Origin of the sequence: Enterobacter cloacae complex sp. 2022EL-00788 (assembly GCF_026627565.1) — a bacterium.
Taxonomy (GTDB): Bacteria; Pseudomonadota; Gammaproteobacteria; order Enterobacterales; family Enterobacteriaceae; genus Enterobacter; species Enterobacter pasteurii.
In genome coordinates, this window is the sequence record NZ_JAPNMC010000011.1 from 56,515 (window position 1) to 155,315 (window position 98,801).

Here is a 98,801-nt window from a genome sequence, read left to right on the forward strand (position 1 = left end):
GAGCTCCTGCACCTGTTGCCAGGTCGCAAAGCGTTCACGCTCGATCTTCTCATCACCGTATTGCACCGGTTGTCCGGCGGGGGTGTTGATCCAGCTCCCAACCGGCGCCCACAGAGCAGGCCACTGATAGGCGACGAGCAGCGGATAGACGCGCGTGTAGAAGCTGCTGAATCCGTCGTCAAAGGACAGCAGCACCGCTTTTTCCGGGAGCGGTTTTCCCCCACGGTGTGCCTCACGGATCTGCGCCACGCTGACCGGGCTATAGCCGTTAGCGCGCAGCCAGGCAAACTGCTCTTTCAGCGCAGAGGTCCGCACGGACATAAAGCGCTGATCCGCTTCGCCATCTTCGACCTCATGATACGCAATCGTCACGAAGCCATTCGCCGGCCATGGCGTCTCGGCGCGTAACTTTTCGCGCAGGGCCGGGCTGGTATAGGCCGGCCCGCGCCCGTCGACGCACGCTGCCACGAGCATAATGCCGAGCAGTACGAGTAATGTTTGAAATCCTTTCCGTAACATACGTTGCCTCAGAATCGAAGGGTCACGTTAAAATCAACTGACAGATTGTGTTCCTGCTTTCCGTCAGAGGGGCGTTTATCCCAGCGTATCGCCACACCGGCTTCACCACCGTCGCGCCAGGACACGCGTTGCCCGTAGCCAAGATGGGTGATAAGGCCGCTGCCATAGCCGTGCTGCCACGCATTACCTGCACCGGCGCTGAAGGTCTGCGTCCAGCTGTTTTCATACCGACGCCACAGCCGATGATCCAGCGTCACGCCTGCCATCACGTCGAGACGTTTTTCCGGGCTGAAGTAAGGCGTGTCAGACTGGCTGTTGGTGCCGTAATACACGCCGGGCTGGATACTCAGGTTCATATCAGGCGAAGCCCAGACCTGTTCCTGACCATTGAGGAAATATTCATTCCTGCGGTTACCGTCAGAGAAAGCGGTTTTCAGGTAGCGGGCGCTGTACTGACGGCTTTCATGCTGATACCAGCGTACCTCCGCCCCACCGCTGTGCGCGGTAATATCGTTTTTCATGGCGCGCATCGGCGCGTTACGCGATAAGCGTTCACCTTCCAGGCCCAGCTGCCAGCTATCGTTGACATCAACCCGGGCTGCAAGGCGTGCTCCGACTTTCCTGTCGCCGTTGAAATGTCTCTTCGAGACTTCAGCCTCTGCCCACAGGTCTCGCGAACGCCATTCCAGCCCCATGAGCCCGTCGCGAACCACGCCTTTCCCCTCCTGGAAACGGCCGTCAAAGAAGCCGTAGCCGACGAATCCACGCCAGTTATAGTTAAGCGGCGGGCTATAAAGGGTGGTATTGACGTTAACATCATGGCGCCCTGAATCAGGCGAATCAGAGTCCAGGCCGACCGTCCCCCCCATCCTTAATTCTGCGCGCTTATGGGTGGCAAACGCCTTGCTGAGCTGCTTTACCGCCGCGTTGTCGGGCGCGCGTTGCGCTACATCCTTTGTCAGCTCCTCCGCCTGTCGCCATTCCTGAAGATCCAGCGCGGCATAGGCCTGTTCGGTTTCCAGGGCAACGCTGGAAGGCTCAAGCAGTTCGGCCTGCTTTAAGCGCGCTTCTGTGGCCCTCGGCAGACCACGCGCAAGCAGCACGCGCGCATGATCTATAAGGAGCCCCTGATTACCCGGCGCCGCCTGCGATAGGCTACGCGTCAGCGCTTCCGCCCGGGCAAGATCCTGTTCATACATCGCAAGCGAGGAGCGGTACTGCTGCCCCTCAAGCCACTTATCATTCGGCACGGGCACTGACGATCCGCGCGGATACCAGGTGGCGGGCGTGGTATCAACGACGCGTTTCGTCAGCAGCTTTGCCGGGCGATAGTTTTCACTTTCCAGATGGCTGTAAAAAAGGTCGGCACGCTCTTCCTCCGAAATATCATCAACCTTCTGAGGATTCTGATAAAACAGCCTGGAGAGCATCGCCTGAGCCCGGTCGGGCTGGCCCGTTTTGAGGAACGCTGACGCGACCCAGTACTGGGCATACTCCGGCAGCACCAGACCTTCCTGTTTCATCTGTTGGTATTGCCCGATAACCTCCTGATGGCGGCTGCGGGCCAGCAGCGCCCCCAGCCTGTCGAAGCGAATACGGCGATACACCGCCTCATGCTCCGGCTTCTCTTTCCACTCGGCGATCATCCCGTCGTAAAGGGACAACGCCCGATCGGCGATGACGTAACGCTCTTTTTCACCGCGGGTCGGCATAAACGCGAGCCTGACTAACTCCGCCGCTGCGTCCGCACGTTCGCGGGCATCAGGCTCTTTCCCCTGCGCCTGAACGTGCTTTAACCCGGCTGACGGCAGCTGGTTATCCGCCAGCGCCTGGCGATAGGCATCAGCCAGCGTTTCAGGATGCTGTGACAGGCGCATCGCCTTCGTAATAGCGAGTAACTCATCAGGATAATTTCCGGCAAGCCTGTGCACATAGGCTTCAGTCAGGTAGTTTTTGCTGTCCGGCGTTCTCTTCTGCAGCCGACGGATCTCACGGAGCGCACCGGCATACTCGCCGCTGTCGGCCAGCGTTAACACCCTTCCCCGGCAAAACTCCGCCGTGTACGGGCTGTCATCGCAAATGCGGTCCCAGGCATTGAGCGCTTTTTTCCACTCCTGTTTATTACGCCACGCTACCGCCAGCGCGGCCCAGGCTCTCGCCGGCAGCGCGTAATGCTGGTGCCTGGAATAAACGTCGATAACCTCGCTGTCTTTACCGGCCCACAGGGCAATCTGCATCCAGTCGGCAATCTGGGATTCATCAAGCCGTTGATGGCCGGAAAACCAGGTTAATGCAGGCTGAGTATTTCCCTTTCTCGCTTCAATAATCAGCGCGTCGTACTGGTTATCATCCGCTGGCAGCATGGCCGACACCGGCGCGCAAGGCAGGTAAAACGTGCCGACAACTAACGTTTTAGCTATTAACTGTGCAATCCTCATGCATATAATCCCTATATCCGTATAAGGTAAAATTAGCGCTGCGCTTTATTTTGTATTAGATACCGCGAAAAATATTCTTCTCCTGACGCGTACTGCAGGAAATGGCGGAACTCGGCTAACTTACTTTCATATTTCTCTCTTTCCTTCTCTGATATTCTGGTTAAAACACAATCCTGTAATGTGTCCATTCCCAGCCATTCGCTAAATGCGACGGACCAGGCGATTGAGTCGATATCATCTTCATCGTACTCGTACATTTCTTCTTTCTTCATTAACAACTCCCTTTGAAAAATATCCACATCAAACGAGGTGCAGAATATTTCCTGACTTCAGTCGGTCACCGCAGACGCGTATACAGGGATGAAATTCCTGACGCGTGCCGACCCGCGGTAAATTTTAGGGAGTTGAGACAGCTGAACGGATCATTTTGCGCAAAAGCGCCCCGGGCGCGTCGAGAAGGCGACGGCGCCGTTCCCCTCTCTGGTTGGATGAGGCGAACCCGACGCGCGGTGGTATACTGCTGAGATGCATACGAAACAGCGTGAATAAGCGCCGGCTCAAGGCCTTCCGGCGCCCCGGTCACGGCAGATGAGCGAGAAATATCGTGACACAAGGGGCTGTGAGTGGGCTATAATTTCGAGCTAATTTCGAATGATTTTGAAATACTGCCTGTAACGCTATGAATTACAAGGCAAAATAAGCAATGAATATAAGGATTAAAGCTATGGGTTTTCTTTCCGGTAAGCGCATTCTGGTAACTGGCGTTGCCAGCAAACTGTCCATCGCATACGGCATCGCACAGGCTATGCATCGCGAAGGCGCTGAGCTGGCGTTCACCTACCAGAACGACAAGCTGAAAGGCCGTGTTGAAGAATTTGCCGCGCAGCTGGGTTCCAGCATTGTTCTGGAATGTGACGTTGCACAAGACGAAAGCATTGACGGCATGTTTGCTGAACTGGCAAAAGCATGGCCGAAATTCGACGGCTTCGTTCACTCCATCGGCTTCGCACCTGGCGACCAGCTGGACGGCGACTACGTTAACGCGGTTACCCGTGATGGCTTCAAAATCGCACACGACATCAGCTCCTACAGCTTCGTGGCGATGGCAAAATCCTGCCGCGCGATGCTGAACCCGGGCGCAGCACTGCTGACCCTGTCCTACCTGGGCGCTGAACGTGCTATCCCTAACTACAACGTCATGGGTCTGGCGAAAGCGTCTCTGGAAGCCAACGTACGCTATATGGCGAACGCCATGGGTCCTGAAGGCGTGCGTGTTAACGCCATCTCTGCGGGTCCAATCCGTACCCTGGCGGCCTCCGGTATCAAAGATTTCCGTAAAATGCTGGCACACTGCGAAGCGGTTACCCCGATTCGTCGTACCGTTACCATCGAAGACGTGGGTAACTCTGCTGCCTTCCTCTGCTCTGACCTTTCCGCGGGTATCTCCGGCGAAGTGGTTCACGTTGACGGCGGTTTCAACATCGCTGCCATGAACGAGCTGGAAATCAAATAAGCCTGCCACTCTCTTCCCGCCAGGGAAGAGAGTTCTCCCCCGCCCCTCGTTATTCCGTTCTGCTATTTGTTATCACCTAACAATATTTTTCCCCTCATCCGCCTTACGCCAGGATATTGATCGCCATTTTGAGATCAAGGAACGCCCATGGAACAACGCCGTTTTTCCGGCAAAGGCCACTGGTATCATGAAACCCAGTCGAATCATTCGCAGACGGACGTTCTGCCTCTGGTGCCCGAAGCCGCTAACGTCGACGATCGTTTTTTGCTCGATTTAGCCCTGCCTGACGACATTGCCGCAAGCTGTTGTGGGTGGCTTACGCCAGCCCGAACCTTGTGCCACCTCTTATTCCCGCTTGATACTCCCGTGAACCGTCTGCACACGCTTAGCGCCTACGACAGGCTGAGCACGGCGTTGACGGTTGCCCAGGCGTGCGGCGTCCAGCGGCTCTGTAACCACTATGCCGCCCTGCTCGCGCCGCTTCCAGGCCCCGACTCCTCTCGGGAAAGCAATCGACGCCTGGCAGAGATCACCCAGTATGCCCGCCAGCTGGCGAGCTCCCCGGACGTCATTGACGACAAAGCGCAAACCCAGCTTGATGAGGTGGGGCTGACAACGTATGACATTGTGCTTATCAACCAGATCATCGGCTTTACCGGATTCCAGGCGCGGGCGGTCGCGGTGTTTCAGGCGCAGCTTGGCCATCCGGTACGCTGGCTGCCGGGACACCACATCCAGCCCCATACGCTTCCGCTGAGCTTTACCCGATGGACCGCCACCCAGCCCGTAGTCGAACTAAAATATGCCAGTGCGGTTCAGCTTGAGGCGCTCTCGCGCTGGCAGGCCGAACCGGCGCTTGCAGCGCTCACGCCGGTTCTGTGCCACGAGCCGATGCTGCTAAATCTGACGGGTGAGATACTGGTTAACCATCCACAAAGCGAAGCCCAGCCGTCTGCATCGCTCTCGGCCGCCCATGCGCTGCTGCTTACGTCTCCCGATCGTTTTAGCGCCGCCCAGCTAACGCCTCTCACGGAGGCCGGAATCCCGCCGGGCAAGGCAATTAATCTGTTAACCCGCGGCGCATTTAATGGCTGGCTGGACCGTCTGCGCGTGGCGCTTGGCAAAGAGGAATAACCACACGCTTTACCTAAAGAGCGCTTGCTGTAGCAGTGAGAATCGCGTAAAACTGTCAGCCGCTCAATGGCTACGAAAATAGAACATTATGTTTCAGGACAACCCGCTGCTAGCGCAGCTTAAACAGCAACTGCATTCCCAGACGCCGCGTGCAGAAGGGGTCGTAAAAGCCACGGAAAAGGGCTTTGGCTTTCTTGAAGTTGACGGACAGAAGAGCTACTTCATTCCGCCTCCTCAGATGAAGAAAGTGATGCATGGCGACCGCATTTCGGCCGTTATTCATACCGAAAAGGAGCGTGAGTCTGCCGAGCCGGAAGCACTGATCGAACCTTTCCTGACGCGTTTTGTCGGGAAAGTGCATAAAAAAGACGATCGTCTTTCTATCGTACCGGATCATCCTCTTCTGAAAGATGCCATCCCTTGCCGCGCCGCGCGTGGCGTTGAGCATGACTTTGTCGAGGGTGACTGGGCGGTTGCCGAAATGCGCCGTCATCCTTTAAAAGGCGATCGCGGTTTCTACGCCGAGCTGACCCAGTTCATCACCTTTGGCGACGACCATTTCGTACCATGGTGGGTGACGCTGGCGCGCCATAACCTCGAAAAAGAAGCGCCGGATGGCGTAGCGACCGAAATGCAGGACGAAGGTCTTGAGCGTCGCGATCTGACGGCCCTGGACTTTGTCACCATCGACAGCGCCAGCACCGAGGATATGGACGACGCGCTGTACGCCGAAGAGGCAGCGGATAGCAAACTGCACCTCACCGTCGCGATTGCCGACCCTACCGCGTGGATCGTTGAAGGCAGCAAGCTGGACGAGATGGCCAAAGTGCGTTCGTTCACTAACTACCTGCCGGGCTTCAACATCCCAATGCTGCCGCGCGAACTCTCTGACGATCTCTGCTCGCTGCGCCCGCATGAAGTGCGTCCGGTGCTGGCCTGCCGCATGACAATCGCGGCGGATGGAACAATTGAAGATGATATCGAATTCTTCGCCGCCACCATCGAATCCAAAGCCAAACTGGCTTATGACAGCGTGTCCGACTGGCTGGAAAATACCGGCAGCTGGAAGCCTGAATCCGAAAATATTGCTGCGCAAATTCGTCTGCTGCATCGCATCTGCCAGAGCCGCAGTGAGTGGCGCCAGACCCACGCGCTGGTATTTAAGGATCGCCCTGACTACCGCTTTGTGCTGGGTGAAAAAGGCGAAGTGCTGAACATCGTCGCCGAGCCACGCCGTATTGCCAACCGTATCGTTGAAGAAGCGATGATCTCCGCCAACATTTGCGCCGCACGCGTGCTGCGCGACAGGTTAGGCTTTGGCATTTACAACGTGCACACCGGGTTTGACCCGGCGAACACCGAAGCGCTGGCCGCCCTGCTCAAAACCCACGACGTACACGTCGACCCGGAAGAGGTGCTGACCCTGCCAGGCTTCTGCAAGCTGCGCCGCGAGCTGGACGCACAGCCGTCAGGCTTCCTCGACAGCCGCATTCGCCGCTTCCAGTCCTTTGCGGAAATCAGCACGGAGCCAGGCCCGCACTTCGGTCTCGGCCTTGAGGCGTACGCGACCTGGACTTCACCTATCCGTAAGTACGGCGACATGGTTAACCACCGTCTGCTTAAAGCAATCATTAAAGGTGAAGCTATTGCCCGTCCACAGGACGACACCACGCTTCAGATGGCAGAGCGCCGCCGTCTGAACCGCATGGCGGAGCGCGACGTCGGCGACTGGCTGTACGCGCGTTTCCTGAATGATAAAGCAGGAACAGACGCTCGCTTCCCGGCTGAAATCATCGACGTTAGCCGCGGCGGTATGCGCGTGCGTCTGGTGGATAACGGCGCCGTTGCCTTTATTCCTGCCCCGTTCCTGCATGCCGTTCGGGACGAGCTGGTTTGTAGTCAGGAAAACGGTACCGTGCAAATTAAAGGCGAAACGGTTTATAAGGTCACAGACGTGATTGATGTAAACATCGCTGAAGTCCGCATGGAAACCCGCAGCATTATCGCGCGCCCGGTTGCCTGATAATCGCTTAACATATCGGCCATTTTATTGGTAAATGGCCGATATTTTTCTCCCGCTTTATTTCCCGCAAAACCATCGTTTTATTTCACAATTTTCCGTATCCCGTCGCCACATTTCGCCAGAGTTATCTACAGTAAAAAGAGCCGTCATAGTCGACTGCAAATGAATAATTTGTGCGCTACTCAGCTGCCGCGGGAGAAAACGGGATGGACGATCTGGAGCAGAACCTGCTGTTTCGTTACATGGGTACCCATAGCCCCTGGTGGCGATTAACAGCAGACAGCAATGCTCTGCATCTTGCCGCAAGTGAAAACACCGACATTATCCAGGTTGTTGCGCTGGATGATGAACAGGCCGATCTGATTCGCCAGCTAACCGTGATCACCTCCAGCATTGCCATGACCCTGCCGCTGTACGGTGTTGAAGTCCCCGTTCATCTGGTGGGCCGTAAAATTAACAAAAGCGAGTGGGCGGGAACGGCATCAGCATGGAACGACACGCCTTCCGTGGCGCGCGATCTGGCGCAGGGACTCTCCTTCGCCGAACAGGTGGTGTCCGAGGCTAACTCCGTCATTGTCATCCTCGACCAGAACGGGAATATCCAGCGCTTCAATCGCTTAAGCGAAGAGTATACGGGCCTGAAGGAGCAGGAAGTTATCGGACAAAACGTGTTTAAACTGTTTATGAGCCGCAGCGAGGCCGCCGCATCGAAACGCAATATTGCCGGTTTTTTTCGTAACGGCAGTTCGTACGAAGTCGAACGCTGGATCAAAACCCGCAAGGGCCAGCGCTTGTTTCTGTTCAGAAATAAGTTTGTTCACAGCGGCAGCGGGAAAAATGAAATCTTCCTTATCTGTTCGGGCACCGACATCACGGAAGAGCGCCGTGCCCAGGAGCGGCTGCGCGTTCTCGCCAATACGGATACCATTACCGGATTGCCAAACCGCAACGCCATTCATGAGCTGATCTCCGATGCCATCAGCGCCCGTGGTGACGGACAGGTGGGTGTGGTCTATCTCGATCTGGATAACTTCAAAAAGGTAAACGACGCTTACGGCCACATGTTTGGCGACCAGCTGCTTCAGGCCGTTGCCCTGGCGATCCTGAGCTGCCTGGATGAAGCGCAAACGCTGGCGCGCCTCGGCGGGGATGAGTTTATCGTGATGGCCACCGATACGTCACAGGGCGCGCTGGAAGCCATGGCGTCGCGGATCCTGACCCGCCTGCGCCAGCCTTTCCGCATTGGCTTGATTGAGGTGTATACGGGCTGCTCGCTTGGTATCGCGCTTGCGCCCCAGCACGGTAACGATCGCGAAAGCGTCATTCGCAATGCCGACACCGCCATGTATACCGCCAAAGAAAATGGCCGGGGTAAATTCTGCGTATTCTCGCCAGAGATGAACCAGCGCGTATTTGAATATCTCTGGCTGGATACCAACCTGCGTAAGGCGCTGGATAACGATCAGCTGCTGATCCACTACCAGCCCAAGCTGACATGGCGCGGCGAAGTCAGGAGCCTCGAGGCGCTGGTGCGCTGGCAGTCGCCAGAGCGTGGCCTGATCCCGCCGATGGAGTTCATCTCCTACGCTGAAGAGTCAGGACTGATTGTGCCCCTTGGCCGCTGGGTGATGCTGGACGTAGTGCGGCAGGTGGCAAAGTGGCGCGACAAGGGTATTAACCTGCGCGTCGCGGTCAACGTCTCTGCCCGTCAGCTGGCGGACCAGACCATATTCAGCGACTTAAAACAGGCTCTGAAGGATCTGAATTTTGAATATTGCCCGATTGACGTGGAGCTAACCGAAAGCTGCCTTATCGAAAATGAAGCGCTGGCGCTCTCGCTCATCCAGCAGTTTAGCCGCCTGGGGGCGCAAATCCATCTGGATGACTTCGGGACGGGATACTCTTCCCTGTCGCAGCTGGCGCGATTCCCTATCGATGCGATTAAGCTCGATCAGTCGTTCGTCCGGGATATTCACAAGCAATCCATTTCACAGTCTCTGGTGCGGGCGATTGTCGCCGTGGCGCAGGCGTTAAACTTACAGGTTATTGCCGAAGGCGTGGAGAGCGCAAAAGAAGACGCCTTTCTGACGAAGAACGGCGTCAACGAACGGCAGGGTTTTCTTTTTGCTAAGCCCATGCCCGCTGCCGCGTTCGAGCGATGGCTAAAGCGCTATCAGGCGCGGCACGTCCGCTAGCTGGCCTTGCGTAACCCCGTCGCCTGATGGCGGTTTGACAGCATAACCAGCCGTTCCATTTAGGGGTTGTTGCCGGCACGACGGGCTACCAGTGAAAATTAATCACTTTCATTTATGTGCTTTGGTAATTGCATTTTTTACCTTCTCTTTTGAAGCAATTTTCTGCATCATTGATAATATTCACATTTCGCTTCAGGGTAAGATTATGTCTAACATTGATGCAGCAGCCGTAGCACAGCGTATTGATACCGTGCTGGATATTCTCGTCGCGGGCGATTATCACTCTGCTATCCGTAATCTTGAGATCCTCAAGTCCGAACTCCTGGCTCAGAACGGCGCTGACGACGCACCAGAATCTGTGCAACCAAAAGCCCCGTGGGAAGTGTAACCACGCCGTTTCCGCCCTTGTCTTTTAAATGGATGCTATGAATTCCCGACAACAAATTATTTTGCAGATGGTCATCGATCAGGGACGCGTAAGCGTGGTCGATCTCGCTAAAGCCACCGGCGTTTCTGAAGTCACCATCCGTCAGGATCTTAATCTTCTGGAAAAACAGAGCTACCTGCGGCGCGCGCACGGTTATGCCGTGCCGCTGGACAGCGAAGATGTCGAAACCCGCATGATGAACAACTACGCGCTAAAGCGGGAGCTGGCGGAATTTGCCGCGTCCTTAGTGAACAACGGTGAAACCGTCTTCATTGAAAATGGCAGCAGCAATGCCCTTCTGGCGCGCACGCTTGCTGAGCAGAAAGACGTGACCATCATCACCGTGAGCAGCTATATCGCCCATCTGCTGAAGGAAACCCGCTGCGAGGTGATTCTGCTGGGCGGCATTTACCAGAAGAAAAGCGAAAGCATGGTGGGACCCTTAACGCGCCAGTATGTTCAGCAGGTTCACTTCAGTAAGGCATTTATCGGCATTGATGGCTGGCAGCCCGACACCGGTTTTACCGGCCGGGATATGATGCGTTCAGACGTGGTTAACGCCGTGCTCGCCAAAGAGTGCGAGGCGATTGTCCTTACCGACAGCTCTAAATTCGGTGCCGTGCATCCCTATACGATGGGCCCTGTCTCGCGCTTCAGCCGGGTGATTACGGATGAGCGCTTGCGCGATGAATATCGCCAGCAGTTACAGCACGACGGCCTGACGGTTGATATTGTCAAAAAAACGGCCTGATTATCCTGCTGCGTCCGGATTATGGACGCAGTTCAACCTTTGTCTGAGATTATTCCGACCCCTCCTTTAAGAGTTTTTACCTGTTGAAACGCCTTTAAACACGTAAAATTATTATTAGCGATATAACAGGAAGTGACTATCACCTGCGTGATGATGAAACGCCTGCGCGACCAGCTTTCACGGGAACGGAATTTAAGTATAAATATTGTCTATACTTAAATAGCACTTCTTTCCGTGAATCGATAATTCAGGAGAAAGTATTATGACCTTTACCAGCAAAAAATTAGCCGCCGCTGTTCTGGCAATCACTGTAGCAATGTCCCTGAGCGCTTGCTCTAACTGGTCTAAACGTGACCGTAACACCGCGATTGGCGCCGGTGCTGGTGCTCTTGGTGGTGCAGTATTAACGGATGGTAGTACGCTGGGTACATTAGGTGGTGCTGCCGTAGGTGGTATTATCGGTCACCAGGTGGGTAAATAATCACCATAACGGCTCTCACCGGTAAAATAATATATTTTGTATTTTCAGGTCTGACTTACGCACGTAAAAAAAGAGCCACGGCATTGTCCGTGGCTCATTTATTTTAACCGCCCGCCAGCTTGACCTTCATCCCTTTGGCTTCCAGAAGCGATTTAATTACGTCGCGCTTATCGCCCTGAATCTCGATAATGCCATCCTTGACCGCCCCACCGCATCCGCATTTCTTTTTAAGCTCTGCGGCAAGTTTTGCCAGTTCCACATCGTCCAGATCGACGCCGGTAATCAGGCATACGCCTTTACCCTTTCTGCCGCTGGTCTGGCGCTGTATACGGACAATACCGTCGCCCCTGGGGCGTTCAGCTTTTTCTTTTGGCTCCTCGATGCGTCCGGTATCAGTTGAATAGACCAGACGACTGTTGGTGTCACCCATTATGCCCCCTTTTTCAGCGATGCATTAATCGCTTTCAGCGTTTCAGCCGGGTTAGCAGATTGCGTTACCGGACGACCAATCACCATATAGTCTACACCCGCGCTCAGGGCCTGCTCCGGCGTCATGATACGACGCTGATCCCCTGACTCGCTGCCCGCAGGACGAATACCCGGCGTAACCAGCTTAAATTCGCGGCCTAAGGCGGATTTAAAACGCTCCGCTTCCTGTGCAGAACAGACCACTCCATCAAGACCGCAGCTTTGCGTCAGACGTGCAAGACGCTCCGCATGCTCTGCAGGTGACAACGTCACTCCCAGATCCCGCAGGTCGGTTTCATCCATGCTGGTCAGCACGGTGACGGCAATCAGAAGTGGCGCCTCTTTGCCAAACGGCAGCAGCGCTTCGCGCACGGCCGTCATCATGCGTGCCCCACCGGAAGCGTGCACGTTTACCATCCACACGCCCAGATCAGCCGCCGCGGCAACGGCGTGCGCGGTGGTATTGGGAATATCGTGGAATTTCAGATCGAGGAAAACGTCAAAACCGCGCTGGTGCAAATCGCGGACGAGTTGCGGCCCGAACAGCGTGAACATCTCTTTGCCGACTTTAAGACGGCAATCGCGAGGATCAATTCCGTCAACAAAGGCCAGCGCGGCATCACGGTTATTGTAATCCAGAGCAACGACAACAGGAGAATCGGTAACTACGCGGGAAGTGGAGGAAGTAACAGACGTCATGACCAGCCCTTTTCGTCTATGGGCGCGCAGCGGCGCGGAACAGATAAACGGCGTGCATTCTACCTGCCATCGGCGGAAATGAACAGAATCGAATGTCTTTCCTGCTGAACGGCAGACCGCACGGTGCTGGCTGGTTTACCCAAAAACATTAGTATGTTGTAACTAAAGTGTGGTGTTTTAAAAAATTACTGCCCGTCCAGACCACGAATTGGCTTAATGGTGGACCACGCGCGGCACGACGGACAGTGCCAGTAGAGCGAGTAAGCGGTGAAACCGCATTTCTGGCAGCGGTAGCGCGGTTTGCTCCGCACCTGCTCGCCCACCATGTCTCGCAGCACCATCAGGCTCTCTTTGGCGCGCCCTTCCTCTGCCTCATTGAGGTGGTAGTCCATCAGCTTGTGGAACACGCGCATTGTAGGATGGCGCTGCAGCTGGCGCGTAATGTAGACCTGAGCGGTTTCACTGCCTTCGTGCTGCTCAACGACATCGGAGAGCATCAGCTCGGCCGTTGCCCCCGTATTTTCCTCTACGCAGCGGCGCAGAAACGCGACCCACTCGTCCTGCTTGCCCAGCTGCTGATAGCAGGTTTGCAGCATCTCCAGCGTTTCGCTGACCAGCTCTTTATCCTGATCGATAACGCGAAGCAGGCTTTCCACGGCTTTGGCGTAATCCCCGTTTGCCATAAAGACCCGCCCCATCATGATTGAGATGCGAGCGCTGTTGCGATCGGCTGCCGCGCCTTTTTTAAGCAACGCCATGGCTTTGTCCATGTCATCGCTGCCCATTTGCTGGAGGGCCAGCTCACAGTAAAAGTGGGCAATCTCGACGCGCTGTTTGTCTTTGCCGAGCTTCACAAGACGTTCTGCCGTATCAATCGCTTTTTGCCAGTCGCTGGTGGCCTGGTAGATTTGCAGAAGCTGCTGAAGCGCACCGATACGGAAGTCCGTCTCATCCACCAGCTGGGTGAACATATCTTCGGCGCGATCGTAAAGCCCCGCGGCCATGTAGTCCCGCCCCAGCTGCTGCACGGCCAGCAATCGTTGCTCATAGGTCAACGAGGCGCTTTCCATCAGGGTCTGGTGTATGCGAATGGCGCGGTCAACCTCTCCGCGCGAGCGGAAAAGGTTTCCCAGGGTGAGGTGTGCCTCTACGGTGCCAGTATCCTCTTTAAGCATGTCGAGGAACAGATCTACCGCTTTGTCCTGCTGGTTGCTCAGCAGGAAGTTCACCCCCGCAACGTAGTCGCGGGAGAGTCGGTTTGCTTCATCCTGTTTTGTTTGTTGCGCGCTTCTGCGGCCCATATACCAGCCATAGGCTGCGGCGACAGGCAAAAGCAGAAACAACAACTCCAGCATATTCGATTATTCCTTGACTACCGGCACACCAGAGCTCGCCGGAATGTCAGACGCAGGCGCAAGTTGATGTTCAAGTCGTTTAATTTTACGTTCAGCGCGAACAAGAGAAACACGAACCTTAAGCCAGAAGAGGCCACATACGAGCCAACCTATGACAAATCCCGCCGCAAATAATACTGCCAGCAGGCTCGACACCCGGTACTCGCCCTGCGCCAGCAGATAGTTGAAGCTTACCTGTTGATCGTTTTGCGCGCCCAATGTGACTGAAATGACAAAAATCGCCAACACCAGTAAGAAAATGAGTAAATATTTCACATGACTTCCCGTTATGTGGTTCGAGCGTATAAAGCGTGTTCAACTCACTGCAATCAGCCTTATAAGCTACCATTTTAGTGGCGGGCGCGAAACGGAAAAAGTAACGCGCCCTTCATGGATTTAGGGTCTAAATGCGGAAAATCAAGCTTCAGGTTCCGCCTGACTCCCTTTCGGCTATTTCTTCCTTCTCTTCCGGCGGTGGCGTTAGTGGCCCACAAAAACGTTGAGCAAGCCACGTCGCCAGCGTCACCAGTACCCACGAGATCAGCGTTGCGACCACTAAATCACGCGGCCAGTGCATTCCCAGCAGCATCCGGCTACCCATTACGCCCGTGGCCCAGACCAGCAACAACGCAATGGTTAAGGTGCGTCGGCGCGGCCATAAAAGCCCTACGCCAAGCAATGCCCAGCTGGCGGCAAACATCGTGTGCCCGGAAGGAAACGCAAAACCGGTCTCTTTTTGCCAGTGTTTGCGTAAAAAGGTCGGAATATCCTGCTGTTCCGCAAGCTGTTCTTTCACCAGCGCCCCGCGATCTTTACGCTTTAAATTGTAGAACTCATCCACGGGAACATGGTGTGTTTTTTCCAGCCAGACGACGAAGGGGCGAGGTTCCTGCACGCGATCTTTTACCCACGACTTTACCCCCTGCCCGACAAGAATAGCGCCGGCGAGAATGGCAAACAGGACCAGCGCCGCGCGCAGGCGAAAGCGCAGGCACCACAGAAACCAGCCACAGAGCAGCACGTGCGTAATAATCCCCCACGGCTGGGTGACCGTCTCGGTTATCCAGTATAAGGTTTTCAGCCACGTCTCGTTTTGTCCGGGCTGCCATGTCCAGCCGGAAAACCACACAACCAGTGGTATAACAAGCAATACGGCGGCGCCGGCGGCCGTGCGTCTGGCGATTGAAAGCATGTCCTCTCCTTTTTCACTAAGCACCACAATCATAACTGAATTTCATCTTTCTGGTGGATATGTCGGATCGTGCGTTTAACGTTCATATAGGGTGGTGGTGATTAGGTGAAGTTGCCGGGCTTGTGGCAAAATAGTCGAATACAGAAAGTAAAACGGGGCAAGGACACGAAACGTGTCAGCCTGGTCTGGAGAATCACATGCAGCTTAAACGTGTGGCAGAAGCCAAACTGCCAACCCCATGGGGCGATTTCCTGATGGTGGGTTTTGAAGAACTGGCAACCGGGCAGGATCACGTCGCCCTGGTGTTCGGCGACATTTCAGGGCAGACGCCGGTGCTGTCCCGCGTTCATTCAGAGTGTCTTACCGGTGACGCGCTGTTCAGCCTGCGCTGCGACTGCGGCTTCCAGCTTGAAGCTGCCCTTTCTCATATCGCAGAGGAAGGCCGCGGCGTGCTGCTGTATCACCGCCAGGAAGGGCGTAACATTGGCCTGCTGAATAAAATCCGCGCCTATGCGTTGCAGGATCAGGGCTACGATACGGTTGAAGCCAATCATCAGTTAGGCTTTGCGGCTGACGAGCGCGATTTCACCCTGTGTGCAGATATGTTCAAGCTGCTGGGCGTGGACGAAGTGCGTCTGTTGACCAATAACCCGAAGAAGGTTGAGATCCTTACTGAAGCGGGCATCAATATCGTTGAGCGCGTGCCGCTGATTGTAGGTCGCAACCCGAAAAATGCACACTACCTCGATACCAAAGCCGCCAAGATGGGCCATCTGCTGAGCGAGTAATCGCAAAATGCCCGGCACGCGTGCCGGGCGTCTTTTATCAGTCCAGCATCTTACGAATCACATAATGCAAAATGCCGTCGTTCTGGTAATAGGTCAGCTCTGTTGCCGTATCAATACGACAACGACAGTCCAGCACTTCCGTTTGACCGTCCGCGCGCGTTAACTTCACCGGCACCGTTTTACCCGGTTGCAGCTGTTGCAGACCGCTGATATCGATCTGCTCTTCCCCGGTCAGACCCAGCGTTTTACGCGTCACGCCCTGCGGAAACTCCAGCGGCAGGATCCCCATCCCGATCAGGTTTGAACGGTGAATACGTTCAAACGATTCGGCAATGACCACGCGAACACCGAGCAGGCGCGGCCCCTTCGCAGCCCAGTCGCGGCTGGAGCCGGAGCCGTACTCTTTCCCGGCAATGACCGCCAGCGGCGTTCCCTCCTGCTGATATTTCACGGCAGCATCATAAATCGAGATGACCTCCGTATCCGGCAGATGGCGCGTCATGCCCCCTTCCACGCCCGGCACCATTTCGTTTCGAATGCGGATGTTGGCAAACGTGCCGCGCATCATGACTTCGTGATTTCCGCGACGCGAGCCGTAGGAGTTAAAATCGCGGCGTTCCACCCCACGGCTTTGCAGATAACGCCCCGCAGGGCTGTCCGCCTTGATGCTCCCGGCCGGTGAGATATGGTCGGTCGTGACGGAATCCCCCAGCATCGCCAGAATGCGCGCACCGTGAATGTCCTTCAGCGGCGCGGGCTCTGCCGGCATCTCGTCAAAGAACGGCGACAGGCGGATATAGGTGGAATCGTCCTGCCAGCCATAGGTGTCAGAGCCAACGACGTCGATCGATTTCCATTCCGGCGTACCTTCAAAGACTTCGGCATATTCCTTGCGGAACATCTCGGTGGAGACTTTCTCTACCGCGCGCGCAATTTCACGCGACGAAGGCCAGATGTCCTTCAGGTATACCGGTTCATTCTTGCGATCGTGCCCAATCGGATCGGTCGCCAGGTTAATATTCATGTTACCTGCCAGGGCATACGCCACCACCAGCGGCGGCGAGGCCAGCCAGTTGGTCTTCACCAGCGGATGAATACGGCCTTCGAAGTTACGGTTACCGGAAAGCACCGCGCCAACGGTCAGATCGCCCTGCCTGATCGCCACTTCAATGGGTTCAGGCAGCGGGCCGGAGTTACCGATGCAGGTCGTACAGCCGTAGCCCACGAGGTTAAAGCCCAGCTCGTCCAGGTAAGGCGTGAGTCGTGCCTGGGCCAGATAATCAGAAACCACTTTTGAACCCGGTGCCAGAGAGGCCTTGACCCACGGCTGCGGCTTGAGCCCCAGCTCTACCGCTTTTTTAGCCAGCAGCCCGGCTGCCATGAGCACGCTCGGGTTGGAGGTATTGGTACAGGACGTGATGGCGGCGATCACCACCGCGCCGTCAGGAAGCTGATACTGATGACCGTTCAGAACATAGTCGACCGGACGGCGATCTTTTTGCGCCGTATTCACCTCCAGCTCGTTGCTGGCGGCAAAGGCAGCCGGAACGTTGCTTAAGGCGACGCGGTCCTGAGGTCGTTTTGGCCCTGCGAGGCTTGCCTCAACGGTGCCCATATCCAGTTCAAGCGTGCTGGTAAATACCGGTTCGTCACCCGGGTTACGCCACATGCCCTGCGCTTTGGTATAGGCCTCGACGAGGGCAACCTGCTCCTCGCTGCGGCCGCTGAGTCGCATATACTCCAGCGTAACGCTATCAATCGGGAAGAAGCCACAGGTCGCGCCGTATTCGGGCGCCATGTTAGCGATGGTGGCACGGTCCGCCAGCGGTAATGAGTCCAGTCCATCGCCGTAAAACTCAACGAATTTGCCCACCACGCCGTGCTTGCGCAGCATTTGCGTGACCGTAAGCACCAGGTCCGTGGCGGTAATGCCTTCGGATAATTTACCGGTCAGCTTAAAGCCCACCACATCCGGAATGAGCATGGATACCGGCTGGCCAAGCATGGCCGCCTCCGCTTCAATCCCGCCGACGCCCCAGCCCAGAACGCCGAGGCCGTTGATCATGGTGGTGTGTGAATCGGTGCCGACCAGCGTATCCGGGTAGGCCACCCACGCTTTATCCTGCAGCTCACTCCAGACGGCTTTGCCGAGATATTCGAGGTTAACCTGGTGGCAAATGCCGGTTCCCGGCGGCACCACGCTGAAGCGGCTGAACGCCTGCTGACCCCATTTAAGGAATACGTAGCGTTCATGGTTACGCTCCATCTCCAGACGGACGTTTTCGCCAAACGCATCGTCGTCGCCGAAGCGATCCACGGTCACCGAGTGGTCGATGACAAGATCGACCGGAGAGAGCGGGTTAACCTTCGCGGTGTCGCCCCCGAGACGCTTAACGGCTTCACGCATGGCGGCCAGATCAACGACCGCCGGCACGCCGGTGAAATCCTGCATTAACACCCTGGCCGGGCGATAGGCTATCTCTCTGTCTGCGTGAGCATTCTTTAGCCACCCTGCCAGAGCATGGATATCCTCCTCGGTAACCGAGTCGCCATCCTGCCAGCGTAAAAGGTTTTCCAGTAAGACTTTCAACGACTTGGGTAACCGCGAAATGTCCCCAAGCGTTCTGGCTGCCAGCGGTAAGCTGTAGTAGTGCCAGGTTTTATTTTCCGCCTGTAATGTGTCCTTACTGGCTTCGCGTAGGGTTAACGACATAAGCTCCTCCATAAAAACAGGGATGTCCTGACAATCATCAGGGCTGTAATTAAAGATAACACAAAGATGTCGTAACGTTTTGATAACAACCCGAATTGATAAATTTCGGAATGCTCCAGGGCGCGGGATAAAACAAAAAACCCCGCCGTGGCGAGGTTTTACGATTTAGTGGAGAGCCAGCCAGATGAGCTGACACCAGAAGAGGATCGACGCCGAGAATACGCCGAGCCACGACCAGTATTTTAAGGTTGTCATGTTATTCATCATAGGGACACCAGACTTTATTTATTAAACATGGCGAGGTCTGCCCTCGGTCTATATTGCTGATGTGTATTTATTAAAGAGTAAAAAAGTGCAGAGTCTTTATTCAGACTATTTGCATCGTTACGCAAAATACTAAATTATTGTTTTTTGGGTTCGTCTTCCGCGAACACATCAATAAAGGCCTGCTGTTGCGGCGTCAGTTTCCACGAGGCCGGCACGCTGGTTGCTGGCGCCTTGCGCGCTTTGTGAGCATTGTCACGAAGCTGACACATCACTTTTATCGCTTCTGTACGCACCGTTATGGCCATATTCAACCCCAGTATTTCCAGACAAGAAGCGCAACCACCACCCAAAACAGGGCAGAGCCAAGAAAGACCGCCAGCCAGGCTTTACGCTTAAGCGCGGGATCCCTTTGCGGTTCTTCACTTCCTGACGGCATTGCTAACCTCATACAATCGATATCGCTTATCATTTAGAGACCAAACAATTGGCACAAGTAATCATCTGATGAGATAAATCCTAAAGAAACTTTAGCCGAAAAGCCAGTGAATTTACGCATCTGCGTCCAGGAATATTCAATCTTTTGACCAGAAATAAATAATTGAAAAGAATAATTTGCACACCTGTAAATTACTTTCTACTTTTGTCGCAAATTTGCGACAGTAAAACCTTAGTCATTAAATGGATTATGAGGATATATGACGGTGACGCAGATGATGATAATTCTAATTCAGGTTTGCGGGGTAAATTCGGCATCTTTCCGCAGGAGAAAGATACCGGATGTGATTATTTGGCGGGGAGCTTAATGTCTTTAAACATCTCTTCGATGTCTTCGTTGGAGCGCAGGGCCACTGCCGTATCCACCACGTCGCGCGTAAGATGCGGCGCGAAGCGTTGAATAAAGTCATACATATAGCTGCGCAGGAAGGTGCTGCGACGAAAACCTATCTTGGTGGTGCTGTGGCTGAAAATATCATGCGCGTCCAGGCGCACCAGGTCCGGATCGGAGACCGGATCCACCGCCATGCTCGCAATTACCCCAACGCCAAGCCCGAGTCGAACGTAGGTTTTAATCACGTCCGCATCCGTCGCGGTAAAGACAATACGCGGTGTTAAACCCGCGCGGTTGAAGGCGGTATCAAGCTCCGAACGGCCCGTAAAGCCAAACGTATAGGTGACCAGCGGATATTGCGCCAGCTCTTCTATAGTCACTTCCCCCTTCCCCGCCAGCGGATGGTCGGGCGTTACGACAATTGAGCGGTTCCAGTGATAGCACGGCAGCATCACCAGGTCGTCGTACAGGTGAAGGGCTTCCGTTGCGATGGCAAAATCCGCATTGCCTTTTGAGACGGCTTCGGCGATTTGCGTCGGCGAGCCCTGATGCATATGCAGCGAAACGCGGGGATAGCGTTCGATAAAGCCTTTAATTACGCCGGGAAGCGCGTATCGCGCCTGCGTATGCGTGGTGGCAATATACAGGGAGCCTTTATCGGGCCAGGTATGCTCCCCCGCGACGGATTTAATAGCGTCCACTTTGGAAAGCACTTCCCGTGCAATACGGATGATTTCCTGTCCCGCCGGCGTGACCTGCGTCAGATGTTTACCGCTGCGGGCAAAAATCTGAATACCTAACTCATCCTCCAGCATACGCACCTGCTTACTGATGCCGGGCTGGGAGGTATAAAGACCTTCTGCGGTGGAAGAGACATTGAGGTTGTGATTGACGACCTCAACGATATAGCGAAGCTGCTGTAATTTCATGCCTGACCATCCGATTTAGCGCATGCGTCCATCGCTTAAGACGATTTGATAATAAGAAACGGGTTAACTATAACCACTATATCATTTATAGCCAGGCTGTATAGTACGGAACAAAAAATAATAACGAGGTAATAAAAAAAGGCCGGAAGTCCGGCCCTTTCACAGGTAAGTTACGGTAAGGGAAGATTATTTCTTGCCTTCAACCCATTTGCCGTCAACAAAGAAGGCTGACCAGCCGGTCGCTTTACCCTCTTTCTCCGCCGCCACGTACTGCTGCTTCGTTTTACGGCTAAAACGCACCACGGTTTTATTGCCTTCCGGATCCTGCTGCGGCGCATCGGCCAGGTAGCGCAGTTTTTCCGGCAGGCGGTCGCGGAAGCGGTAAAGCTCTTCTACCAGCGGCGCGCGCGTTTCACGTGATTTCGGGAAAGTATTGGCCGCGAGGAATACCCCGGCAGCGCCGTCACGCAGCACGAAGTAGGCGTCCGACTTCTCACACGGCAGCTCCGGAAGCGGAACCGGATCTTCCTTCGGCGGTGCGACTTCACCGTTACGCAGGATCTTGCGCGTGTTTTTACAGTCGTCGTTGGTGCACGCCATGTACTTACCGAAGCGTCCCATTTTCAGGTGCATTTCGGAACCACATTTCTCACACTCGACGATTGGGCCATCGTAGCCTTTAATGCGGAACTCGCCCTCTTCAATCTCGTAACCGTCGCAGGTCGGGTTATTACCGCAGACGTGCAGCTTGCGTTTCGGATCGATCAGGTAGCTGTCCATCGCCGTGCCGCATTTCTTGCAGCGGCGCTTAGCGCGAAGCGCGTTAGTTTCCGCATCATCCCCTTCCAGCACGTTGAGAACTTCGTTCTCCGGAACGAGGTTGATAGTGGTTTTGCAACGCTCTTTCGGGGACAGCGCGTACCCGGAGCAGCCGAGGAACACGCCCGTGGTGGCGGTGCGAATGCCCATCTTACGGCCACAGGTCGGGCAGTCGATGCTGGTCAGAACCATCTGGTTAGGCAGCATTCCGCCCTCTTCAGGATCTTTCTCGGCTTTCTCAAGCTGGTTGGTAAAATCGCTGAAGAAGCTATCGAGAACCTTTTTCCACTCGGCCTTGTGGCTGGCAACCTCGTCAAGGCTGTCCTCCATCTGCGCGGTGAAATCGTAGTTCATCAGTTCACGGAAGTTAGCTTCCAGCCGGTCAGTAACGATCTCGCCCATTTTTTCGGCATAGAAACGACGGTTCTCAACGCGAACGTAACCGCGATCCTGAATGGTCGAGATGATTGACGCGTAGGTGGACGGACGGCCAATACCGCGTTTTTCCAGCTCTTTCACCAGCGACGCTTCGCTGAAGCGCGCAGGCGGCTTGGTGAAGTGCTGAGCCGGAACGAGATCGACCAGCGACAACTCGTCACCTTTATTGACGGACGGCAGCGTTCGGTCTTCATCCCCTTTACGCAGCGCGGGCATTACTTTTGTCCAGCCGTCGAAACGCAGAATACGGCCGCGAGCCTTCAGGCGGAAATCACCTGCACCGACGGTCAGGGTGGTGGAGTCGTATTTCGCAGGCGTCATCTGGCAGGCCACGAACTGGCGCCAGATCAGCTGATAAAGCTTCTGCGCATCCGCTTCCATATCTTTCAGGGATTCAGCCAGTACGGAAACGTCAGAAGGACGAATCGCCTCGTGCGCTTCCTGAGAATTCTCCTTGCTGGCGTACTGATTAGGGCTTTCCGGCAGGTATTTTTTACCGAAGTTGTCGCCAATGTAGCCGCGCACCATGTTGACAGCATCCTGGCTCAGGTTGGTTGAGTCAGTACGCATGTAGGTGATGTAACCCGCTTCATACAGACGCTGGGCCATCATCATGGTCTTCTTCACGCCATAGCCCAGACGCGTGCTGGCAGCCTGCTGAAGGGTAGACGTAATAAACGGCGCGCCAGGCTTGCTGCTGGTCGGTTTATCTTCACGATCCAGAACCTGATAACGCGCTTTTTCCAGCAGCGCCACGGCGGCCATTGTCTGGTCGCGGTTTTCAGGACGGAACGGCTTGTCGTTGTGGTGGCTCACCTGCAGGGGCAGCGCATCGCCGCCCGGCGTGGTGACATTCGCATCCACTTCCCAGAACTCTTCCGGAACGAACGCTTTGATTTCGCGTTCGCGCTCCACGACAAGGCGCACGGCAACGGACTGTACGCGCCCAGCTGAAAGACCGCGAGCGACCTTTTTCCACAGCAGCGGCGAGACCATGTAGCCCACAACGCGGTCCATAAAGCGACGCGCCTGCTGAGCGTTTACACGGTCGATATTCAGTTCACCCGGCTTTTCAAACGCCTGACGAATCGCATTCTTTGTAATTTCGTTAAACACTACACGGCTGTAGCGTTTGTCGTCTCCGCCGATCACTTCCCGCAGGTGCCATGCGATGGCTTCCCCTTCGCGGTCAAGGTCGGTTGCGAGATAGATGTGGTCGGCTTTTTCAGCCAGCTGCTTCAGCTCGTTAACGACTTTCTCTTTGCCTGGCAGCACTTCATATTGTGCATCCCAGTTGTGCCATGGGTTAACACCCATGCGGTTGACAAGCGCGCTACGTTCATCCTTTTTAGGCTTTTTAGCCCCTTTGGTGGAGGTAGAGTCTGCGCTCTTTTTGCTGGCTGAGCCACTGGTCGGCAAATCGCGGATGTGACCAACGCTGGACTTAACCACGTAGTCATTGCCCAGATATTTATTGATCGTTTTGGCTTTTGCCGGGGACTCAACGATGACGAGAGCTTTACCCATATTCACCTTTACCTAATTTAATTCTTCCAGGAATACGCCGCACGTTGATTTCCCTTCCGCTGACGACGAGCCATTGATATTGCGACGGCGTCAGGGGATATCAACCCCTATGTCTTACCGAACGTCAGAATGGCGACATCCAGGTCATTGAGTTATCGGGTATTTTTCTCACATCACTATTCATTCGTGACGAATTCCCGGTCGAATGTCAAGCAATTCTGTTGCCAGAATGACGAAAGCGCACACTGTACCTGATAAAATTCGTTACGCAACTTTATTAGCATGCAAAAGCAAATCCCGCCAGCAAGCCGCCGGTTCCTTATCCCCTCTGATAACAGGGAAAATTTGCCCCTGAAGCGCCCCAGGCGTAGACTATTGTCACTGTTTAAGGAGTGGAATATGCAGAATACAACCCAACCCATTGACCGAGCTTCTCTGCTTATCGAAGCAAACAAACTCATTCGAGACCATGAGGATACCCTGGCAGGGATCGAAGCGACTGGCGTAGAACAACGTAATGGCGTGCTGGTGTTCAGCGGTGAATACTTCCTTGATGAACAAGGGCTGCCCACCCCGAAAAGCACCGCCGTATTTAACATGTTTAAGTACCTGGCGCATGCGCTCTCAGAGAAGTATCACCTGGTCGATTAAGACAAAAACGCGAGGCAAATGCCTCGCGTTTTTCTTTACAGCAGCGGCTTTTGGCCCCGCTGGAACCAGCGCAGCAGCAGGCGATCCGCGCTTTCTGCCGCGCTATTGGTAAAGCGGTCCAAAAGGCGCTTACGCTGGGTAAAACGTACCCCTACCAGCTCGCGGCCCTCCATCAGGCTGAGCAGCAGATCGTCACTGGTGCCAACGTCATCCACCAGCCCCTTCTCCTGCGCCTGGGTGCCGTACCAGTGTTCACCCGTTGCCACCTGCTCAATATCAAGCGTAGGGCGCATACGGTGCACGAAGTCTTTGAACAGATGATGGGTTTCGTTCAGATCCTCACGGAATTTCTGCCGTCCCTCTTCTGTGTTTTCACCAAGCAGCGTCAGCGTGCGTTTGTACTGACCCGCGGTGTGCAGCTCAATATCAATCTCTTTGTTTTTCAGGAAACGATTGAAGTTAGGGATCTGCGCGACCACGCCAATCGAGCCGATAATGGAGAAAGGTGCTGCAACGATTTTGTCCGCGACGCAGGCCATCATATAGCCACCGCTCGCCGCGACTTTATCCACGGCTACAGTAAGCGGGATCTGCTTATCCCGCAGGCGCTGTAGCTGTGATGCCGCCAGCCCATACCCATGGACGACACCACCCGGGCTTTCAAGACGAACCACGACCTGATCCTGCGCAGTGGCTACGGCAAGCACCGCCGTCACCTCTTCGCGCAGTGAAGAGACTTCGTGCGCGTCCATGCTGCCTTTAAAATCGAGCACATAGACCCGCGGCTTTGCGTCTGCCTGCGGGGCACCACGCTTTGCTTTCGCCTTCGCGGCTCTGGCTTCCTGCTTCTGTTTTTTCTTGCGAGCTTTCAGCCACAGCTTCTGCTGATGATCGTCCAGCAGCGCCAGCGACATCTCTTCCTGCATCTCTTGATACTGCTCACTCAGGCGGGTAATGCGTAATTCACCGCGCTGACGCTTGCGCTGCGTCAGGTTGGCAATCAGAACGGCAATCACCGCAATAGCAATAACCACCGTCGCGATTTTGGCCAAAAACAACCCATATTGAGAAAGTAACTCCACGCGTTCCACCTTGATTTAACCACGAATCTTTCACGCCAGTGTACAACAGCCCGGCCTGGGCGTCTCGCTCGGGACATTACCTCTGCGAGGCGGCTTCAGGAATACCCCGATTCTGGTTTAAATCTTTGCAAATTGTTAATTTCCCAGCGTTCTGTCCGGTAGACTGATTGAATTCTGACGCTGTTTCGGGCATAAAGCCGAAAAGTCATAAATAAAGGTGCAGGTCCCGCCCGTTGCACCTGAGGAGTCACCGTGCATTATCAGCCACAAAAAAACCTTCTAGAGAACCGCATTATTCTGGTTACCGGTGCCAGCGACGGGATTGGTCGCGAAGCTGCCCTGACCTACTCCGAATACGGTGCCAGCCTTATTCTGCTCGGACGCAATGAAGAAAAGCTCAAGTCCGTCGCGCGGGAAATTGAAGACACCAGCGGGACGCCCACGCCCTGGTATACCCTGGATCTGCTGACCTGTACGCCAGCGTCATGCCAGGCGCTTGCCCGGCGCATTGGCGCCCACTACCCGCGCCTGGACGGCGTCCTGCATAACGCGGGATTACTCGGTGAAGTGCGCCCGATGGATGAGCAGGATCCCGAGGTGTGGCAGCAGGTGATGCAGGTAAACGTCAACGGAACGTTTTTCCTGACCCAGGCATTGCTTCCTTTATTACTAAACTCAGATTCCGGCTCGCTGGTCTTCACCTCCTCCAGCGTGGGTCGTCAGGGCCGCGCGAACTGGGGGGCATACGCTGTCTCTAAATTTGCTACTGAAGGGATGATGCAGGTGCTGGCGGAGGAGTATCAAAGCCGCCACCTGCGGGTGAACTGTATCAATCCAGGCGGTACGCGCACTAAAATGCGTGCCAGCGCGTTTCCGACCGAAGATCCGCAGAAGCTCAAAACCCCGGCCGATATCATGCCGCTCTATCTTTGGCTGATGGGCGACGACAGCCGCCGCAAAACCGGAATGACCTTTGATGCCCAGCCGGGCCGTAAGCCGGGGATTTCGCAATGAGTGAAGAACGTCACCAGCAGCGCCAGCAGCGCCTGAAAGAACAGGTCGACGCGCGCGTGGCGGCCGCACAGGATGAGCGCGGGATCGTCATCGTCTTTACCGGTAACGGCAAAGGAAAAACCACCGCCGCATTTGGCACCGCTGCCCGCGCGGTCGGACACGGCCAGAAGGTAGGCGTGATCCAGTTTATCAAGGGCGAATGGCCCAACGGTGAGCGTAATCTGCTCGAACCGCACGGCGTTGAGTTCCAGGTCATGGCGACCGGCTTCACCTGGGACACCCAGAACCGTGAAACGGATACCGCCGCCTGCCTCGCCGTCTGGGAGCACGCCAAAAGAATGCTTTCCGACCCGACGCTGAATATGGTGCTGCTGGATGAGATCACCTATATGGTGGCCTATGACTACCTGCCGCTACGGGACGTGCTGGAGGCGCTCAAGAATCGTCCGGCGAATCAGACGGCGATCGTTACGGGGCGCGGGTGCCATCGGGATATTCTGGAGCTTGCAGATACCGTCAGCGAGCTGCGTCCGGTTAAACATGCGTTCGATGCGGGTATCAAAGCGCAAATCGGGATTGATTACTAAAGAAAAAAGCCCGGTATGTTCACCGGGCTTTTCGATTAACCGTTGTTATTATTACGGCTGCCAGAGCGGCGATTGCTGCTCACCTGGCTGTGACGCTTCACCGCACGGCGGATCTGATTTGCCTTCATGCGACGACGATCTTTTTCAACCGCCACCTTAGACGTGGTTTCTGGCGTCAGTCCGACCAGATCGCGCAGGTAGTTAGTTTGCGTCAGATCCAGCTCGGTATAGCCGCCGCGAGGCAAGCCTTTAGGCAGCAGAATGTCGCCATAGCGAACGCGGATCAGGCGGCTTACCTGCACACCTACCGCTTCCCACAGGCGACGAACCTCGCGGTTACGCCCCTCGGTCAGGGTAACGTTGTACCACTGGTTAATGCCTTCACCACCGGTAAATTTGATGGTTTTGAACGCCGCAGGGCCATCTTCAAGCTGCACGCCGCGCGACAGGTCGCGCAGTTTGTTCTCGTCAACCTGGCCGAATACGCGTACTGCGTATTCACGCTCCACCTCACGGCTTGGATGCATCAGACGGTTTGCCAGTTCACCATCGGTAGTGAACAGCAGCAGGCCGCAGGTGTTCACGTCCAGACGCCCTACGGCAATCCAGCGAGCGCCACGCAGCTTAGGCAGACGGTCAAAGACCGTCGGGCGACCTTCCGGGTCGTTGCGGGTACACAGCTCGCCTTCCGGCTTGTAGTAAGCCAGCACGCGGCAGATCTGCTCAGCGGATTCTTTTACGGAGATAAGATGGCCGTCGATGCGGATCTTGAGCCCCGGTACGATTTCTACGCGGTCACCCAGCGTGGCAATTTTGCCGTCCACGCTCACGCGACCGGCTTCAATAATGGCTTCGATTTCACGGCGTGAACCGTGGCCGGCGCGCGCCAGCACTTTCTGTAACTTCTCGCTCATTGAGCTTCCTCAGGTGTCGCCTTCACAGGCGTCGAATCAGGTCAAAAACAGAGCAGCGCCCTGCTTTGATGGCCGCGTAGTATATCTGCTTACACCCTTACAAGAAAGGCTTAACGTCACCTGCGCCTTCACGAATCACTTCTGGCGCATCTTCGGTGAGATCCACCACGGTTGTCGGCTGCTGGCCGAGGTAACCGCCGTGAATAATCAGCTCTACCACCTTTTCCAGACGATCTTTGATCTCTTCCGGGTCGGATTCGGTAAACTCACTTCCCGGCAGCATCAGCGAGGTGGATAGCATCGGCTCGCCGAGGGTTTCCAGCAGCGCTTGGGCAATCGGGTTAGACGGCACGCGCATCCCGATGGTCTTGCGCTTTTCCTGCAGCAGACGCCGCGGCACCTCCTTCGTCCCCTTCAGGATAAAGGTGTAGTTACCTGGCGTGTTGTTTTTGATCAGACGAAACGCCACGTTGTCGACGTAGGCGTAGGTCGACAGCTCGGAGAGATCGCGACACATCAAAGTAAAGTTGTGCCCGTCCGGCAGCTGACGAATGCGGCAGATACGCTCCATCGCCCCTTTATCTTCAATTTTACAGCCCAGCGCGTAGCCAGAATCGGTTGGATAGACAATCACGCCGCCCTTGCGGACGATCTCCACGGCCTGATTAATCAGACGCGGCTGGGGGTTATCCGGATGGATATAGAAAAACTGACTCATACTTCCCTCTCTTCAATTTGCTGCGGCTGTTCCCAGAGCTGCCATACCGGCTCAACGCCGGCGGGCAACCAGAGCTTACGCCCCAGTTCGATCCACGCGCAGGGCTGATGAAAATCTGAACCCTGTGACCCAAGCAGGCCAAACTGGCGGGCGTAGGTCGCGAGCTGTGAGCGCTCATTGGGTGCCTGCTGACACTGGGCAACTTCCATCGCCTCACCACCGCATTCGGCAAAGTGCGCCAGCAGCCTTTTCAGCCATTTAGCAGAAAGATTATACCGCCCCGGATGGGCCAGCACCGCCTTACCGCCAGAATGATGAATCACATCAATAGCTTGTTTTATTGTACACCACTGTGGTGGAACGTATCCGGTTTTCCCGCGCGCCAGATATTTTTTAAAGACATCCGCCATGGTTGTTGCTTTCCCCGCCTCAACCAGGAAACGGGCAAAGTGGCCGCGCGTTACCGCTCCGCCGTTCGCCAGCTTTTGCGCACCCTTCAGCGCACCGGGAATATGCGCCTTCTCCAGCCGCTCGCCAATCAATTCCGCGCGATGATTGCGGCGCGCTTTTTGTTCCTGCAAAAGCGTCCGCATAGCCGGATGGTCTGGATCGATGTTAAGGCCAACGATGTGAATCTCGTGGTTTTCCCAGACGGTCGAAATCTCTACGCCGGACACCAGATTGAGCGCCAGCCCGCTGCGGGCAATCTCGGCGCGCGCCGCAGGAATGGCGTCTGTCGTGTCGTGATCGGTTATCGCCAGCGTGCCGACGCGCATTTCAACGGCGCGATGAACCAGATCTTCGGGTGTCAGCAGGCCGTCAGAGGCCTGAGTATGGCTGTGTAAATCATAAATAATGGCGTAGGTGGTATCGCTCAAAGCACTTCCCATAACAGGTTGGAGACATCCGAAGCCTCTATGATACCGACTAACGGAAAAATACTGAAATCAGTGGTTGACAATACGCTATCGAACTAGTTAACTAGTACGCAAGTTCACACGAGAAAGGTATCTGAAAATGACCGCACAATTCAATCTTCACGGTTGGTGGCGCACTTCCTGACTATCGGGCAGTGTCACGCGTCTGCGAAATGCAAACAGATACCCAGCCCGCTACCCAGCGGGCTTTTTTTTGAACAGAAAATGAGAACAACACCATGCAAACAGCCAAACCACACCTCGAATTGCTGACCTGCGAGGCGGCCTATCGCCACAACCCGACCGCGCTGTTTCACCAGGTCTGCGGTGCGCGCCCAGCGACGCTGCTGCTGGAGTCTGCCGATATCGACAGCAAGGACGATCTGAAAAGCCTGCTGCTGGTGGACAGCGCGTTGCGCATTACCGCGTTTGGTGACACTGTCACCGTTAAGGCCCTTTCCGAGAACGGCGCGTCGCTGCTGCCGCTGCTGGATGCGGCTCTGCCGTCGGGCATTGAAAATGAGCATCACCCGGAAATGCGTATTCTCCATTTCCCGCCGGTCAGCCAGCTGCTGGATGAAGATGCCCGCCTCTGCTCGCTGTCCGTTTTCGATGCCTTCCGCCTGCTGCAAAATCTGGTCACCGTGCCGGAAGATGAGCGCGAAGCAATGTTCTTCGGCGGGCTGTTTGCTTACGACCTGGTTGCCGGCTTTGAAGCGTTGCCGGAAACCGAGCAGGGCAACCGCTGCCCGGACTACTGCTTCTATCTGGCTGAAACCCTGCTGGTAATTGACCATCAGAAAAAATATACCCGCATCCAGGCCAGCCTGTTCACGCCGTCAGCGTCTGAGAAAAGCCGCCTTGAACAGCGCATCGCCCAACTGCAACAGCAGATGACGGAGGCCCCGCCCGCGCTGCCGGTACAGCGTATTGAACAGATGATCTGCGAGGTAAACCAGACTGACGACCAGTACGGCGCCGTGGTTCGCCAGATGCAGAAGGCGATTCGCGCCGGGGAGATTTTCCAGGTGGTGCCTTCCCGCCGCTTCTCTCTGCCCTGCCCGTCGCCGCTGGCCGCCTACGACGTGCTGAAAAAGAGCAACCCAAGCCCGTACATGTTCTTTATGCAGGACAACGATTTCACCCTGTTTGGCGCCTCACCGGAAAGCTCGCTGAAGTACGACGCCACCAGCCGCCAGATTGAGATCTACCCGATCGCGGGAACCCGTCCACGCGGCCGTCGTGCCGATGGCTCGCTGGATCGCGATCTCGACAGCCGCATTGAGCTGGAAATGCGTACCGACCATAAAGAGCTGTCCGAGCACCTGATGCTGGTCGACCTGGCGCGTAACGACCTGGCGCGTATCTGCACCCCGGGTACCCGCTACGTGGCGGACCTGACCAAAGTCGACCGCTACTCCTTCGTGATGCACCTGGTGTCCCGCGTGGTGGGCGAACTGCGTAGCGACCTCGACGTGCTGCACGCCTACCGCGCCTGCATGAACATGGGCACCCTGAGCGGTGCGCCGAAAGTTCGCGCGATGCAGCTTATCGCCGAAGCAGAGGGCCGCCGTCGCGGCAGCTACGGCGGCGCCGTAGGCTACTTCACCGCACATGGCGACCTGGATACCTGCATCGTGATCCGCTCCGCCTACGTTGAGGACGGCGTTGCCACCGTTCAGGCCGGTGCAGGGATTGTGCTTGATTCTGTCCCGCAGTCTGAGGCTGACGAAACCCGCAGTAAGGCTCGCGCGGTACTGCGCGCCATCGCTACCGCACACCATGCGCAGGAGATTTTCTGATGGCTGACATTCTGCTGCTCGATAATATCGACTCTTTTACCTATAACCTGGCAGATCAGCTGCGTGCGAATGGTCACAACGTCGTTATCTATCGCAACCACGTTCCGGCCCAGACGCTGATTGACCGGCTGGCGACCATGCAAAACCCGGTGCTGATGCTCTCTCCCGGGCCAGGCGCGCCGAGCGAAGCGGGCTGTATGCCAGAGCTGTTAACCCGCATGCGCGGCAAGCTGCCGATTATCGGTATCTGTCTCGGCCACCAGGCGATTGTGGAAGCCTACGGCGGCTACGTAGGACAGGCTGGCGAGATCCTGCACGGTAAAGCGTCCAGCATAGAACATGACGGCCAGGCGATGTTTGCCGGGCTGCCGAACCCGCTTCCTGTGGCGCGTTACCACTCGCTTGTCGGCAGCAACATTCCAGCCGGGCTGACCATCAACGCCTCGTTTGAAGGAATGGTAATGGCGGTACGTCACGATGCGGACCGCGTCTGCGGAATGCAGTTCCACCCGGAATCAATTTTGACCTCCGGCGGGGCGCGCCTGCTGGAGCAAACGCTCGACTGGGCGTTGCAGAAGCTGGAACAGACCAACACCCTGCAGCCGATTCTGGAAAAACTGTATCAGGCCCAGACCCTGAGCCAGCAGGAAAGCCACCAGCTTTTCTCTGCCGTGGTGCGCGGCGAGCTGAAGCCTGAACAGCTGGCCGCCGCGCTGGTGAGCATGAAGGTGCGCGGCGAAAGCCCGCAGGAGATTGCCGGTGCTGCAACGGCCCTGCTGGAAAATGCGGCCCCGTTCCCGCGCCCGGACTATCAGTTTGCCGACATCGTCGGTACCGGTGGCGACGGCAGCAACAGCATTAATATTTCGACCGCCAGCGCCTTTGTAGCCGCGGCCTGTGGTCTGAAGGTGGCGAAACACGGTAACCGCAGCGTGTCCAGCCGTTCCGGATCGTCCGATCTGCTGGCCGCGTTCGGCATCAACCTGGACATGAACGCCGAACGTTCACGCGAAGCGCTGGATGACCTGGGCGTCTGTTTCCTGTTTGCGCCGAAGTATCACACCGGTTTCCGCCACGCGATGCCGGTTCGCCAGCAGCTTAAGACCCGCACGCTGTTCAACGTGCTCGGCCCACTCATTAACCCGGCGCACCCGCCGCTGGCGCTGATTGGCGTTTACAGCCCGGAACTGGTGCTGCCCATTGCCGAGACCCTGCGCGTGCTGGGTTACAAACGTGCCGCCGTGGTTCACAGCGGGGGAATGGATGAAGTTTCGCTGCACGCGCCAACGCTGGTAGCCGAACTGAACAACGGCGAAGTGCTGAACTATCAGCTTGAGGCTTCTGATTTTGGCTTAACGCCATACCGTCAGGAGGCGCTGGCTGGCGGTACTCCTGAAGAAAACCGTGACATTCTCACGCGCTTATTACAAGGTAAAGGTGAGGCCGCCCACGAGGCCGCCGTGGCTGCCAACGTTGCCATGCTGATGCGTTTACATGGTGAGGAAGATCTGAAATCCAACGCCCAAAAAGTTCTGGACGTACTGCGCTCCGGTGCAGCTTACGATCGCGTTACCGCACTTGCGGCAAGAGGGTAAATAATGCAGACCGTTTTAGCGAAAATCGTCGCCGATAAGGCCATCTGGGTGGAAGCACGCAAGCAGCAGCAGCCGCTGGCCGGTTTCCAGAATGACGTCGTTCCGAGCAGCCGTCGTTTCTATGATGCCCTCCAGGGCGCACGCACCGCGTTCATTCTGGAGTGTAAAAAAGCGTCTCCGTCTAAGGGCGTGATCCGTGACGATTTCGACCCGGCGCGTATTGCCGGTATCTACAAACATCATGCGTCCGCCATCTCCGTGCTGACGGATGAGAAATATTTTCAGGGCAGCTTTGATTTTCTGCCCGTCGTCAGCGGCATCGCGCCGCAGCCAATTCTGTGCAAAGACTTTATTATCGACCCGTACCAGATCTGGCTGGCGCGCTTCTACCAGGCCGATGCCTGCCTGCTGATGCTGTCCGTGCTTGATGACGAACAGTATCGCCAGCTCGCCGCCGTCGCGCACAGCCTGAATATGGGCGTGCTGACCGAAGTAAGCAACGAGGAGGAGCTGGAGCGCGCCATCGCGCTGGAGGCCAAAGTGGTGGGCATTAACAACCGCGACCTGCGCGATCTGTCGATTGACCTTAACCGCACGCGTGAGCTTGCACCGCGCCTCGGCGCGGGCGTAACGGTGATCAGCGAGTCCGGCATTAACAGCTACGCTCAGGTCCGCGAGCTCAGCCATTTTGCTAACGGCTTCCTGATCGGCTCCGCAATGATGGAACACGACGATCTGAACGCGGCCGTGCGCCGCGTGCTGTTGGGCGAAAACAAAGTGTGCGGCTTAACCCGTGAACAGGATGCCCTGGCCGCGTATGAGGCGGGCGCCATCTACGGCGGTCTGATCTTTGTTGATTCCTCCCCGCGGGCTGTCAGTGACGAACAGGCGCGTAAGGTCATCGCGGCGGCCCCGCTCAGCTATGTGGGCGTGTTCCGCAATGCGGACATCAACGACGTCGCGGCGAAAGCGGAAGCGTTAAAACTGAGCGCGGTTCAGCTCCACGGCGATGAAGACCAGGCGTATATCGATGCGCTTCGAGCCGTTCTCGCGCCTCAGATTCAAATCTGGAAAGCACAACGCGTCGAAGCCACGCTGCCCGCACGTAACCTGAATCAGGTGGATAAATACGTGCTTGATAACGGCCAGGGCGGTACCGGACAGCGTTTCGACTGGTCACTGCTGCGTGGCGAAGCGCTGGACAACGTTCTGCTGGCAGGTGGATTAAGCCCCGATAACTGCGTAGAAGCGGCTAAAACCGGCTGCGCAGGCCTCGATTTCAATTCAGGCGTAGAGAGCCAGCCGGGTATAAAAGATGCCAGCAAGCTGGCCTCGGTATTTAAAACTCTGCGCGCATATTAAGGAAGAGAAGATGACGACATTACTTAACCCGTATTTCGGTGAATTCGGTGGGATGTACGTCCCGCAGATCCTGATGCCCGCCCTGCGCCAGCTGGAAGAAGCCTTCGTGAGCGCGCAGAAAGATCCGGCGTTTCAGGCTGAATTTACCGACCTGCTGAAAAACTACGCCGGTCGCCCGACGGCGCTGACCAAATGCCGTAACCTGACCGAAGGCACGCGGACGACGCTGTACCTCAAGCGCGAAGACCTGCTGCACGGCGGGGCGCACAAAACTAACCAGGTGCTGGGCCAGGCGCTGCTCGCGAAGCGCATGGGCAAAACCGAAATCATCGCCGAAACCGGTGCGGGCCAGCACGGCGTGGCCTCGGCGCTCGCCAGCGCCCTGCTCGGCCTGAAATGCCGCATCTATATGGGGGCGAAGGACGTTGAGCGTCAGTCTCCAAATGTGTTCCGCATGCGTCTGATGGGCGCGGAAGTGATCCCGGTGCACAGCGGTTCCGCCACGCTGAAAGATGCCTGCAACGAAGCGCTGCGCGACTGGTCCGGCAGCTACGAAACCGCGCACTACATGCTCGGCACGGCGGCGGGTCCGCATCCGTTCCCGACCATCGTTCGCGAGTTTCAGCGCATGATCGGCGAAGAGACCAAAGCGCAGATCCTCGAGAAAGAGGGTCGCCTGCCGGATGCGGTGATCGCCTGCGTTGGCGGTGGATCTAACGCCATCGGCATGTTTGCCGATTTTATCGACGAGACCAGCGTTGGGCTGATTGGCGTAGAGCCAGCCGGTCACGGGATCGAAACCGGCGAGCACGGCGCGCCGCTGAAGCACGGTCGCGTGGGGATCTACTTCGGCATGAAGGCCCCGATGATGCAGACCGACGAAGGGCAGATTGAAGAGTCTTACTCAATTTCTGCCGGGCTGGATTTCCCGTCCGTTGGGCCGCAGCACGCCTTCCTCAACAGCACCGGCCGCGCGGATTACGTCTCTATCACCGATGATGAAGCGCTGGAAGCCTTTAAAACGCTGTGCCGCAATGAAGGGATTATCCCGGCGCTGGAGTCCTCACACGCGCTTGCACACGCGCTGAAGATGATGAAAGCGGACCCGGAGAAAGAGCAGCTATTGGTGGTTAACCTTTCCGGTCGCGGGGATAAAGATATCTTTACCGTTCACGATATTCTGAAAGCACGAGGGGAAATTTGATGGAACGCTACGACAACGCATTTGCACAGCTAAAAGCCCGCCAGGAAGGCGCGTTCGTTCCCTTCGTTACGCTGGGCGACCCCGGTCCGGAGCAGTCGCTGAAAATCATCGACACCCTGATTGAAGCCGGTGCCGACGCTCTTGAACTGGGGATCCCGTTCTCGGATCCGCTGGCGGATGGCCCGACCATCCAGAACGCCACCCTGCGCGCCTTTGCCGCGGGCGTCACGCCGACCCAGTGCTTCGAGATGCTGGCGGCAGTTCGCCAGAAGCATCCGACCATTCCGATCGGCCTGCTGATGTACGCTAACCTGGTCTTCAGCCGCGGTATTGACGAGTTTTACGCCGAGTGCGCCCGCGTTGGCGTTGACTCCGTGCTGGTCGCTGACGTGCCGGTGGAGGAATCTGCGCCGTTCCGCCAGGCGGCGATGCGCCACAACGTCGCGCCAATCTTCATCTGCCCGCCGAACGCCGATGACGCACTGCTGCGCCAGATTGCCTCGTACGGACGAGGCTATACCTACCTGCTCTCCCGTGCGGGCGTTACCGGCGCGGAGAACAAAGCCGCGCTGCCGCTGCACCATCTGGTGGAAAAGCTGGCGGAATATCACGCTGCGCCGCCGCTTCAGGGCTTCGGGATCTCCTCCCCGGACCAGGTTACCGCAGCGATTGAGGCGAAGGCGGCTGGCGCGATTTCCGGTTCGGCTATCGTGAAAATCATCGAGAACAACGTAGATAAGCCCGCGCAGATGCTGGCTGAGCTGAAAGCGTTCGTCACCGCCATGAAAGCGGCAACGCGCAGCGCCTGACCGTCCTGACCGTCTGGCCTCGCTGCCGGGCGGTCTTCTTTCCGATACGGCCTTCAGCGTGTCGGGTCAAAATTGATCGCGTCGATATTTTCGGCGTGAATAGCTTTTCAAACTTTTACGTAAGCGTATGATCTGGGCTCTTTTTAGCGTTATCCTTCTGAGTTCAGAGGTTATTCATGTCATGGCATTACTTCAAACAGACTTACCTGGTTAAGTTCTGGTCACCTGTCCCGGCCGTCATCGCGGCAGGCATTCTCTCCACTTATTATTTCGGTATTACCGGCACCTTCTGGGCCGTCACGGGCGAATTCACCCGCTGGGGCGGACAGCTCCTTCAGCTGGCAGGCGTACACGCCGAAGAGTGGGGCTACTTTAAACTCATTCATCTGGAAGGCACACCGCTGACCCGTATCGACGGAATGATGATCGTCGGTATGTTCGGCGGCTGTTTTGCCGCCGCGCTGTGGGCGAACAACGTTAAGCTGCGGATGCCAAAAAGCCGCATTCGCATCATGCAGGCGGTGGTCGGCGGTATCATTGCCGGCTTTGGCGCGCGCCTGGCGATGGGCTGTAACCTTGCCGCGTTCTTCACCGGCATACCGCAGTTTTCGCTGCATGCCTGGTTCTTTGCCGTTGCCACCGCCATCGGCTCTTACTTTGGTGCAAAATTCACCCTGCTGCCGCTGTTCCGCATTCCGGTGAAAATGACCAAAGTCAGCGCGGCCTCGCCGTTAACGCAGAAGCCTGACCAGGCGCGGCGCCGCTTCCGTCTCGGTATGCTGGTCTTTTTCGCCATGATTGCCTGGGCGTTTTGCACTGCAATGAATCAGCCTAAGCTCGGCCTGGCGATGCTGTTCGGCGTTGGGTTTGGTCTGCTGATTGAACGCGCGCAGATCTGCTTTACGTCCGCGTTTCGCGATATGTGGATCACCGGGCGCACGATGATGGCGAAGGCGATCGTCGCCGGTATGGCGGTCAGCGCTATCGGCATCTTTAGCTACGTGCAGCTCGGCGTCGAGCCGAAAATCATGTGGGCGGGCCCGAATGCCGTCATTGGCGGCCTGCTGTTTGGTTTTGGCATCGTGCTGGCAGGCGGATGTGAGACCGGCTGGATGTACCGCGCCGTGGAAGGCCAGGTACACTACTGGTGGGTAGGTCTGGGTAACGTGATTGGCTCAACCATTCTGGCGTACTGCTGGGATGACGTTTCTCCGGTGCTGGCAACGAACTGGGATAAGGTCAACCTGCTGAACGCCTTTGGCCCGCTCGGCGGACTGCTGGTAACGTACGGCCTGCTGTTAATCGCCTTCTTGCTGGTTATCGCGCAGGAGAAGCGCTTCTTCCGCCGCGCCTCAGCTACAACGAAAACTCGGGAGAATGCAGCATGAAAGAGATCGTTCCGGACTATCGCCTCGATATGGTAGGTGAACCCTGCCCTTATCCCGCCGTCGCCACGCTTGAAGCCCTGCCACAGTTAAACAAAGGAGAAATTCTGGAGGTCGTGAGCGACTGCCCGCAGTCCATCAACTCTATTCCGCTTGATGCCAAAAACCACGGCTACACGGTGCTGGATATCCAGCAGGATGGGCCAACCATACGGTATTTAATTCAGAAGTAATATTCCGATCTAAAAAGGCCTCCAGGAGGCCTTTTTTTAGCTTACTGGCTTTGGCCACCGCCGCCTTTTAAGCTTTGGGAGGCATGAATGTGTGGTGAGTCGTGTTCCGCAAGCTGAACAAAGCGCACCGTGAGGTTGGTTGTGTGCTGCACTAAAGGTGGTAAAGTAAAACTGTTTACCTGCACAAACCGGACACTCAAATTTGATGTTGGGGATATCCCCTCCAGCCAGGTGTATGGAATAACCACCATACAGTAATTATCCCCCTTGCAGGGATATATCGTCTTACGGTCCGAACCTATGGGCGTGATGAAACGACAGGTTGTTGAAAGTTAACTCTTATTGATCCATGGCAACAGGAAAAATCTTTACTTAAGTAAAATCTTAAGCCTGGTTGAATAAGGTTTTGATGGATTGATGTTGGTAAGATTTTCTGGATTATTGCTCTTTTTTATCTCTTTTCACGCGTTATCTTTAAATTTTTCGTCAACGGTTTTGCGGCTAAATTGTCCAGAAAGAGGGCCAGTAGAAATCATCCTGCACGTTTATGACCACACGCAGGAAAAATGGTCAGGGAATTTTGAAACCGGCGCGGGTCATAAGCGATCCGGCGATACTGAAATTATTCCCTTTGCGAACGGCGATATTCTGTTCCACTCCATCTCACGCGATACGTTCAGCTATCTGTATGATGGCGAATCGAGGCTCAGGTATTGCGCAAAGCTGGATGAACGCCCTGTTTACCCTTCTTTTTAAGCCGGTATGACTGGCCGCCGTGCGGCCAGTTTTTTGAACGATCAGAAACGATATCCCGCAGAGAACATAAACACCCACGGATCCAGACGGGTGCTGATACTCTGCTGCTCCCCGCCTGCTTTGAAACGCACGTCGGTATCAATATCCATGTACCAGACGGAGGCGTTGATTAACCAGTCGCGGTTGATGAGGTAATCCAGCCCCACCTGCCCCGCCACGCCCCAGGAGTCCTTCAGGCTAAGATCGGTCAGCCCGGCCGCTTTCCCGGTATCGTTAAATTTCTCGTCGAGGAAGGTCGTATAGTTCACACCGGCACCAATATACGGACGCACCTTGCTGCTGGAGTCACCGAAGTACCACTGCGCCATCAGCGTTGGCGGTAAATGATGCACCGTGGCAATGTCTCCGGTCGGTCCTAAACCGACGCGGTGACGGAATGGCGTTGCGGCCAACAGCTCGACGCCAACGTTATCCGTTGCCATATAGGTGAACGTTAAGCCTAACTGAGTATTGTTGCTGACGTTAAAACCGCCCATTCCCAGTACGCTGTCTGAACCTTCCGTTGGACGAACCGTTGCCGAGCCGGCACGGATAAAGAATTCACCCGCTTCATGCGCGTACGCGCCACCAGAGAGACTGCTTAATACAAGGGCTGCCACCGCTACTTTTTTCATATCCGCTCCATCGTTGTGGTTTTAATAGCGATGGAGAATATACCTACAAATAAGTAATAAGTGATCTAACACAGATCACATTAAAACCAGTAACTTAACATTTATTGATCCAGATTAATTTTTACCAACATCATGTTAGCGCCTGTCTTGATATAGCCCGGCAAGACGGGATTACCGCTGCTTTACAAAGATATGCTTTTCCATACAAGCCTTGAGGCTGCCACCCGCGTGATATCCGGTGTACAATTGCCGGCTAATTAACACCTGCAATACTCAAGGAGAGTGCATGTCTATCACGGCGAAGTCTGTCTACCGTGACACGGGAAATTTTTTCCGCAATCAGTTCGTTACGTTTTTACTGATCGCGCTGTTGTGCGCCTTTATTACGGTGGTTCTGGGTCATGCGTTCTCACCCAGTGAAGAACAGATTGCTACGCTGAGCCAGGGGGATCATCTTGCAGGCAGCGCAGGCTTGTTTGACCTTGTGCAGAATATGACGCCAGAGCAACAGCAAATCCTGCTGCGCGCCTCCGCGGCATCGACGTTCTCCGGGTTAATTGGGAATGCGATTCTGGCAGGTGGCGTGCTGCTGATGATCCAGCTCGTATCGGCCGGACACCGCGTTAGCGCGTTGCGTGCCATCGGTGCCAGCGCACCCGTGCTGCCGAAGCTGTTTATCCTTATCTTCCTGACCACGCTCCTGGTGCAGATGGGGATCATGCTGGTTGTCGTACCGGGCGTCCTGCTGGCGATTGTGCTTTCATTCGCGCCGGTTATGGTTGTGCAGGACAAAATGGGGATCTTCACGGCGATGCGCAGCAGCATTAAGCTCGCGTGGGCGAACATGCGTCTGGTCGCTCCGGCCGTTATCAGCTGGCTGCTTGCCAAAACGCTGTTATTGCTGTTTGCGCCGAACTTTGCGGTATTAACGCCCAACGTCGGTGCGGTTGTCGCCAATACGCTGAGCAACCTGATTTCAGCCGTGCTGCTGGTCTATTTGTTCCGCCTGTATATGTTAATTCGTCAGTAACCGGGATCGCAGAATGAAGCAGTTTCTAGATTTTTTACCGCTGATCGTTTTTTTCGCGTTTTATAAGCTCTACGACATTTACGCCGGGACGCTGGCCCTGATTGTAGCAACGGCTGTAGTGCTGATTTACAGCTGGGTACGCTATCGCAAAGTTGAAAAGATGGCGCTCATCACCTTCCTGATGGTGGCGGTGTTTGGTGGCCTGACGCTGTTCTTCCATAACGATGAATTTATCAAATGGAAGGTGACGGTGATTTACGGGCTTTTTGCTGGCGCACTGCTCATCAGCCAGTGGGTAATGAAAAAACCCCTGATTCAGCGCATGCTGGGCAAAGAGCTGACGCTACCGCAGGAGGTGTGGTCTCGTCTGAACATCGCCTGGGCGCTGTTCTTTATTCTCTGTGGCCTGGCCAACATCTACATCGCTTTCTGGCTGCCGCAAAATATCTGGGTCAACTTTAAAGTCTTCGGGCTTACGGCCCTGACGCTGATCTTCACTCTGCTGAGCGGGGTTTATATCTACCGCCACATGCCGCAGGACGATAAGCAGTAATCAGATGGCCAGATCGCCTCGCGGTCTGGCCCCTCTCTTTTCCTTCCCTCTTCTCATCACGCTTTCTGCAAAAATGTCCGAATCATGAAGATTTTGTGGAGATTGCTCTCCCTTCATTGTAATGAGAATCACTATCATTAATATTCGTCATCGCATTTTTAACAAATGGAAATGAGTTGATGAATAAAACAATAAGATTTGCCCCCGCGTCACTGACGCTGGCCATGCTTTCCGCACTCAGCCAGAGCGCGCACGCAGCAGACGATCTCCTCGCCGATGGTGAAACCATGGTGGTTCAGGCCACCGCAGAGGAAGCACTCAAGCAGCAGCCGGGGGTTTCTGTCATCACCGCAAAAGACATTGAAAAGGATCCACCGGTTAACGATCTTTCGGAAATTATTCGCAAAATGCCCGGGGTTAATCTCACCGGAAACAGCGCTACGGGCAGCCGCGGCAACAATCGCCAGATCGACATTCGCGGCATGGGGCCAGAGAACACCCTGATCCTGATTGACGGTGTTCCGGTAACTTCCCGCAACTCGGTGCGCTACAGCTGGCGCGGCGAGCGCGACACCCGCGGTGACACTAACTGGGTTCCGCCAGAGATGGTCGAGCGCATTGAAGTGCTTCGCGGTCCTGCTGCTGCCCGCTACGGTTCGGGGGCCGCCGGTGGCGTCGTCAACATCATTACCAAACGCCCAACCAACGACTGGCACGGCTCGCTCTCCCTGTTCACCAACCAGCCTGAAAATGATAAAGAGGGGGCGACCAAACGCGCTAACTTTGACCTGAGCGGCCCGCTCGCGGGCGACGCGTTGACGATGCGTCTGTACGGGAATATCAACAAAACCGACGCGGATGCGCAGGACATCAATACCGCACAAAATGGCTCCTGGGCCGCCGGACGCGAAGGCGTACGTAATAAAGACATTAATGCCCTGCTCTCCTGGAAGCTCACGCCGCAGCAGATAATCGATTTCGATTACAGCTACAGCCGCCAGGGCAATATTTACGCTGGGGATACGCAGTACAGCAACGGCAACGTCAGCCCCAACGGGCTGGTATCGTCCCTTTATGGGCACGAAACTAACCGCATGTACCGTCAGTCATACGGTATTACCCATAACGGCATCTGGGACTGGGGCCAGTCAAAATTCGGTGTCTATTACGAGAAGACCAATAATACCCGCCTGGGCGAAGGCTCCACGGGTAAAGTGGAGGGGATGATCAATAGCGATAAATACGACACCAGCCGTCTCGAGTCATACCGCTCCACCGGTGAGCTGAATATTCCCTTCTTCTGGCTGGTCGATCAGACCCTGACCGTTGGCGCAGAGTGGAACCGTGATGAACTGAACGACCCGGCGTCAATGCAGGCGACTAACGTGTCGGGAGAGGTGATTAACGGCGTTTCCGGTACGGCCTCCGAGCGTAACAGCAAAAACAGCGCCGACCTGACCGGTATCTATCTTGAGGACAATATTGAAGCGCGTCCGGGCACCAGCCTGATCCCCGGCATCCGTTTTGATTACCACAATCAGTTCGGCAGTAACTGGAGCCCAAGCCTCAACCTCTCTCAGGATCTCGGCGACATTTTTAAGGTCAAAGCGGGCATCGCACGGGTATTTAAAGCGCCAAACCTCTATCAGTCCAGCGAGGGCTATCTGCTTTCCACCCGCGGTAATGGCTGCCCGAATAACGTTTCCGAAGGAAGCTGCTACCTGCTGGGCAATCCGGATTTGGATCCTGAAATCAGCGTGAACAAGGAAATCGGCCTCGCCTTCGCGCTGGAAGGCTACGAAGCCGGCATTACCTGGTTCCGAAACGATTATAAAAACAAGATCGTCTCGGGAACGGACGTGCTGGGGCAGACCAGCAGCGGTGTGAACATCCTTCAGTGGGAGAATGGTGGTAAGGCCGTCGTTGAGGGGCTGGAAGGTAACCTTACCGTGCCGGTGATCCGCGACACGCTCACCTGGCGCACCAACGCCACGTATATGATTCAGTCTGAAAGCAAAGATACCGGCAACCCGCTGTCGATTATTCCTGAATATACGGTCAACACCATGCTCGACTGGGAAGTAAACAGCAAACTCTCGGCGAACGTCACCTGGACCATGTACGGCCGCCAAAAACCCCGGGAAAATGCGGAAATCCGTAAAGAGGAAGGCGTAATGTCAGACCGGGAGATCGGCGCGTATTCCATCGTAGGGATCGGCGGAAATTATCAGCTGACAAAAAACCTGCGCCTTAATGCCGGAATCAGTAACCTCTTTGATAAGCAGATTTATCGTGAAAATGAGGGTGCGTCCACCTATAACGAACCGGGCCGCGCGTATTACGCTGGCGTAACCATGTCCTTCTGACCCTCAGGCGCCTGCTCTGCGGGCGCTATCCCTTATTCTCTCCAGCCAGAAATCATAGTAGCATCCCGCCTGAAGTCTTCAGTTATGAGTTAAAAAACAATGACAACAAATAGCGCCCCTCAGGGCGAACTGGTTTTACGCACACTGGCAATGCCTGCGGATACGAATGCCAATGGCGATATTTTTGGCGGCTGGTTGATGTCGCAAATGGATATGGGCGGTGCAATCCTTGCAAAAGAGATTGCTCACGGGCGGGTGGTAACAGTCCGGGTTGACGGAATGACCTTCCTGCGGCCCGTAGCGGTGGGCGACGTCGTTTGCTGCTACGCGCGCTGCGTTAAGCGCGGCAACACGTCCATCTCTGTCAACATTGAGGTATGGGTGAAGAAAGTCTCTTCTGAACCGATTGGCCAGCGCTACAAGGCGACTGAAGCGCTGTTTATCTATGTGGCGGTGGATAACGACGGAAAACCCCGTCCGCTACCCCAGAACTGATCCTCAGACGCAAAAAAAGCCTCACTCGAGGCTTTTTTTATTGCTGTTATTCCATTTGGGCCCCGCCGTTCAGGCGGAAGACAATGTTCACAATCAGCCCGTTGCCTGGCTTACCGGCTTCATAGCGCCACTTGCGCATGGCCGATTTAACTTCACGTTCAAACATATTGGATGGCTGCGCGGACAGGATCTGCACGTTATCCACGCGCCCGTCTGCCGTAACGTCAAATTTCACCCGTACTCGCCCTTCAATACGTAATGCCTGAGCGCGAGCCGGATACTGCGGCTGGTTACGGCTCAGCGCGCGCGGCCCCGCAGGCGCTGTTACCGCTGGTTTGGCCGCGGTCGCGGTGTTATTCATCAGCGGACGCGAAGGTGCGGTATTTTCAACCGGCTGCGTGGCGCGCGGCTCTACCGGACGCACTTCACGTTTAGGGCGTTCCTCCACCTTTTTGACCGGTTTCGGTTTCGGTTTTGGCTTTGGCTTCGGTTTTGGCTCTGGCTTATGGATGACCACCGGCGCTTCTTTCGGCGGCTCCGGAACGGGCTCAGGCTCTGGCTCCGGCTCAGCAACTAGCTGTGGCGGCGGAGGCGCAACCTGTGGCGGTTCAAGATCCGCAGGCGAGACCATGGTCACCGAAATTGGCTGCGCAGGGGCCGGCATTTCAATAACCTGATGAACCGAGGTATAGAGCAGACCCGCCACGACAGCACCGTGAATAACGACGGAAAGCAGCGTCGGCCATGGAAAGCGGCGAGGTAAATCAAGGGTCATCGAAGTCATAATCATCAACGTTAAAAAACCGAACTCCGATTTTAAATGCAAATAGCAATCATATTCAATAAGACACTTTGTCCTGGCGCAATTTAAGCGTACAAGAGGACAAAAAAGGGGCATCCAGATCAGGGTTTTAACATTGTTATTATCTTTGCATTGCAGACATTTGTGCTTTCACATAACGTAAATGACACTTTTACCGGTTAAGGAGCTTTGCCGTGCTTTACGTGATTTACGCTGAAGATGTATCTGATTCTCTGGAAAAACGTCTTTCCGTTCGCCCTGCCCATCTGGCGCGCTTACAGCTGTTGCAGGATGAAGGCCGGTTACTGACCGCGGGCCCGATGCCTGCCGTCGACAGCAACGATCCTGGTGCAGCGGGTTTTACCGGCTCAACGGTGATTGCCGAGTTTGAGTCTCTCGAAGCCGCGCAGGCATGGGCAGAAGCAGACCCGTACGTCGCGGCCGGCGTGTATGAGAACGTCACGGTTCGCCCGTATAAGAAAGTGTTCTGAAAGAAAGGCTCCAGCAGGAGCCTTTTTTCATTCCGGTAAAGATCCGTTAAGGCGGGTAAACTGCTGTTCGGTAATCAGGCTTCCCCACTGCTCGCCCTCCCACTCACTGGCAAGCTGAAAGCCAAAGGATTCGTAGAGACGTCTGGCGGCCGTAAGCTTATTAAACGTCCAGAGGTGTACCGCGGAGAAACCCATACTGTCGCAAAAATTCATCGCTTCCGTCAGCAGCCTTTTGCCCGCCCCATGTCCACGGCATCCATCGTCAAGAATAAACCATCGCAGATGGGCTTCTCCCTGCTCAAGATCTTCACCATCAATGGCTACGGAGCCAACAATCCTGCCCTGAATGAGCGCCAGCCAGATTCGGTTACGGGGATTAGTAAGACGTCCGCTGAACTCTGCCAGCCCCGAAGCGACTTTGGCTTCAAAAAAGCTGCCGAACTGGTGTTCGCGGGCGTAGAAAGTCCCGTGCATCTCCGCGATGCGCCCTATCATACCGGGCAGATAGCCCTCAACAATCTCCAGCTCATCTGAGAATTTATCCGCAGGATTTTTGCGGCACGACAGCAGCGCACCGGCATAAAGCGATAACCCCCGGGCAATGGCCTGCTGTTGATCGGGAGTCAGCGACCGTATTGCTGAAATCACCCGCTCGCTACCGTAAGCGTTGATTTGCTGGACGGTCGCATGCCCTTTTGCGGTAAGCCGGAGACATTTTGCCCTGGCGTCTTCCGGTGATGCGAACTCCTCCAGTTCGCCAGCGGCTATCAGACGAGCCAGCATTCGGCTGACGCTTGATTTTTCCAGCCCCAGCAGCTGGACTAACTGTCCGGCCGTCATCTCTTTACGCAACCCAATTTCGACCAGAGTATGGACGGCGGAAGGGGAATAATTCGTTGAGGCCAGCGTCGAGGCCATAAATCCAAGCTCTCGCACCATCAGACGTGAGGCGCTGCGGATGTCACTGACTATGGGGGTTTCGATGTGCATTGTTGTTCTCCGTTATTTAGTTGTACTATACAACAAAATAACGGCACGTTGTCAACAGGATCAAAAAAGGCTCCCTCAGAAGCTTTTTTTTAACGCTTTAACACAATGAACCAAAAGGGTTTGTTTCATATAGTATTTACATGTTGACCACAACAATACTTGAAGCCCAGCCTTTGCGGGCTTCTAACAACTATTGGTTGCGCGCAGCGATGGTCTCAACAATAACGCCGAGCGTGGTATCGTGCCATGACTGTTCCCGGCAGGAGTTTAGCGACCCGCGAAAATCAGCGCTGCCCCCCGGATGGTGACCGTATCAGGGCGCCCCGGCGCTCGATTTCATCGACCGTAAAAATCCCTTTATTCAATGACCTCGACGCCGTGTTGATAGTCGCTCCTCCGTAAAACTCCGTGGTGAAGTGGAGCGTCTATTTTCTTGCTTTCAGGAGTTAGGAACTATTCGACTCAGCTCTTCTGCAGATTACACAGCAAGCCTTCTGCGGGGCACGTTGTCAGTTTTGGGTTGAGCAGCCTTATCATTACAGTTACTATGCCTATCGTTTGTATGACTTTTATAATTCACAGATATATTTACTGATTTTTCATCAGTACACTCAGCAAATTACTATTCAATAAAACGGAATGTTGTTTTACAAGGGAGCACGATGAAAACCTTCGTTATCAACCTTAAAACTGAAATAAAAAAAAGAAACAATATTGATGCACAATGCAAAGCCAATGGTTTCGACTATGAAATCATTGAGGCTGTTAACGGCCGTGAACTGCAGGATGAAGCAACGCACCTTCTGGCTCATAACCCTTCACAGGCCAGACTAACAAAAGGCGTGATTGGCTGTACATTGAGCCATCTGTATATATATACCAGAATGGTAGCAGACAGCATCCCTTATGCCCTGGTGCTTGAGGATGACATTACAATCACTGAGTCTGCAAAAGAAGTTATTAGTACTGTAGAAAACGCACTTCAGCCGCGCAGCCGTGAAATTTACCTGCTCAATACGCCTGAGGCTATCACTCCGTTAATCAAGAAGAAACTGACTGAGAATGTCACGTTCCACAGAATGGCGCGGGCAAGCCAGTCACCTGCATACATTCTCAGCCTTGAAACGGCAAAAGCCTTGCTCGATTTTAACTACCCAATTAAATATGAAGTAGACCGCTGGGTTGCATTCCGAGATTACTGCAATATTAAAATATGGTGTCTCCCGGAAGGAGTCATCGATAGCTATGACCAGGATAAGAAAGAATCAACCCTTGAAGCTGAGCGCTGCAAAATTGAGCATGAGCGGCTGAGATTCCTGGCCACCCTAAGAAAAAAAGAGAAAGGATATCAAAGAAAGAGATTGGCTAATTTAATTCTAAAAAAAATCAGTCATCAGGTTATTTGAAATATGCCCCCAAAACGGGGCTTTTTTTAAGGCTTTTCAGGCCAGACGCATGGCGGAACAACTGAAGGGATACTGGCCAAACCAGCTGAGCTTCTCAGAGTCATGCGGAATGGTAATGCGAATGTTGATGACTCTTCAGGGCGCTTCACCAGGGGGTATCCCGAAGCTGATGCGTGATCTTGAAAGCATGGGGCTGCTGGTAAAATTGGGAAAGGGCCTTCCCGAGAGTGATAAAGGAAAGGCCCTGAAGATACCCCACAGCCCCGAAAAAGGGCCAGTCAGCTGCTTAACTGACTGGCATTACTCCCTCAGAAGCCTTTTTTCATTCAGTGCAGAGACGCCAGCCGCGCCGCGAACCCGACGAACAGCAGCCCTATCAGACCGTTGCCCAGCCTGGCGAGTTTCTTTTTCGTTTTCAGGTAACGCGTAACAAACGCCCCTGAGAAAATCAGGAAGCTCATGTACATGAAGCTGATCAGCTCAAGGGTTGTGGCGAGGATCAGGAACGACGTGCCGGTATTCGTCGCGTTCACATCAATGAACTGAACGAAGAACGACACGTAAAAAAGAATGGCCTTCGGGTTCGTCAGGCTCAGCACCAGCGAACGCTTGAGGATCGCGCTTGCCGGTTCGGCGCTATTATCGTGCGCGTTATTCTGACGGTTAATAACAGACCAGAGCATTTTGCCGCCGAGCCACAGAAGGTAAAACGCGCCCAGATAGCGGACGATATTAAATAACACCGGCGTGGTCTGGATTAACGCGGCGACCCCCGCCCAGGCCAGAAACATGAGTACAGCATCACCAATAAATACGCCGGTAGCGGCCAGATATCCTTTTTTAACGCCGTGGCCAATCCCTGTTTTAAGCACAAACAAGGTGTTCGGTCCTGGAACCAGCACGATAAAAAATGCGCCGACTACATAGGTCCAGAAATTCAGTACACCAAACTCCGCAAACACGTCTCACTCCTTTTGCACTACAACTGCGGGATTACCGCCAATAACGATATCCCCAAATCAGGGCGCTATTGTACGCCGTTATAGCCGTCAAGATAAGTCGCTGCCAGTTCGTTGCCAAATAAAGCAGCATCCTTTTCATCCATTGCCGACGTCCACTTATCCTTCGCATTGCCTGCAAAGGACTCCTGCGACTTCGCATTTTCCTTCAGCTGGTCGCGAATGCTTTGGGCGTATCGATGCGCCTCTTCCTGCGTCCGGCCTTCCGTGCGGTCGGCCCTGCCGCGCGCGTAAAGCTCGCGGAACTGCGCCACGTTAAGGCGATAGTTCTTCTGCACGTCAGAGGCGTAATTGCCGCCGGTGAAGCTGGACTGATGCGAGACAAAATAAAACGCGTGCCGATCAGGGGAAGGTTTACTGCTGGTACATCCGCTTAATATCGCAATCCCGAGGACCGCTGCTATCGCTTTTCCGTTCATCCTTTTTCCTTTTAATAAAGCCAGCTTACTCCCCAGGCATAAACATAATCTGTCAGCGAGGAGAATGACGATAACCCTAAATCTTCCCTGAGCGCATCCAGCGCCAAAAGCACAATAAAAACCCAGAGATATGGATTCATCTTTTTATTTCATGACGTTAGGGGGGCGTAGTATATCGCTGAAACCGGAGAGGAGAGACTGCGAAAAATGATAGTCCGGAGGTTTAACGGGCACCTTAACGGTGCCCCTCATGCTTTTCAGATGTCCTGGACCGCGAACAGCAGCGCGTTACGGTGTCTGTTCAGTCCACATTTTCTGATGGCGTGGATACGCATATTGCGGCGGGATTGTGCTTCCAGCCAACGAGCCTTACGACGACTCACCTGTCGCAACATGCGCCAGCGCCCTACTTCAGTTCTACTGCGCTTCATGTCTACAACTCTTTCTCTAACAGAAACGTCATTATAAGCCTAAGCTGTCGGCAAACCAGCGCTTTTATCTGCCGTTTTTATTTGCCAGATGATTCCTGATGCGTAAACTCATAACAATACGCTTTCAAAAGGATTTTTTATTTATGACAACCTTCTACACCGTGGTGAGTTGGCTGGTCATTTTAGGATACTGGCTGTTAATTGCCGGGGTGACGCTGCGCATTCTGATGAAACGCAGAGCGGTACCTTCAGCCATGGCCTGGCTTCTGATTATCTATATTCTACCGCTGGTGGGCATTATCGCCTATCTCTCTTTCGGTGAACTTCATCTTGGGAAACGCCGCGCCGAACGCGCCCGCGCCATGTGGCCCTCCACGGCAAAATGGCTGGCCGATCTCAAAGCCTGCAAGCATATCTTCGCCGAAGAGAACAGCAGCGTGGCCGCGTCCCTGTTCAAACTGTGCGAACGCCGCCAGGGCATTGGCGGCGTAAAGGGCAATCAGCTGCAGCTTATGACCACCTCCGATGATGTGATGCAGGCACTGATCCGCGACATTCAGCTCGCCCGGCATAATATCGAGATGGTGTTTTATATCTGGCAGCCCGGCGGAATGGCGGATCAGGTAGCCGAATCGCTGATGGCCGCCGCACGCCGCGGTATCCACTGCCGCCTGATGCTGGATTCCGCCGGCAGCGTCGCCTTTTTCCGCAGCCCGTGGGCCGGTATGATGCGCAATGCGGGCATCGAAGTGGTCGAGGCGCTGAAGGTAAATCTTTTCCGCGTCTTCCTGCGCCGCATGGATCTCCGCCAGCACCGTAAAATGGTCCTGATCGATAACTATATTGCCTACACCGGCAGCATGAACATGGTCGATCCCCGCTTCTTCAAGCAGGATTCCGGCGTGGGGCAATGGATCGATTTGATGGCGCGTATGGAAGGCCCGGTGGCGACCTCTATGGGTATCGTCTATTCCTGCGACTGGGAAATTGAAACCGGTAAACGTATTCTTCCGCCGCCGCCGGATGGCAATATCATGCCGTTTGAAGAAGCCAGCGGCCACACCATTCATACCATTGCCTCCGGCCCCGGCTTTCCGGAAGATCTCATCCATCAGGCGCTGCTGACCGCCGCTTACTCAGCGCGTGAGTATCTGATCATGACCACGCCCTACTTCGTACCCAGCGACGATCTTTTGCATGCCATCTGCACGGCGGCGCAGCGCGGGGTGGACGTGAGCATTATTCTGCCGCGCAAAAATGACTCGCTGCTGGTCGGATGGGCAAGCCGCGCGTTCTTCAGCGAGCTGCTGGCCGCCGGGGTGAAAATTTACCAGTTCGAAGGCGGGCTGTTACACACCAAGAGCGTGCTGGTGGACGGCGAGCTGAGCCTGGTGGGCACCGTCAACCTCGACATGCGTAGCCTGTGGCTGAATTTTGAAATTACGCTGGTGATTGACGACGTTGGATTCGGCGGCGATCTGGCGGCGGTTCAGGACGATTATATCTCCCGCTCCCGCCTGCTGGACGCCAGGCTGTGGGCCAAACGTCCGCTCTGGCAGCGAATTGCCGAACGACTGTTTTACTTCTTTAGTCCGTTGCTGTAAAACGTGCCCAACGATGTTAAACAGGTAGTCATCATGGAAATGGATCTGAACAATCGCCTGACCGAAGACGAAACGCTCGAGCAGGCTTACGATATTTTTCTCGAACTGGCGGTTGATAACCTCGACCCTGCGGACGTCATTCTTTTCAACCTTCAGTTTGAAGAGCGTGGCGGCGCCGAGCTGTTCGATCCGTCTGAAGACTGGGCCGAACACGTTGATTTTGACCTCAACCCGGACTTCTTCGCCGAGGTTGTGATTGGACTGGCAGATGAAGACGGTGGCGAAATTAACGACATCTTCGCGCGCGTGCTGCTGTGCCGCGAGAAAGACCACAAGCTGTGCCACATTCTCTGGCGCGAATAAATAAAGGCTGCGACGGCAGCCTTTTTTATTTACTCCGGTAATGCCTTTCCGCAGCGGTGACAAAACCGCGCGTCGGGTTCATGATTCCCCTGCTGACAATTCGAACATTTGCGTTGCCGTTTGCTGCTCTGAAACGCGCTGCTCATGTGGGTAGTAATTAGCCCCGTCGGGATCGCTATCACGGAATAACCGATCAGAATCAGGACAGAGGCCACAATACGTCCGAGCGGCGTATGCGGCGTAATATCCCCATAGCCTACCGTCGTCACCGTCACGATGGCCCAGTAAACCGACGCATTAAGGGTGGTAAAGCCGTATTTTGGCCCTTCGATTAAATACATCAGGGATCCAAAAACGATCATCACGATAGCAATAAACGAATAGAAGAGAATAAGCTGGTGGCGGGCGCTGACAATGGCGACCCAAAAAACCCGCAGCGACGGCATAAAGCGCAGCAGCTTCAGAATACGTAATACGCGAATCGCCCGCATTGCGCGCCAGGCAAAGACATAGTTCAGGCTAATTTCAGGCCACAGCCACATGACGTACAGCGGCAGAATGGTGGCTAAATCAATAATTCCCCAGAAGCTGAAAACGTATTTAGCCGGATTCGGCCAGCTGATGACCCTCAGTATATATTCGACGCTAAAGACCAGCGTAACGATCAGTTCCAGCCAGACGAAGACATGCCACTCCTCAAACGTCATGTGGTACTGCGTTCCGGCGCCGGATTCAATAAAGATGATGATGACGCTAATCAGCGCAAATAAGCCGCACAGTCCCTCGACGCGTCGACCGGAAACCGTTTCAGGATCGAATAAAAAATGATACAGCCGCTGGCGGGCCGACGTGAATAATCGCGACACAATAACCTCGAAAAATAAGGGCTGACATCTTGTCAGCCCTTGCGATTATAGCGGGTCTACTTTCAGGCAGGAAACCGCGTGTCGGAAACTGCCCTCCAGCACCGGCCGCGTCTTCGCGCATTCCGGCCCGGCTAATGGGCACCGCGTACGGAATACGCAGCCCGAAGGCGGGTTAATCGGCGAAGGCAGTTCGCCTTCCAGCAGCTGAATGGTTTTATTTTTCTCCAGATCGGGGTCCGGTACGGGTACCGCGGACATCAGCGCTTTGGTGTAGGGGTGCAGCGGGTTGTGATACACCTCGTCGTAGGTGCCCAGCTCCACGGCGTGACCCAGATACATCACCAGCACGCGATCGGAAATGTGTTTTACCACCGCCAGGTCATGAGCGATGAAAATCAGCGACAGCCCCATCTCCCTCTGGAGTTTCTGCAACAGGTTAACCACCTGCGCCTGGATAGATACGTCCAGCGCCGAAACCGGCTCATCGCAGATGATCAGCTTTGGCTCGAGGATCAGCGCACGCGCAATACCGATACGCTGACACTGGCCGCCGGAAAACTCGTGCGGATAGCGGTTGATGAGGTTAGGCAGCAGACCCACCTTCAGCATCATCGCCTTCACGCGGTCGCGCACTTCCTGGCGCGGCATCTTTGGATGATAGGTGCGCAGCGGCTCGGCAATGATTTCACCAATGGTCATGCGCGGGTTGAGCGATGCCAGCGGATCCTGGAATATCATCTGGATATCGCTGCGCACGTCGCGCCATTCATCCGGCTTCATTCCCAGCAGATCTTTGCCAAGCCAGGCCACTTTACCGTCGGTGGCTTTTACCAGGCCGATAATCGCCCGCGCAAACGTCGATTTGCCGCAGCCGGATTCGCCCACCACGCCCAGGGTCTCCCCTTCGTACAGGCGCAGCGTAACGCCATCCACCGCTTTCAGGGTTTTAGCCGGCTGCCAGAACCACTGCTTGCCGTCTTTGATATCGAAATGAACCTTCAGGTCAGCGATTTCGAGCAGTACATTTCTTTTTTCATCAATGGCGTTCATACCAGCTCCTCCTGCGGCTTAAAGCAGGCGCGCAGACGGCCCGGGGCAAACGCCTCCAGCGGCGGTGCGCTGTTGCAGATTTCCATCGCGTGCGGACAGCGCGGCTGGAACGGACAGCCTTTCGGCAGACGCAGCAGGTTTGGCGGGTTACCGGGGATCGTCAGCAGCGACTCCCCTTCCGCATCAAGGCGCGGTACGGCATTCAGCAGGCCAATGGAGTACGGATGGGCTGGCTGATAAAACACGTCACGTGCGTTACCGTATTCCATCGTGCGGCCGGCATACATGACCAGGACTTTGTCACAAATCCCGGCGACAACCCCCAGATCGTGGGTAATCATGATAATCGCGGTGTTGAACTCGCGCTTAAGCTCGTTCAGGAGCGTCATGATCTGCGCCTGTACGGTCACGTCCAGCGCCGTGGTCGGTTCGTCGGCAATCAGCAGCTTTGGCCTGCAAAGCAGCGCCATTGCGATCATAACGCGCTGACGCATCCCGCCGGAGAACTCGTGCGGATACATGCGCATGCGCTTGCGCGCTTCCGGCATTTTCACCGCATCCAGCATTTTGACCGACTCTTCAAACGCTTCGGCTTTGCCCAGGCCCTTGTGCAGCATCAGCACTTCCATCAGCTGTTCCCCCACACGCATGTACGGGTTCAGCGACGTCATCGGATCCTGGAAAATCATTGAGATCTGCTCGGCGCGCAGTTTGTTCAGCTCATGTTCCGGCAAATTCAGGATCTCTCTGCCGTTAAATGTCGCCGAACCGCCAATCACGCCGTTAGACGCCAGCAGGCCCATCAGCGCGAAGGCGGTTTGGGATTTTCCGGAGCCGGACTCCCCCACGATACCCAGCGTTTCACCCGCACGCAGGTCGAAGTTGAGATCGTTTACGGCGGTAACGTCCCCGTCCGGGGTTTTAAAGGTCACGCGGAGATCTTTTACGTCCAGCAGTGCGCTGGTCCGCTGCTGCGCCTGAGGCGCGGTTGCCGTTTCAATAATGGTCATGGCGGCGCTCCTTAACGGTCTTTCGGGTCGAGGGCATCACGCAGGCCATCGCCGATAAAGTTGAAACAGAACAGGGTGACTACCAGGAAGCCCGCCGGATACAGCAGTAGCCACGGCGACACTTCCATGGAGTTTGCGCCATCGCTTAACAGAGCGCCCCAGCTGCTCAGCGGCTCTTGCGTACCTAATCCCAGGAAGCTCAGGAAAGATTCAAACAGGATCATGCTCGGTACCAGCAGGGAGGCGTATACCACCACCACGCCCAGCACGTTAGGAACGATATGACGCACCACGATATTGGCGGTAGAGACACCCCCAACCTGCGCGGCCTCAATAAACTCCTTGCGTTTGAGGCTCAGCGTCTGGCCACGCACGATACGCGCCATGTCCAGCCAGGAGACCATCCCGATTGCCACAAAGATCAGCAGGATGTTCTGACCAAAAAAGGTCACCAGCAGAATGACGAAGAACATAAACGGGAAGGAGTTAAGGATCTCAAGCAAACGCATCATTACGGAGTCCACTTTGCCGCCGAGATAACCGGAAAGCGAGCCGTAAAGCGTACCGACCAGAACCGCCACCAGCGCCGCGGCAATACCGACCATCAGCGAGATACGGCCGCCGATCGCCACGCGCACCAGCAAATCACGGCCGGAAGAGTCGGTACCGAAATAGTGCCCGGACTCCATATCCGGCGCGCTGGACATCATGCCCCAGTCCGTATCGAAATAGGTAAACTGCGACAGTATCGGTGCCAGGGTAACGAACAGCGCGATAAGCACCAGCACAACCAGGCTGGCAACGGCGGCACGGTTATGCATAAAGCGACGGCGCGCGTCCTGCCAGAGGCTGCGCCCTTCGACCTCCAGCTTTTCACTGAAGTTTTCCAGCGCCTCGCTGTTTTTCTTACTCAACATCATGGCGTGCTCCAGTTAGTAACGGATTTTCGGGTCGATAACGGCATACAGCACATCGACAACGGCATTAAACAGAATGGTCAGCGCACCCACGAGGATCGTGAGGCTCAGCACCAGCGAATAGTCACGGTTAAGCGCCCCGTTAACAAACAGCTGCCCAATGCCCGGCAGACCATAAATGGTTTCAATGACCATGGAACCCGTAATGATGCCGACGAAAGCAGGCCCCATATAGGAGAGCACCGGCAGCAGCGCTGGCTTGAGCGCATGACGCAAAATAATCCGGCGCATCGGCAGCCCCTTCGCGCGGGCGGTACGGATGAAGTTAGAGTGCAGGACTTCAATCATCGATCCACGGGTGATACGGGCGATGCTGGCGATGTACGCCAGAGATAACGCCACCATCGGCAGTATCATGAACTTCAGCGCCCCGCCGTTCCAGCCGCCCCCGGGCAGCCACTGCAGCGTGATGGCAAATATCATGACCAGCAACGGCGCGACAACGAAGCTGGGGATAACCACTCCGGTCATTGCGACCCCCATCACGGCGTAATCCCATCGGGTATTTTGTTTTAGCGCGGCGATAACGCCCGCAGTGACGCCGAGAACCACGGCCAGGATAAATGCAGCAGCACCTAATTTAGCCGATACCGGGAAGCTCGACGCGACCAGGTCGTTAACGGAATAGTCTTTATATTTGAATGACGGTCCAAAATCACCGTGAGCAAGCTGCTTCAGATAGTTGAAGTACTGCGTGGTAATGGGATCGTTTAAATGGTATTTCGCTTCGATATTGGCCATGACTTCTGGCGGAAGCGTACGTTCGCCGGTAAATGGACTGCCCGGCGCAAGGCGCATCATGAAGAATGAAATAGTAATTAGAATAAATAACGTTGGGATCGCTTCAAGACAGCGACGCAAGATAAATTTCAACATTGCCCGTACCTTCTGGCGTGTGCCTGATGAATGTTACAAAGTAGACACAGTGGGGCAAGCTGGCTCGCCCCACGTATTGCCATTAATGCTTGATAATATAAAGATTCTTAACGGAAATATTATCCAACGGGTCTTTACCGGTATAACCCCCTACCCACGGCTTCACCAGACGGGCGTTGACGTAGTAGTACACCGGAACGATCGCAGAGTCTTTATCGAGCTGTTGCTCAGATTTAGCGTACAGATCGGCGCGCTGAGCGTCATCTGCTACCTTCAGCGTTTCACCAATCAGCTTATCAAACGCCGGGCTCTTATAGTGTGCAGTGTTGTTCGAGCTGTCGCTGAGCATGGTGTTCAGGAAGGAGGTTGGTTCGTTATAGTCCGCACACCAGCCTGCACGTGCCACGTCGAACGTTCCCTGATGGCGCGTATCGAGGAAGGTCTTCCACTCCTGGTTTTCCAGCTTCACGTTTACGCCCAGGTTCTTCTTCCAGATTGACGCGACGGCGATAGCCAGCTTTTTATGCAGATCGGACGTGTTGTACAGCAGGCTAAACGTCAGCGGCTTATCGGCGGTATACCCGGCTTCGGCCAGCAGTTTTTTCGCTTCTTCGTTACGTTTTTCCTGAGACCACTTGAACCACTCAGGCTCAACCAGCTTCATTCCGTCGGTGTAAGGCGGGGTATAACTGTAGGCAGGCAGGTCGCCCTGATTCTTCACTTTGTGGACGATGATATCGCGATCCAGCGCCAGCTTCAGTGCGGTACGTACGCGAACGTCGGTAAACGGTGCTTTCTGGTTGTTGATTTCGTAGTAATAGGTGCACAGATACGGATCGACGTGAACTTCTTTCGGGATCTCTTTTTTTAGCTTCTGGAACAGTTCAATCGGCATGTTGTTGTAGGTCATGTCGATTTCACCGCTGCGGTAGCGGTTAACGTCCGTTACTTCTGAAGCAATTGGCAGGTAGGTTACCTGATTAATAACGGTCTTCGCGTTGTCCCAGTACTGCGGGTTACGCTCCAGCACCATACGTTCGTTTACTACCCAGCTTTTCAGCTTGTACGCACCGTTGGTCACGATATTCGCAGGCTGGGTCCATTTTTCACCGAATTTTTCAACAGCGGATTTTGGCACGGGAGAGACGGACGGGTGTACCAGCAGCTTATAGAAGTACGGAACAGGTTCGCTCAACGTGACTTCAAAGGTGTTGGCATCGATGGCTTTTACGCCCAGATCGGTAACCGGCTTTTTACCCGTGATGATGTCATCGATATTGGCAATATGACCATACTGCAGGTAGCTCGCATACGGAGAGGCGGTATTGGGATCCGCCAGGCGCTGCCAGCTATACACGAAATCTTCGGCGGTTACCGGCGTGCCGTCGGACCATTTGGCATCTTTACGCAGGTGGAAGGTCCAGACTTTAAAATCTTTGTTGTCCCACTTTTCCGCCACACCCGGCGCCGGATGGCCGTCCACGTCAGTCACCAGCAGACCTTCGAACAGGTCACGGTTAACGTTAGATTCTGGCACCCCTTCAATTTTGTGCGGATCGAGAGACTGTACTTCCGCGCCGTTGTTACGGACCAGCGTTTGCTTCTCGGCCAGTTGAACACCCGCAGGAACGTCCGCGGCCATTGCAGCATTACCCGCGATTAGCGCAGTTAAAATCCCCGCCGCTACCAGACTTTTTTTTGTGATGATGGACATTGTGTTGATACTCCACTCATTATAATGACCGGCCTTCGCCAGTTGTGTAATCCCCTGTTGGGGCCTGTACAGCGCAGGAGTTTTTTTTGCTGCTGTCAGGTTCTTTTTTTACTTCGTGCTATCACCGACTTCATTATTACTGACCGCTCGTACGGCGGCCTTGCGTCGATTCTTTAACCCTCCCCCCTGTCAGAGAGAGCGTGGATTTCATTGGCGAGAGCTATCTGAAAATAATTCTCATCAACTTGTTTAATTCAGCAAAATATAAGGCCGGAAAGTACCAAATGGTGCCACCACTCGCCAATACATTTTGCAAATTTGTTAAGCATTTCTCTTTTATAGCGCCTGAACACTCGTTGATGACAGACGCCAACCATGAAGAAAATGCTAAAAATGCTTGTTTATTATGCCATTACAGAAAAAGTGCTCGTAACCGCGATGACATTGCCTGACCGCTCAATTTTTTCACGAAAATTTAACAAATGGTTATTATTTAGCACATTCGTCTGAGCCATCGCAGAATTTACTAATATCATTTCGGTTATCCGTCAGCAAGCCCCAGAGTATCATGTGAGTAAAATAACAAAGGGTTCGAAGGATTTATGTGCAGGATGGCAAGGGTGAAATTAACAACCTCTTGAAAAATAACAAAACAGAGTTATTAGCAGAACTTATTATGACGGGAGCGCATTTCAACTTTATTTATATGATTTGCTGATAATCACGTAAAAAAAACGGAGCCATCGGCTCCGTCGTTTCAAATGAAGGTCAGTGTAATAATCCGGGGAATATGCTTTTTATACCGGTGACGATAAATTCAATGCCCAATGCCATTAACAGCAGCCCCATGATACGGGTAATGACGTTGATGCCCGTTTGTCCCAGCAGGCGAACCAGCCATGGCGCCATGCGGAACACGCCCCAGCAGCAGAGCGCGAACAGAGCAATGGCAACGGAAAAACCAATCAGATGCATCAGGCTGTGGTAGCGCGTACCCCACACAATGGTTGAGCTGATCGCACCCGGTCCTGCCATGAGCGGTAAGGCCAGCGGTACCACGCCAATGCTTTCGCGGATCGCCGTCTCTGATTTTTCCTGCTTGTTCTGCTTATCCTCCCCCAGCTTGCCGCTGATCATCGACATCGCAATGGTCACCACGAGGATCCCACCCGCAATACGGAACGAATCAATCGAGATCCCGAACACCTGCAGAATGGCGTCACCAAGATAAAGGGAGGTCAGCAAGATGATCGCCACCGACAGGTTTGCCGTCAGGTTGGTTTTATTTCTTGCGGCTGCCGTTTGATAGCTGGTCATACTGATAAAGACAGGGATGATCCCGACCGGGTTGACCAGAGCAAACAAGCCGATAAAAAACTTAAAATATGTAGGGAAATCAAAGAGCGTTTGAATCACATTAAGCTCCGCAAATGAGCATGGCCTGGAAGAGATAGCGTGTCATGATAAATCCGCGCTGAAGATACGCTTTTTAGCCGCATACTTCACCAGAAATCTGTGCCTAAACGTTATCAATTCATGATGTTAAACGTTTGTATAATCAATGATAGCGGCACTTCCAATAGTTACTTAATTTTTTAACAGTGGAATAATTAGCACAAATTAACCCTGCTGAAAGGTATCAGCTTAGTGGAAAATTGACCCAGATCATAATTTTCGTACTCAGAAGTGAGTAATCTTGATTACGCCGCCAGGGAGATCACCTATCAAAAAGGTATGATGCTAAGGTAAGGCTCTTTTAGTAAATTAGTGAGCTGGAGCAGAGAGTAATCCTTTGTTTTACTGTGTGTTACGCAAGTGGAATCGGCTCTGACTATACTGTCTGACGTATCGAGCGCTGGTTTACTAAAAGAGTTTAAACATTATCAGGAGAGCATTATGGCTGTTACCAATATCGCTGAACTGAACGCCCTCGTCGAGCGCGTAAAAAAAGCCCAGCGTGAATATGCCAATTTCACCCAAGAACAGGTTGATAAAATCTTCCGCGCGGCCGCTCTGGCTGCTGCAGATGCTCGAATTCCTCTCGCTAAAATGGCCGTTGCCGAATCCGGTATGGGTATCGTTGAAGATAAAGTGATTAAAAACCACTTTGCTTCAGAGTATATCTACAACGCCTATAAAGATGAGAAAACCTGCGGCGTGCTGTCAGAAGACGATACTTTCGGCACCATCACTATTGCAGAACCGATCGGCATCATTTGCGGTATCGTTCCAACCACTAACCCAACCTCTACCGCAATCTTCAAATCTCTGATCAGCCTGAAGACCCGTAACGCAATCATCTTCTCCCCGCATCCACGTGCTAAAGACGCCACTAACAAAGCAGCAGATATCGTCCTGCAGGCTGCCATTGCTGCGGGCGCACCAAAAGATTTAATCGGCTGGATCGACCAACCTTCCGTTGAGCTGTCCAACGCCCTTATGCATCACCCAGACATTAACCTGATTCTGGCGACCGGTGGTCCTGGTATGGTTAAAGCAGCATACAGCTCCGGTAAACCGGCAATCGGCGTAGGCGCGGGTAACACACCTGTTGTTATCGACGAAACGGCTGATATTAAGCGTGCTGTTGCCTCTGTTTTGATGTCCAAAACCTTCGATAACGGCGTTATCTGTGCGTCTGAACAGTCTGTCGTCGTCGTTGATTCTGTGTACGACGCCGTTCGTGAACGTTTCGCCAGCCACGGCGGCTACCTGCTGCAGGGTAAAGAGCTGAAAGCCGTTCAGGACGTGATTCTGAAAAATGGCGCGCTGAACGCCGCCATCGTTGGTCAGCCAGCTTATAAAATCGCTGAACTCGCCGGCTTTACTGTTCCTGCTACCACCAAGATTCTGATCGGTGAAGTTAAGGTTGTCGATGAAAGCGAGCCGTTTGCTCACGAAAAACTGTCCCCTACTCTGGCAATGTACCGTGCGAAAGATTTCGATGACGCGGTAGAGAAGGCAGAGAAACTGGTTGCCATGGGCGGTATCGGTCACACCTCCTGCCTGTACACTGACCAGGATAACCAGCCAGAACGCGTTGCTCACTTCGGTCAGAAGATGAAAACGGCGCGTATCCTGATCAACACCCCTGCTTCTCAGGGTGGTATCGGTGACCTGTACAACTTCAAACTCGCACCTTCCCTGACTCTGGGTTGTGGTTCCTGGGGTGGTAACTCCATCTCTGAAAACGTTGGTCCAAAACACCTGATCAACAAGAAAACCGTTGCTAAGCGAGCTGAAAACATGTTGTGGCACAAACTTCCGAAATCTATCTACTTCCGCCGTGGCTCCCTGCCAATCGCGCTGGATGAAGTGATTACTGATGGCCACAAACGTGCGCTCATCGTGACTGACCGTTTCCTGTTCAACAACGGCTACGCAGACCAGATCACCTCTGTTCTGAAAGCGGCTGGCGTCGAAACTGAAGTCTTCTTTGAAGTTGAAGCTGACCCAACCCTGAGCGTTGTACGTAAAGGTGCCGAACTGGCAAACTCCTTCAAACCAGATGTGATTATCGCACTGGGTGGCGGTTCCCCAATGGACGCCGCGAAAATTATGTGGGTCATGTACGAGCATCCTGAAACGCACTTCGAAGAACTGGCGCTGCGCTTTATGGATATCCGTAAACGTATCTACAAGTTCCCGAAAATGGGCGTGAAAGCGAAAATGATCGCCGTCACCACCACTTCCGGTACCGGTTCAGAAGTAACGCCGTTTGCGGTTGTGACTGATGACGCAACGGGTCAGAAATATCCGCTGGCTGACTACGCGCTGACGCCAGATATGGCTATCGTCGATGCCAACCTGGTTATGGAAATGCCAAAATCACTGTGTGCGTTCGGTGGTCTGGATGCTGTGACTCACGCTCTGGAAGCTTACGTTTCCGTACTGGCCTCTGAGTTCTCTGACGGTCAGGCTCTGCAGGCGCTGAAGCTGCTGAAAGAAAACCTGCCGGCATCCTATAACGAAGGTTCGAAAAACCCTGTTGCACGTGAGCGTGTACACAGTGCAGCAACCATCGCGGGTATCGCGTTTGCTAACGCCTTCCTCGGTGTTTGCCACTCTATGGCTCACAAACTGGGTTCACAGTTCCACATTCCACACGGTCTGGCGAACGCCCTGTTGATCAGCAACGTTATCCGTTATAACGCCAACGACAACCCAACCAAACAGACTGCATTCAGCCAGTACGACCGCCCACAGGCTCGTCGTCGTTACGCTGAAATCGCTGACCACCTGGGTCTGAGCGCACCGGGCGACCGTACTGCTGCGAAGATTGAGAAGCTGCTGGCGTGGCTGGAAAGCCTGAAGGCGGAGCTGGGTATTCCTAAGTCTATCCGTGAAGCAGGTGTTCAGGAAGCTGACTTCCTCGCACACGTAGACAAGCTGTCTGAAGATGCGTTCGATGACCAGTGTACCGGTGCTAACCCACGCTACCCGCTGATTTCCGAGCTGAAACAGATCCTGCTGGATACCTACTACGGCCGTGAATTCACTGAAAGCGATGTTGCTGCTGTGAAAGTGGAACTTCCATTAGTAAAAGCTGACAAGAAAGCGAAGAAAAACGCGTAATTGACAGCGTGACAAAAAAACCCGCCAGCGGCGGGTTTTTTTATATCTGAATAACAGCAGCTCTGTTATTTCCGGCTTTCGCCCTGTAGCGCCGTCAGCGAGCCGACAACCAGCGCCTCTTTATAATGCTTGCGGCACACCGAGACATAGCGCTCATTGCCCCCTATCACCACCTGCTCGCCATCAGCGTAGGGTTTGCCCGACTGGTCAAGGCGAAGCACCATGCTGGCCTTACGACCGCAGAAACAAATTGTTTTCAGCTCAACCAGCTTATCTGACCAGGCGAGCAGATACTGACTTCCGGCAAATAACTCCCCACGAAAATCGGTACGTAATCCGTAGCACAGCACGGGAATATCCAGTTCATCCACAACGTCTGAAAGCGCATGGACCTGCTCTCGGGTCAAAAACTGGCTCTCATCGACCAGCACGCAGTGTACAGGCTTAGCGGCATGCTCGGTACGAATATCCTCAAGCAGATCCGTTTCAGGGTTAAACAGCCTTGCAGGCGACGATAGCCCTATTCGTGAACTCACTTTCCCGGCACCGAAGCGATCGTCGATTTCAGCGGTGTACACAACGGTACGCATGCCACGTTCCTGATAATTGTATGAGGATTGCAGTAACGCCGTCGATTTCCCTGCGTTCATTGCCGAATAGTAGAAATAAAGTTGTGCCATTGGCCGAAAAATCCTAATCAATGTGTAATATTCCCGATGATTCATTGTACCATATTTCGTACCTGCATCTGCGCCAGACCGCACGTTCGGGGCCTTTGAGCAGCGGTTAATCCCTCAGCATTCTGCGTAAAATAATGCGTTAAAACAGGCAGTAAAGGCATATAGCAATGACAATATGACAAGCGCAACGTAAGTGATAACACTTCTTTTTATACTGGATTGTTCGTGCTTTAAAATTCACTATTTATTAACTATTTTCGTTCTGGCTGCGCTTTCCCGGAGTAATACAAAAGGCTGATATTTATCAACCGCAACTATAATTCCTGCGGGAAAAGTCACAAAACAAACATGCAAATGACGAGTTTTTGCCGTTTGCATCGATATCTGACAGGTCAGACAAGCAATGAAATTTAAGATAGCGTAATTAATAATAGCGTCGTTTATTTTGTATTTTTTGAATTCCTTACATTCCGGCCTATTGCACAAGTCAAATTAACGCTCTATTATTAGGACAACAAACCCACCCCCATTATAAGTTTGAGATTACTACAATGAGCGAAGCACTTAAAATTCTGAACAACATCCGTACTCTTCGTGCGCAGGCAAGAGAATGTACCCTTGAGACGCTTGAAGAAATGCTGGAAAAATTAGAAGTTGTAGTTAACGAACGTCGTGAAGAAGAAAGCGCAGCCGCTGCTGAAATCGAAGAACGTACGCGTAAACTGCAACAGTATCGCGAAATGCTGATTGCTGACGGTATCGATCCAAATGAATTGCTGAACAGCATGGCAGCAGCGAAAACCGGCACCAAAGCAAAACGCGCTGCACGCCCTGCTAAATATAGCTACATTGATGAGAACGGCGAAGAGAAAACCTGGACCGGCCAGGGCCGTACTCCTGCTGTTATCAAGAAAGCAATGGACGAGCAAGGCAAACAACTGGATGACTTCCTTATCAAGGATTAATCTGGAAAGATTCTGAAAATCCCGCCCTGAGCGGGATTTTTTATGCCTGCCATATTTTCCCGTACATCTCCTTACACTCTGTCATATTGCGATGCGCACTATTTAACGTCCTTGACAATCACGGTGACAAATACCGCACGGCAGGCATAAAAAAACCGGTGAGCATCGCCGCACCGGTCTTGTTTAGCAGGCTGGAGGATTATTACTTAATACCCACGCTACCTTTGAGCCAGGCTTTAAATTCTTCACCCAGGCTGTTGTGGCGAATGCCATATTCAACGAACGCCTGCATATAACCGAGTTTATTCCCGCAGTCATGGCTCTTACCTTTCATATGGTAGGCTTCTACGGTCTCTTTCTCGATCAGCATATCAATGGCATCCGTCAGCTGGATTTCATCACCAGCACCCGGAGGGGTTTTCGCCAGCAGCGCCCAAATCTCTGCGCTGAGCACATAGCGGCCTACGACAGCGAGGTTAGACGGCGCAACGTCAGCCTTAGGTTTTTCTACAACGCCAACCATCGGTACGCTTTCGCCCGGTTGCAGGTTTACGCCCTTGCAGTCAACCACGCCGTAAGCGGTAACGTCGTCGACTGGCTCAACCATGATCTGGCTGCTGCCGGTTTCGTCGAAGCGTTTGATCATCTCTGCCAGGTTTTCCTGGGAAAGATCGGATTCGTATTCGTCCAGAATGACGTCTGGCAGGATTACCGCAACGGGCTCATCACCCACTACCGGATGCGCGCACAGTACCGCATGGCCCAGACCTTTCGCCAGGCCCTGGCGAACCTGCATAATGGTCACGTGTGGAGGGCAAATAGACTGAACTTCTTCCAGCAGCTGACGCTTAACGCGTTTTTCCAGCATCGCTTCAAGTTCGAAACTGGTATCGAAATGGTTTTCGATAGAGTTTTTAGATGAATGCGTCACCAGAACAATTTCGGTGATACCTGCAGCAATACACTCATTCACGACATACTGGATTAATGGCTTATCAACCAGAGGCAGCATCTCTTTTGGGATTGCCTTCGTCGCTGGCAACATCCTGGTACCCAATCCCGCCACCGGGATAACGGCCTTTCTGACTTTCGAATTTAGGGCAGCCATTGAAATTCTCCTGAATTGTTCAAGTTTTGAACTTTTATGCATTGAATAACGCGTTGAGTATACAGTCTCAGCCACTAATACGGGTCTGAAAAGGACGCGTTGCCGATCAATTAAGACAAATACGCATGAAACTTGCAGCGATAGTAGCACCGCCGGCAAAAACACAGGTAAAGCAATCTGAAAAATAAAATCCGATTGCTTACTCCGTGGACAACATTAAGCGTAACCGTCCACCCGCACCCCAAATTTGGCACTGCCATGAGGTGCAGCGATGACTAATTTGATTAAGGTAAGTATTTCCCAGCGTCCCCAAGGGTACGCCGTTACTCACCTGAATATGATGTTCTCCGGTATTCAGCGTGGCATTTAACCCTGCCGATACCAGAATAAGGTTATTCAACCCGCTGTGATAATAGCCAACCAGAAGCGGGAACTGACCCGGTAAATTCGCCTGACGGAAAAGCTGGTTAACCTGTTTGAGTAAACTGCCTAGCTCAGGAAGCCGTTGCCCCTGATGGGATAATTGTTCCTGTAACAAACCATTAAACAGCGCGCGCAGCAATAAGGCAGCCAAAACGCCGTTATCTCCCGCCCGAGTGACGTCCAGACAATAAAAGGCGAGATCGGAATCTGATAAAGGAGCAATATCCAGCACCAGTCCCGGCTGGTCAGCCGCTACCAGCTGGCGATAATTTACCCTGCAATGAGAAATATTTTGCTGCACGGGCGGCTGAAGTTCCTGAAGCAACTTTGCGGCCGCGAGGGGATTACTGACTAACGCATCCCAGTCCTGGAATAAACGTTCTTCTTCCTCAACCCGGGAATTAAACATATTAGGGTACAGGCACGCGAGCACCGTTTCACGCAGACGGTTTAAATCCTTGACGGGCTTGAGCAGGATATCCTGCACCCCCAGACGCAGCGCTTTGGCGATATCCGACATATTCTCGGTGGCGGAGATAACCAGAATGGGGGTCTGATCCCCTTCGTTACGCAGGTTCTCCACCAGCATCAGGCCGTTCATGCGAGGCATCTCGATATCACAGATCATCAGGTCAGGCGTAATGCTGGCCATTTTTTCCAGCGCCTCGACGCCATCTTCGGCAAGGGACGTGGTTGCACCCAGTGAGGATAACCACGAATCCAGTAGCGATCGGAAAACGGGCTCGTCTTCAACTATCAAAATGTGTTTTCCGGCCAATGGCTGTGTCATGGTTCCTCCCCTGGCTGACAGTTACTCAATAGTGGCATGCTATTAGTACTATCGCCTGTCAGATTTTGCTGAAGTAATCAAAAAAGTGCTTAACGTGCTGTACGCACAAAAGGCAACAGTTCATCTATTTTCTTTTCGACGGCTAACGAGCCCGCTGCAATGGCGGCTTCAGCCCGGTGGAAATCTAAGGTTGAGATTTGTGGGCAATAGGGTTGAATAAGAATATCCGGAGGATCGCCCGCCATACGGTTTCGCTTCAGGCGATTCTCAAGGATTTGAATGGAGGTCGTCATGATTTCGACGGCGTTAGGCGCGGCTACCGCACGACGGGAGGCGAGGCGCCCTATTCTGCCGCGCAGACGCGCATGCCACGCCAGTTTCTCTGTTTCTGCCTCATCGCTCTGAAGATTAACCGACATCAGATCCTGCTGCATAAGATGGGCGTCGTGCTGTAAATCCACGGCAATGACGATATCTGCCCCCATAGCACGCGTCAGCGAGATGGGCACGGGATTCACTACCCCGCCATCAACGAGCCAGTAGCCGTTGTGCGGCACGGGAGCCATCAAGCCCGGTATGCTACAGGAGGCGCGTACGGCACGATGAATATCCCCTTCGGTGAGCCATATTTCCCGGCCCGTACTGAGGTTGGTGGCAACGGCACCAAATGGCATATGGCAGTGGCTGAAGTCAGCGTGTGGCATAATCTTGCGGAACTGGTTGAACACACGTTCCCCGCGCAGCAGCCCGCCGCGCTGCCAGGAGAGATCCATCAGGCGCAGCACATCCCAGTAGCGAAAAGAGCGCACCCAGCTTTCGAGCTCCGGGAGCTTGCCGCAGGCGTAAGCGGACCCGACCAGCGACCCGATAGAACAACCTGCAACGATATCAACGTCAATCCCCATCTGGTTTAAGGCGTTGATAACGCCAATATGTGACCAACCCCGGGCGGCACCTGAGCCCAACGCCAGTCCAATTTTTACCTTTCTCATTAGCCCTGTTTTACTTCCCCTGGATTCCCGACATAGCGTCAACGCAACTGCTCAGTTAACATGGTGCTACCTTAAGCGTTTAACGCCTTATTTTTTGTTCCAGGAAGAGAATCGTGTCTCAACTCTGCCCCTGTGGTAGCGCTCTGGAGTATAGCCTATGTTGCCAGCGATATCTTTCTGGCGAGCAGGTTGCACCAGACCCGTCACACCTTATGCGCTCGCGGTATGCTGCTTTTGTGATCAAAAACGCAGACTACCTGATTAACACCTGGCACCCGTCCTGCCAGGCGGCCGATTTCCGTCAGGAGATTGAAGCCGGGTTCGCCAACACGACCTGGCTTGGCCTCACCGTCTTTGACGCCGCTCCCGGCCGTGATGATAACGAAGGCTATGTCAGCTTTGTCGCCCGCTTCAGCGAGCAAAACAAACCGGGAGCCATCATTGAACGTTCCCGGTTCTTAAAGGAAAGCGGGCAATGGTATTATATTGACGGTACACGCCCGCAATTCGGTCGTAACGATCCCTGCCCCTGCGGTTCAGGTAAAAAATTTAAAAAGTGTTGCGGCAGCAATGCCTGACAACTCAGACTTCGCAAATACTTAAACAGGATTTCCCGGCGATGCAATCATTACAACGTAAAGTTCTGCGCACTATTTGTCCCGATCAAAAAGGGCTTATCGCACGAATTACTAACATTTGTTACAAACATGAACTGAATATCGTGCAGAACAACGAGTTCGTTGACCACCGTACCGGTCGCTTCTTTATGCGCACCGAGCTGGAAGGCATTTTCAACGACACCACCCTGCTTGCCGATCTGGATAGCGCCCTGCCGGAAGGCTCGGTACGCGAGCTGAATCCGGCCGGCCGTCGCCGCATTGTGATTCTGGTCACCAAAGAGGCGCACTGCCTGGGCGATTTGCTGATGAAGGCCAACTATGGCGGACTGGACGTTGAAATCGCCGCCGTTATTGGCAACCACGAGACGCTGCGTACCCTGGTTGAACGTTTTGACATTCCGTTCGAGCTGGTGAGCCATGAAGGCCATACCCGTGAAGAACACGACAACCTGATGGCTCAGGCCATTGAGGCGCATAACCCGGACTACGTCGTGCTGGCAAAATACATGCGCGTACTGACGCCGTCCTTCGTGGCACGCTTCCCGAACAAGATCATCAACATTCACCATTCATTCCTGCCAGCCTTTATTGGTGCACGCCCGTATCACCAGGCGTACGAGCGCGGGGTGAAGATCATCGGTGCGACCGCCCACTACGTGAACGATAATCTGGACGAAGGCCCAATCATCATGCAGGACGTCATTCACGTGGACCACACCTACACGGCGGAAGATATGATGCGCGCAGGGCGCGACGTCGAGAAGAACGTCCTGAGCCGTGCGCTGTATCAGGTGCTTGCCCAGCGCGTCTTTGTCTACGGCAACAGAACGATTATTCTTTAATCCTTCGGAAAATGAATTGATTAGCTTTCCGCCTTTACGGATAAAAAGCAGGCAAACAACTTCATTTCCATAAAGGAATACTTTACAGGGGCGCCTCATTTGATATGATGCGCCCCGCTTCCAACAGGAAGCAGGCCAGTAAAAAGCATTACCCCGTGGTGGGGTTCCCGAGCGGCCAAAGGGAGCAGACTGTAAATCTGCCGTCATCGACTTCGAAGGTTCGAATCCTTCCCCCACCACCATCTTCAAGCTGTACCTCAAAATATGAATTACCCCTGGTGGGGTTCCCGAGCGGCCAAAGGGAGCAGACTGTAAATCTGCCGTCATCGACTTCGAAGGTTCGAATCCTTCCCCCACCACCATCACTTCCAAAGATTCCAATACTACCCTAAAGCACGATGCCTTATGTTCTTCCATTGCGGGGAAGGATGAGAAGCTTCGACTAAGGTTCGATTCGAGCGTAGCGAGAAAGCGTTGCCGCAGGCAACGACCCGAAGGGCGAGGCGCAACGCGCCGGGTAATCCTTCCCCCACCACCATCACTTCCAAAGATTCCAATACTACCCTAAAGCACAATGCCTTATGTTCTTCCATTGCGGGGAAGGATGAGTCGTGCCAGACCTGCGTCACTCAGCGTTAAGCGTCCTAAAAGGCCAAGCCGGAACAAAAAAAGCCCCGCCAGGGCGGGGCTTGTATCAGAAAAGTGAATCAGCGACGTGCGCGCACAATCTGGTACTTGCGCGTCATGTACTCCACCGGCGCACTCCAGATGTGCACCAGGCGAGAGAACGGGAACAGCACAAACAGGGTCATACCCAGCACCAGGTGAACGCGGAAGATAAACGCCACGCCGTCGAGATGCTCAGATGCACCGCCGTGGAAGGTCACCACTGACTGCGCCCATCCCACCAGCTTCATCATTTCACTGCCGTCCATATGCTGCGCGGAGAACGGTATGGTCAGCAGACCCAGCGCACACTGCACCATCAGCAGGGAGAGGATCAGGATGTCCGCTCCCGTGGTGGTAGCACGCACGCGCGGGCTGAACAGACGGCGCTTCAGCAGCAGCAGGCCACCCACAAGGGTCATCACGCCGCAGGCACCGCCGGCGATCATCGCCATCTTCTGCTTCACTTCAATCGGCAGCCACGCTTCATACATCCAGTGCGGCGTCAGCATCCCCAGGAAGTGCCCCGCGAAAATCCCCAGAATCCCGATATGGAACAGGTTAGACGCCAGGTTCATCCCTTTGCGATCCAGCATCTGGCTGGAGGCAGCACGCCAGGTGTACTGGCCGTAGTCATAACGCAGCCAGCTTCCCACCAGGAATACGGTGCCCGCGATATACGGGTAAATGTCAAAGAAGAACATATTCAGGAAGTGCATTAGTGCCGTCCTCCGTTAGAGATATTCAGATATTGCGGAGCAACCGCTCCGGCAAAACGACGCTGGTGGGCTGAGATTTCAGATTCCCCGCAGTTCTGGTCCGCGAAGAATTTCACCTGCTCCTCTTCCCAGACCGCATCCAGCGCTTGTGGGGTATCGTCGCGGGCTTCATCCGCGATTTTTTCCGCCACTTTTTCACCGTCGACCGAGGCGTTAGCCAGCTTCACCAGCAGATCGAACAGGACTGCATAGCGGCTCTCACGCTGCTTCAGGCGCGCGCCGAGCAACGCCAGAATCGGCGCGATGTCCTGCAGGCCACCCAGCGCCTCCTCTTTCGGCAGCTGCGCCAGATACTCCAGGTACAGCGGCAGATGATCCGGCAATTCGCGGCTGTCGAGCTGCAGGCCGTGCTGCTCGTACTGGGCCATCAGATCCACCATTGCCTGACCACGGTCACGGGATTCACCGTGAACGTGTTCAAACAGCAGCAGCGACGTCGCACGTCCACGGTCAAACAGCTGGCTGTAGTCCGCCTGCGCATCGAGAAGATCGCGCGCTAACAGGTCGCGGAGGAAAACGCCAAGGCGCTGGGCATCCTCTTTATCCAGGTTTTCAGATGACGCGAGTGCATCAAAGAGTTCCTGCTGATGCTGCGCAAGCGCAGCATCAGGGTACTCGAGCAGACGCGAAACAATGACGAGCTCAATCATTGGTGCGGCTCCGTTTTGCTGGTCACATCAAGGGCGTCGATGCGGCGGCTGTTAAACAGGTTGAACTTGCTGTCTGACCCGTGGCAACCGTCGCCAAAGGTAAAGCCACATCCGCTTTTTTCCGGGAAGGCTTCACGCGCCAGTTCACGATGGCTGCTCGGCACCACGAAACGGTCTTCGTAGTTGGCAATCGCCAGGTAACGGTACATTTCCTGCGCCTGCGCTTCGGTCAGGCCGACCTCTTCCAGCGCGCGGGTATCGTTGACGCCGTCAACGGTTTCCGCGCGTTTGAAGTGGCGCATCGCCAGCATGCGCTTCAGCGCCAGCAGTACCGGCTGGGTATCCCCTGCGGTCAGCAGGTTTGCCAGGTACTGAACCGGGATGCGCAGGCTTTCCACGTCCGGCAGAATACCGTTGCTGCCCAGTTCACCCGCATCGGCCGCAGACTGAATCGGAGACAGAGGCGGCACGTACCAGACCATCGGCAGCGTGCGGTATTCCGGGTGCAGCGGCAGGGCCAGCTTCCAGTCCATCGCCATTTTGTACACCGGAGACTGCTGCGCGGCGTCGATCACGCTCTGCGGAATGCCGTCCTTCAGCGCCTGTTCGATAACCTTCGGATCGTTCGGATCGAGGAAGACGTCCAGCTGACGCTGATACAGATCTTTCTCGTTCTCGGTGCTCGCGGCATTTTCAATCGCGTCCGCGTCATACAGCAGCACGCCGAGGTAGCGAATACGGCCTACGCAGCTCTCAGAGCAGACGGTCGGCATACCGGCTTCGATACGCGGGTAACAGAAGATGCACTTCTCAGACTTACCGCTCTTCCAGTTGAAGTAGATTTTTTTGTACGGGCAGCCGGTGATGCACATACGCCAGCCGCGGCACTTGTCCTGGTCGATCAGCACGATACCGTCTTCTTCACGCTTGTAGATAGCACCGCTCGGGCAGGTCGCCACGCACGCCGGGTTCAGGCAGTGCTCGCACAGGCGCGGCAGATACATCATGAAGGTGTTTTCGAACTGGCCGTACATCGCCTTCTGCATGTTCTCGAAGTTCTGGTCTTTGGCGCGTTTTTCGAACTCGCCGCCCAGAATCTCTTCCCAGTTTGGACCGCTGGTAATTTTGTCCATGCGCTGGCCGGTGATGAGCGAGCGAGGACGGGCGATCGGCTGGTGCTTGCTCTCCGGCGCGTTGTGCAGGTTCTGATAGTCGTAATCAAACGGCTCATAGTAATCGTCGATGCCCGGCAGATGCGGGTTGGCGAAGATTTTACCCAGCAGCATCGCACGGTTACCCATGCGTGGCTGAAGCTTGCCGTTGATTTTACGGATCCAGCCGCCCTTCCACTTCTCCTGGTTTTCCCAGTCGGTCGGGAAGCCGGTGCCCGGCTTGCTTTCCACGTTGTTGAACCAGGCGTACTCCATACCTTCACGGCTGGTCCAGACGTTTTTACAGGTGACCGAGCAGGTATGACAGCCGATGCATTTATCCAGATTCAGCACCATGCCGACTTGTGAACGAATTTTCATTTTACGCTCTCCTGTACCTGGTCATTACCTTCACCGTCTAACCAGTTAATATTCTTCATCTTACGTACCACCACGAACTCATCGCGGTTCGATCCTACGGTGCCGTAGTAGTTAAAGCCGTAGGCCAGCTGCGCGTAGCCACCGATCATGTGGGTTGGCTTCGGCGTAATACGCGTCACGGAGTTGTGAATACCGCCGCGCTGCTCGGTGATCTCTGAACCCGGCAGGTTCACGATACGTTCCTGCGCGTGGTACATCATGGTCATCCCGGCCGGTACGCGCTGGCTCACCACTGCACGTGCCGTCAGGGCACCGTTGCTGTTGAACACTTCGATCCAGTCGTTATCTTCGATACCCAGATCCTTGGCGTCCGTCTCGCTCATCCAGACGATTGGGCCCCCGCGCGACAGCGTCAGCATCAGCAGGTTGTCGCTGTAGGTTGAGTGGATCCCCCACTTCTGGTGCGGCGTCAGGAAGTTCAGCGCCTTCTCCGGGTTGCCGTTCGATTTCGCGCCCATCACGGCCTTCACGGAGCGGGTGTCGATTGGCGGACGGTAAACCAGCAGGCTTTCACCGAAGTCACGCATCCACTGGTGATCCTGATACAGCGACTGACGGCCGGTCAGGGTGCGCCATGGGATCAGCTCGTGAACGTTGGTGTAGCCGGCGTTATAGGACACGTGCTCATCTTCCAGGCCAGACCAGGTCGGGCTGGAGATGATTTTGCGCGGCTGCGCCTGAATATCGCGGAAGCGGATTTTTTCGTCTTCTTTGTTCAGCGCCAGATGCGTGTGGTCGCGGCCGGTGAATTCACTCAGCGCTTCCCACGCCTTCACGGCAACCTGGCCGTTGGTTTCCGGTGCCAGGGTCAGGATCATTTCTGCCGCATCAATCGCCGTATTCAGCATCGGCTGGCCTTTGGCCGGACCGTCCGCTTTGGTGTAATTGAGCTTGCGCAGCAGATCCATTTCGCTCTGGGTGTTCCAGGCGATCCCTTTCCCGCCGTTACCGATTTTCTCCATCAGCGGGCCGATAGAGGTAAAGCGCTCGTAGGTCGCCGGGTAGTCACGTTCTACCGGAATAATGTGCGGCGCGGTTACGCCCGGAATCAGGTCGCATTCGCCTTTTTTCCAGTCCTTCACGTCCAGCGGCTGCGCCAGTTCGGCAGCGGAGTCGTGCTGGATCGGCAGCGTGACCACGTCGGTCTCTTTGCCCAGGTGCCCCACGCAGACTTCGGAGAACTTCTTCGCGATGTCCTTGTAGATATCCCAGTCGCTTTTTGATTCCCACGCCGGGTCAACGGCCGCAGACAGCGGATGAATAAACGGATGCATATCCGAGGTATTCATGTCGTCTTTTTCGTACCAGGTCGCGGTTGGCAGCACGATGTCGGAGTACAGGCAGGTGCTGGACAGACGGAAGTCGAGGGTCACCACCAGATCCAGCTTGCCGTCGAGACCGTTGTCTTTCCACTCCACCTCTTCCGGCTTCACGCCGCCCTGCTTGCCGAGATCTTTACCCTGGATACCGTTTTCGGTACCGAGCAGGTATTTCAGCATGTACTCATGGCCTTTACCGGAAGAGCCCAGCAGGTTAGAGCGCCAGATGAACAGGTTACGCGGATGGTTTTTACCGTTTTCCGGCTGTTCAGCCGCGAAACGAATTGAGCCTTCTTTCAGTGACTTAACGGTGTAATCTACCGGCGACATCCCCGCCTTCTTCGCCTCTTCTGCAATGCGCAGCGGGTTAGTCCCCAGCTGAGGCGCGGACGGCAGCCAGCCCATGCGTTCAGCGCGGACGTTGAAGTCAATCAGGTGGCCGCTGTAGCGGGATTTATCCGCCATCGGCGACAGCAGCTCCTGGGCGGTAACCGTCTCGTAGCGCCACTGGCTGGAGTGGTTATAGAAGTAGGAGGTGCTGTTCATGTGGCGTGCCGGGCGCTGCCAGTCAAGGGCAAACGCCAGCGGCTGCCAGCCGGTCTGAGGTCGCAGCTTTTCCTGGCCCACGTAGTGTGCCCAGCCGCCGCCGCTCTGACCGACACAGCCGCAGAAGATCAGCATGTTGATCAGACCGCGATAGTTCATATCGAGGTGATACCAGTGGTTCAGACCGGCCCCGACGATGATCATTGAACGGCCGTGGGTCTTATCGGCGTTTTCCGCAAACTCGCGGGCGATGCGAACGATCTGCGCGCGCGGCACGCCGGTGATCTGCTCTGCCCAGGCTGGGGTGTAAGCCTTCACGTCGTCATAGCCGGTCGCGCAGTTTTCGTCGTTCAGACCGCGTTCCAGGCCGTAGTTCGCCATGGTCAGGTCATAGACGGTGGTGACCAGCGCGGTAGAACCGTCGGCCAGCTGCAGGCGCTTAACCGGCAGCTTGTGCATCAGGACGTTTTGCAGCTCAACCTTGTTGAAGTGCTCGGAGCCTTCGCCGCCAAAGTACGGGAAGCCAACATCGGCGATCTCATCCTGGCTGCCCAGCATGCTGAGGCGCAGTTCAGTCTCTTCGCCGGTAGTGCCGTTACGCTGCTCCAGGTTCCATTTGCCCTTCTCGCCCCAGCGGAAGCCGATTGAGCCGTTTGGCGCCACCAGCTCGCCGTTGCTGTTGCAGGCGACGGTTTTCCACTCCGGGTTGTTTTCCTGGCCCAGGGCGTCCACCAGATCCGCCGCGCGCAGCATACGGCCCGCCGCGTAATAGCCGTCACGCTCTTCGAGCATGACCAGCATCGGCATATCGGTGTAGCGACGCACGTAGTCGGTGAAGTACTGGCTTGGCTTATCGAGGTGGAATTCGCGCAGCATAACGTGGCCCATCGCCAGCGCCATTGCCGCATCGGTACCCTGCTTCGGTGCCAGCCACAGGTCGCACAGCTTCGCGATCTCCGCGTAGTCCGGGGTCACCGCAACGGTTTTCGTCCCTTTGTAACGTACTTCGGTAAAGAAGTGCGCGTCCGGGGTACGGGTCTGCGGAACGTTAGAGCCCCAGGCGATGATGTAGCTTGAGTTGTACCAGTCGGCAGATTCCGGCACGTCGGTCTGCTCGCCCCAGGTCTGTGGAGACGCAGGCGGAAGGTCGCAGTACCAGTCGTAGAAGCTCAGGCAGGTACCGCCGATAAGCGAAAGATAGCGCGCACCGGAGGCGTAGGAGACCATGGACATCGCCGGGATCGGCGAGAAGCCTGCCACGCGGTCAGGACCGTAGGTTTTCACGGTGTAGACGTTGGAAGCCGCAATCAGCTCGTTCACCTCTTTCCAGGAGGAACGAACGAAGCCGCCGCGACCGCGAGCCTGCTTGAAGCTTTTCGCTTTGTCGGCGTCTTCGATGATGGATGCCCACGCATCAACCGGATCGCTGTGCTGAACCTTCGCTTCACGCCACATTTTCATCAGGCGTTTACGCATCAGCGGGTATTTCAGACGGTTGGCGCTGTAGAGATACCAGGAGTAGCTGGCGCCACGCGGGCAGCCGCGCGGTTCGTGGTTCGGCATATCCGGGCGGGTGCGCGGATAGTCGGTCTGCTGCATTTCCCAGGTCACCAGACCGTTTTTAACGAAAATCTTCCAGCTACATGAGCCAGTGCAGTTTACGCCGTGGGTAGAGCGGACAACTTTGTCATGCTGCCAGCGTTGACGGTAACCGTCTTCCCAGTCCCGGTTGGTATCCAGAACCTGGCCGTGCCCATCGGCAAAAGTTTCACCCTTCTGTTTGAAGTAGCGAAACCGGTCCAAAAATTTGCTCATCGGGTATCTCCTGTGTGGAGCCTGTGGCTCTCTAAATCGACATTGCTGATTTGCAGCGAAGGTAACGCTATGAAAGATGGTGAGAATTGATAACGATCAAGGCGAAGGGGGACTCTCACGGGGGGTATTAGATGAAATACCACCAAAGCGGTAGGTTTTTAAATTTACTATCATTTTGAAATATATGGATATTTTTTATTTATCGTACAAAAAGCAGGGAAAAATTTAACATCTTAGGTATTAAGGGGTAGGCTCCCCTGAAAAGCGATGGCCATCACAGCGTTACCCGCGCGATACCCCTGGCGAAGCCATTAGTATGTTGTAACTATTAACACTATAAAAAAAGCGCGGCACTCAGGCCGCGCAAACGGATAATCAAGCTTACTTGTTTTTCTTGGTATTACGGCCGTATACCAGCCACGTGATAGCCACGCAGGCGATATAGAAGACGAGGAAGACCTTCATTGCTCCCGCCGGGGAGCCGGTCAGATCCAGCGAGATGCCGAACGCTTTTGGAATAAAGAAGCCACCGATGGCGCCGATAGCAGAGATAAAGCCCAGCGCCGCCGCGGTGTCGGTAGCGGCTTCACGCATCGCCTGCTCGTCGCTCCCGCCCTGCGCCTTCACGCGATCCATGGTCAGCTTGCGGAAGATGACGGAGATCATCTGGAACGTAGACGCGCTGCCCAGCCCGGCCGTCAGGAACAGCACCATAAAGACGCCGAAGAAGGCAATGAAGTTACCCCCCTGACCATCCGCCGGCAGCGTCAGGAACAGCAGCGCACAGAAGATAGCCATCACCACAAAGTTCACCAGCGTGACGCGGGTACCGCCAAGGCGGTCAGAAATCATGCCGCCCAGCGAACGCGCCAGGGCGCCAATAAACGGACCGAAGAAGGCGAACTGGAGGATCTGCACGTCCGGGAACTGGGTTTTCGACAGCATCGCAAAGCCCGCGGAGAAGCCGATGAACGAGCCGAAGGTTGCCAGATACAGCAGCGCCATCACCCACAGGTGGCCACGCTTCAGCACCGGCAGCTGCTCGCTCAGGGAAGCTTTTGAGGCAGACAGATCGTTCATAAAGAACCACGCCGCCAGCGTAAAGACCACCAGGAACGGCACCCAGATCCAGGCGGCGTTTTGCAGGAACAGCATCGAACCGTCAGGCTGCGTCACGCCGCCGCCGCCGAACGCAGCAAAGATAGAAACAGAGATCGCCAGCGGAGCAAGCAGCTGCATCACGCTCACGCCCATGTTACCCAGACCGCCGTTAATGCCGAGCGCCCCGCCCTGCTTCGCTTTCGGGAAGAAGAAGCTGATGTTTGCCATGCTGGACGCAAAGTTCGCACCCGCAAAACCGCACAGCAGGGAGATAATCACGAACACGCTAAACGGCGTGGAGGTATCCTGCACCGCAAAACCGAGCCACACGCACGGGACGATCATGATGCCGGTGCTGAAGGCCGTCCAGCGACGTCCGCCGAAGACCGGCACCATAAACGCGTAAGGTACGCGCAGCAGCGCGCCCGAAAGCGACGGCAGCGCGGTCAGCATAAAGAGCTGATCGGTGGTAAAGGTAAAGCCCACCTTTGGCAGGTTAACCGCAACCGCGCTGAACAGCATCCAGACGCAAAACGCTAACAGCAGGCATGGAACGGAAATCCACAGATTACGACTTGCTACACGATGGCCGCGCTGTTGCCAGAACGCCGGATCCTCTGGACGCCAGTCAGTAATAACGGCACCATTTTCCCTTTCGGGAGCGGATGAGTGACTCATAGACACCTCTGATTCTCGAATGATGCTGCAAACATTAGGGCTTTAGGGCGGCGGTAAGTTGATATAAATCAAAGGAAAAGTGGGACGTTTTGCGGCGAAAAAAAAGTCATCCCCCTTAGTGAGTAGACGCAAAACGTAAAAAAGGTGTGGTTTTTCACGGTTCTGACCCGTTCCTGCTGCGCCCACCCCCTAACCGTTACCCCTGCGGCAATTTAGAGGTAATCCTTTATTGGTATGGGTATACTCCAGGGTATGCACCAGAATAGCGCCATTCCTGCAATCATGTCACGTCAGGAGCCCGGCAACTCTATGTTAAAAAGATGTTTATCTCCGCTGACGCTGGTTAACCAACTGGCGCTTATTGTTTTGCTGTCCACCGCCATCGGTGTGACCGGCATGGCTATTTCTGGCTGGCTGGTGCAGGGCGTACAGGGTAACGCGCATGCCATCAACGAGGCAGGCTCCCTGCGTATGCAGAGTTACCGGCTGCTGGCGTCGGTCCCGCTGACCCAGGCCGATAAGCCGCTTATTGATGAAATGGAGCGTACCGCGTTCAGCCCGGAGCTGGAAAAAGCCGCCATTCGTGACGGTCAGGAATCGCAGCTGAAGGCGCTTCAGGGCTACTGGCACACCCAGCTGGCGCCGGGGTTAAAGCGGGCGGAAAGCCGGGATACGGTCGCTCAGGATGTCGCCGGGTTCGTATCGCGCATCGATCGCCTTGTCAGCTCATTCGATCGCACCACGGAGCTACGCATTGACCGCGTGGTGATGGTTCACCGCGCGATGGCGCTGTTTATGGGCCTGCTGCTGATTTTCACGGTGATCTGGCTGCGCGCGCGCTTGCTGAACCCCTGGAAGCAGCTGCTGGCGATGGCTCGTGCCGTTACGCAGCGCGATTTTACCCAGCGCACGCACATCAGCGGACGCAACGAAATGGCGATGCTCGGCGAGGCGCTGAATACCATGTCGGCAGAGCTGTCGGAAAGTTACGCGGTGCTGGAGAAACGCGTTCAGGAGAAGACCGCGGGGCTTGAGCAGAAAAACGAGATCCTCTCTTTCCTGTGGCAGGCGAACCGTCGCCTGCATATGCAGGTACCGCTTTGTGAACGTCTCTCGCCGGTACTGAACGGCCTGCAAAACCTGACCCTGCTCCACGACCTGGAGCTGCGGGTTTACGACGTTGAAGATGAAGAAAATCATCAGGAATTTACCTGCCAGTCGGACATGTCCTGCGACGATAAAGGGTGTCATCTGTGCCCGCGCGGGCTACCTCCGCTCACCACCAGCGGCACAACGCTGAAGTGGCGGCTGATGGACAGCCATACCCAGTACGGTATTTTGCTGGCTACCCTGCCAGCCGGGCGTCACCTGAGCCACGACCAGCAGCAGCTGGTGGATACGCTGGTTGAACAGCTCACGGCCACGCTGGCGCTCGATCGCCATCAGGAGAAACAGCAGCAGCTGATCGTCATGGAGGAGCGAGCCACCATCGCCCGCGAGCTGCACGACTCCATCGCCCAGTCCCTCTCCTGCATGAAGATGCAGGTGAGCTGTCTGCAAATGCAGGATGAAGGTATGCCCGAGAGCAGCAAACAGCTGCTCAGCCAGATCCGCAACGAGCTTAACACCTCGTGGATCCAGCTTCGCGAACTGCTGACCACCTTCCGCCTGCAGCTCACCGAGCCGGGGCTGCGCCCCGCGCTGGAGTCGAGCTGCCAGGAGTTTAGCGCCCGGCTGGGCTTCCCGGTGAAGCTGGATTACCAGCTGCCGCCGCGATTTGTCCCCTCCCATCAGGCGATTCATTTATTGCAAATTGCCCGTGAAGCCCTGAGCAACGTGCTTAAGCATGCCGATGCGACGGCCGTCACGGTGACCGTGAGCTGCCAGGATAACCAGGTGAAGCTCAGGATCCAGGATAACGGCCGCGGCGTGCCGGAAAATGCCGAACGAACGAACCACTATGGTTTAATTATCATGCGAGACCGCGCGCAAAGCCTGCGCGGTGATTGCCAGGTTCGCCGGGGAGAGTCAGGTGGCACCGAAGTCGTGGTCACCTTTATACCCGAAAAGCCCCTCATAACTGCTCAAGGAGAAAACCATGACTAATCAGGAACCGGCATCCATCCTGTTGATTGACGATCATCCGATGCTGCGTACTGGCGTTAAGCAGCTTGTCAGCATGGCGCCCGACATTACCGTCGTCGGTGAGGCCAGCAACGGCGAACAGGGCATTGAACTTGCCGAATCGCTCGATCCTGATTTGATCCTGCTCGATCTCAACATGCCGGGCATGAACGGCCTGGAAACCCTCGACAAGCTGCGTGAGAAATCCCTCTCCGGCCGGGTGGTGGTCTTTAGCGTATCAAACCATGAGGAAGACGTGGTCACCGCGCTCAAGCGGGGTGCAGACGGCTATCTGCTGAAGGATATGGAGCCGGAAGATCTGCTCAAGGCGCTGCAGCAGGCTGCCGCAGGCGAGATGGTACTGAGTGAAGCGTTAACACCAGTGCTGGCCGCCAGCCTGCGCGCGAACCGCGCCACGTCCGACCGCGACGTCAGCCAGCTGACTCCGCGCGAGCGCGACATTCTGAAGCTGATTGCCCAGGGCCTGCCGAACAAGATGATCGCCCGCCGTCTGGACATCACCGAAAGCACGGTCAAGGTACACGTTAAACACATGCTGAAGAAAATGAAGTTAAAATCCCGCGTTGAGGCTGCCGTCTGGGTGCATCAGGAACGCATTTTTTAACTTACTCGTCCGGCAGCAACTTCCACCGTGGATCGTCGTCAGGCACTGCGACGAGCGGTTGCACCACGGAAAGCGTGATCTCATTGGAGGAGACACGCTGCCCATTCTTATCTTCCACAACGGCCGAGAGCCGCCATTCGTTTTTCGCCCCTTCCGCGTCGTTCCAGGCAGGCATAATCACGCTCCAGCCGTCGCTGCTGTTGCTGTTTTCCGGTGAGGTCAGGCTGAGCGCCTGGGTATCACCCAGCCAGTGGATCTGACGAACACCGTGCGTGCTGCGAATTTGCAGCTTCAGCATCACGGTTTCGCCCGGCTTCAGATCCCACGGCGGCGTGGCCAGATAAACCGACAGCGTTTTGCGCTGGCGGAACTCCATCACGGGCAGATTATCGCGCTCGGGTGAATCATAGCGGCTTCCCCGAAGCGAGCGCGTCGCCGCCACTTCCCCGGCGGAAAGCTGCTTCGCCAGCGGCACGCCAAAACGGTAGTTGAGCTTTAGCCCGAGGTTATTCTGGCTGACCCCGCTCTCCCCCTGCTTGTGGGCAGCCGTCAGGGTGACCAGCGGAACGGGGGTATAGTTCAGCCCCAGGTTGACCGCCACCGGGTTGTGATACCCCGTGCCGCTGTTGAACAGATCCACGTTATCGCCAAAATACTGCTCAAAGCTGACGCTGGTGTTCAGATGGTGAAACCACGGCAGCCAGGCTTTCGCCGTCACGTCGTACCCGCGCGCCATGCGCTGCTCCCGAATATCGGAGCGCGGCTGCCATCCCGCAAACGGCTGGTAGTAGTTGGCCGACAGGCGCAGGTTTTCGCCCCACGCCTCTGCCCCCAGCCCGGCACGTTGCAGGTTGTCCTCAAGCAGATTGTCGTAAAAGGTGTTGTAGCCCAGCAGCCACTTTCCGGCAACCCAGCGCTGGCCGATCCCCGCGTTGCTCACCAGCCCGTCGGCCTGCTGCGTCAGCCCAAGCTGGCTCCAGCTCAGGTAGCGGTTGTTATCGTTCCAGGGGATAAACCAGCTTCCGCTGCTGCCGTTGAAGTTACCTTCATCATCCACCAGCACGTTAACGCTGGCGTTACCCCAGGGAGAAAGCCAGGATTCAATCTGCTCGTTGACTTCTCCGCTCACCGCATCGCGCACCTGACCCAACGCGAACTGCCGCGCCTGCTGCCCGGCGGTAAGGCCGTTATCGTTCATACTCGCCTTACCGAAGGCTTTCGCCATTTCGGCAAGGTGCTTTTCGCCCTCGCTGGTGGGCTGGGCCATGCCCAGGTCCGGCAGGCTATCGCCGTTGTTATCAAAGGGATTTTGCGCCTGCTGCACGAAGGATTTCGGCGCACCGTGGACGGCTCCGGCCGAAAGAAGGGGGAGTAATAACAAAAAACCGATGCGGGACGATACAGCCTTCAACGTCGTCAATAAGAACCTGTGCGTATAAACAAACTCCTATTATGTTAACGCTATAAAACCCGAAATACAGTCTTAACAGCAATTTCAGGAATATCCTGAAAGCGTTTGTCTGCTTTACAACCTCATCCCAGCAGCCCCTTCAGTTCAGGCACGCAGGAGCCGCAGCCGGTGCCGCACCGTAGCGACGCCCCGAGCGATGCCACGGAACCGCAGCCTCCGGCAATCGCCTCGCGTATCGTGTTTTCCCCCACGCAAAAGCAGCTACAGATAATTCGCCCGGGATCGGATTCTTCATCCGGTCTTTGCCCGTTCAGCAGCGCGTGGCGTTCAGCTACCTCTACAGGCGCAGCGGCGAAGGCTTCTTCTATATATGCATGCGCGAGCGCCGGCAGCCTATGGCCTTCCCAGAAGCCAAGCATCAGCTCGCCGTGATGCCAGGCCAGCACGCTGCTGCGTTCGCCCGCCTGAGCAACCTGCAGCTGCCAGCCGCGGCCGCTGGCGTAATCCATCACCCACGCCAGCAGCGGCTTCTCGCCCGCCACCGTCAGCCGCGAGGCTTTACGCCACCAGCATACCGGGGGCGGCAGCTCGGGCAGTTCCCGGGCATACAGCTCCCCCTGCCAGACCGGCTGCCAAGGCGCGATCCTGACGGCGGTTTGTTTACTCTCCGGCTGGCCAGAAGCCGGATCGCAGCGCCCTTCCACCAGCGCATTCACCTTCCCCTGGCGGGCAAACTGCGCGTTCCAGTGCATCGGCGCAAACAGCTCCCCCGCACGCTGGCCGGGGTTGATACGGACTCTGGCAACCATGACCCCGCGCGGGGAGCTGATCCGCGCCAGCTGGCCGTCGGTAAGGGCAGCGCGCGCGGCGTCGGTGGTGCTTATTTCCACCACAGGCTCGTCGACGTGCTGCATCAGGCGCGGGACGTACCCGGTGCGCGTCATGGTGTGCCACTGGTCGCGTATCCGCCCGGTGTTGAGCATCAGCGGATATAGCGCCCCGACGCGTGCTCCATGCGGCTGCGGCTCAACCGGAACTATCGTTCGCCGCGGGAAATCACCGGCATGCCACTGGTACGGCTCCAGCCCATCCCACTCTTCCCGCGTCAGCGCCGCCAGCTCGCGCAGGTTCAGCGCCCGCTCCCCGCCGTTTTCAAACGCCGTCAGCGCCGCGTGCTCACAAAATATCTCCTGAGGATGTTCCCAGGCGAAGGCCTCGCCATAGCCAAGCTGTTCGGCAATGCGGGCGACGATCCACCAGTCCGGCTTCGCCTCGCCGGGCGCCGGCAAAAACGCGCGCTGGCGGGAAATACGCCGCTCGGAGTTCGTCACCGTGCCGTTTTTCTCGCCCCACCCCAGCGCCGGAAAACGGATATGGGCAAACCGGCTGGTGTCCGTCTCCTGCATCACCTCAGAGACGATCACCAGCGGGCAGCCCGCCAGCGCCTGGCATACCGCGTGGCTGTCCGGCAGCGAGACGGCAGGGTTAGTCCCCATGATCCACACCGCCTTCACCTCGCCGCGGGCAATGGCGTCAAACAGCTCCACCGCCATCAGCCCCGGAGTCTGCGCCAGCCGCCCGGTGCCCCAGAAGCGCGCCACCCTTGCCAGATCGTCCGGCTCGAAGCCCATATGCGCCGCCAGCTGGTTTGCCAGCCCGCCCACTTCCCGCCCGCCCATGGCGTTTGGCTGTCCGGTCAGCGAAAACGGGCCGCAGCCCGGACGATTAAATTTTCCGCTGGCAAGATGCACGTTAATGATGGCGCTGCACTTGTCGCTGCCGCTGGAAGACTGGTTGATCCCCATGGCGTAAAGGGTGATCACGCGAGGCGCGGTGATAAACCAGTCGTAAAAGGTCCCTATTTTCCCGGCAGGGAGATCGCAAAACGCCGCCACGCGGGCAATGGGCCACTCACCGGTGCCCTGGATCAGATTGAGCAATCCCACAAACAGCCCGGCGTCGCTGCCGGGCTTTAGCGCCAGGTGCAGGTCGGCGATATCGCAGGTGGCGGTGGTACGCGGATCGATCGCCACGACCTTCATCTGCGGATTATTGAGTTTTGCCTGGACCAGCCGCTGATACAGCACCGGATGCGTCCAGGCCGCGTTCGAGCCAACGAGCACCACCAGGTCGCTGTTTTCCACATCCTCGTAGCTGCACGGCACCACGTCTTCGCCAAAGGCGCGTTTGTAGCCCACCACCGCCGACGACATGCAAAGCCGCGAGTTGGTATCAATGTTTGCCGCCCCGATAAACCCCTTCATCAGCTTGTTGGCGGCATAGTAATCCTCGGTTAACAGCTGGCCGGAGGCGTAAATCGCCACCGCCTGCGGCCCCCATTGTTCAATAATCGCCCTGAGCCGCTCGCCTGCTGCGCCCAGCGCCTGCGGCCATCCCACCTCAGCGCCGTCAACGACCGGGTGCAGCAGCCTTCCCTGCAATCCCGTCGTCTCTCCCAGGGCAGCCCCTTTTACGCACAGGCGACCAAAGTTTGCGGGGTGCGTTTCATCTCCCCGAACGCTAACCTTTTCGCCGTCTACGCTGGCAATTACGCCGCAGCCCACGCCGCAGTAGGGGCACGTTGTCCGGGTTTCCGTCATGAGGCCTCCGCGCGTATCACAAGCTCTTCGTTGCCAACCCACACCTTGCCGTTTTCAATTTTTACCGGCCAGGCGCGTACCGCAGGCTCGCCGCTCTCGGCCTGACGCCCGTCGCGCAGGCGAATACGCTGCTTGTAGAGCGGAGAGATAACGACCGGTTCGCCCGCCGCATCGCCGAGAATGCCGCGCGAAAGCACGTTCGCGCGGCTGCCCGGCTCCAGATCGTCGAGGGCGTAAACGGAAGCCCCAAAGCGGAACAGCGCAATCGGATTGCGGCCAAGCCGCGCGCCGATGCCCGCCTGCTCCGGGATATCGTCAATGCCGCAGATCTCCTGCCAGCGCTTGCTTTCGTCCGCTGCGGTAACGTTCACCGACGTGCGGAACAGCGCCAGACGACCGGGATCGTTCAGCGTGGTCTGCCACTCACACTGATACGTTTCCACCACCCGGGCCATCTCCTGCTCCAGCTCGTGGGCGATCCCCAGGCTGTCGTGCAGGATCACCTCCCGCAGATAGTCGAGGCCGCCTTCAAGGTTGTCCATCCAGGTGCTGGTGCGCTGCAGGCGATCCGCCGTGCGGATATAAAACATCAGGAAACGGTCGACGGTGCGGATCAGCGTTTCGTCGTCCAGGTCGCTGGCAAAGAGATCCGCATGGCGCGGCTTCATCCCGCCGTTGCCGCACAGATAGAGGTTCCAGCCCTTGTCCGTGGCAATCACCCCCACGTCTTTGCTCTGCGCCTCGGCGCACTCGCGGGTACAGCCGGAAACCGCCATTTTGATTTTGTGCGGCGCCCGCAGCCCCTTATAGCGGTGCTCCAGCCTGACCGCGAGGCCGGTAGAGTCCTGCACGCCGTAGCGGCACCACGTCGACCCGACGCAGGACTTCACCGTGCGCAGGGATTTCCCGTACGCGTGCCCGGTTTCAAACCCGGCCTCCACCAGCGCCTGCCAGATCTCCGGCAGCCGATCGAGGGTGGCGCCGAAGAGGTCGATACGCTGGCCGCCGGTGATTTTGCTGTACAGGCCGTAGCGCTTCGCAATCTGTCCGATGGCGATCAGGCCGTCGGCGGTCACTTCCCCCGCGGGCATGCGCGGCACGATGGAGTAGGTTCCGTCCTTCTGGATATTGGCGAAGTAGCGGTCGTTGGTGTCCTGCAGCGGCAGGTGCGCCGGCTTCAGCAGATACTCGTTCCAGCAGGAGGCGAGCACCGACCCGACCAGCGGCTTACAGATTTCACATCCGTGCCCGTGGCCGTAGCGGCTGATGAGCTGGTCAAAGGTGCGGATATGGTTGACGCGCACCAGGTGGTAAATCTCCTGACGCGAGTACGGGAAGTGTTCGCAGATATCCTTTTTCACCTCCACGCCCTGTTCGGCAAGCTGAAACTCCATCACCTGCTTCACCAGCGCGCTACAGCCCCCGCAGCCGGTGGCCGCTTTCGTACACCGTTTAATGGCTCCCATCTCCGTCGCACCGCCGCTCACCGCCCGGCAGATATCGCCTTTGCTGACGTTATGACAGGAGCAGATCTGCGCGCTTTCCGGCAGCGCCGCCACGCCCAGCGCTTTTGGCGCGCTGCCCGAGGAGACGGGTAATATCAGCGTTTCCGGCTCTTTCGGCAGGCCGATACCGTTGAGCATCATCTGCACAAGGGTGGCGTATTCGCCGGCATCGCCCACCAGTACGCCGCCCAACAGCGTTTTGCCGTCGTGGCTGACCACGATTTTCTTATAGATTTGCCGCGGGCCGTGCGTCCACTGGTAGCTCATCGCGCCCGGCGTACGTCCGTGAGCGTCGCCGAACGAGGCGACATCCACGCCGAGCAGCTTGAGTTTGGTGCTCATATCCGCCCCGGTGAAGGGCTTCTCCTCACCCGCCAGCGCGGCGGCGGCCACCCGCGCCATCTGGTAGCCCGGTGCGACCAGGCCGTAAATTTTGCCCTCCCACAGCGCGCACTCGCCGATGGCAAACACGTCCTGGTCAGAGGTATGACAGCCGTCGTCAATGCAGATCCCGCCGCGCTCGCCGACAGCCAGCCCGCAGCCGCGCGCCAGCGCGTCCTGGGGACGAATGCCCGCGGAAAAAACCACCATGTCCGTTTCCAGCCGTTCGCCATCGGCGAAGCGCAGGACTAATCCGTCGTCCGTCGGGATAATGTCGGTCGTGGCTTTAGAGGTATGAACGCCGACGCCAAGCGCCTCAATTTTCTTACGCAGCATTGCCGCGCCGTCGTTATCGAGCTGCACCGCCATCAGGTTCGGCGCAAACTCCACCACGTGGGTTTCCAGCCCGAGCTGCGTGAGAGCATTCGCCGCCTCCAGCCCCAGCAGGCCGCCGCCAATCACCACGCCGCGTCGTGAACCCGCGGCATGGGCCGCAATGTTGTCCAGGTCGTCAAGGGTACGGTAGACAAAGCAGCCCGGCAGATCGTTGCCCGGCACGGGCGGCACGAACGGGTATGAACCGGTCGCCAGCACCAGCTTGTCCCAGTGGGTCTCATGCCCGCTCGCGGTGCGCACCACGCGCGCATCGCGATCGATAGCGACGATCTGCTGCGACAGGCGCAGCTCGATGCCGCTGTCGGCAAAAAAATCCCCTTCCACCAGCGAGAGCGACGCCGCGCTGCGCCCGCCAAAGTACTCGGACAGATGTACCCTGTCATAGGCGGCATAGCGCTCTTCACCAAAGACAACGATCTGGTACTGCTGATGCAGATTGCGGTTAACGCAGTCTTCAAGGAAATGATGGCCGACCATACCGTGTCCAACCACCACCAGAGTAGGTTTTGTCATAGCGTTCTGTCCTGCAACCCGCGGTTGCGTAGTGAAACGATCGAACAGCCAGTCCGCGTGGGCGGGCGCAGCCGTTGCCAGTAAATCGGTAAATGTCGCCGCGCTGCGGCAGTCCCCCATCAGCAGCACGCCAGCCAGCGCCCCCCGGTGGATCAGCAGGCGACGATAGTGGCGGGTTAGCGGATCCCACGAGCTCCAGACCACGTCGTTCTCCTGAGCCGCCGCGCGACCGAGGCTGAACAGCTCCACGCCGGTTACCTTGAGGCGCACGCCGCTGTCGGTCAGGGCAAACGGCGCGGTGACCTCACCGGCCAGCCGCGCGGCGAGGATATCCGCCTGCGCCATGCAGGGGGCGACCAGACCAAAGGTCTGGCCGTCAACTTCGCAGCACTCGCCAATGGCGAAGACAGCCGGCACCGAGGTCTGCATCTGGCTATCCACCACAATGCCGCGCGCGCAGCGAATGCCGCTGGCCTGCGCCAGCGCGACGTTGGGCTGCACGCCGGTCGCCAGCACCACGCGGGCGGCCGCGACGCGGCGTCCGTTGCGCAGCGTCACGGCGTGCGCATCAATCGCCGCGATGCCCGAGTCGAGCTCGCAGCGCACGCCCCGCTCCGCCAGCGCCTCTTCCAGCAGCACGCCCGCCTGCTGGTCCAGCTGCTGCTCCATCAGCCTCGGGCCGCGGTGAACCAGCGTGACGTTGTCACCAGACCGCGCCAGCGCCGCAGCCGCCTCCACGCCGAGCACCCCGCCGCCCAGCACTACCGCCGGACCGGAAATGCGCTGAACGGCACGGGTATCGTCCAGGGTACGAAAGGTAAACACGTGCGGCGCGGCGCTGCCGGGGATCGGCGGCACAAAGGGCGTTGACCCGGTGGCAAAGACCAGCGCATCCCAGCCCAGCCTGCGGGCGGCGGTATGCACTTCACGCGCGTTCACGTCCACGGCAATGACCTTTTCACCCCGAAGCACCGTCACGCCTCGCGCCCGGTACCACTCCTCATCGTGCAGGTAAATGTTCGCCGCCTGCTTTTCCCCGCCCAGAACCGGCGAAAGCTGGATACGGTTATAGGCATGCTGAGGCTCGTCACCGATGACGGTGACGCAAAAACGACCGGGAGCACGCCCGGTCAGCGAGTCAATCAGCCGGGCTGCCGCCATCCCATTACCGATAATGACCAGTCGCATGGTTGCCCCTCGCTACGCCGCTTTCGGCTGTTTTTCATAGAGGAAATGGAGGATCTGCTGGCGCATGTGGTGATAGCGACCGTCGTCCGCCAGCTGCACCCGGTTGCGCGGGTGCGGAAGATCGACGCGCAGGATCTCGCCCACGGTAGCCGCCGGGCCGTTGGTCATCATCAGCACGCGATCGGAGAGCAGCACCGCCTCGTCGACGTCGTGGGTAATGAGCACGATGGTGGTATTCAGCGCCTGCTGGATCTGCATCACCGAGTCCTGAAGGTGCGCCCGCGTCAGCGCGTCCAGCGCCCCGAACGGCTCATCCATCAGCAGCACCTTCGGCTTCATCGCCAGCGCGCGGGCAATACCGACGCGCTGCTTCATGCCGCCGGAAATCTCCTCCGGACGCTTATGCAGCGCGTGGCCCATCTGCACGCGGTCGAGGTTGTGTTCAATCCACTCCTTACGCTCGGCTTTGCTCATGGCGTGGCGAAACACCCTGTCCACCGCCAGCGCCACGTTGTCGAAGCAGGTTAGCCAGGGCAGCAGCGAATGGTTCTGAAACACCACCGCACGCTCGGGTCCCGGCCCGGCGATTTCGCGGTTGTCGCAGATCAGCCCGCCTTCCGTCGGCAGCGTAATGCCGGCGATAAGGTTTAACAGCGTCGACTTGCCGCAGCCGGAGTGGCCAATCAGGCTGACGGTTTCGCCCTCGTGAATATCAAAAGAGACGTTCTGCAGCGCCAGGAACTCGCCGCTGGCGGTGGAAAAGCGCTGGCTCACGGCCTGGACCTGAATTAACGGTTTCATCTTCGCTCCTTATTTTTCCTGCCAGCTAAAGCGACGGGCGATCAGCATCAGCCCCTGCTCCAGCAGCAACCCGACCACGCCAATGATGACGATGGCGATGAGAATGTTTTCGACGTTGAGGTTGTTCCACTCGTTCCAGATCCAGAAGCCGATGCCCAGGCCTCCGGTGAGCATCTCGGCGGCGACGATCACCAGCCAGGCAATGCCGATAGAGAGGCGCACCCCGGTCAGCACCGCAGGCAGCACCGCCGGGAAGAGAATGCGGCGCATGATGTCCCATTCAGAGAGCTGCAGCACCCGGGCGACGTTGAGGTAGTCCTGGGGGATACGGCGCACCCCTTCGGCGGTGTTGATGACCATCGGCCAGATGGAGCAGATAAAAATGGTCCAGCTGGACGCCGGCTCCGCTTTCTGAAACAGCAGCAGGCCGATGGGCAGCCAGGCCAGCGGGCTGACCGGACGCAGGAGCGCGATCAGCGGGTTAAACATGCGTGAGAAAAAGGTGAAGCGGCCAATCAAAAAGCCCAGCGGAATTCCCGCCAGCGCGGCCAGCCCGAAGCCGATGGCGACGCGCTGCAGTGACGCGAGCACGTTCCAGCCGATACCCATATCGTTTGGCCCGTCGCGGTAGAACGGGTCGGCGAACAGGGTGATGGCCGAATCCAGGGTGCTGAGCGGCGTCGGGAAGCCTTTGCCATTGATCGCCGCCAGCTGCCAGAGCACCACCAGCAGACCGAGACCGAGCAGCGCCGGAATAACGCGCTGTAAAACATCGTTCATCCGACGCGTAAACGCCGGCGCGCGGCGGCGTACCCGTCGCGGAGGCAGGACAATCACCTCCCCGCTCTCCGGCGTCTCTTGTGGTTTCATACTTTGCAAATGCTGCATAATCAGTCCCCTTTACGGTGAATGGCGAAGCGGTTGGCGTACCCTTCCGGATCGGTGCCGTTCCAGACGGTGCCGTCCATCAGGGTGCTGCTGCGATAGGGTGATGACGGGGTGGACATGCCGCCGACGGCGGTCGCCGCATCCTGCCAGACCGCGGTCTGGTTGATGCGCCGTGCGATGCCCGCGTAGTCCGGCGCGGCGTGGAGCAAGCCCCAGCGGCGGAACTGGGTTAAAAACCACATGCCGTCGGAGAGATACGGGTAGCTCACCGCACCCTCGTCGAAGAAGCGGATCGGGTGTGCGTCCTGCCAGCGCTGCCCCAGGCCGTTGTCGTATTCGCCCAGCATCCGTCCGGTGAGGTACTGTTCCTTGCAGTTCAGCCACGCGCGGCGGGAGAGGATCCGCGCGGTTTCGCGCTTGTTTTCCGGTGAGGCCTCGATCCAGCGCGCGGCTTCCATCACCGCGCACACCAGCGCCCGCGCGGTGTGCGGGTTTCTTTCTACCCAGTCGCGGCGCGTGCCGAGGATTTTTTCCGGGTGATCGGCCCAGATGGACTGCGAAGTGGCGGCGGTAAACCCGATGCGGTCGTTAATCGCCCGCGCGTTCCACGGCTCGCCGACGCAAAAGCCGACCATGTTGCCGATGCGCATGTTCATCACCATCTGCGGCGGCGGCACCACCACCGTGCGCACGTCGTCGAACGGATTGATGCCCGCGCTGGCCAGCCAGTAGTAGAGCCACATGGCGTGCGTGCCCGTCGGGAAGGTATGCGCGAAGGTATACGTCCCCGGAGCCTGCTGGCCAACCAGCGTCTTCAGCCCGTCGAGATCGCGAACACCCTTCTCCGCCAGATCGCCCGAGAGCGTAATGGCCTGACCGTTCTGGTTGAGGGTCATCAGGTTCGCCATCTGCTGCGGCTTGCCGGCGATGCCCAGCTCAAGCCCGTACAGCAGGCCGTAAAGAACGTGCGCCGCGTCCAGCTCGCCCGCCACCAGCTTGTCGCGCACCGCTGCCCAGCTCGCCTCTTTGGTGGGGACAATGGTGATGCCATATTTTTTATCGAACCCCTTCAGGGCCGCGATAACCACCGGCGCGCAGTCGGTGAGCGGGATAAACCCGATGCGTACCGCCTCCTGTTCGGGCTTATCCGACCCCGCCGCCCACGCGGCCTGCATGACGCCCGGTAACAGCATTGCGCCACTTGCCAGCATGCTGGCCTGCAAAAACCGCCGTCTCGACAATTCCGCCATAACCGCTCCTGAAAAAAAGCCAAAAAAAAGCGCCCGCCGTGCCGAAGCACCGCTGGACGCCTTTATCCCGAAGACGCATGCACCGCCGTTGGCGCATCGTCGAAAATGGTTAATCTGTTAATGCAAAGGTAATGCCAGCTTTTAACACCCTGTTTTACTGGCTTTACCCCCGACAGCCGCGATTTCACGCACCGCTATCAGGCAGAAAATGCCCGCCGATTGTGCAGCTACTCCTTAGGGATTATCGGCCAGAGGTTCCTGACGGTGAGCAGCGCACGGGCGATATCAACCATGCGCTGATTTTTATCCATCGCCATTTTGCGCAGGGCCGTCCACGCCTGCTCCTCGCTCATGTTCTGGTGGGTAATCAGTATGCTTTTGGCCTTATCGATGAGCTTACGCTCCTCCAGCGTGTCCCGCAGGGAAGCCAGCTGACGGGATAGCTGTTCTATCTCGCGCGCCTGCTGGCGCACCAGCGTAAGCAGGGGTTTATCCGGGTAAGGCGCAATCGGGTCGTCGCGTTCATCGCCTCCCATCGCGGCCGCACCGGAGGCCTGAATTGCCTCATCAACCGCCACCATCAGGTCGGCAATCACGATCTCCTCAAGCGCGCGCAGATGCTCAAGCCGCGACGTTTGCAGTGAAAACCAGTTCAGCGCGGTATCGCCGTTGTCAGCGGAGGGCTGCCGCGTGCAGGCGACGCGCCGGAGCTGCTCCGTCTCACGGTCGGGCTCGCAGTGACGGGCGAACGTGTCCTGCACGTCCGCGTGGCTATGGGATAAAAAGATCTCAAAACAGGCCTGCTGTCCGTCAATGCGGTCAACCAGCTTCTGACGGGTGTCGTCATTGAAAAAACCCTGCGTAAAGCCAATGGCCCCAAGCGCGCGCTCTTGCCCCACCAGCTCTTTGCCCTGCATCAGGCTATAGAGGGCAACAAAACGGCCCGCGATTTGCGGATCGTCAATGCTGTCATTCAGCTGCGGTACGATACTGAGCAGCTGACGGAGCATCCGGCTGTAGCGATCCATGGCCTGGGGAGCCGTGATGCTTTGCGCGTCTATCCCGTTACGCAGTAGTGGAAGCGAATCCAGGCTGAGCAACGCGCAGGCGATGCGCTCGCAGACGCCGCTCCCCGTGACCGGGAAGTGCGCGCTGAGCTCGGCATGCAGCGCGGTGAGGTTTTCATCCACCAGCCCGCGACTGGCTTTGCATTCGGGGACATACAGCTTACCCTGAGAGCAGAGCCAGACGTTGGATGCCCCGCGCTCGCACTGGAGCATATGTGCCAGACGGCTGATGCCATTCACCAGCACGCCAAGCGCGGCCAGCCTGCCAAGCTGCTCCCGGCGCAGCAACGTCGCGCGCTGGAACCACTCGGTTGCCGCAGGTGAACTGCCCGCCATTAATGTCATGCTTACTCTCCCGGATAGCGAATCTCCGGAGTAGTAAGCAATTTTCGTGCCTTTTAAAGAACAGGAGTCAACATGCAGAAGATTGTGATCGTCGCCAACGGAGCGGCCTACGGCAGCGAATCCCTTTTTAACAGCCTGCGTCTGGCGATAGCGCTGCGCGAGAAAGAGAGCGCACTTGAGCTGCGTCTTTTTTTGATGTCGGACGCGGTCACGGCCGGACTGAAGGGGCAGAAACCCGCCGAGGGGTACAACATCCAGCAGATGCTGGAGATCCTGACCGCGCAGGACGTGCCGGTCAAACTGTGTAAAACCTGCACCGACGGACGCGGCATCACCGGGCTGCCGCTGATTGAGGGCGTCGAGATCGGCACGCTGGTGGAGCTGGCCGAATGGACGCTGAACGCGGATAAAGTATTAACATTTTAATAATTTCGCCGTAAAAATATTATTTTCTTATGGACGCGGTTTCAGCATCAAGTTTACCTGCGAGCCTGCCGATGGAGATGGAAACAACACAGCAGGTATTACACTTATGTTCAGATCCATTCGCGCCCGCATCATTGCCGCGACGACAGGCTGTCTTGTCGTCGCCCTTCTTCTTAATACCGTTATCAACTTTCAGGTTACGCGCCACGATAACCAGCAGTCACAGCGCGATATTCTGAGCAGTACCAGCGCCAGCCACACGATGGCGATTGCCGACTGGGTGAAGGGCAAAATGGCCGTCATCGCCTCGGCGCAAAGCGTGGCGTTAAGTGATGATCCGGTGCCCGTGTTTAAGCAGCTCGCGCAGGCGGGCGGGTTTACCAACGTGTATGTCGGGTACGCCAGCAAAACGGCCAAATTCTCCGACCCGGCCGGCGTACCTGCCGATTACGATCCAACCATTCGCCCCTGGTACCAGCAGGTCGTCAGCGCGGATGGCCCGGTGGTGACTGCCCCCTACGTGGACGCGGGTACCGGAAAACTGGTGGTCACCTTCGCGATACCGGTAAAGGAGAACGGCGCGCTGAAGGCGGTTGTGGCGGGCGATGTGGCCCTGGACAGCGTGGTGGCTAACGTGCGCGGCATTCACCCGACCCCGGCCAGCAGCGGATTGCTTCTGGGCAGCGACGGCACCGTGATTGCCGCCAACGACCCGGCCCTGACGCTGAAGCCGTTGAATGAGGTCCTCAAAGGGATCGATTTTGCGGCCCTGAAAAGCGGTAACCTGGCTGACGGGACGTTTGACGGTAGCGATAAAACGTTCGTCGCGACCGCCGTACCGGGCACCCGCTGGCTGCTTGTTGTCGCGCTCGATAACGCGGATGCCACCTCCGGAATGCGCTCCCTGCTTAAAGCCTCAGCGCTGTCGCTGGCGATCCTCGCCCTGCTGAGCGGCGCCATCGTGCATGTCCTGATCGCCCGCCTGCTCAAACGACTGTCTGATATTCGTGATGCGATGAACAACATCGCCAACGGTACTAACGATCTGTCACAGCGCCTGCCGGATAAGGGAGACGACGAAGTGGCGCAAATCGCTCAGGCCTTTAACGCCTTCAGCGATAAGCTCTCCGTGGTGATGGTCCAGCTGCGTGAGGCCAGCGCCTCGGTGAAAAACGCCGCGCGGGAGATTGCGGCGGGCAATCAGGATCTTTCCGGACGAACCGAGCAGGCCGCCTCCAGCCTGCGGGAAACGGCCAGCGCCGTAGAGGAGATTACCGCCTCCGTCACGCAGTCAAACGAGTCGGCAGCAGAGGCGAACGAGCAGGCGAGCAAGGCCTCGGCCGCGGCGGCGCGCGGGGGCGACGTCGTCGCTCAGGCCATCAGCACCATGCAGTCCATAGAGGTTGCTTCCGCAAAAATCGGTGATATCACCAGCGTCATTGACGGCATTGCCTTCCAGACTAATATCCTGGCGCTGAACGCCTCGGTGGAAGCCGCACGTGCCGGAGAGCAAGGCCGCGGGTTCGCGGTCGTCGCGGGCGAAGTGCGTAATCTGGCCAGCCGCAGCGCTCAGGCGGCGAAAGAGATCAAATCCCTCATCGACTCTACCACCGAAAGCGTCGCGACCGGCTCCCGGTACGTGCACCTTGCGGGAGACAGCATGGATGAGATCCGCTCCAGCGTCGGGAGCGTGTCGGGCATCATGCGCGAAATATCGATTGCCACCCGCGAGCAGATGAAAGGGATCCACGAGATTAACCACGCGGTTAGCCATCTGGATCGGATGGTGCAGCAGAACGCCGAACTCGTTGTGCAGTCTGCCGCTGCGGCCAGCGCGCTGCAAAGCCAGGCGGGCGACCTTGCTGAGACCGCCGGACATTTCCGCATATAATTTTCTCCAGGCGCGCGCAGGACAGGGAAAACGCGCGCCGGCTGAATGGTTTCAGGAATTTTGTCATTTTTGTTTAATCGTTACGCCCTTTTTTGATCAAAATCAGCATCCCGCCCCTCCCCCTTTGGTGTTATGCAGTGAGTAAATTGTGAACAACATCACGCTCGGGATGGGCAAAAAAGACGGGGTAAAAAATGGCACTGGTTAAAACAAGCTTGAAGCTGTTTGGCGGGGATACGGTAGTGGTTCGTTGCTCAGAGCGTTGCCGCATCCACCTGATGAGTTCGAAAGCGCACGCGCAGTCTGGGGCGGATATCCTCACCGTGCAGGATGATAAGGCATGGCTGACGGTGCCCTATACCGGCACCTGGGATGTTCTGATCGACAGCCACAGCCAGTCGCTCGAGCACTCCGTGAGCTACGTGGCGGCATAATGAAAAACGCCCGGTTAACCGGGCGTTAATTCATGCAAAACCTGGCCTCAGCGTCGCGCCGGGCGGGTTGCCTTCCAGCAGCGCTTTCACCTTCACCACCAGCTCGTTCAGACAGTCGTCCTTCATGCCGAGCCGCGTCAGCTCCTGATCGAGCGAGAACAGGTACTGCGCGTTGGTGCCCAGCGGTCCGCTGGCGGCGGCAATCAGCGGAGCAATCACCTGGGTTCGGGTATCGGCTTCATACAGCGGGTGGCGCGGATCCATAATGAACACCAGCGCGCTTACGCTGCGCCCGTCGTCCAGCTCCAGCCTGCACCAGCTGGGCATATAGCAGCCGGTAATCATTTCGCGCTTCCACAGCAGCGTCAGCTCCTCTTCCAGCGTGGCGTCCGGCAGCCGGTATGCTACGCCCGTGGTGCGCCCGCCCTCTTTCAGTGCAAGCATGCGCCCCGGCCGGCAGGCGCTGCCGCGCCCGGCGGTGAGGCGCAGGCAGAATGCGCGGTGCCAGCCGGGCAGCGTTCCGGTTGCCGATTCGACGTACTCGAGCGCCGGATTCCACATCAGCGAGCCGTAACCAAAAATCCACACCGGGCCATCATCCGGGCGGCAGGCAAGCGTTGCCGCAAGCGACGCCGCACGCTGTTCAGCCGACCAGAGAAGCGATTCCTCAATAGCGCCAAATGCCGTCTTACAATCTGCCTTCATCAGGAAATCACGCGTTAACACATTCCACCTCCGCCACTGCATGCTTCCCTGCGACATCTGTAATTCGCCTTCCCGGCCTTGTATGCTGTTCATTTTAACAGCAGGTGAGCAACGATAAGCAATTCGCGGGCCAGATGCAACACAGCGGTAGCTCAACCGCCTGAAATGTCAAAATGAAGGTGGCGTATTATTCAGCGGCTATTTCTTTTTATGCCATTTGTCATCGTCCCCTTTCTCGTAGTCATTTTTTACGGCGGCCCAGGCGACCTTGTGCGCCGTCTCTTCACGGCTGGCATCGTCCCGGCGATCTTCTTTATCTTTGTACTGATCCCAGGCGCTGTTAAACGCTTCTTTGTAGATATCCTGCGCGTGAGCAGGCAACACGTTTTGCACGTTATCCGGTAATTCGCTTTTCGATTTGTATGGCATCGTTAACCTCTCTTTTGGCTAAAGAGATAAGTGTGGACGACGATACGTTAGGGTGCCACCCGGCGTTGAAAAATGAACATCGTTGAATCATAGTTTATTGTTATTTAATGACTATTTATCACAGATAGAACATTATAAGCCTCAACCATAAAAATCTTAACAAACGGTAAAATTAAGTAAAAATCAAAGGGTAATTAACCAATTTCTGTTAATTTAATGGCCTCAAAATCTATCTATAATTACAAGCACCTGCACTGATGGAGAAACACATGACAGCAACACACGAGGCGGTAAAAACCCGCCACAAGGAGACGTCTCTCATTTTCCCGGTTCTGGCACTGGCTGTGCTGCTCTTCTGGGGAAGCAGTCAGTCATTGCCAGTGGTTGTGGGGATCAATATTCTGGCTCTCGTGGGAATTCTGACCAGTGCATTTAGCGTGGTGCGCCATGCGGATGTTTTAGCCCACCGTCTTGGGGAGCCGTACGGCTCATTAATTTTAAGCCTTTCGGTTGTTATTCTTGAAGTCAGCCTAATTTCCGCATTAATGGCCACCGGCGACGCCGCGCCAACGCTGATGCGCGATACGCTTTACTCCATCATTATGATTGTGACCGGCGGTCTGGTCGGTTTCTCTCTTTTGTTAGGTGGCCGCAAATTTGCCACCCAGTACATGAATCTGTTTGGCATTAAGCAGTATCTGATCGCCCTGTTCCCGCTGGCGATTATCGTGCTTGTCTTCCCGATGGCGCTGCCGGGCGCAAACTTCACGACCGGCCAGGCGCTGCTGGTGGCGCTGATTTCCGCGGCAATGTACGGCGTGTTCCTGTTGATTCAGACCAAAACGCACCAGAGCCTGTTTGTTTATGAACATGAAGATGACAGCGACGACGATGACCCGCACCACGGCAAGCCGTCGGCCCACAGCAGCGCGTGGCACACGGTTTGGCTGATCGTGCATCTGATTGCCGTTATTGCGGTTACCAAGATGAATGCGAATCCGCTTGAGGCGCTGTTAACTGAACTGAATGCGCCTGTTGCCTTTACCGGTTTCCTTGTCGCGCTGCTGATCCTGTCTCCGGAAGGCCTGGGTGCGCTGAAGGCGGTGCTCAATAATCAGGTGCAGCGTGCGATGAATCTGTTCTTCGGCTCCGTGCTGGCGACCATCTCCCTCACCGTTCCGGTGGTGACGCTGATTGCCTTTATGACCGGGAATGAATTGCAGTTTGCGCTGGGCGCGCCGGAGATGATTGTGATGGTGGCGTCGCTGCTGCTGTGCCAGATCTCCTTCTCTACCGGACGCACCAACGTGCTGAACGGCGCGGCGCATATGGCGCTGTTTATTGCGTATCTGATGACGATCTTTGCATAGTTTTATCTGGTGCGAGCTGATGCCCTCACCCACGGGGTTGAGGTTTCCCCACAAATTAATTCGAGCACTAAGTAATCCCTCGCCCCTCCGGGGAGAGGGTTAGGGTGAGGGGGAACATACGGCGGTGGTGGTTATTCCGTTCACGTTATGTTTCTTGCTACTCTGTAACGATATGACCGGTGAACGTGCCAGGGTGGCTCAGTCTGCACTGAACCCCTAAACCTGGACACCATGCTTTCATTGTTGTTCTGTCAGAGTCCGGTACTCAACCGGACTCATCCCGCCCATTTTTAAACTGATTCGTTCGGTATTGTAATAGCGAATATACCTGCCAATATCGCTTTCAAGCTCTTTCACTGAACTGTACTTTTTCCTGTAATACATCTCTACCTTCAGGTGACTGAAGAAGTTTTCCATTACTGCATTATCCAGACAGTTGCCCTTACGCGACATACTTTGTGTGATGCCTGCATCTGCCAGCATTCTGCGCCATACAGGCGTTCTGTAAGCCCAGCCCTGATCGCTGTGCAACATCACACCTTCTTTGATTCTGCATGCTTTAAGCGCTTTTTTTAGCATCCTGCAGACCAGAGGTTGTGACT

General features: G+C 55.9%; 89 protein-coding genes, 2 tRNA genes, 1 other RNA gene, 3 pseudogenes and 1 other annotated feature (1 of these 96 running past the window's edge). Of the genes and pseudogenes, 43 read left to right on the top strand and 52 right to left on the bottom strand.

Annotation, left to right across the window (positions count from 1 at the left end):
• The 3 genes in view from pgaB to OWK27_RS17430 are tightly spaced (at most 32 nt apart) and all read right to left on the bottom strand, a layout consistent with a single transcriptional unit that may run on beyond the window.
• Positions 1–519: the beginning of a poly-beta-1,6-N-acetyl-D-glucosamine N-deacetylase PgaB gene (pgaB, locus tag OWK27_RS17420; protein WP_267590870.1), read on the bottom strand. It extends 1,503 nt beyond the left edge of the window; only the first 519 of its 2,022 coding nucleotides appear in the window; it begins with the start codon at positions 517–519; its stop codon lies off the left edge, out of view.
• Positions 520–527: 8 nt separating this feature from the next.
• A complete protein-coding gene (gene pgaA / locus OWK27_RS17425; RefSeq protein WP_267590871.1) occupies positions 528–2,957 on the bottom strand; it encodes a poly-beta-1,6 N-acetyl-D-glucosamine export porin PgaA in 2,430 nt (809 codons plus the stop codon).
• 32 nt (positions 2,958–2,989) lie between these two features.
• The gene (locus OWK27_RS17430; RefSeq protein ID WP_148419676.1) at positions 2,990–3,229 is read right to left on the bottom strand and encodes a hypothetical protein; all 240 of its coding nucleotides are present in this window, start codon (positions 3,227–3,229) and stop codon (positions 2,990–2,992) included.
• A gap of 452 nt (positions 3,230–3,681) precedes the next feature.
• On the opposite strand from OWK27_RS17430, the gene fabI reads away from it, so the two are divergent.
• The 7 genes from fabI (at position 3,682) to osmB (ending at position 11,481) form a co-directional block, all read left to right on the top strand.
• The gene (gene fabI, locus OWK27_RS17435) at positions 3,682–4,470 is read left to right on the top strand and encodes an enoyl-ACP reductase FabI (RefSeq protein WP_003856831.1); all 789 of its coding nucleotides are present in this window, start codon (positions 3,682–3,684) and stop codon (positions 4,468–4,470) included.
• Between the two features lie 147 nt (positions 4,471–4,617).
• On the top strand, positions 4,618–5,604 hold the full coding sequence (locus OWK27_RS17440; RefSeq protein ID WP_267590872.1) for a CMD domain-containing protein: 987 nt from the start codon (positions 4,618–4,620) through the stop codon (positions 5,602–5,604).
• A gap of 88 nt (positions 5,605–5,692) precedes the next feature.
• Positions 5,693–7,627, top strand: coding sequence for an exoribonuclease II (locus tag OWK27_RS17445; RefSeq protein WP_267590873.1), 1,935 nt, complete (start codon positions 5,693–5,695; stop codon positions 7,625–7,627).
• A gap of 206 nt (positions 7,628–7,833) precedes the next feature.
• Positions 7,834–9,822: a cyclic di-GMP phosphodiesterase gene (gene pdeR, locus OWK27_RS17450; RefSeq protein WP_267590905.1), complete on the top strand. Its 1,989-nt coding sequence runs from the start codon at positions 7,834–7,836 to the stop codon at positions 9,820–9,822.
• Between the two features lie 205 nt (positions 9,823–10,027).
• Positions 10,028–10,210: a hypothetical protein gene (locus OWK27_RS17455; RefSeq protein ID WP_267590874.1), complete on the top strand. Its 183-nt coding sequence runs from the start codon at positions 10,028–10,030 to the stop codon at positions 10,208–10,210.
• Between the two features lie 37 nt (positions 10,211–10,247).
• A complete protein-coding gene (locus tag OWK27_RS17460; RefSeq protein WP_148419672.1) occupies positions 10,248–11,000 on the top strand; it encodes a DNA-binding transcriptional regulator YciT in 753 nt (250 codons plus the stop codon).
• A gap of 262 nt (positions 11,001–11,262) precedes the next feature.
• Positions 11,263–11,481 carry an osmotically-inducible lipoprotein OsmB gene (osmB, locus tag OWK27_RS17465; RefSeq protein WP_003856823.1) on the top strand — a complete coding sequence of 73 codons (219 nt, stop codon included), beginning with the start codon at positions 11,263–11,265 and terminating at the stop codon, positions 11,479–11,481.
• Positions 11,482–11,584: 103 nt separating this feature from the next.
• Here osmB and yciH read toward each other — a convergent pair whose 3' ends face one another.
• From yciH to pgpB, 5 genes are all read right to left on the bottom strand, one after another.
• Entirely contained in the window at positions 11,585–11,911 is a 327-nt protein-coding gene (yciH, locus tag OWK27_RS17470; RefSeq protein ID WP_267590875.1) for a stress response translation initiation inhibitor YciH, read from the bottom strand.
• Positions 11,911–12,648, bottom strand: coding sequence for an orotidine-5'-phosphate decarboxylase (gene pyrF, locus OWK27_RS17475; RefSeq protein WP_267590876.1), 738 nt, complete (start codon positions 12,646–12,648; stop codon positions 11,911–11,913). The genes yciH and pyrF overlap by 1 nt, the downstream gene beginning before the upstream one ends.
• 185 nt (positions 12,649–12,833) lie before the next feature.
• Complete coding sequence (lapB, locus tag OWK27_RS17480) at positions 12,834–14,003, bottom strand: lipopolysaccharide assembly protein LapB (protein ID WP_148419669.1); 1,170 nt, start codon at positions 14,001–14,003, stop codon at positions 12,834–12,836.
• 6 nt (positions 14,004–14,009) lie between these two features.
• Entirely contained in the window at positions 14,010–14,318 is a 309-nt protein-coding gene (locus tag OWK27_RS17485; RefSeq protein ID WP_148419668.1) for a LapA family protein, read from the bottom strand.
• A gap of 148 nt (positions 14,319–14,466) precedes the next feature.
• Positions 14,467–15,234, bottom strand: a complete 768-nt coding sequence (gene pgpB, locus OWK27_RS17490; RefSeq protein WP_176610164.1) for a phosphatidylglycerophosphatase B — start codon at positions 15,232–15,234, stop codon at positions 14,467–14,469.
• A 197-nt stretch (positions 15,235–15,431) separates the two neighbouring features.
• On the opposite strand from pgpB, the gene ribA reads away from it, so the two are divergent.
• Complete coding sequence (ribA, locus tag OWK27_RS17495; RefSeq protein WP_003856813.1) at positions 15,432–16,022, top strand: GTP cyclohydrolase II; 591 nt, start codon at positions 15,432–15,434, stop codon at positions 16,020–16,022.
• A gap of 37 nt (positions 16,023–16,059) precedes the next feature.
• Here ribA and acnA read toward each other — a convergent pair whose 3' ends face one another.
• The 6 genes from acnA to topA all read right to left on the bottom strand — a co-directional run bounded on the left by acnA (position 16,060) and on the right by topA (position 23,544).
• Positions 16,060–18,735, bottom strand: a complete 2,676-nt coding sequence (gene acnA / locus OWK27_RS17500) for an aconitate hydratase AcnA (protein ID WP_267590877.1) — start codon at positions 18,733–18,735, stop codon at positions 16,060–16,062.
• Between the two features lie 165 nt (positions 18,736–18,900).
• Entirely contained in the window at positions 18,901–18,999 is a 99-nt protein-coding gene (gene ymiC / locus OWK27_RS17505; RefSeq protein WP_227009597.1) for a small membrane protein YmiC, read from the bottom strand.
• Positions 19,000–19,136: 137 nt separating this feature from the next.
• Complete coding sequence (locus OWK27_RS17510) at positions 19,137–19,307, bottom strand: hypothetical protein (protein ID WP_267590878.1); 171 nt, start codon at positions 19,305–19,307, stop codon at positions 19,137–19,139.
• Positions 19,308–19,309: 2 nt separating this feature from the next.
• Positions 19,310–19,450: a YmiA family putative membrane protein gene (locus tag OWK27_RS17515; RefSeq protein ID WP_096168876.1), complete on the bottom strand. Its 141-nt coding sequence runs from the start codon at positions 19,448–19,450 to the stop codon at positions 19,310–19,312.
• Between the two features lie 335 nt (positions 19,451–19,785).
• Positions 19,786–20,760 (bottom strand): HTH-type transcriptional regulator CysB, encoded by a 975-nt coding sequence (cysB, locus tag OWK27_RS17520; protein WP_006810844.1) that lies wholly within the window; start codon positions 20,758–20,760, stop codon positions 19,786–19,788.
• A 186-nt stretch (positions 20,761–20,946) separates the two neighbouring features.
• Complete coding sequence (topA, locus tag OWK27_RS17525; protein ID WP_148419665.1) at positions 20,947–23,544, bottom strand: type I DNA topoisomerase; 2,598 nt, start codon at positions 23,542–23,544, stop codon at positions 20,947–20,949.
• 399 nt (positions 23,545–23,943) lie between these two features.
• Here topA and OWK27_RS17530 point away from each other — a divergent pair, with 399 nt between their 5' ends.
• Positions 23,944–24,195 (top strand): YciN family protein, encoded by a 252-nt coding sequence (locus tag OWK27_RS17530; protein WP_080329314.1) that lies wholly within the window; start codon positions 23,944–23,946, stop codon positions 24,193–24,195.
• 35 nt (positions 24,196–24,230) lie between these two features.
• Here OWK27_RS17530 and sohB read toward each other — a convergent pair whose 3' ends face one another.
• Positions 24,231–25,277: a protease SohB gene (gene sohB, locus OWK27_RS17535; RefSeq protein ID WP_267590879.1), complete on the bottom strand. Its 1,047-nt coding sequence runs from the start codon at positions 25,275–25,277 to the stop codon at positions 24,231–24,233.
• 252 nt (positions 25,278–25,529) lie between these two features.
• Between sohB and OWK27_RS17540 the strand changes: the two genes are divergently transcribed.
• On the top strand, positions 25,530–26,291 hold the full coding sequence (locus OWK27_RS17540) for a YciK family oxidoreductase (RefSeq protein ID WP_267590880.1): 762 nt from the start codon (positions 25,530–25,532) through the stop codon (positions 26,289–26,291).
• Positions 26,288–26,878, top strand: coding sequence for a cob(I)yrinic acid a,c-diamide adenosyltransferase (gene cobO / locus OWK27_RS17545; RefSeq protein WP_267590881.1), 591 nt, complete (start codon positions 26,288–26,290; stop codon positions 26,876–26,878). Before OWK27_RS17540 ends, cobO begins: the two co-directional genes overlap by 4 nt.
• Before the next feature lie 35 nt (positions 26,879–26,913).
• Here the strand turns inward: cobO and rluB are convergent, their stop codons facing one another.
• The 3 genes from rluB to rnm all read right to left on the bottom strand — a co-directional run bounded on the left by rluB (position 26,914) and on the right by rnm (position 29,400).
• A complete protein-coding gene (gene rluB / locus OWK27_RS17550) occupies positions 26,914–27,792 on the bottom strand; it encodes a 23S rRNA pseudouridine(2605) synthase RluB (protein ID WP_148419661.1) in 879 nt (292 codons plus the stop codon).
• Between the two features lie 97 nt (positions 27,793–27,889).
• Positions 27,890–28,510, bottom strand: coding sequence for an L-threonylcarbamoyladenylate synthase (locus OWK27_RS17555; RefSeq protein ID WP_023335953.1), 621 nt, complete (start codon positions 28,508–28,510; stop codon positions 27,890–27,892).
• Positions 28,507–29,400: an RNase RNM gene (gene rnm / locus OWK27_RS17560; protein ID WP_267590882.1), complete on the bottom strand. Its 894-nt coding sequence runs from the start codon at positions 29,398–29,400 to the stop codon at positions 28,507–28,509. Before rnm ends, OWK27_RS17555 begins: the two co-directional genes overlap by 4 nt.
• Positions 29,401–29,527: 127 nt before the next feature.
• On the opposite strand from rnm, the gene trpL reads away from it, so the two are divergent.
• The 9 genes from trpL to OWK27_RS17600 all read left to right on the top strand — a co-directional run bounded on the left by trpL (position 29,528) and on the right by OWK27_RS17600 (position 38,573).
• A complete protein-coding gene (gene trpL / locus OWK27_RS24380; RefSeq protein ID WP_420712993.1) occupies positions 29,528–29,572 on the top strand; it encodes a trp operon leader peptide in 45 nt (14 codons plus the stop codon).
• Positions 29,549–29,643 (top strand) — a sequence feature (Trp leader region). It overlaps the preceding gene by 24 nt.
• 23 nt (positions 29,644–29,666) lie before the next feature.
• The gene (locus tag OWK27_RS17565) at positions 29,667–31,229 is read left to right on the top strand and encodes an anthranilate synthase component 1 (protein WP_267590883.1); all 1,563 of its coding nucleotides are present in this window, start codon (positions 29,667–29,669) and stop codon (positions 31,227–31,229) included.
• Positions 31,229–32,824: a bifunctional anthranilate synthase glutamate amidotransferase component TrpG/anthranilate phosphoribosyltransferase TrpD gene (trpD, locus tag OWK27_RS17570; protein WP_267590884.1), complete on the top strand. Its 1,596-nt coding sequence runs from the start codon at positions 31,229–31,231 to the stop codon at positions 32,822–32,824. Before OWK27_RS17565 ends, trpD begins: the two co-directional genes overlap by 1 nt.
• Before the next feature lie 3 nt (positions 32,825–32,827).
• Positions 32,828–34,186: a bifunctional indole-3-glycerol-phosphate synthase TrpC/phosphoribosylanthranilate isomerase TrpF gene (gene trpCF, locus OWK27_RS17575; protein WP_267590885.1), complete on the top strand. Its 1,359-nt coding sequence runs from the start codon at positions 32,828–32,830 to the stop codon at positions 34,184–34,186.
• 10 nt (positions 34,187–34,196) lie between these two features.
• Positions 34,197–35,390, top strand: a complete 1,194-nt coding sequence (gene trpB / locus OWK27_RS17580; RefSeq protein ID WP_148419656.1) for a tryptophan synthase subunit beta — start codon at positions 34,197–34,199, stop codon at positions 35,388–35,390.
• Positions 35,390–36,199 carry a tryptophan synthase subunit alpha gene (gene trpA, locus OWK27_RS17585; RefSeq protein ID WP_267590886.1) on the top strand — a complete coding sequence of 270 codons (810 nt, stop codon included), beginning with the start codon at positions 35,390–35,392 and terminating at the stop codon, positions 36,197–36,199. The genes trpB and trpA overlap by 1 nt, the downstream gene beginning before the upstream one ends.
• Before the next feature lie 176 nt (positions 36,200–36,375).
• Positions 36,376–37,587 (top strand): selenium metabolism membrane protein YedE/FdhT, encoded by a 1,212-nt coding sequence (yedE, locus tag OWK27_RS17590; RefSeq protein ID WP_148419654.1) that lies wholly within the window; start codon positions 36,376–36,378, stop codon positions 37,585–37,587.
• Entirely contained in the window at positions 37,584–37,817 is a 234-nt protein-coding gene (gene yedF / locus OWK27_RS17595; protein WP_148419653.1) for a sulfurtransferase-like selenium metabolism protein YedF, read from the top strand. Before yedE ends, yedF begins: the two co-directional genes overlap by 4 nt.
• 417 nt (positions 37,818–38,234) lie before the next feature.
• Positions 38,235–38,573 (top strand): hypothetical protein, encoded by a 339-nt coding sequence (locus tag OWK27_RS17600; RefSeq protein WP_148419652.1) that lies wholly within the window; start codon positions 38,235–38,237, stop codon positions 38,571–38,573.
• Between the two features lie 41 nt (positions 38,574–38,614).
• On the opposite strand, the gene ompW is transcribed toward OWK27_RS17600, so the two are convergent.
• A complete protein-coding gene (gene ompW / locus OWK27_RS17605; protein ID WP_267590887.1) occupies positions 38,615–39,247 on the bottom strand; it encodes an outer membrane protein OmpW in 633 nt (210 codons plus the stop codon).
• Positions 39,248–39,415: 168 nt separating this feature from the next.
• On the opposite strand from ompW, the pseudogene OWK27_RS17610 reads away from it, so the two are divergent.
• The 5 genes and pseudogenes from OWK27_RS17610 to yciA all read left to right on the top strand — a co-directional run.
• Positions 39,416–39,508, top strand: a pseudogene (locus tag OWK27_RS17610) (YkgJ family cysteine cluster protein); the annotation flags it as partial.
• 25 nt (positions 39,509–39,533) lie between these two features.
• Complete coding sequence (locus OWK27_RS17615; protein WP_193355306.1) at positions 39,534–40,277, top strand: YciC family protein; 744 nt, start codon at positions 39,534–39,536, stop codon at positions 40,275–40,277.
• A 13-nt stretch (positions 40,278–40,290) separates the two neighbouring features.
• Positions 40,291–40,830 (top strand): septation protein A, encoded by a 540-nt coding sequence (locus OWK27_RS17620; RefSeq protein WP_148419649.1) that lies wholly within the window; start codon positions 40,291–40,293, stop codon positions 40,828–40,830.
• Positions 40,831–41,009: 179 nt separating this feature from the next.
• Positions 41,010–43,196, top strand: coding sequence for a TonB-dependent siderophore receptor (locus OWK27_RS17625; protein ID WP_267590888.1), 2,187 nt, complete (start codon positions 41,010–41,012; stop codon positions 43,194–43,196).
• A 99-nt stretch (positions 43,197–43,295) separates the two neighbouring features.
• Entirely contained in the window at positions 43,296–43,691 is a 396-nt protein-coding gene (yciA, locus tag OWK27_RS17630) for an acyl-CoA thioester hydrolase YciA (RefSeq protein ID WP_148419647.1), read from the top strand.
• Positions 43,692–43,737: 46 nt separating this feature from the next.
• On the opposite strand, the gene tonB is transcribed toward yciA, so the two are convergent.
• Complete coding sequence (gene tonB / locus OWK27_RS17635) at positions 43,738–44,466, bottom strand: TonB system transport protein TonB (protein WP_267590906.1); 729 nt, start codon at positions 44,464–44,466, stop codon at positions 43,738–43,740.
• Between the two features lie 221 nt (positions 44,467–44,687).
• On the opposite strand from tonB, the gene OWK27_RS17640 reads away from it, so the two are divergent.
• Complete coding sequence (locus OWK27_RS17640) at positions 44,688–44,984, top strand: YciI family protein (protein WP_148419645.1); 297 nt, start codon at positions 44,688–44,690, stop codon at positions 44,982–44,984.
• A 27-nt stretch (positions 44,985–45,011) separates the two neighbouring features.
• Here the strand turns inward: OWK27_RS17640 and OWK27_RS17645 are convergent, their stop codons facing one another.
• Both OWK27_RS17645 and OWK27_RS17650 read right to left on the bottom strand, forming a co-directional pair.
• Positions 45,012–45,974, bottom strand: a complete 963-nt coding sequence (locus OWK27_RS17645; RefSeq protein ID WP_267590889.1) for a bifunctional helix-turn-helix transcriptional regulator/GNAT family N-acetyltransferase — start codon at positions 45,972–45,974, stop codon at positions 45,012–45,014.
• A 193-nt stretch (positions 45,975–46,167) separates the two neighbouring features.
• Positions 46,168–46,348: pseudogene (locus tag OWK27_RS17650) on the bottom strand (phage late control D family protein); the annotation flags it as partial.
• A gap of 288 nt (positions 46,349–46,636) precedes the next feature.
• Between OWK27_RS17650 and OWK27_RS17655 the strand changes: the two are divergent.
• Both OWK27_RS17655 and OWK27_RS17660 read left to right on the top strand, forming a co-directional pair.
• A complete protein-coding gene (locus OWK27_RS17655; RefSeq protein WP_176610147.1) occupies positions 46,637–47,380 on the top strand; it encodes a glycosyltransferase family 25 protein in 744 nt (247 codons plus the stop codon).
• A 34-nt stretch (positions 47,381–47,414) separates the two neighbouring features.
• A pseudogene (locus OWK27_RS17660) lies at positions 47,415–47,628 on the top strand (IS4 family transposase); the annotation flags it as partial.
• A gap of 78 nt (positions 47,629–47,706) precedes the next feature.
• On the opposite strand, the gene leuE reads toward OWK27_RS17660, so the two are convergent.
• The 4 genes from leuE to OWK27_RS17675 form a co-directional block, all read right to left on the bottom strand.
• Positions 47,707–48,342, bottom strand: a complete 636-nt coding sequence (gene leuE, locus OWK27_RS17665; protein ID WP_176610146.1) for a leucine efflux protein LeuE — start codon at positions 48,340–48,342, stop codon at positions 47,707–47,709.
• Between the two features lie 65 nt (positions 48,343–48,407).
• Complete coding sequence (locus OWK27_RS17670) at positions 48,408–48,818, bottom strand: Exc2 family lipoprotein (RefSeq protein WP_267590890.1); 411 nt, start codon at positions 48,816–48,818, stop codon at positions 48,408–48,410.
• Between the two features lie 11 nt (positions 48,819–48,829).
• Positions 48,830–48,958 carry a KPN_01571 family protein gene (locus OWK27_RS24385; protein WP_209007145.1) on the bottom strand — a complete coding sequence of 43 codons (129 nt, stop codon included), beginning with the start codon at positions 48,956–48,958 and terminating at the stop codon, positions 48,830–48,832.
• Between the two features lie 117 nt (positions 48,959–49,075).
• Positions 49,076–49,249: a YciY family protein gene (locus tag OWK27_RS17675; RefSeq protein WP_017384232.1), complete on the bottom strand. Its 174-nt coding sequence runs from the start codon at positions 49,247–49,249 to the stop codon at positions 49,076–49,078.
• Positions 49,250–49,392: 143 nt separating this feature from the next.
• Between OWK27_RS17675 and cls the strand changes: the two genes are divergently transcribed.
• Positions 49,393–50,853, top strand: coding sequence for a cardiolipin synthase (cls, locus tag OWK27_RS17680; protein ID WP_148419640.1), 1,461 nt, complete (start codon positions 49,393–49,395; stop codon positions 50,851–50,853).
• A 33-nt stretch (positions 50,854–50,886) separates the two neighbouring features.
• The gene (locus tag OWK27_RS17685) at positions 50,887–51,216 is read left to right on the top strand and encodes an HI1450 family dsDNA-mimic protein (RefSeq protein WP_006810881.1); all 330 of its coding nucleotides are present in this window, start codon (positions 50,887–50,889) and stop codon (positions 51,214–51,216) included.
• A 29-nt stretch (positions 51,217–51,245) separates the two neighbouring features.
• Here the strand turns inward: OWK27_RS17685 and OWK27_RS17690 are convergent, their stop codons facing one another.
• From OWK27_RS17690 to OWK27_RS17720, 7 genes are all read right to left on the bottom strand, one after another.
• Positions 51,246–52,082 carry an ion transporter gene (locus OWK27_RS17690; protein WP_242172534.1) on the bottom strand — a complete coding sequence of 279 codons (837 nt, stop codon included), beginning with the start codon at positions 52,080–52,082 and terminating at the stop codon, positions 51,246–51,248.
• Between the two features lie 45 nt (positions 52,083–52,127).
• Complete coding sequence (oppF, locus tag OWK27_RS17695; RefSeq protein WP_148419638.1) at positions 52,128–53,132, bottom strand: murein tripeptide/oligopeptide ABC transporter ATP-binding protein OppF; 1,005 nt, start codon at positions 53,130–53,132, stop codon at positions 52,128–52,130.
• Positions 53,129–54,142 carry an ABC transporter ATP-binding protein gene (locus tag OWK27_RS17700; protein WP_148419637.1) on the bottom strand — a complete coding sequence of 338 codons (1,014 nt, stop codon included), beginning with the start codon at positions 54,140–54,142 and terminating at the stop codon, positions 53,129–53,131. The genes oppF and OWK27_RS17700 overlap by 4 nt, the downstream gene beginning before the upstream one ends.
• 11 nt (positions 54,143–54,153) lie before the next feature.
• Positions 54,154–55,062, bottom strand: coding sequence for an oligopeptide ABC transporter permease OppC (oppC, locus tag OWK27_RS17705; RefSeq protein ID WP_267590891.1), 909 nt, complete (start codon positions 55,060–55,062; stop codon positions 54,154–54,156).
• A 12-nt stretch (positions 55,063–55,074) separates the two neighbouring features.
• Positions 55,075–55,995: an oligopeptide ABC transporter permease OppB gene (gene oppB, locus OWK27_RS17710; protein ID WP_148419635.1), complete on the bottom strand. Its 921-nt coding sequence runs from the start codon at positions 55,993–55,995 to the stop codon at positions 55,075–55,077.
• A gap of 82 nt (positions 55,996–56,077) precedes the next feature.
• Positions 56,078–57,709 carry an oligopeptide ABC transporter substrate-binding protein OppA gene (oppA, locus tag OWK27_RS17715; RefSeq protein WP_148419634.1) on the bottom strand — a complete coding sequence of 544 codons (1,632 nt, stop codon included), beginning with the start codon at positions 57,707–57,709 and terminating at the stop codon, positions 56,078–56,080.
• A gap of 768 nt (positions 57,710–58,477) precedes the next feature.
• Positions 58,478–59,125 (bottom strand): YchE family NAAT transporter, encoded by a 648-nt coding sequence (locus OWK27_RS17720; protein WP_063452247.1) that lies wholly within the window; start codon positions 59,123–59,125, stop codon positions 58,478–58,480.
• Between the two features lie 480 nt (positions 59,126–59,605).
• Here OWK27_RS17720 and adhE point away from each other — a divergent pair, with 480 nt between their 5' ends.
• Positions 59,606–62,284: a bifunctional acetaldehyde-CoA/alcohol dehydrogenase gene (gene adhE / locus OWK27_RS17725; RefSeq protein WP_148419632.1), complete on the top strand. Its 2,679-nt coding sequence runs from the start codon at positions 59,606–59,608 to the stop codon at positions 62,282–62,284.
• A gap of 65 nt (positions 62,285–62,349) precedes the next feature.
• Here the strand turns inward: adhE and tdk are convergent, their stop codons facing one another.
• Complete coding sequence (tdk, locus tag OWK27_RS17730; protein ID WP_267590892.1) at positions 62,350–62,964, bottom strand: thymidine kinase; 615 nt, start codon at positions 62,962–62,964, stop codon at positions 62,350–62,352.
• 551 nt (positions 62,965–63,515) lie between these two features.
• On the opposite strand from tdk, the gene hns reads away from it, so the two are divergent.
• On the top strand, positions 63,516–63,929 hold the full coding sequence (gene hns, locus OWK27_RS17735; RefSeq protein WP_003856724.1) for a histone-like nucleoid-structuring protein H-NS: 414 nt from the start codon (positions 63,516–63,518) through the stop codon (positions 63,927–63,929).
• Positions 63,930–64,131: 202 nt separating this feature from the next.
• On the opposite strand, the gene galU is transcribed toward hns, so the two are convergent.
• From galU to rssA, 3 genes are all read right to left on the bottom strand, one after another.
• A complete protein-coding gene (gene galU / locus OWK27_RS17740; RefSeq protein ID WP_148419630.1) occupies positions 64,132–65,037 on the bottom strand; it encodes a UTP--glucose-1-phosphate uridylyltransferase GalU in 906 nt (301 codons plus the stop codon).
• Between the two features lie 199 nt (positions 65,038–65,236).
• Complete coding sequence (gene rssB / locus OWK27_RS17745) at positions 65,237–66,250, bottom strand: two-component system response regulator RssB (protein ID WP_193355320.1); 1,014 nt, start codon at positions 66,248–66,250, stop codon at positions 65,237–65,239.
• Positions 66,251–66,339: 89 nt separating this feature from the next.
• Positions 66,340–67,242, bottom strand: a complete 903-nt coding sequence (rssA, locus tag OWK27_RS17750; protein ID WP_148419628.1) for a patatin-like phospholipase RssA — start codon at positions 67,240–67,242, stop codon at positions 66,340–66,342.
• A 113-nt stretch (positions 67,243–67,355) separates the two neighbouring features.
• On the opposite strand from rssA, the gene OWK27_RS17755 reads away from it, so the two are divergent.
• The 5 genes from OWK27_RS17755 (at position 67,356) to OWK27_RS17775 (ending at position 69,242) form a co-directional block, all read left to right on the top strand.
• A complete protein-coding gene (locus tag OWK27_RS17755; protein ID WP_148419627.1) occupies positions 67,356–67,820 on the top strand; it encodes a YchJ family protein in 465 nt (154 codons plus the stop codon).
• Between the two features lie 41 nt (positions 67,821–67,861).
• A complete protein-coding gene (gene purU, locus OWK27_RS17760) occupies positions 67,862–68,704 on the top strand; it encodes a formyltetrahydrofolate deformylase (RefSeq protein ID WP_063452241.1) in 843 nt (280 codons plus the stop codon).
• A gap of 157 nt (positions 68,705–68,861) precedes the next feature.
• Positions 68,862–68,946, top strand: a tRNA-Tyr gene (locus OWK27_RS17765).
• 35 nt (positions 68,947–68,981) lie between these two features.
• Positions 68,982–69,066, top strand: a tRNA-Tyr gene (locus OWK27_RS17770).
• A 45-nt stretch (positions 69,067–69,111) separates the two neighbouring features.
• A non-coding RNA gene (locus OWK27_RS17775) (RtT sRNA) lies at positions 69,112–69,242 on the top strand.
• Between the two features lie 169 nt (positions 69,243–69,411).
• Here the strand turns inward: OWK27_RS17775 and narI are convergent.
• From narI to OWK27_RS17800, 5 genes are all read right to left on the bottom strand, one after another.
• Entirely contained in the window at positions 69,412–70,089 is a 678-nt protein-coding gene (narI, locus tag OWK27_RS17780) for a respiratory nitrate reductase subunit gamma (RefSeq protein WP_193356432.1), read from the bottom strand.
• Positions 70,089–70,799 carry a nitrate reductase molybdenum cofactor assembly chaperone gene (gene narJ, locus OWK27_RS17785; RefSeq protein ID WP_242172520.1) on the bottom strand — a complete coding sequence of 237 codons (711 nt, stop codon included), beginning with the start codon at positions 70,797–70,799 and terminating at the stop codon, positions 70,089–70,091. Before narJ ends, narI begins: the two co-directional genes overlap by 1 nt.
• Positions 70,796–72,331, bottom strand: coding sequence for a nitrate reductase subunit beta (gene narH, locus OWK27_RS17790; protein ID WP_148419624.1), 1,536 nt, complete (start codon positions 72,329–72,331; stop codon positions 70,796–70,798). The genes narJ and narH overlap by 4 nt, the downstream gene beginning before the upstream one ends.
• Positions 72,328–76,071 (bottom strand): nitrate reductase subunit alpha, encoded by a 3,744-nt coding sequence (locus tag OWK27_RS17795; RefSeq protein ID WP_176610135.1) that lies wholly within the window; start codon positions 76,069–76,071, stop codon positions 72,328–72,330. The genes narH and OWK27_RS17795 overlap by 4 nt, the downstream gene beginning before the upstream one ends.
• Before the next feature lie 381 nt (positions 76,072–76,452).
• On the bottom strand, positions 76,453–77,850 hold the full coding sequence (locus OWK27_RS17800) for a NarK family nitrate/nitrite MFS transporter (RefSeq protein WP_193356433.1): 1,398 nt from the start codon (positions 77,848–77,850) through the stop codon (positions 76,453–76,455).
• Between the two features lie 309 nt (positions 77,851–78,159).
• On the opposite strand from OWK27_RS17800, the gene narX reads away from it, so the two are divergent.
• Both narX and narL read left to right on the top strand, forming a co-directional pair.
• Positions 78,160–79,956 (top strand): nitrate/nitrite two-component system sensor histidine kinase NarX, encoded by a 1,797-nt coding sequence (gene narX / locus OWK27_RS17805; protein WP_148419621.1) that lies wholly within the window; start codon positions 78,160–78,162, stop codon positions 79,954–79,956.
• On the top strand, positions 79,949–80,599 hold the full coding sequence (gene narL, locus OWK27_RS17810; protein WP_003856701.1) for a two-component system response regulator NarL: 651 nt from the start codon (positions 79,949–79,951) through the stop codon (positions 80,597–80,599). Before narX ends, narL begins: the two co-directional genes overlap by 8 nt.
• Before the next feature lies 1 nt (position 80,600).
• Here narL and OWK27_RS17815 read toward each other — a convergent pair whose 3' ends face one another.
• The 7 genes from OWK27_RS17815 to nasR form a co-directional block, all read right to left on the bottom strand.
• On the bottom strand, positions 80,601–82,019 hold the full coding sequence (locus OWK27_RS17815; RefSeq protein ID WP_324291173.1) for a YchO/YchP family invasin: 1,419 nt from the start codon (positions 82,017–82,019) through the stop codon (positions 80,601–80,603).
• Positions 82,020–82,132: 113 nt separating this feature from the next.
• Entirely contained in the window at positions 82,133–84,610 is a 2,478-nt protein-coding gene (locus OWK27_RS17820) for a nitrate reductase (protein ID WP_267590893.1), read from the bottom strand.
• Positions 84,607–88,593 (bottom strand): nitrite reductase large subunit NirB, encoded by a 3,987-nt coding sequence (gene nirB, locus OWK27_RS17825; RefSeq protein ID WP_267590894.1) that lies wholly within the window; start codon positions 88,591–88,593, stop codon positions 84,607–84,609. Before nirB ends, OWK27_RS17820 begins: the two co-directional genes overlap by 4 nt.
• Positions 88,594–88,605: 12 nt before the next feature.
• A complete protein-coding gene (locus OWK27_RS17830; RefSeq protein ID WP_267590895.1) occupies positions 88,606–89,394 on the bottom strand; it encodes an ABC transporter ATP-binding protein in 789 nt (262 codons plus the stop codon).
• Positions 89,395–89,403: 9 nt separating this feature from the next.
• Positions 89,404–90,282, bottom strand: coding sequence for a nitrate ABC transporter permease (gene ntrB, locus OWK27_RS17835; protein ID WP_267590896.1), 879 nt, complete (start codon positions 90,280–90,282; stop codon positions 89,404–89,406).
• Between the two features lie 2 nt (positions 90,283–90,284).
• A complete protein-coding gene (locus OWK27_RS17840) occupies positions 90,285–91,532 on the bottom strand; it encodes a CmpA/NrtA family ABC transporter substrate-binding protein (protein WP_267590897.1) in 1,248 nt (415 codons plus the stop codon).
• A gap of 227 nt (positions 91,533–91,759) precedes the next feature.
• Positions 91,760–92,944, bottom strand: coding sequence for a nitrate regulatory protein NasR (nasR, locus tag OWK27_RS17845; RefSeq protein ID WP_267590898.1), 1,185 nt, complete (start codon positions 92,942–92,944; stop codon positions 91,760–91,762).
• Positions 92,945–93,016: 72 nt separating this feature from the next.
• Here nasR and OWK27_RS17850 point away from each other — a divergent pair, with 72 nt between their 5' ends.
• From OWK27_RS17850 to OWK27_RS17860, 3 genes are all read left to right on the top strand, one after another.
• Entirely contained in the window at positions 93,017–93,370 is a 354-nt protein-coding gene (locus tag OWK27_RS17850) for a DsrE/DsrF/TusD sulfur relay family protein (protein ID WP_148419613.1), read from the top strand.
• Positions 93,371–93,476: 106 nt separating this feature from the next.
• Positions 93,477–95,261, top strand: a complete 1,785-nt coding sequence (locus OWK27_RS17855) for a methyl-accepting chemotaxis protein (protein WP_267590899.1) — start codon at positions 93,477–93,479, stop codon at positions 95,259–95,261.
• A 194-nt stretch (positions 95,262–95,455) separates the two neighbouring features.
• A complete protein-coding gene (locus tag OWK27_RS17860) occupies positions 95,456–95,695 on the top strand; it encodes a DUF1883 domain-containing protein (protein WP_148419611.1) in 240 nt (79 codons plus the stop codon).
• A gap of 30 nt (positions 95,696–95,725) precedes the next feature.
• On the opposite strand, the gene OWK27_RS17865 is transcribed toward OWK27_RS17860, so the two are convergent.
• Complete coding sequence (locus tag OWK27_RS17865; RefSeq protein ID WP_176611204.1) at positions 95,726–96,421, bottom strand: gamma-glutamylcyclotransferase; 696 nt, start codon at positions 96,419–96,421, stop codon at positions 95,726–95,728.
• A gap of 177 nt (positions 96,422–96,598) precedes the next feature.
• Entirely contained in the window at positions 96,599–96,829 is a 231-nt protein-coding gene (chaB, locus tag OWK27_RS17870; RefSeq protein ID WP_003856674.1) for a putative cation transport regulator ChaB, read from the bottom strand.
• 269 nt (positions 96,830–97,098) lie between these two features.
• Here chaB and chaA point away from each other — a divergent pair, with 269 nt between their 5' ends.
• Positions 97,099–98,199, top strand: a complete 1,101-nt coding sequence (gene chaA, locus OWK27_RS17875) for a sodium-potassium/proton antiporter ChaA (protein WP_267590900.1) — start codon at positions 97,099–97,101, stop codon at positions 98,197–98,199.
• Positions 98,200–98,436: 237 nt separating this feature from the next.
• On the opposite strand, the gene OWK27_RS17880 is transcribed toward chaA, so the two are convergent.
• On the bottom strand, positions 98,437–98,801 hold a 365-nt coding region (locus OWK27_RS17880; protein ID WP_267590901.1), incomplete at its 5' end, for an IS3 family transposase.

Coding starts and splice junctions, on each gene's coding strand:
- pgaA (WP_267590871.1), bottom strand. CDS start 2,957: ATGAGGATTGCACAGTTAATAGCTAAAACGTTAGTTGTCGGCACGTTT.
- OWK27_RS17430 (WP_148419676.1), bottom strand. CDS start 3,229: ATGAAGAAAGAAGAAATGTACGAGTACGATGAAGATGATATCGACTCA.
- fabI (WP_003856831.1), top strand. CDS start 3,682: ATGGGTTTTCTTTCCGGTAAGCGCATTCTGGTAACTGGCGTTGCCAGC.
- OWK27_RS17440 (WP_267590872.1), top strand. CDS start 4,618: ATGGAACAACGCCGTTTTTCCGGCAAAGGCCACTGGTATCATGAAACC.
- OWK27_RS17445 (WP_267590873.1), top strand. CDS start 5,693: ATGTTTCAGGACAACCCGCTGCTAGCGCAGCTTAAACAGCAACTGCAT.
- pdeR (WP_267590905.1), top strand. CDS start 7,834: ATGGACGATCTGGAGCAGAACCTGCTGTTTCGTTACATGGGTACCCAT.
- OWK27_RS17455 (WP_267590874.1), top strand. CDS start 10,028: ATGTCTAACATTGATGCAGCAGCCGTAGCACAGCGTATTGATACCGTG.
- OWK27_RS17460 (WP_148419672.1), top strand. CDS start 10,248: ATGAATTCCCGACAACAAATTATTTTGCAGATGGTCATCGATCAGGGA.
- osmB (WP_003856823.1), top strand. CDS start 11,263: ATGACCTTTACCAGCAAAAAATTAGCCGCCGCTGTTCTGGCAATCACT.
- yciH (WP_267590875.1), bottom strand. CDS start 11,911: ATGGGTGACACCAACAGTCGTCTGGTCTATTCAACTGATACCGGACGC.
- pyrF (WP_267590876.1), bottom strand. CDS start 12,648: ATGACGTCTGTTACTTCCTCCACTTCCCGCGTAGTTACCGATTCTCCT.
- lapB (WP_148419669.1), bottom strand. CDS start 14,003: ATGCTGGAGTTGTTGTTTCTGCTTTTGCCTGTCGCCGCAGCCTATGGC.
- pgpB (WP_176610164.1), bottom strand. CDS start 15,234: ATGCTTTCAATCGCCAGACGCACGGCCGCCGGCGCCGCCGTATTGCTT.
- ribA (WP_003856813.1), top strand. CDS start 15,432: ATGCAGCTTAAACGTGTGGCAGAAGCCAAACTGCCAACCCCATGGGGC.
- acnA (WP_267590877.1), bottom strand. CDS start 18,735: ATGTCGTTAACCCTACGCGAAGCCAGTAAGGACACATTACAGGCGGAA.
- ymiC (WP_227009597.1), bottom strand. CDS start 18,999: ATGAATAACATGACAACCTTAAAATACTGGTCGTGGCTCGGCGTATTC.
- OWK27_RS17510 (WP_267590878.1), bottom strand. CDS start 19,307: ATGGCCATAACGGTGCGTACAGAAGCGATAAAAGTGATGTGTCAGCTT.
- OWK27_RS17515 (WP_096168876.1), bottom strand. CDS start 19,450: ATGAGGTTAGCAATGCCGTCAGGAAGTGAAGAACCGCAAAGGGATCCC.
- cysB (WP_006810844.1), bottom strand. CDS start 20,760: ATGAAATTACAGCAGCTTCGCTATATCGTTGAGGTCGTCAATCACAAC.
- topA (WP_148419665.1), bottom strand. CDS start 23,544: ATGGGTAAAGCTCTCGTCATCGTTGAGTCCCCGGCAAAAGCCAAAACG.
- OWK27_RS17530 (WP_080329314.1), top strand. CDS start 23,944: ATGCAGAATACAACCCAACCCATTGACCGAGCTTCTCTGCTTATCGAA.
- cobO (WP_267590881.1), top strand. CDS start 26,288: ATGAGTGAAGAACGTCACCAGCAGCGCCAGCAGCGCCTGAAAGAACAG.
- rluB (WP_148419661.1), bottom strand. CDS start 27,792: ATGAGCGAGAAGTTACAGAAAGTGCTGGCGCGCGCCGGCCACGGTTCA.
- OWK27_RS17555 (WP_023335953.1), bottom strand. CDS start 28,510: ATGAGTCAGTTTTTCTATATCCATCCGGATAACCCCCAGCCGCGTCTG.
- rnm (WP_267590882.1), bottom strand. CDS start 29,400: ATGGGAAGTGCTTTGAGCGATACCACCTACGCCATTATTTATGATTTA.
- OWK27_RS17565 (WP_267590883.1), top strand. CDS start 29,667: ATGCAAACAGCCAAACCACACCTCGAATTGCTGACCTGCGAGGCGGCC.
- trpD (WP_267590884.1), top strand. CDS start 31,229: ATGGCTGACATTCTGCTGCTCGATAATATCGACTCTTTTACCTATAAC.
- trpCF (WP_267590885.1), top strand. CDS start 32,828: ATGCAGACCGTTTTAGCGAAAATCGTCGCCGATAAGGCCATCTGGGTG.
- trpB (WP_148419656.1), top strand. CDS start 34,197: ATGACGACATTACTTAACCCGTATTTCGGTGAATTCGGTGGGATGTAC.
- trpA (WP_267590886.1), top strand. CDS start 35,390: ATGGAACGCTACGACAACGCATTTGCACAGCTAAAAGCCCGCCAGGAA.
- yedE (WP_148419654.1), top strand. CDS start 36,376: ATGTCATGGCATTACTTCAAACAGACTTACCTGGTTAAGTTCTGGTCA.
- yedF (WP_148419653.1), top strand. CDS start 37,584: ATGAAAGAGATCGTTCCGGACTATCGCCTCGATATGGTAGGTGAACCC.
- OWK27_RS17600 (WP_148419652.1), top strand. CDS start 38,235: ATGTTGGTAAGATTTTCTGGATTATTGCTCTTTTTTATCTCTTTTCAC.
- ompW (WP_267590887.1), bottom strand. CDS start 39,247: ATGAAAAAAGTAGCGGTGGCAGCCCTTGTATTAAGCAGTCTCTCTGGT.
- OWK27_RS17615 (WP_193355306.1), top strand. CDS start 39,534: ATGTCTATCACGGCGAAGTCTGTCTACCGTGACACGGGAAATTTTTTC.
- OWK27_RS17620 (WP_148419649.1), top strand. CDS start 40,291: ATGAAGCAGTTTCTAGATTTTTTACCGCTGATCGTTTTTTTCGCGTTT.
- OWK27_RS17625 (WP_267590888.1), top strand. CDS start 41,010: ATGAATAAAACAATAAGATTTGCCCCCGCGTCACTGACGCTGGCCATG.
- yciA (WP_148419647.1), top strand. CDS start 43,296: ATGACAACAAATAGCGCCCCTCAGGGCGAACTGGTTTTACGCACACTG.
- tonB (WP_267590906.1), bottom strand. CDS start 44,466: ATGACCCTTGATTTACCTCGCCGCTTTCCATGGCCGACGCTGCTTTCC.
- OWK27_RS17645 (WP_267590889.1), bottom strand. CDS start 45,974: ATGCACATCGAAACCCCCATAGTCAGTGACATCCGCAGCGCCTCACGT.
- OWK27_RS17655 (WP_176610147.1), top strand. CDS start 46,637: ATGAAAACCTTCGTTATCAACCTTAAAACTGAAATAAAAAAAAGAAAC.
- OWK27_RS17670 (WP_267590890.1), bottom strand. CDS start 48,818: ATGAACGGAAAAGCGATAGCAGCGGTCCTCGGGATTGCGATATTAAGC.
- OWK27_RS24385 (WP_209007145.1), bottom strand. CDS start 48,958: ATGAATCCATATCTCTGGGTTTTTATTGTGCTTTTGGCGCTGGATGCG.
- OWK27_RS17675 (WP_017384232.1), bottom strand. CDS start 49,249: ATGAAGCGCAGTAGAACTGAAGTAGGGCGCTGGCGCATGTTGCGACAG.
- cls (WP_148419640.1), top strand. CDS start 49,393: ATGACAACCTTCTACACCGTGGTGAGTTGGCTGGTCATTTTAGGATAC.
- OWK27_RS17685 (WP_006810881.1), top strand. CDS start 50,887: ATGGAAATGGATCTGAACAATCGCCTGACCGAAGACGAAACGCTCGAG.
- oppF (WP_148419638.1), bottom strand. CDS start 53,132: ATGAACGCCATTGATGAAAAAAGAAATGTACTGCTCGAAATCGCTGAC.
- OWK27_RS17700 (WP_148419637.1), bottom strand. CDS start 54,142: ATGACCATTATTGAAACGGCAACCGCGCCTCAGGCGCAGCAGCGGACC.
- oppC (WP_267590891.1), bottom strand. CDS start 55,062: ATGATGTTGAGTAAGAAAAACAGCGAGGCGCTGGAAAACTTCAGTGAA.
- oppB (WP_148419635.1), bottom strand. CDS start 55,995: ATGTTGAAATTTATCTTGCGTCGCTGTCTTGAAGCGATCCCAACGTTA.
- oppA (WP_148419634.1), bottom strand. CDS start 57,709: ATGTCCATCATCACAAAAAAAAGTCTGGTAGCGGCGGGGATTTTAACT.
- adhE (WP_148419632.1), top strand. CDS start 59,606: ATGGCTGTTACCAATATCGCTGAACTGAACGCCCTCGTCGAGCGCGTA.
- tdk (WP_267590892.1), bottom strand. CDS start 62,964: ATGGCACAACTTTATTTCTACTATTCGGCAATGAACGCAGGGAAATCG.
- hns (WP_003856724.1), top strand. CDS start 63,516: ATGAGCGAAGCACTTAAAATTCTGAACAACATCCGTACTCTTCGTGCG.
- galU (WP_148419630.1), bottom strand. CDS start 65,037: ATGGCTGCCCTAAATTCGAAAGTCAGAAAGGCCGTTATCCCGGTGGCG.
- rssB (WP_193355320.1), bottom strand. CDS start 66,250: ATGACACAGCCATTGGCCGGAAAACACATTTTGATAGTTGAAGACGAG.
- rssA (WP_148419628.1), bottom strand. CDS start 67,242: ATGAGAAAGGTAAAAATTGGACTGGCGTTGGGCTCAGGTGCCGCCCGG.
- purU (WP_063452241.1), top strand. CDS start 67,862: ATGCAATCATTACAACGTAAAGTTCTGCGCACTATTTGTCCCGATCAA.
- narI (WP_193356432.1), bottom strand. CDS start 70,089: ATGCACTTCCTGAATATGTTCTTCTTTGACATTTACCCGTATATCGCG.
- narJ (WP_242172520.1), bottom strand. CDS start 70,799: ATGATTGAGCTCGTCATTGTTTCGCGTCTGCTCGAGTACCCTGATGCT.
- narH (WP_148419624.1), bottom strand. CDS start 72,331: ATGAAAATTCGTTCACAAGTCGGCATGGTGCTGAATCTGGATAAATGC.
- OWK27_RS17795 (WP_176610135.1), bottom strand. CDS start 76,071: ATGAGCAAATTTTTGGACCGGTTTCGCTACTTCAAACAGAAGGGTGAA.
- OWK27_RS17800 (WP_193356433.1), bottom strand. CDS start 77,850: ATGAGTCACTCATCCGCTCCCGAAAGGGAAAATGGTGCCGTTATTACT.
- narX (WP_148419621.1), top strand. CDS start 78,160: ATGTTAAAAAGATGTTTATCTCCGCTGACGCTGGTTAACCAACTGGCG.
- narL (WP_003856701.1), top strand. CDS start 79,949: ATGACTAATCAGGAACCGGCATCCATCCTGTTGATTGACGATCATCCG.
- OWK27_RS17820 (WP_267590893.1), bottom strand. CDS start 84,610: ATGACGGAAACCCGGACAACGTGCCCCTACTGCGGCGTGGGCTGCGGC.
- nirB (WP_267590894.1), bottom strand. CDS start 88,593: ATGCGACTGGTCATTATCGGTAATGGGATGGCGGCAGCCCGGCTGATT.
- OWK27_RS17830 (WP_267590895.1), bottom strand. CDS start 89,394: ATGAAACCGTTAATTCAGGTCCAGGCCGTGAGCCAGCGCTTTTCCACC.
- ntrB (WP_267590896.1), bottom strand. CDS start 90,282: ATGCAGCATTTGCAAAGTATGAAACCACAAGAGACGCCGGAGAGCGGG.
- OWK27_RS17840 (WP_267590897.1), bottom strand. CDS start 91,532: ATGGCGGAATTGTCGAGACGGCGGTTTTTGCAGGCCAGCATGCTGGCA.
- nasR (WP_267590898.1), bottom strand. CDS start 92,944: ATGACATTAATGGCGGGCAGTTCACCTGCGGCAACCGAGTGGTTCCAG.
- OWK27_RS17850 (WP_148419613.1), top strand. CDS start 93,017: ATGCAGAAGATTGTGATCGTCGCCAACGGAGCGGCCTACGGCAGCGAA.
- OWK27_RS17855 (WP_267590899.1), top strand. CDS start 93,477: ATGTTCAGATCCATTCGCGCCCGCATCATTGCCGCGACGACAGGCTGT.
- OWK27_RS17860 (WP_148419611.1), top strand. CDS start 95,456: ATGGCACTGGTTAAAACAAGCTTGAAGCTGTTTGGCGGGGATACGGTA.
- chaB (WP_003856674.1), bottom strand. CDS start 96,829: ATGCCATACAAATCGAAAAGCGAATTACCGGATAACGTGCAAAACGTG.
- chaA (WP_267590900.1), top strand. CDS start 97,099: ATGACAGCAACACACGAGGCGGTAAAAACCCGCCACAAGGAGACGTCT.